The organism is Burkholderia sp. Bp9031 (genome assembly GCF_003857965.1).
Classification (GTDB): Bacteria; Pseudomonadota; Gammaproteobacteria; order Burkholderiales; family Burkholderiaceae; genus Burkholderia; species Burkholderia ambifaria_A.
Genome location: NZ_QTPW01000032.1, coordinates 1 through 89,028, shown reverse-complemented (window position 1 = coordinate 89,028; position 89,028 = coordinate 1). Strand labels below are relative to the sequence as shown.

Here is an 89,028-nt window from a genome sequence, read left to right as displayed (position 1 = left end):
GATGTCGAGCGATGCCATTTCCAGAATCATTGATGCTCCATTGGGGGTGAATGATGCGAACGGATCGTGATGCGACGCGCGCCGCGGACGGCGCATCCGGCAACGATACCGGAAGTCGGCCATGCGGTGGCGCCATGCGGTCATCACGACGCCGGCGCATACATCGTGCTTGCCGGCGTTTGCCCTGATGATTCCGACGCGCGGCGTGATCACGATCCGAACGTCGAGCAACGGGCATGAGCGCAAGGCGACGTGTCGTTACCGTCCCCGCTTGCGCCGCCGCCTTCGAAAGAAATTCCAGAACATCGCGGTCGCGTCCGGCCCCGTCGCGGAGTGGAATGCCTCGCGCGGATCGCCGCCGCTCCATGCGTGCGCCAGCCGGCGCACGATGCAGACCCGGACGATCAGCCGGCCGCCGCGCAGATAGTCCGTGTAATGCGCATCGTCGTGCGCATAGGTATGTTGCTCGCCGACGCGCAGTTCACCCTGTTCGTCGACGAGCCGGTTGATCCGCGCGAACGCGACGCCGAGCTGCAGCGCGTTTTGCTCGGCGACGACCGTATCGAGTCCGCCATGCACGACGAGCGCGGGCATGCCCGGATAAGCGCGAACGTCGACGCATGCGTCGACGACGCGTATCGGGTCGTCGTGCAGGCCGCGGCGCATCACGCTCATCGCGGCCATCGTCGACAGCGGCGGCGCGATGGCCGGACCGGAGTGCAAACCGATGGCCGCGAACAGCTCGGGATGGGCGATCGCCAGCCGCGCGGCCAGCCCGGCGCCGGCCGACATGCCGGCCAGATAGATCCGGTCGCGATCGAACCGGCGTTCTTGCACGAGCGCGTCGATCAGCGACGCGATCGCCGGGGCCTCCGACTGCGACGCATCGCCATGCCAGTTCCAGCAGCGATGCGAGTGGGCGGTCTTTGCCTGTTCGGGAAACAGCACGGCAAACCCGGCGCGCTCGGCGACGCGGCAAATGCGCGTGCCCGCGGCGAACGATTCGGCCGTCTGCTTGCAGCCGTGCAGCATCACGATGACGGGCATGCCTTCGGTCGTCGCCGGCGCGGCGGGCAGGTATAGCGCATAGGCAAGATGGTTGACGAGGCTGCCGGCGGACGGGCGCGCGGAATGAAACGAGCGAAGCCACGTGCCGGGGGCCTGGCGGGGCGATGCGCGAGCGGCGGGCGCAGGCGCTGGCGCCGTGCGACGCGGGGGCCGGGTGTTGGCCGGGCGCTTGGGCGATGCCGGCGGTTTGGTTGCCTTCCTTTTGGGCCGCGCGCTCGTCGCGGCGGAAAGCAGGTCGAAAGGCCGTAGCCAGAGGCTGGTTTTTTTCCTGGGCATGGACGGATCTCGTGCCGGCGGCTCGCGCGACAGCATGCGGCGCAGCCGGCCATCGGATGGAAGTCGAATGCGGTGGAGCACGATTCGTGCTGCGGGAAGCATCCGCGTCGAAGCGCTTCGGCATGACCGGCACGGAGGCGGCCGACCGGCCGGGCCGAATACCGCGCCACGCGACATCTTGACAGCCGTCGTCGCGATTCGGACAGGCCACGCGGCATGCTAGCAGGCGGCGCGCGCATCGAGTGAGATGGTTATGTGACGAATCGGTGAACGCTTCGGGGGTGTCGCCCCTCGGGTTCAATGGGGACTGCCGCGTATGCCGACGAGCCGCGGTGGCTCGCGATGCACGGACAGGCGGACAGCAGCGACGCGATCGTGCGCAACATCGAGGCGATCGTCGAACGTCAGTCGGGCAAGCCGCTGCTCGCGATGGCCGTCGCCGACCGGATCCAGCGCCAATACCTGATCGTCGTCGGCGCGCTGGTCGTGATCGCGTGGGGGACGGCGTTCGCGCAGGTCAAGGCGGTGGTGCCGCTCATCCTGCTAGGCGTGTCGATCAGCTTCGCCGGCCAGATCATCTCGGTCTGCTACTACGCGTACCAGGCAGAGCTGTTTCCGACGGCCGTGCGGTGCAGGGCCAACGGCATCGTGTACTCGGCCAGCCGGGGCGGCGCGATGATGTCGGGCTTTTCGATCGCGTTCCTGCTCCGGGATTTCGGCTTGCCCGGCGTATTTGCCGGCATCACGGCGTGCATGGTGGCGGTTGCGGTATCGATTGGGTTATTCGGGCCGAAGACCAACGGGTTGCGTCTCGAGGAACTGAACCGCTGATGCACCGTTGCCTCGAGTGACGACGTGCAAGTGCTCGATTCGCGCCGATCGTCACCGGTGTTTCGGCAACGTCTCGCTCAGCATGCCGAACGCCATGCCCGGACGTCCCGATGCCGCTCAATCGCGCGGACTGCGCCGCTTCACCGATACGTCCACAACCGGTGCAGCACGAACATCGTCGGCGGGATCAGCAGCGCGATCGCGACGATGGCCCAGCCGCGCGGCACGTCGAGCAGTTCCGCGGCGTGCGCGAGCAGCATCGTTTCGGCGAAGCCGGCCAGCGCGACGGTCAGATAACGCAGCAGGTTGCGCGAATGTACGCTCGCCGAGAAGCTCCACAGCGTATTCGCGAGATACGAGAACGCCGTCGCGCAGACGAATGCGACGGCGTTCGCGATCACCTGCGTTGCATCGAACAGCGCGTACATCGCGGAGGCGACCAGCACGTGCAGCGCGGTCGAGCAGAGTCCGGACAGACCGAAGCGCGCCAGCCGCACGCGCTCCGCATAGAGCATTTCGAACATCGCCGGCTCCGCCGGTCAGCGCGCGCCGACCCGCACGCGGGCCGGCTGGACGCGGCGGCGTGCGGCCGTGCGTCGTGCATCGCGCGCGACCGGCAACTCGATCACCTTGCCGTGCGCCTGGTAGCGGCGGCGAATCAGATAGACGGGTCGTTGCTTCGACTCGTCGTAGATGCGCCCGATGTACTCGCCGACCACGCCGATGCCGACGAGCTCGATCCCGCCGATGAACAGCATGACCGACAGCAGCGACGAGTAGCCGAGCACCGGGTTGCCGAACAGCAGCGTGCGGCCCACGATGAACGAACCGTACAGGAACGCGAGCGCGGCGATGCCGACGCCGATGTAGGTCCAGCTGCGCAGCGGCACGGTACTGAAGCTCGTGATTCCTTCGAGCGCGAAGTTCCACAGCTTCCACCCGGAGAATTTCGAGTGCCCGGCGCTGCGCGCATCGCGCTGGTACTCGATGATGACGGTCCGGTAGCCGACCCATGCGAACAGCCCTTTCATGAAGCGATGCCGCTCGGGCAGGCTGCGCAGCGCATTCACGACCCTGCGGTCCATCAGCCGGAAGTCGCCGACGTTCTCGGGCAGCTTGACGTCGGACAGCAGGTTGTGCACGCGGTAGTAGATCGCGGCGGCGGTGCGCTTCGCGAACGAATCGCACGCGCGGCTGCTGCGCTTCGCGGCGACGACTTCCGCACCGTCGCGCCAGTGCTCGAGCATCACCGGAATCAGGCTCGGCGGATCCTGCAGGTCGGCATCGAGCGGGATCACCGCGTCGCCGGCGGCTTCGTCGAGGCCGGCCGTCAGCGCCGCTTCCTTGCCGAAATTGCGCGTGAGATCGATGACGCGCACGCGGCGGTCGGTCACGCTGATCCGGATCAGCCGGTCGAGCGTGTCGTCGCGGCTGCCGTCGTTGATACAGACGATCTCGAAGCGGATCGCGTCAAGACCGGCCATCAGCGGAATCACGACGTCGAAGAAGCGCTCGACGGCTTCGCCTTCGTTGTAGAACGGCACGACCAGCGAGACGAGCGGCGTGTGGAGTGGTTCGCGCATGATGGGTTCCCCTGTAGCGACGTATCAGCGGCCGATGCCGAAGGTCGGGCGGCCGATGCGGCGCAGTCCGTGCGCCGGGCGGTGGTGTGAGCGGGCCGGATGCGTGAAGCCGGTTTCGGTGGAGTTGTCACGCGCGTCGGGCATCGACGGCACGTCGTGCCTTTCCTGTGCAATCCGGCTGACGAGCAGCGCGAGCGACGCCAGCGTGACGAGCGGCATGAACTGGAACGACAGATGCGGCACCAGCACGAGGCCGGCGAGCGGCATCACCCATATCGTCAGCAGCCACTCGCGATCGAAGCGCCGCCAGCCGTGCGTCCACGCATAGCGCGCGTACCACGCGATCACGAGCCCGTACCAGGTCAGGTCGTAGTCGTACAGGTAGGGGCTGACGATCAGGCATGCGCAGGCGAGGGTCGCCGCGCGCAGCGCGTACGAACACGCGCCGCGCCATGCGTACACGACGACGATCGCGGCGGTCGCGGCCGACAGCAGCTGCAGTGCGCGCGCGATGTAGGCGGGCCAGCCGGCGAGGGTGGCGAGCGCGAACACGGTCGGCATGCGCGCGAGCTTGACGTGCCCGGTGCCGACGATCTGGTACGCATCGTTGATCCCGTGCACGAACGCGATCCACGAACCGATGCCGAACGCGAGCGTCGTCAGTGCGACGCCACCGGCGATCGTCGCGGCCCATGCGGCCAGTGCGCGCCATTGTCCGGCGCACAGCAGCGCGAGCGGGAACAGGATCGCCATCTGCGGCTTCATCGTCAGCAAGCCGAAGCAGATGCCGGCGATGACGGGGCGGCGATTCAGCGTCAGCAGCCCGACGCCGGCGAGCGTCGCGGTGAAGAGGCTCGTCTGTCCGATGATCACGGTGAGAAACGCACCCGGGAACGCGAGCGCGCAAAGCAGCGCGGCGTCGCGCTGCACGGTCGCGCGGATGGTTGCCGCGAACAGCAGGTAGGTGACGCCGAGCCACAGCACGAGTGCGAGCAGGTACGGCAGCCAGCCGAGCGGCAGCACGAACAGCAGCATGGTGGGCGGGTAGAGCCACAGCAATACGCCGTTCGAGGCGTTCATCGTCGGAATGGCGAGCTTCTCGCCCACGAACAGCGCGGGGAAGTTCCATGCGTCGACTGCGTGCCCGTGTGCGGCGAGGCGGGCGGCGCTCCAGATCGCTGCCATATCCTGCGACATCGGTTCGGGTACGGACGTGTGCGACCAATGAATACGAGCAAGGTACACGCAGATGAACAGCAGTTCGGTCAGCAGCACCGCCGCGGCATAGAGGCGCACGCGATCGCGGTTGAGCCAGTGCGGGAAACGGCGCGGGCCCGCGATCGGCAGCTCTGGATGGGCGTTGGTGGCGGAATGGGTGTGCCGGGCGGAGAGGTGCGATTTCATCACGACTTCCGCGGAGCAAGGTTCGCACGGCGCACAGTGATGAACAGCATCGCGAGCAGCACGATCGGGCCGATCTGCGGCAACTTCATCATCTGGTTGAACAGTTCGAACAGCGGCAGCAGCCATGCGAGCACGATTACGATCTGGTCGCCGGGCAGCCATTCATTTTCGAGCCCGTGGGCGATCAGGCAGAACACGGCGACGCCAAGCCAGGTGAGTTCGTAGTGCCAAAGATAGGGCGTCGTCAGCAGCGTGGCGATCATCAGCGCTGCGCCGCGGAGCCGCATGTCCGGCGTACGGCGCCAGACGCCGACGGCGACGGCGATCGAGAGTAGTCCGATCGCGGCTTGCGCGGCGAGCGCGACCGGAATCGATGCGCCCACGAGCCGCAGCGCGGCGAACGTGGTCGGCGATCTGAACCAGTATGGCGGATGCATGAAGTGCAGGGTCCGCACGATCGACAGCGCGTGAGCCAGGCCGTCCAGCGCGTCGGTGCCGGTCAGCGCAATGCCGGCCGCCGCGAGCAGTGTTGCCGTAAGCGCCGCTGCTGCGAAGGTGCGCCACGCGCGCGTCGCAATCAGCACGAACGGAAACACCATCGCCATCTGAGGCTTGATCGCGAGCAAGCCGATCAGGATGCCGGCGACGATCGGGCGTCGACCGAGCAAGTGCAGCGCGAGCGCGGCGATGCCGGCGGTCAGGATGCTGTTCTGCCCATATACAACGGACGTAAACACGGCCGAGTATGCGAGTACGACCAGCACTGTGGCGCGTGGCGTGGCCAGGTGCGCGCGCAGTCCGGAAAGATGCTGGACGGCGTACGCATAGCATAAAAGGCTGCCCGCAAAAAAAAGGATGTACGCGGGCAGCAAAGGCACGAGGGAAACCGGCGCGATCAACAGCAACATCGTCGGCGGATAGAGCCAGGGGAGCGGTTGGTGCTTCATGTAGGCACCGAGCAGCTCAACCTCGGCATGAAAGAATGAGGCCGGATCGTAGACAGCCGCGGCATGGCCATGCAGCACGAGATGCGATGCGGTCCAGAAGACGGGGAAGTCGACGCCCGGTCGTGCAGTCGGGTTTGACGTGAAGGCGTGCGTCACGATGGCCCAGGTGATCAGAAATGCCACGCACAGCATCAGCATGATGCAGCTGTACGGAACGACCCGGTCCGCTGTCAGCCATTGAGCACAGCGTTTGGCGCGAAAGCGCACTCCACGATTGGCCGTATACATGATGCCCCGTCTGCAGTGAGGGTTGCATGGACTGCCGCAACCTTTTTTGTGTTGTCGTGTATCCGGATCGAATCGCATTCAATGACGTTGTCCGGTGAATGCATTGTTGGAGAAAAAATCGCGTGACGCAAACCACGGGCAGAATCACGCGATATCGAATCGTCGGTGATATGGCAGAAAACCGGGTTTTCATGTCTGAGAAAACCGTGTCGGCGCAATTGATGTTTCTCGCTTGAAACATTCAGTGTTTTGGGCCGGTCCGGCATCGCTCGGAATTTGCGTCGGACGAGCGACTTCGCGGATTCGGGAAAATCCCGAGAAATTTTTTTGGGGCCCTGCGCAGTGCGGTTGCGCCCGATCGGGCCCTTCGGGGCGGCCGGCACGCGTATATCAAATTTGAAACATTTCCGGCATCGCGCCAGGACCCGGCATCAGCGTGAAACACCGGAACCCTTGCTGCGCCTCGATTTCTCCCCGGCTGGCCTGCTCTTTGCGTCAAGGTCCGCACGACAGTCGACGACGTGATGAACGACCGGTTGACGCAACAGACTGACAAAACCGGACTGAATCACCTGCGGAAAGCAACGGATCGAGGGCGCGTCGGGGAATACGCCGCCCAGGCCTTGAAACCGCCAGTAACGCCGATCGATCGAATTAGGCGCCGGCAGAGTCGGCGCAATAAGAATCACATGACAGCATTTGGGGAATAAAAATGATAGACCAGAGCACACCGCGGCCTGCATGCCGCGCAGAAAACCTGCAGCAGCATCGACGCGCTTGCGTCATCCGTTCAATCCGACTCCATGCGCCGGACGGTCGTCACGCCGTTCCGCTCGATCGCGGCATCTCGCCGATCGCGGCGCGCATGCATATCGCACACACCAGCTCGCCGACATATGCTCGCCCGGACAGGCACGCAACCTGCCGTGCCAGTTGCTGAGCGCCGTATCCGAATTCCTTTGTTGTGCCTGTGGTAGTAGCCGCTCCTCGCGTCGATCCCGACAAGAGGAATTTCATAGTAGTCCAAAGGAGAATTGCCATGTTCACGTTCATCCAGAAGATCCGTGGTTTCGTTCAAGACGACCAAGGCGTGACGGCCATCGAATACGGCCTGATCGCTGCGCTGATCGCAGTTGCGATCATTACCGCAGTGTCGACGATCGGTCAGGACCTCGCGACCGTCTTCAACGAGATCGCAACCGACCTGGACGCGGTGGTCGCCTGAATGACGGGGCGGCGAACGGTGGGTCCGGCCCGTTCGCCGCTATTCCGTCGCTCGTGTGGGGCCGGACATGACACCAGTAGATGTCTGATGGACCGATCGGCGGATGGCTCGGCCGGTGTAGTGCTCGAGCCTTTCCCCGTTCTTTTGATCAACCGGAATCGGAGGGCGCCATGCAGGCCAGGAAACATGCCGTCACGCGATGGATCGACGACGAGCAAGCGGTGACGTCGATCGAGTATGCGCTGATCGCGGCTCTGATCGCCATGTTCGTGCTGGGGAGCGTCATGTCGGTGAGGGCCGCGCTCGTCGCTGCGTACACCGCGGTCGCGGCGGCCGTCACGGCGGCGGTGGATTTCGCACTGGGCCTGGCCCCCTGATTCTTCCATTCGATCGAGGTTCGCCATGTTGCCTGCCGCGCTGCCTTACCCGGTTCCGTTGTGCGTGACGCTGCTCGCGATCGTCGCGGCCAGCACCGACATCACGAGCCGGCGCATCCCGAATCGGCTCGTCGTGATCGGTCTTGCCGGTGCGCTGGTGGCCCAGTGCGCGCTGCACGGTGTTCCGGCGGGTGCGCTCGCATGGCTTGCCGGCGCAGCGACCGGCTTCGGCTTGCTGCTGCCGTTCTACCTGCTGCGCGGGATGGCTGCAGGCGACGTGAAGCTGATGCTCGCGATCGGCTCATGGGTTGGCGCGTCGATGGCGTTCTACATCGTGCTGGCCACCTTTCTGGCCGGCGGGATCGGCGCGATCGCCTTCGCGCTGCTGCGCGGACGCATGCGCCAGATGTGCGCAAACGTCCTGACGCTGATCGCACGTCGCTCGACCGGAGCGTATGCAGGGGCAACCGACGGCCCCGTGGAAGTCGCGTCGGTCGGCGCGTTGCCGTATGGCGTGGCGATTGCCGCCGGCACGCTGGGCATGCTGTTCGCATCGTGCGCATAGCACGGCGAATCCGCAACGAGGATGGAACGAACATGAACACGAACCCCACCGAACCGAAGCGCGACGCGCGGGTTGCACACCTGCCGAATCCGTCGCCGTTGCGGGAGGCGTATGCGAAGCCGGGCACGCAATTACCTGCTGCGCCGCGCTCGATCGAGGAAACCGGACTGAGCCAGACGTTCGTCGCAGGGCTCGTGCTGAAGTCGACGCTGGTGCTCGGTCGCCCGTCGTACGGCGACCTGATCGAGCGGCACTGCCTGCCGCTCGCGGTGCTCGACGACGTCTTCGCATTCCTGGTGCGCGAGCATCTGGTCGAATTGACCCATCGCGGCGCGACGGATCTCGACGTGACGTTCCGCCTGACCGACGCGGGCCGTGTACTCGCGCTCGAAGAGCGTGCGCGCAGCAGCTACAGCGGGCCCGCGCCGGTGACGCTCGACGCGTATCTCGACTGCGTGTCTACCTATTCGGTGCGCAAGTTGCGCGTGACGCAGAACGCCGTGTGGGGCGTATTCGAAGGCATCGTGATGGACACGGCGGTCCTCGACTCGGCTGCTGCTGCGCTGAACTCCGGCCGTCCGCTGCTGATCTATGGTCCGGCCGGCAGCGGCAAGACCTTCCTCGCGGAGCGGCTCGGCTCGCTGATGGGCGGTCACGTACCGGTGCCGCACGCGATTTACGCGGCCGGCGAAGTGATCCAGATCTACGACCCGCTTGTGCATATCGACGCGGCGTCGCAAGCGGACGGTCAATCGGTCGATCGCCGCTGGCGTCTCTGCGAGCGGCCGGTCGTGATGTCCGGCGGGGAGCTGACGCTCGACGAGCTCGACCTGCGCCGCGATGAAGCGGCCGGCTTCTACCAGGCGCCGCCGCACATGAAGGCGAACATGGGCATGTACATCGTCGACGATCTCGGTCGCCAGCGTGTCGAGCCGCGCGACCTGCTCAATCGCTGGCTGCGTCCGCTCGATCGCGGCGTCGATTTCCTGACGCTCGAGTCCGGCAATCGCTTCGTGCTGCCGTTCGACGTCTGGCCGGTATTCTCGAGCAACCTGGCGCCGGAGCAGTTCGCCGACGAAGCGTTCTTGCGCCGGCTCGGTTCCAAGCTTCACGTCGGCGCGTTGTCGATCGACCACTACCGCGCGGTGTTCGACGCCGCATGCGAGTCGCTGGGGCTGGTGTCGTCGCAGGACGCATTCGACTATCTGCTGCACCGCCTGCACCTGCCGACCGGCAAGGCCTATCTCGCATGCTTCCCAATGGATCTGCTGCGTCTCGTCGCCGCCGGCGCGCGGTATCGCGGCGATCCGCTCGAAGTGACGCACGACGCACTGCACGACGCATGGGCCAGTTATTTCGGCACGGCGCCCGAGCGCGACGGTGGATATTTGCCGCCCGTCGAGCATGGTGGTCGCACGTATGTAGTCCGTTGAGTCGTTTCTTTCGTGATTCGTTGAGGAGCATTGCCATGAAAAACAGTCGAGCGGTCATGATGCTGGTTGTCGCGATGGTCGCGGGGCTTGCCGCGGTCGTGTTCGCATCCCGCTGGTTGATGCATACATCCAACGGCTCGGTCACTTCGGTCGCGGTGGCGACCACCGACCTGAACCTGGGCGAGCCGCTCGGGCCGAACCAGATCCATATGGTGAGCTGGCCGTCGGGCAGCGTGCCGACCGGTGCGTTCGCCGACACGAAGGAACTCGAAGGGCGCGTCGTGCGCACGAGCCTCGCACGCGGCGAGCCGGTGATCGAGTCGAAGCTCGCGCCGATCGGCACGAAGGGCGGGCTGTCCGCGGTGATCGCCGACGGCAGCCGCGCGATCACCGTGCGTGTGAACGACGTGGTCGGCGTCGCGGGCTTCGCACTGCCGGGCAACTACGTCGACGTGATCGTCAACACGCAGGAACAGCAGGGCAAGACCGACGGGCAGAGCATCTCGAAGATCGTGCTCGAGCACATCCTCGTGCTCGCCGTCGCGCAGCAGGTCAGCCGCGACGACACCGCACCGAAGGTCGTCAACGCGGTGACGCTCGAAGTCACGCCCGACCAGGCCGAACGTCTCGACCTCGCGCGCAGCGTCGGCACGCTGTCGCTCGTGCTGCGCAACCAGGTCGACCAGAAGACGCTGACCACCGACGGCGCGACCAAGCTCACGCTGCTCGGCAAGGCCCCGGCACCCGAAGCGCCCGCACCCGTGAAGACCGTGCGTGTGCGTGTCGCGTCGCACGCGGCACCGGAAGCGCGCCGCGACTGCGTCGGCGTGCTGACCGGGGTGCGCGGCAGCGTCGAATGTTTCTGAAACCGTAGAACACATCCAGATAACCAGATTAACCAGATTGGCCGCCGTCAGGGTACGGCGGCCTTGGAAGGGACAACCGGCTTCTCGCCGGTCACTCGGGGGATCAGACGAAATGAAGATCAATCCGCAACATTCAGGTACCGGCCCGGTGCGCACGCGCGTCGCGCGGGGCGCGATGATGGCCGCGATCCTCTGCACGGGAACGCTGACCGTGTACAGCGCGCTGGCACAGGAGGGCGTCGAATCGGCCGCTCTGATGAAGGGCGGTGCCAGCGCACCGGCCGCCGTCGCGAAGGGGCCGATGCAGATGACGATCAGCATGGCGCCGGCGCCGGCCGCCGCGCCCGCCGCATCGGCGGGCCCGCTGCGCGGACCGAACTGCGTGGGCGCGGTGCGCGAGTCGACCAGCGTCAGCGTGCCGCTCGGCAAGTCGCTGCTCGTGCCGATGCCGGAGCCGGTCCGCAACCGGACCATCGGCAACCCGGCCGTCGCGCAGGCGACGATGGTGTCGCCGCAGACGCTCTACATCCTCGGGTTGTCGGTCGGCACGACCAACATGATCGTGCAGGGCAGGAGCGGCGCGTGCCGCGTGATCGACGTGGCGGTCGGCGCGGACGCGGGCGGCTTGCAGGCATCGCTGCAGCAGCTGATGCCGAACGAGCGCGACATTCACGTGTCGACCGCCGCCGGCACGATCGTGCTGGCCGGCACCGTATCGAACTCGCAGGCCGCGCAGCAGGCCGTGCAGATCGCCCGTGCGTACAGCGACAGCGCTGGTGAGGGCGGCGGGGGCGCCAAGGGCGGCGGTGTGCTGAACATGCTGGCCGTCACGTCGCCGCAGCAGGTGATGCTCGAGGTGAAGGTCGCGGAAGTATCGAAGACGCTGATCAATCAGATGGGCAGCGCGTTCAACATCCAGGGTGGCTTCGGTTCGTGGAGCGGCGCGCTCGTCAGCAACCTGCTCGCGGGCGTCGCAAGCGGCGCGGTGTTCAACAAGGCGAACAACAAGCCGTTCAGCATCGCGGCCGATGCGCAGAACACGGACAACCTCGTCAAGATTCTCGCGGAGCCGAATCTCGTGACGATCAGCGGCCAGGAGGCGACGTTCCTCGCCGGCGGCAAGATCTTCATCCCGGTGCCGCAAAGCAGCGGCAACGGCACCTCGACGATCACGCTGCAGGAAGAGGAGTTCGGCGTCGCGCTGAAGTTCACGCCGACGGTGCTCGCGAACGGCCGGATCAGCCTGAAAGTTGCGCCGGAAGTGTCGGAGCTGTCGCAGACGGGCGTCACTCTGAGCGCGACCAACATCGGCGGCACGTCGATCCTGCCGCTGATCACGACGCGGCGTGCGTCGACGACGGTCCAGATGAGCGACGGCGAATCGTTCGCGATCGGCGGGCTGATCAAGGACAACGCCAGCGGTGCGCTGAAGGCGATCCCGGGCGTCGGCGAGGTGCCGGTGCTCGGCGCGCTGTTCCGCAGCACGTCGTTCCAGCAGGATCGCACGGAGCTGATCTTCCTGATCACGCCGCACCTGGTCAGGCCGCTGCAGACCGCCGACGTGCCGCTGCCGACCGACAGCTTCTCGAAGCCGAACGAGGTCGACGTGTATGCGACCGGCAACATGGAAGGCCGCAAGGGTGTGCGCAAGCAGGGTGCGCAGCCGGCGAACGGCACATCGGATGCACCGCAGACGCCGGCTCCGGCGCCGCAATCGAGCGTGCCCGGTGCGTCGGCCGCTGCATTGCCCGCACCGCGTGCGCCGCAGGCCGCCGTTGCACCGGCACCGGTGCCGGCACAGCCGGAGAAGGCCGCGGCCGACGCGGCAGGGGCCGTGCGCGTCGAGCCGGTGCCGACCGCGCAGCCGCAGTCGGAGCCGCTGGCGCAGCCGCAGGCCGATGCGGCCAGTGCGGCGCGGATCGCGCGCATCGAAGCCGCTGCCGCGCGTCTCGCGGCCGCCGGCTCCACCACGCCGGCAAAGCCTGCGCCGCTCCCGAAGCACGGTTCGCCGGCCGCTGCCCACGCGCAGATCGCGCGGGCGAACGCGGGCTCCGAATCCACCGATCGTTGAAGCCATCCAAGGGGAAGCTCATGAAATCCGCCTACCTCGTATTCGTGCGCCGCGCGGCGCTTGCCGTACCGCTCGCGTTCGCACTTGCCGGCTGCATGTCGTCGAGCCCGGTGTGGGACAGCCGCTTTGGCGACTCCGTCCGCGCCGTCACGCAAGCCCAGATCATCGATCCGCATGCCGCCGACCACGCGGCAGCGCGCCCGGGGGTCGACGGCAGTGCCGCCGCGGCCGCGCTCGACAACTACGACAAGTCGTTCAAGCAGCCCGAGCCGAAAGCCAATGCGTTCGTGATCGGCATCGGCAAATCGGCGCAGTAAAACAGGCATGCTCAGGGAGAACGCCATGTCCAGCGCAGCTCGTCATCCGAAACTCACGCGTCGCAGTCTCCGTCGTCAGCAAGGCGCCGTCGCGATCATCGTCGGTCTCGCACTGGCGGTGATGATCGGGTTCGTCGGGCTCGCGCTGGACCTCGGCAAGCTGTACGTCACGCGCAGCGAACTTCAGAACAGCGCCGACGCATGCGCGCTGTCCGCTGCGCGCGACCTTACGTCGGCCATCAGTCTGCAGGTGTCCGAAGCGAACGGCATCGCCGCCGGTCATTTGAATTTCGCGTTCTTTCAGCGCAACGCGGTGCAGATGCAGACGGATACGAACGTCACGTTCAGCGACTCGCTGACCAATCCGTTCCTGACGAAGTCGTCGGTCACGACGCCGGCCAACATCAAATACGTGAAGTGCACGGCGAAGTTGAGCAATATCCAGCACTGGTTCATCGAGGTGCTGAACACGATCCCGGGCGTGCAGGTCGCGAACGCGGCACAGGTGACGGCGAGCGCGATCGCGACGGTCGGCGGCGGGCAGACGACCTGCGCGATTCCGGTGTTCGTGTGCCGCACTCCTGGAGATCCAGCCTATAAAGTCGGTGACTGGATTACGTCGTTGCCGGACGGGTCGACGTCATATGGAAGCGGTAATTTCGGCTGGGCGGCACTGGATGGGTCGACCAACGAAAAAAGCGTTGCCACCGAACTGAACGGCAATACCTGCAACATCGCGGTCCAGTCAGATCTGACTTCGCCCGGCAAGATGTCGGCCGCGTTTCGTGCGTGGAACACCCGCTTCGGCATCTATACGAGCGGCAGCAACGGATCGACCGGGCAGCCCGACTTCACCGGGTACGCGTATGTCGGTCCCACATACAAGCCGAATGGAACCGGCACGGGCGGGGACGCTTACAAGCAGTTCGTGCTCGACCGCGCGGCCTATAAGAGTTACCAGGGCGACGGTCCGGTGGCGTCAGGTGGCAGCGGGATCACAACCAAAGGAAGCACGCAGGGCAACTACATGACCCAAGGCGGGGATCGCCGGATCGCCCTGGCGCCGGAAGGCGACTGTACGGTGACCAAGGGCAACAGCGTCAAGGTGCACGTCACGCAGTGGGATTGCGTGCTGATGCTCGACCCGGTGCCGTTCAGTTCGGGCGCCGGCTCGGTCGTCGCACACCTCGAATATCTCGGCTCGTCGTCGTTTGGCGGTTCCTCGTCGGGCTCCGGCGGCTCCGGCTCCGGCAGTAATCCGTGCGCGACGCAGGGCTTGCCCGGCGGCGGCAGTGCCGACGGCACCCAGGTGCCGATGCTCGTTCAATAGCGGAGAAGCGATCATGAAAAGAGCACAGTTTCGCCGATCGCGGATGCGCGGCGTGGCCGCGGTCGAGTTCGCGCTCGTACTGATGCCGATGGTCGTGCTCGCGACAGGCGTGGCCGAGTTTGGTCGCGCGATCTACCAGTACGAGACGCTGACCAAGGGTACGCGCGATGCGGCGCGTTACCTGTCGCTCTATCTGCCGACCGACAGCACGTATCCGCTGTCACAGGCGCAGTGTCTGGTCGTCTACGGCAACACGAGTTGCGGTGCGGCCGGTACCGAACTGGTGCCCGGACTCACGACGGACATGGTGATCGTCTGCGATGCGTTGCATACGACAGGCTGCAATGACACGTCCGACCCATCGACGTTCTCCGGCCTGACGACCTACGACGCGAGCAACAATGCGCCGACCGGCAAGGCGACGGGCAGCATCAACCTTGTCGAGGTCAAGGTGAAGGGATACCAGTACCAGCCTATTCCGGCCTTCCCGGGACTGCCGACGATCACCTTCGGCAACATCCTCACCGTGATGAGGCAAGCATCATGAACGCGCACCGTATTCCGCTGCAGCGCCGCCATGGGCAACGGGGGGCGACGGTCGTCGAGTTCGCGCTGATCGCATCGATCCTGATCATGCTGCTGACCGGCATCTTCGAATTCGGGCGAGTGCTGTTCTACTGGGGCACGGCGAGCGAGGCCCTGCGCCTCGGCGCGCGCACGGCGATCGTCTGCGACATCAATGCCGCGGGCGTCGCGAAGCGCGTGACGAAGTTGCTGCCGCTGCTGAAGAGCGCGAACGTATCGGTGAACTACTCGCCGTCGGGCTGCGACGTCAACAGCTGCACGTTCGTGACTGTTAGCGTCACCAACGTGACCGTCAAGACGATGATTCCGCTCGTGAACGTTTCGATCACGATGCCGCCATTCACCACGACGCTGCCGCGGGAAAGCCTGAATTCCTCGACGGGCGGCACCGCCTGTCAATAACCGCATCGACGAGGCACAGTCATGATCAATATCCTCGTAGCTTCCGACGATACTGCCCAGCTCACGCAGATCGCGCGCCTCGTCACCGACAGCGGACGCTACCGCGTGACCCGCGCGGCCGGGCGACCGTCGCAGATCGAGCACCGTACCGACGGGCTCGACGCATTCGACGTCCTGCTGATCGATGGCGCGACGACCGACGCGAATGAGCTGTCCGCGATCGAGCGGATCTGCCGGCTGCATTCGGCCCTGACCGTCATTCTGGTGAGCGCCGATGCGTCGCCGAATGTGCTGCTGGACGCGATGCGCGCCGGCGCACGCGATGTGCTGCAGTGGCCGATCGAAGCCGCGGCGCTCGCTCGGGCGCTCGAACGCGCGGCCGCGCAAAGCACGCGGCGCGACGCTGATGACACGCGGTTCGTGTCGTTCATGTCGTGCAAGGGCGGCGCGGGCACGAGCTTCGCGGCAAGCAATGTCGCATACGAGATCGCCGAAGGCTTCAAGCGTCGCGTGCTGCTGGTCGATCTCAACCAGCAGTTCGCGGATGCCGCGTTCCTTGTCAGCGACGAGACGCCGCCGTCGACGCTGCCGCAGCTGTGTGCGCAGATCGAGCGGCTCGATGGCGCGTTTCTCGACGCGAGCGTCGCGCACGTGACGCCGACATTCCACGTGCTCGCAGGCGCGGGCGACCCGGTCAAGGCCGCGGAGGTGCACGAGGACGCACTCGAATGGATCCTCGGTGTCGCCGCCCCGCGCTATGACTTCGTGATCTTTGACGTCGGCGTGAGCATCAATCCGCTGTCGATGATCGCGCTGGATCGCAGCGACCAGATCCAGCTTGTGCTGCAGCCCGCGATGCCGCACGTGCGCGCGGGACGCCGGCTACTGGAGATCCTCGTGTCGCTCGGCTACTCGACAGACCAGCTTCGGCTCGTGGTGAACCGGATGACGCGCGCGAGCGAACGAACCCGCACCGCGCTCGAGGAAGTGCTCGGCCTGCGTGCCAGCTGCATCATTCCCGACGACGTCGACACTGTGCGCGAAGCACTCGACCAGGGGCATCCGGCGTCGCGGGTCGCGCGTAGCGCGACGGTCACACGTGCATTGCAGGCCTGCGCGAAGCAGATCGTCGAGGGCGACGTGCGCACCCAGCACGGCGCGGTCAGCAGCGAACCGTTGATGTCCCGGCTGTTCGGCCGCAAGGCCACGCCGAAGCTCAAGTCCATGTGAATTTCTCGGGGAAACCATCATGTCATTGCGCGAACAGATGTCCTTGTATCGGGCCCAGCCGCAAGTGGCCGGCACCGAACCGGTTGCGTCGACGCATTCGTCGGTACGCGATGCGTACCAGAAGCTGCGCCGTGAAATTCACCTGGCCGTGCTCGAGCGAGTCGAGCTCGAGCGTTTGTCGCGCCTGCCGCAGGAGCAGGTCCGGCACGAAATCGCGGCACTGATCTCGCGCATCCTCGACGAGGGGCGCCTGCCTGCTAACGACATCGAGCGGCGCCAGCTCGCGGTCGACATCTACGACGAGATGTTCGGCTTCGGTCCGCTTGAGCCCTTGCTGCGCGACCCGAGCATCTCCGACATCCTCGTGAACACCTTCCGTCAGGTCTACGTCGAGCGCTTCGGCCAGCTGGAGCTGACCGACGTGACGTTCTACGACGATGCACACCTGATGAAGGTGATCGAGAAGATCGTGTCGCGGGTCGGGCGTCGCATCGACGAATCGAGCCCGATGGTCGACGCGCGGCTACCGGATGGCTCACGCGTGAATGCGATCATCCCGCCGTCGGCGATCGACGGGCCGCTGATGTCGATTCGGCGCTTCGCGGTCAACCCGCTGAAGATGGACGACCTGGTGCGCTTCCATAGCCTCACGCCGCCGATGGCGGAGCTGCTCGACGCGCTGGCTCAGGCGAAGGTGAACGTGCTCGTGTCGGGCGGCACGGGCAGCGGCAAGACGACGCTGCTCAACATCCTGTCGGGTTTCATTCCGCGATGCGAACGGATCGTGACGATCGAGGATGCAGCCGAACTGCAACTGCAGCAACCGCACGTGCTGCGACTCGAAACGCGGCCGCCGAACATCGAGGGCAAGGGCGAAATCACGCAGCGCACGCTCGTGCGCAACGCGCTGCGGATGCGCCCGGACCGGATCATCCTTGGCGAAGTGCGCGGCGCGGAAGCGCTCGACATGCTCAACGCGATGAACACTGGTCACGAAGGCTCGCTCGCGACGATCCACGCGAACACGCCGCGCGATGCGCTCACGCGGCTCGAGAACATGATCAGCATCGGCGGCCTGACGCTGCCGCCGAAGACGATGCGCCAGCAGATCGCGTCGGCGATCTCCGTGGTCGTGCAGGCGACGCGGCTCACCGACGGCAAGCGCAAGATCGTCAGCATCCAGGAACTGACCGGGATGGAGGGCGACATCATCAACATGCAGGAGATCTTCACGTTCAAGCGCACCGGCATGGACCGCGACGGCACGGTGCGCGGGCACTTCTGCGCAACAGGCGTGCGGCCGAAGTTCGCCGAGCGGCTGCAGGCATTCGGCATCAACCTGCCGGATTCGCTGTACGACCCGTCCCGGCATTACGAGACGAACTGACGGGCGACTGCTGTCCGATTCCGGGGAGGCTACATGGACTCGATCTTTTACGGCTTTGTAATTCTCACCTTCGTCGCAGTCGTGCTTGCGATCGAAGGCGCCTATCAATGGTGGAATGCACGGCATGGCGTGGCTGCGCGCCGGATCGAATCGCGCCTGCGCGCGATGTCGGCCGGCGGCAATGTACAGCAGGAGCGGATGTCGATCCTCAAGAAGCGGATGCTCGACGAGTCGAAGTCGTTCGACCGGCTGCTGCTGCGCGTGCCACGCGTGCATGCGCTCGATTTGCTGATACAGCAGTCGGGTCTCGACTGGACGATCGCGAAGCTGGTGACGCTGACTGCCGCGTTTTCGGTTGCCGCCACGCTGATCCTGAGCTTCACCACGTTGCCGATGCTCGTCGTGCTGCTCCTTGCGTTGCTGTGTGCGTGCCTGCCGATGATGCACGTGATGCGCCATCGAAACCGGCGGATGATCAAGCTGCAACGTCAGCTGCCGGACATCTGCGACATGATTGCGCGCGCGTTGCGTTCCGGTCATTCGTTCACGAGCGCGCTCGGGATGGTCAGCGAGGAGTTTCCCGACCCGATGGGCGGCGAGTTCCGGATCACGTTCGACGAGATCAACTACGGCGTGTCGCTGCACGATGCACTGGTGAACCTCGCCACCCGTGTGCCGGTACAGGACCTGCGCTATTTCGTGATCGCGGTGCTGATCCAGCGCGAGACCGGCGGCAACCTGGCGGAACTGCTGGACAGTATCGCATCGCTGGTTCGCGATCGCTTCAAGCTGTTCGACAAGGTCCGCGTGTTGTCGGCGGAGGGACGGTTGTCGGCCTGGATCCTCGGGCTGTTGCCGTTCGGAACCGCGGCCATGATGGCGATAGTGAACCGGGAGTTTCTGTCGGTGCTTTGGACGGATCCGGCGGGGATCAAGATGGTCGGCACGATGTTGTTGTCGATGGCCTTCGGTCTCGTCTGGATGCGCCGCATCATCCGGATTCGCGTCTGACGCGTGTCACAGGCTTCACGAACCGTATCGAGGTTGTCATGCAAAACCTGAGCGTAGTACATGCCGTGATGCTGGCCGGATTGTTCATCTTCGTGGCCGGTGGCGTGCTCGTCGCGATGCTGTTGTTCGCACCGCGCGACATGCAGCGCCGGATCCAGCAGGCGGGCGGGACAGGCGTGGTGGGCGGCATGGGCGCGGCCGACGGCGGCGATTCGGCTCCGCGCTGGGTCGAGAAGCTCGTCGAGCTGTCGAAGCCGATCTCAAAGCTGTCGGTCCCGCAGGACGGATGGGAGAATTCGCCGCTGCGCGTGCGGCTGATGAATGCCGGATGGCGCGATTCGAACGCGGCGGCGCTGTACTTCACCGCGAAGACACTGCTGGCGCTCGCGCTGCCGTGTGTTGCGTTGCTGTCGCTGATCTCCACGCGGCTCGCGGAGCAGCGCATGCTGCTCTCGTTCATCCTCGTCGCGCTGGCCGGGATCGGCTACTACGTGCCTAACGTGCTGCTCTCGCGGCGGATCGCGGCGCGTCATCAGGCGATCTTCGAGGACTTTCCGGACGCGCTCGATCTGCTGACGGTGTGCGTCGAAGCGGGGCTCGGGCTCGATGCGGCATTGATGAAAGTGAGCGAGGAGCTGCGCTTTCGCAGCGAAGTGGTCGCAAACGAGTTCGCGCTGCTACTACTCGAGATGCGCTCCGGCTTCACGAAGGAAACCGCGTTGCGCAATCTCGCGCTGCGAACCGGCGTCGAGGACATCGAATCGTTCTGCGCAATGCTGATCCAGGCAGATCGCTTCGGCACGAGCATCGCCGAATCGCTGCGCGTGCTGTCGGACATGCTGCGCACGCGGCGCCGGATGCGGGCCGAGGAGCGGGCCGCGAAGATTGCGCTGAAGCTGCTGTTCCCGCTGATCTTCTGCATCTTCCCGGCGCTGATGTGCGTGTTGCTTGGGCCGGCGATGATTCACGTGTACCGCGTGCTGCTGCCGACCTTCGTCCACGTTGGGCACTGAATAGTTGCGCGGAGCGCTGCGCAAAACGGATTGCGTGCCGGCCCCACATCACAGGTCAGCCGGCACGGCCACCGTCTTCATGGGAGGCTCCTTCTCCCCCGGGCGGCGTCGCGAGAGAGGTTGATCATAGCGACGTCGACGCAACCCGGACCCATGGTCGACCCTGGATGCAGCCGTAGTCCACTGCCCGCGCGGGTGGCCCCCTACGACTAACCCGAACACAGTCGCGGCAGCGCGCCGGCCGAATCGAAAAAGCAATCCGACTGGATCGATCCGCACAACTGAACTAATCCGAATCAATAATGTGCGCGATTGTTTATCGAAGTATCGATCGGAATTACCCACCCGGCTCTTCTTTCCCCACTCACGGGAAAATCACGTTTGTCGGAACGTCTCCTTTCGCGAAAGTGAATTGTAATGACAGGGGCGTGCCCCTGCCGGCATCGAAGTAGCCGGTCAGAGGCAGGCCTCCCGGCCGGCGAACGGTAGCCCGTCTGTCCCTGTCCGCATGCGCCGGCAGGCGCCATGCAGCCGAAAATTCCCTTGAAATCCCCGATTCGAATTTCTAGCATTATTCAAAATCAGTGCTGAATCACGACGGGAACGGGACGCGCATTCGGCCTCTCGGAAATATCCAAAGAAGCATTGAAAATCAAGCGACTGCCCGACGACACGGAAAACAGGCCAGTCATGCACGATCAAGGCCGGGGGAATCATGAACGAGCAAGCAGCGATGTGCAGGCGGCTTGATGCTTCGTCGAGCAGGCGTTCGGCCGTCCGGCACGGTCCTGCGCATCCGCCGCGCGGCATTGCGCGTCCTTTACCCCCCGATTCCTGACAGCCGGTGCGGCCGACCGCGCCCGGAACACCTCCTGCTCACCGATATCCTGCGCATCGGCGCCCCCGCGCATCGGCCCGCACGCGGCCGGCGTGGCGACGCGCGTCGCGCAGTCGACGGACCGACATAACAATTCGAACGAGGGACGCAGCATGGCCATCCATGTGCCTGTGACACGCCGGACGTTTCTGAAGCTCGCCGGCAGCGGCGCCGTCGTCGCCGTGTCGGTCACCCATTTGCCGGCCGTCGTACTCGCCGCGGGCGAGACGCAGGCCGACGCGAACGGCCCGAACTGGGCACCCGTGCCCGGCAAGGCGCGCTGGCGCATCGACGGCATGCCGAAGGTGACGGGCCAGAAGATCTACGCGCGCGACTTCAAGTCCCGCGACTTCGTCGGCTGGCCGCAGCAGGAAAACTGGCTCTATGCGCTGCGCTGCGACCGGGTCGACGCCGTGTACCAGGGCTACGACCTCGGCGTGCTGCCGCCCGAGCTGCGACCGATCGCCGTCGTCGACAACGCATTGCTGAGCGCGCGCCGGATTCCGCTTGCACCGGAACCCGATCCGATCGCGAACCAGGACATCTACTGGCTCGCGCGGGCCGGCCATCCGGCGGACTGCTACGGACAACCGGCCGCGCTGCTGATCTTCGCGAACTTCGACGTCTATCGTCGCGCGAAGAAGCTGCTCGACTTCAATCGCGGCGCGATCCGCTACGGCGCGCCGGTCGGCCCGGGGCCGGCCGCACCGGTCGTCCCGTATTCGCCCGTGACCATCTACGTGCGCGACGACGAACAACATTTCAGTTACGTCGACAACTACCAGACCGACAGCAACGGCAAGCCGACCGCGAAGTACCTGGCGGAACGCGAGGCGGCGGTCGCCAACATCGACGCGACGGTCGCCCGCAATGCAGCCGCCGGCACGTGGATCGGCGTTCGGGCCACCGGCGACGGCGGATTCGAGACGCCGGCGATGGACCCGATGTTCATGGAGCCCGAGTCGGGACTCGCGTGGTACGACGCGTCGGCCGCGAAAATCAGCCTCGTTCTCGGCACGCAGTCGGCGAACGACGATGCAACGGGCGCGTGCGCGCTGTTCGACGGCAGCGACATCTCGGTCAAGGAGGCGCATGTCATCGCGTGCTACCCGGGCGGTGGCTTCGGCGGACGCGACAAGTCCTATTTCCCGCTGTATCTGGCGCTTGCTGCCCCGTTCGCGAAGGGCGCGCTGCGCTGGCAGCAATCGCGCTACGAACAATTCCAGGTCGGCCTGAAACGCTGCGAGACGCAGTTTTCCGAATCGCTGTGGTTCGACCGTCGCGGCAAGCTCGAAGCGATCACCTGCGATTTCCTGATGAACGGCGGCGGGAAGAAGAACCTGTCGCCGTACGTGGCGCAGCTTGCCGCGTTGAGCGCGATGAGCTGCTACGAGATCCCGCGCGCACGCGCGCAGGCCGCATCGACCTACACGCGGGAAGTCTTCGGCGGGTCGCAGCGCGGCTTCGGCGGACCGCAGGCGTTCATGGCGATCGAGACGCTGATGGACGAAGCCGCGCGCCGGCTCGGGCTGTCGCCGTTCGAGATCCGGCGCGCCAATCTGCTCGGCAAGGCGCCGGGTCTCGGCAAGGGGCGCGCGATCACGGGGGCACCGATCCTGTTCGACCTGCAGCTCGACGCGCTGCTCGACCGGCTCGAGCGTCATCCGCTATGGCTCGAGCGCGAGCAGGCGCGTGTCGAGCGCAACGCACGCAGCCTCCGCTACGGCGTCGGTCTCGCGATGGCGAACGAGGCGTACGGCACGTCCGGCGACGGGATGTTCGGGATGGTGCAGATCCTGCCCGACAGCAGCCTGCGCGTGGTCACGCCATATACCGACATGGGCAACGGCGCGGCCACGACGCTGGGTCTCGCACCGGCTGAATTTCTCGGGCAAAACGCGCAAACGATTGCGATGAGCGAGATCGCGCCGTTCAACGCGCTCGGGCTCACCACGAAGGGCCCGTCGAGCGATCCGAAGTGGGTGCGCTACAACTATGGTTCGTCGAGCGCGTGCCTCGGCGCATTCCATCAGTACCACGCGGTGAAGGGCGCCGCGCAGGCGCTGTTTCTGCAAAGCGTGCTGCCGGCTGCGCGTGCGTGGTGGGGCGTGCCGGTACGGGCCGAGGACGTACGCTGGGTCGATCGTGCGCTCGTCGCGAACGGCCTCGCCCCGATTTCATGGCCGGCGCTGCTCGGCACGATCAGGAAGCTGGGCCTGCAGACCGTGGCGGCTGTGCATGCGAGCTATGCCGGGTACTTCTGGAAGGGCACTTATCCGTTCGCGTCCGGCAGTGCGCAGATCGACTACGACTACGTGGCGGTCGGCCTCGACCCGTATCGCCTGGCGTCGCTGCAGCGCGTGCTGCAGCCGCCACCGGTCAACACGACGCTCTACGGGCGCACGACCTATGCGCCGTCGGCGACGCTCGTCGCGGTGGCTGTCGATCCGGCAACCGGGCGCGTGAAGGTCGAACGCGTGGTGACGGCCGTGAGCGTCGGCCGGCAGTTGTCGCCGGAACTCGTCGAAGGGCAGTCGCAGGGCGCGGTCGCGATGGGGATCGGCAACGTGCTGACCGAAACCTGTCCGCTGGGGCCGGACGGGCCGGGCGGCGGTCGATGGAATCTCGATCGCTACGAGGTCACGCGGCTGCCGGATATCCCCGTGCAGGAGCTGATCGCTTTGCCGCCGCCGGCCGGCGATCCGGCGAATGCACGCGGCATCGCGGAAGCGGTGATGTGCCCGATCGCGCCGGCGCTGCTCAATGCGCTCGCGATGGCGACGGGGCGGCGGTTCCGGGTGACGCCGGTGACGCCGGAGAAGATTCGGGAGGCACTGCAATGAGCAATCCGGTCCGGATGACCATCAACGGCAAGCCCGTCGAAGCAGCCGCCGCCGACGGCGACATGAACCTCATCGACTTCCTGCACGAGCGACGGGACCTGACGGGCACGAAGCTGTGCTGCGGCATCGGCGTGTGCCGCGCGTGCACGGTCGGCGTGCGCAACGCGCCCGATGCGCCGATGGAAAAGACGCTGTCGTGCTCGACGCCGGTCAGTGCGATGGCGGACATGCACGTGTACACGATCGAAGGGCTCGCGCAGGGCGATGCGCTGTCGCCGCTGCAGCAGAGCTTTCTCGAGTCGTTCGCGTTCCAGTGCGGCTACTGCACGTCGGGCTTCCTGATGGCCGCGACCGCGATGCTCGACCATCTGCGCGCGCAGCCGGTGCACGAGCGCGATCTGGACGCGATGATCGAAACCTGGGTCGGCGGCAACATCTGCCGTTGCACCGGCTACGTCAAGTACATCGAGGCCATTCGCAAGGTGGCGCTGCGCTACACGAAGGGGGCGGCATGACGACGAGAACCTGCGTCGCCGCGCTGGCGACGCTGCTGGCCGTGCAGGTTGCGCCGGTCGCGCTCGCGGCGGGAAGCGGCGATGCTTCGCTGCATGAGTATGCGCAGCAGTGCACCGATGAAATCGGCGAGATTCCCGCGTTCGACTGCAACGCCGGCACCGATGTGCCGATCACCGTCAACGGCCGGGTGCCGGCACGCTATACGGCGCACATGACGTGCGATCGCCCGGCGCTCCTGCCGTATGACGCGCCGACGTCCGGGCAGTGCACGCCTTATTCGAAGATCCTCGACCTGTCCCACGGCGACACGCAGATCTCGGCGTTTTGCCGCCGCAAGCAGATCCGTGCGAACCGCAGCCCGTATTACGACGAAGTCGACATCGTGCTGCACCATGTCGGCAACGGCAAGACCTGCTGGTTTCATGCGGAGAAGGGGGGAACGGCCGGCATGAACGCTGCGCGGGTGCCGCCGCCGAACGAGACGACGCCGCCGCCCGGCCATCCGTCCGCGGCCGAGTTCTGGTGGAAGCCGGCCGCGACCGCGACGAAGCGCTGCGTATCGTGTCATGACGCGAGCCCGGTCATGTACAGCCCGTGGATCGGGCAGGTGTGGAACAAGGTGCCGACCGATCCGTGGGGCAAGTATGTGAATCTCGGCGCCGACTTCGCGTCGTGGACATCGCATGCGATCAGCACGCCCGGCAACACCTGCATCGGCTGTCACCGGATCGGCGACCAGAACAGCTGCAAGATCTATGTGCCGCTCGCTGCCGGGCTGCTGCCGCCGCCGAAGGGCAGCAATGCGCGTGCGAGCCGCTACCCGCTGACGCACTGGATGCCGATCGACAACAACAAGAGCCTCTATGAATGGAATGCGGCGAACGCGAAGTCGGTGAGCGACCTGCTCGAATGCTGTTCGGCGCGCGGCAAGAACGATCCGAAGTGCAGCTTCACGCCGGCGGCGCAGGCGGCGAAATAAGCCGCGCGCGCGCCGTGCCGGCGTGTCACGGCCGGCCCTCGCTCGGCACGTCCGATGCCTTGCTGAGCTCGGCCATGATGATTCGCGCGATCTCGTTGGCCGGTGCGCGTCCGTCGGGGCCGGCCGCCGTGTTCGCCCACGTGACGATCGTCGTCTTCGTGGCCGGATCGTAGCCCGCGAACGTATTGAAGCCCGGTATTTCACCGGTGTGCCCGTAGAACGTACCGAATTTCGCGAGTCCCATGCAGTAGCTGGCCGATGCCGGATTCGACGGATCGGTCGGCGTGCAGCTCGCGAGCCGTTGCGCCTGCAGGTCGGCGTTCAGGTAGCCGCCGCTGACCATCCGCTGCACGTACGCGCCCAGTTCGGTCGCGGTCGAGATGCCGGAGCCGGCTGTCCACGCCCACGACGTATTGACGCTCGTCACGTTGGTCGGCTGCAGCGTGCCGTCTTTGGTGGCCGCCTGACGCGCCGGGGACAGCGTGTTGCTGTCGAGGGTCTCCACATTGGTGCCCCATTGATAGCCCTGCGGCGCCGGCGCGGGCAGCGCCGTGTGGTCCTGCGGCGGCAGGGCGGTCTCGGTCAGGCCGAGCGGCGCGAACAGCCGGGTCCGGATCGCATCGGCGGCGCTCATGCCGGTGAGCTGCTCGATGATCAGGCCGAGCAGCACCGTATTCGTGTTCGAGTAGCGGAAATCCGCGCCCGGCGCGAAATAGACGGGCTGGCTCCGCGCGATGCCCAGCAGCTCATCGATGGTCCACACCTTGTCCGGCTGCGCGTCCAGCGTCTGGTTGAACGCGAGGTTCGTCGAGTAGTTGTAAAGGCCGCTGCGCATGGTCAGCAACTGCTCGATCGTGATCGAATCGCCGTTCGGCACGTTCGCGACGTACTGGCTGACATGATCGGTCAGGCGCAGCCTGCCTTCCTGCACGAGTTGCAGGATCACCGTGCCTGTCCACGTCTTCGTCACGCTGCCGATGCGGAAGTGCGCGTTCGTCGGGATCGGCGTGTTCGTGCCGCGCACGGCCGTGCCGAACGATGCGAGCCAGTTGCCGTGCGGCGATTGCACGTAGACGACGGCACCGGGTGTCAGCGTGTCCGCGAGCAACGCGTTGATCTGCGGGCGTGCCTGGGTTGCGTAGGCCGGTTCGCCGTCGTTGAGCGAGCTGTCGCCGCCGCACGCGGAAACGATGATGCCGACGGCGAGCGCCGGCGCAATCGTCGCCACGTGGTGCATCAGCCGCCTGGCGGCGCGCGGGAACGGCCGGTGAGGAGCAGAAGTCGCCATAGCGTGTTCCTTTTCTTGTTGTGATGCGTTGGTCTCCTTGCCATCCCCAGAACTATAGGACACGCATCCACACGCCGGAGGTGCGCGTTGCATTCGTCATACGATAGCGGCCCCGGCCGGAAACGCCGGCCGGGTTGGCGCGTCACTGAAAGTGATGCACGTACCGCAGCACCATCCGCGTGCCCTGCGGCCGGTTGCGCGCATAGACCTCGAAGTATGCGTTGAACATCAGGTGATCCTGCGGCGAGAAGCTGTATATCGCGCCCGGCCCGATTGCCAGCACGGCTTCCCGCGTGCCGGAAACGTCCTGTCCGTTCGCCTTCATGTCGGTGGTCTGGCGCAGCCAGTAGCCGTTGAGCCCCAGCCGCAGCCCGGGCCGCACTTCATACTCGGTCGCGAAGTTCGCGTGAACGGCCTGACCGGCCTGTGTCGAGCTCACGTCGGGCCCGAGCGCGGTCGCCGGCTCGTGATTGGTCGCGTTCCACAGATAGTGCAGGCGCCATGACACGGTCCACTTCGGCGTGACCCAGAACGTCGCGGCCCAGTACGGATCGAACGACCAGAAATGGCTGCCCGGATTGATCGCACGCGCCGGATCGTATGCACCGGTCGGCGCGATGAACTGGAATTCCACGCGCTGCGCGAAGCGCGGGCCCTGCGCACCCATCACCGGATCGAACTGGATGAACGGGCCGACCAGCAGGTCGCCGAACCCGGCACGGGAATTCAGCGCGACGTTGCCGATCCCGTCGTTCGTATGCACGGACGCCACCCACGGCAGGATCACGTCGAGCCCCGGATGCATGCCGCCGAACGTCAGCGGCGACTGGTAGACGAGCTGGCTCAGCCCGGCGAACAGGTCGATGTCCTGCTTCGGCAGACCGACCTTGTTGCCGGCATTGTCGTTGACGCGGCCGGCCGTGTAGTACTCGAGATACTGCGTACCGTACCAGCCGGAGCCGGCCGGCGGCATCCCATCGAGGAAGCTGGTCATCCCGAGGTTGACCGACGGCAGGTCGGTCGCATGAGCCGGCGCGTGTCCGGTCAGGCCGGCGAGCACGAGGCCCGCGATCGCAAGCAGGCGAGAACCGCATTTCATCACCATCACCACCTCCTGAATATTTATTTGTATAACTAATCAAACGGCGCGAGAAAGATCGGGATGGGACGAGATCGCACGATACTGGCCCGCATGGAACACGAGCGGCGCCTTCCCGAACGCGTCGAATGCCTCGATCTGACCGATGAACAGCAGGTGGTCGCCGCCTTCGTAATGCCCGACGTTGCGGCACACGAAACGCGCGCTCGAACCGTCGAGGCACGGCACGCCGCCTGCGTCGGCATCCACGTGCGGCACGCCGTCGAACTTGTCGGCGCTTGGCGTCGCGAAACGGCGTGACAGCTCGATCTGGTCGTGCGCGAGGATGTTGATCGCGAAGTGCGTGGCCGCGACGAAATCGGGGCGGCTCGGCGCAACCTTGCGCAGGCTCCACAGCACGAGCGGCGGGTCGAGCGACAGCGACGAGAACGAATTGGCGGTGAGGCCAACCTTGCGCCCGTCCTGCGAGCGTGTGGTGATCACGGTGACGCCGGTCGGGAATTGCCCGAATGCGGCGCGCAGTTGCAGCGGGTCGAGGCCCGGGGCGCAGGAAGCGGTGGTGTCCATGTCGCTTACTCCGAACGTGCGGCGTGTTCGCGGATCAGTGCCGCGCAGGCCGACGGGTCGAACCACCACGGCGCGAACTGGCGCGGATCGTCGAAACCGTCGACGATCGTTGCGGCGAGCGACGGCAGCTGGCCGGCGGCGCCGAGCAGCTCGAGAATGTGCGGCGGTGGCGGGGTGAGCAACGAGTTGGTCCAGCGCACGACGTGCTGTGCATAGGCCCAGTAGCGTTCGAACGTTTCGTGCATCCAGCCTTCGTCGAACGGCGTGGCGTCGCGCGCGAGGATCGCGTCGCCGTACACCTTCGCGCATTTCGCCGCATTGTTCGAGCCCTGGCCGGTGATCGGATCGTTGACGACCACCGCATCGGCCATGCCGAACACGGTGCGGCCCGACGGCAGGCGGAAGAACGGCTTGCGCACGGTCGGCGTGAAGCGCCCGGACAGCGTGCCGTTCGGATCGGTGAGCTCGACATCGCGGCAGCGTTCGAATTCCCACGGCACGTACTGCTGCAGGAACGACAGGCTGCGGTCGAGATGCTGCTCGGGGGTCTTCACGTCGGCCCAGCAGTCGAGCGGGCCGCCGGGGATCCCTTCGAACACCATGATTTCGCACGGGCCGGTCGTGGTCAACGCGGGAAACACGAAGTATTCGCCGATGCCGGGCAGCAGGTTGAAGCGCACGCGCGAATACGGCTGGCTCGGCGTCATCCCCTTCACGTAGGTGAGGGCAAGCGCGCGTTGCGGCCGCTCGAACGTGCTGCGCGCGTCGTCGCGGCCCAGCAGGTTGACGATTTCGCCCTTGCCGGCCGCGAGCAGCACGAGGTCGTGACTGCGCGCGAGCTCCTCGAGTTCGGGTACGCCAACGTCGCAGATACGCACGTCGGCGCCGCGGCGCCGGATCGCGTCGAGCCAGTCGGCCATCTTCACGCGCTGGTCGACCGATTGTGCGTAGCGGGTGAGCCGCGACGACCAGTCGATCGCTTTGCGGCCGCCGCCCTCGGGATGCGGCACCGCCACGCCGATGCCTTCGATGGACGGGCACGCTTCTTCCCAGTCGTTCAGGCCGAGATCGCGCTCTATCTGCAGCGCGGTATGGAACATGCACTGGCTCGACATGACCTTGCCGGCACGGATCTGTTGCGCGTCGCGGTTGGTCGCGAGCGTGACGTGATAGCCCTGGTCGAGCAGCGTGAAGGCGAGTTGCAGGCCGGACTGACCGGCGCCGACGATAGCGATGCGTTTCATGATGAAATCCTTTGTAGAACGAATTACTCGGATCGGAATATGGACGAAGAAAACGATCTTGGGTTATTCCGCCAGACGCGGAATCGCCGGCACCGCCTGCTCGGGGCCCATTGCGGAATAGCCGCCGTCCACAGCGTAGTCGGCGCCCGTCACGAAGCTCGCCGCGTCGCTGCACAGGAACGTGACGACCTGCGCGACTTCCGACGGATCGCCGACGCGGCCGAGCAGATGAAACGGCGCGGCCACGCGGTCGGTTTTCGCGCGGTCGCCGTGCGTCAGCTCGTCCATCACGCGCGACCACGTCCACCCCGGCGACACCGAGTTGACACGAATCCGGTCGGCGGCGAGATCCATCGCCATGCTGCGCGTGAGCTGGCGCATCGCGGCCTTCGAGGTTGGGTAGAGCCAGCGGCCGGTCTGCGCACACTGCGCGGAGATCGAACTGAAGTTCACGATCGCGCCGCCGCCACGCCGCGTCAGGTAGGGATGAACGGCCTTGACCAGCATTGCGGCCGACACGACGTTGACGTCCATCGCCGCGAGCCAGTCGCGGCGCGACGCCTGGATGCCGTTGTCGACGTAGCTGCACGCCAGGTTGATCAGCAGGTCGATCGAACCGAAGCGTTCGGCGACGGCCGACACCGCGCGTTCGATCGCGCGGTCGTCGGTGATATCGGTCGCGATGAACATCCCGCGTTCGCCGAGCGTATGGGCGACGCGCGCGCCGTTTTCCGCATCGAGATCGAGGATCGCGACGCACGCGCCGGCGCGGCTCAGGTCCTGCGCGACGGCGGCGCCGATCAGCGTGGCGCCGCCGGTGACGATCGCGACTTTGCCAGCAAGGGCAGTCATGGGGTGTCTCCTGGAATGATTGAGTGAAGGCGGCGCGCGCTCGGCGCGCCTGCTGCGTATCCGCCGGCAATCACGCGCTGTCGTGCCAGCGCTGCATCAGCCCGTTCGACGGCACGGTTTCGTCGAGCAGCTTGCGCGCGGTTTCGACACCGGCGACGGGCAGCCCGGTCGCGTCGAGCAGGCCGATCTGCACGAGCACGCTCGCCTGATCCCAGTAGATGTGTTCGTGATACAGCTTGTCGCCGCGGAACTTGACGATCGCGACGAGCGGGATCTCGACGCGCTTGCCGGTCGGCGCGACGCCGGGCAGCATCCAGTCGATCTCGGTCGTGTGCGTGAAGCAGAACAGCAGTTCGTCGACGATCTGGCTCGCGCCGATCGTGCGCGAGATCGGCGTGATCGTCGTGTCGGGCGGGTTCGCATGCACGAAGTGATGCGTGTAGAAGCGCTTGAGCTCGTCGTAGCCCACGCCGCCCGTCAGCGTCGGAATATGGTTCACGTAAGGTTGCGCGACCATCGTGTCCATCGTCGCGTCGACGTTGCGCGTGTCGAATTCGTGCCGGAGATGCTCTTCCCACAGTGTGGACAGGTCGTAGTGCGGGCCGAGCGCCGCGCGGAACGCGGCGATCGCGCGCTGGTGCGCCATGATCGCGGCCGCCTTGTCGAAATGATCGCCACCGATGCGCGCGAAGGCATGATCGACGCCTGGGTATACGTACACTTCGACGCCGTCGCGCCCGGCCAGCGCAGCGGTGATGCGCTGCTGCGCGTCGGGCGGGCAGAAGCGGTCCTGCGCGGGGATCTGCAGCACGAGCCGGCCGCGCAGGTGAGCGGCCTCGTCGAGCGCGTGCTCGATCCCCACGCCGTAATAGCTGACGGCGGCGGCCACGTCCGGCAGCCGGCACGCGGCGAGATACGCGAGCTTGCCGCCGAGGCAGTAGCCGAGCACGCCGGCCTTGCCGGTGCATTCCGGCCGTTGCGTCAGCACGGCCAGTGCGGCGGCGACGTCCTCGACGCCCTTGTTTTCGTCGTACTCGCGGTACAGCGCCATCGCGCGCTCGAAGTCGGCCGCGGTGTACCCGAGTTCGATGCCGGGCGCCTGGCGCCAGAACAGGTCGGGCACGAGCACCGTGTAGCCTTCCTCGGCGTAATAATCGGCCACGTCGCGCATCGTCGCGTTCGCGCCGAAGATCTCGTGACACAGCACGATGCCCGGCCCTGTGCCGCCGGCCGGCGTGCTCAGGTACGCGCGAAACGCCCCGCCATCCGGCGACGGGATCTCGATGTGTCGTCCTTTCATGTGTCCCTCCATTCTGTTCGTGGCTTGCATGGGCCCAGTATTGGCGGACGAAACGCGCGCTTCTATCCGCTTTCTTCGGCCGGTATCCGCGAATTCCGGAAACCTGAGGATCGGCCCGCCGCGCCGGGGCCGGAACGCGGCGCACTGCGGGTATGTGCGGATGCGGAAGTCCCTCACAGTTTTCTACGATGCGCGAACGGTCCGCTTCTTGCGTCATGTGCGCAGGGCTTGCGTAGTGTAACGACGCGGACTGTCCGGATACTCCGGACACTATCCGGATCGTGCGACGGGATTCCCGGGATCGGGAATGCGTGCACCGCGCAAGTGCGATCGAGCACGACGGGAGAACTTCGATGGGGCAAATTTCCGGAACGGGCTGGCTGGGCGACGCCGCCTGTTTCAATCACGACACGCTGCTGCTGCAGTCGAACGATCTCGATGAGGTGCGCGCGCGCGTGGCGGATGTGTTCAAGCCGCATCGCCTGACGCTGACGGGCAATTCACACGCGCTGCAAAGCCGCATGCACCATGCGCGCTGGGGCAACCTGTCACTGAATCTGCTCGATTATGGCGGCGAGGTGTCGATCGAACCGGGGCCGCTCGAACATTTCTTTCTGCTGCAGATTCCGCTGCGCGGCGACGCCGAGATCGAATGCGGTGCGACGCGCTTCGTGTCGTCGCCCGATACCGCGTCGCTGCTGTCACCGACGCTGCCGTTGAGGATGCGGTGGGGCGAGGCATGCCCGCAGGCGATCCTGCGCATCGAGCGCGAGGTGATGGAGCGGCATGCGCAGCGGCATTTCGGCGACGACCGGCGTGTGTCGGTGGAATTCGAGCCGGAATTCAGCCTGTCGTCGCAGCAGGGCGCGTGTCTCGCGCAAATGCTGCCGCTGCTTGCCGACGCGATCGCGACGGACGGGCATCCGCTGCGCCATCCGCTCGCGTTCGAGCAGCTCGAATCGACGTTGCTCAATCTGTTGCTGTACGGCCACCCGAACAGCGCACGCAACGGCACACGGCCCGCGCCGGCGCCGCTCGCGCCGTTCTATGTGCGGCGCGTCGAGGACTACATCCGCGCGCATGTCGACGAGCCGCTGACGATCGAACGGCTCGCCGAACTCGCGGGCGTCAGCCCGAGCACGCTGTTCGCCGGATTCCGCAATCGGCATGGCATCACGCCGATGGCATTCGTGCGCCAGTTGCGGCTGCAACATGTGCGCGACGAACTGCTCGACGATGCGTCACCGGGGCTCGCGTCGGTGACGGACATCGCGCTGAAATGGGGCTTCGCGCACCTCGGGCGGTTCGCGATCGACTACAAGCGCGCGTTCGGGGAATCGCCGTCGGCCACGCTGCGGATGCGACGCGTGCGGTGCTGACGGTTGCACCGGCGACGCAGGCGCGCGCTTGAAAGTCTGGCACATGCGTGAAGCGCGAGCTTGACGCATGTCATGAACGCGGACGATGCCACCGCGCCGCGTAGGGGCACGCCCCCGTTTCGGGCGTCACGGGTCTAGGATGAATGACGTCATCCTCGATTGCCGGAGACGCACATGAAAATCAGCGAACCGATGCGAGCCCCGTCGGCACCCGATACGCTGCCGTTGCTGCAGCTCGGCCTGCGGCCCTTCTATCTGACCGGCGCGCTGTTCGCGAGCCTTGCCGTCGCGGTGTGGCTCGCGGCCTGGCACGGCGTGCCCGCCGCCGGGCGCGCGGGCGCGATGACCGGTCTCATGTGGCACGTGCACGAGATGATCTTCGGCTTCGTCGCCGCGATCGTCGTCGGCTTCCTGCTGACCGCCACACGGGCTTGGACGTCGCGCGAAACGCTGCGCGGCCCCGCGCTCGCCGCGCTGTGGCTGCTCTGGCTGGCGGGGCGCGTGCTCGTCTGGTCGGGGCCGGCGACGCTTGCGGCCGTCGTCGATTCGCTGTTCCTGCCGGTGACGGCCGTCGTGCTGTTGCGCGTGCTGATTTCGGCGAAGAACCGGCACAACGTGTTCCTGCCGGTCGCACTGTTGCTGTTCGGCGCGTTGAACGCGCTGTTCCATGCTGCCGTGATGACGGGCCGGGCCGATCTCGCGCTGCGTGCCGCGTACGCGGCGACGGGGCTCGTCGTGTTCTTCGTCGCGGTGATCACCGGCCGCATCGTGCCGATGTTCACGATGAACGCGATTCCCGGGTTCAAGATGCGCCGCTTCAGGATCGTGGACGCGCTCGCGGCCCCCGCCGTCGCGCTGACGCTGTTCGCGGATGCGCTCGGCGCGCCCGATACGCTGCTGATCGTCGCCGCGCTCGCCACTGCCGTGCTGCATGCATGGCGCGTCGCCGGATGGCATTCGTGGCGCGTTGGCAAGCGGCCAATCGTGTGGATCCTGCACGTGTCCTGTCTGTGGATTCCGGTCGGCTTCGTGCTGCTCGCACTATCGTTCGCCGGCGTGGTCGCGCACTCGCTCGCCGTGCATGCGTTGACCGTCGGCGCGATCGGCGGCGCGATCATCGCGATGATCACGCGCACGGCGCTCGGCCACACAGGGCGCATGCTCGTCGCGGGCCCGTGGGAGCAGCTGTGCTACTGGCTGGTGATCGGCGCGGCCGTCGTTCGCGTGTTCGGTCCGCTCGTGCCCGGCGTGCCGTACGCGGTCTGGCTCGATGTGTCGGGTGCGTGCTGGATCGTCGCGTTCGCGGCGTACGCGGTCCACTACGCGCCGTTCCTGATGTCGCCGCGTGCCGACGGCCGCCAGGATTGACACATGCGCGTCGCCGGATTGGCGGCGCGAGCGCGTGTGGCACAGCGGTGGGCCCGCATTGCGCGTTGGGCGGGAGAGGGCGTGACGATGACCGTTGCCGGCCCGATTGCGGAAGGGGGGGGATGCGTCGCGCCGGCAAGCATCGCGGCTTGCCGGCGGCATCGCGCGAGGAGACCGGTTGCGGCAGCCGCGATGGTCTCCTCACGCGTGTTTCAGAAATGCACGACGGTCCGGATGGACTTGCCTTCGTGCATCAGGTCGAACGCTTCGTTGATGCCGGTGAGCGGCTTCGTGTGCGTGACGAACGGTGCGAGCTGGATCGTGCCGGCCATCGCATCCTCGACCATGCCCGGCAGTTCGGAGCGGCCCTTGACGCCGCCGAATGCCGTGCCCAGCCAGCGGCGACCGGTGACGAGCTGGAACGGGCGCGTCGAGATTTCCTGGCCGGCGCCCGCGACGCCGATGACGACGGACTGGCCCCAGCCGCGGTGTGCGCATTCGAGCGCGGCGCGCATCACGTTGACGTTGCCGATGCACTCGAAGCTGTGATCGACGCCCCAGCCGGTCATTTCGACGATCACCTGCTGGATGGGCTTTTCGTGATCCTTAGGGTTGACGCAATCGGTGGCGCCGAACACGCGAGCAAGGTCGAACTTGCCGGGGTTGGTGTCGATCGCGATGATGCGGCCGGCCTTCGCGAGCTTGGCGCCCTGGATCACCGCGAGACCGATGCCGCCGAGGCCGAACACGGCCACGGTATCGCCTTCCTGCACCTTGGCCGTGTTCTTCACCGCGCCGAGGCCGGTCGTGACGCCGCAGCCCAGCAGGCAGACCTGCTCGGGGTTCGCCTGCGGGTTGATCTTCGCGAGCGACACTTCGGCGACGACGGTGTATTCGCTGAACGTCGAGCAGCCCATGTAGTGATAGATCGGCTGGCCGTTGTAGCTGAAACGCGTGGTGCCGTCGGGCATCACGCCCTTGCCCTGCGTGGCGCGCACCGATACGCACAGATTGGTCTTGCCGCTCTTGCAGAACAGGCACTCGCCGCATTCGGCGGTGTACAGCGGAATGACGTGGTCGCCGGGCTTGACGCTCGTCACGCCTTCGCCGACTTCCACCACGATGCCGGCGCCTTCATGGCCGAGCACGGCGGGAAAGATGCCTTCCGGATCGTCGCCCGACAGCGTGAAGGCATCGGTGTGACACACGCCGGTATGGGTGATCTTGATGAGCACTTCGCCCTTGCGGGGCGGTTCGACGTCGATTTCGACGATCTGCAGCGGCTTACCCGCCTCGAACGCAACTGCGGCACGTGATTTCATGGCAATCCTTTAAAAAATCATCGAATGGATCGGTAGGTCGACGATCCCGCATCGGTCAGCGCAAGTAGGACCGAACGAGGGTCACGATATCGTCGATCGACCCGGAAGCGGGGCGCGATGCGTCCGCGAGCTGGGTGAATTCCTCGCGCAAATGGCTTTCGAGCACGCCGGCCATCACGCCGTTGATCGCGCCGCGAATGGCAGCCAGTTGCTGAAGTATCGGACCACAGTCCGCTCCCTCCTCGAGCGCTTGCTCGAGCGCGTTCAGTTGCCCGCGCACGCGGCGCACGCGGGTCAGAACGCGTTTCTTTTCTTCGGGGGAATGCGGCATGGGATCGTGGTTTCCGGATACTGGGGGGCAGTATAGAACATTGCAGCACGGAGGTATACGGGATCATTCCCGGAGGCCGCCCCGGTGGGCGTCGACCGGAAAAGGGGAAGGGTAGTCGGCCGGCACGACGCGTCGTGGTTTCGGCCGCGGCACCGCGCTTTCCGCTGGCGCCCTTTGCCGTCAGATCAACAGCGCAAGCGTGCGGAACAGCGCGAGATCCTCTTTGCGCGCCGAGCGCGCATGCCGCCGGATCGTCTGCAGCAGGCAGTCGATGAAGCAGCGTGCGGCGTCGCTCAGCGTGCTGCTGCGACGCGTGACGATGCCGAGTTCGCTCGGCTCGAAGGTCTCCTTCAGCGACAGCACGCGCATCCGCTCGCCAAACGGCGGCACCGCCGCGAGGATCGTCGGGCACCACGTGCACATGCCGGCCTGTTCGAGCATCGTCTGCAGCATCGCGACCGACTGCGCGCGCACGATGCGCCGTTCGTCGATCTGCGCGCCGTGCCGCGTAAAAAGATGGTCGACGAGTGCGGCCTGGCCGTCGGCGGACGAATTCAGCACCCAGTCGCAATCGAGCAGGTCGTGCACCGACTTCGCGTGTTCGCGCGGATGCCCGGCGCGCACCATCACCGACGTGCCGTAACGCAGCAGCGGCTCGAATGCGAATTCCTGCGCGCCGCTGCCGGGCTGCACGTGGCCGAGCGCGAAATCCATGCTGCCGTCGCGCAGCAGCGGTTGCGCGACGGCCATCAGCGCTTCGTAGAGCTCGAGGCGCACGTCGGGCATCCGCTCGCGAAACTGCAGCACGGTTTCCGCGAGGAATGTCATCGTCAGCCACGGCGTGACGCCGACGCTCAGCCGCCCCTCGACGCGCCCGCGCATTCGTTCGAGATCGCTCTGCGCGTGCTCGAGCTGTTTCAGAACGAGCTTCGCGTGGGTGAGCAAGGTCTTCCCGTACTCGGTGAAGCCGATGCCTTCCGGCGCGCGCACCAGCAACGGCAGGCGCTCGCTGGCCTCCAGCTCGCGCAGCGCGCGCGTGACGGCCGCCTGCGACAGGCCGAGCGTGCGCGCCGCGCCGCGAATGCTCCCGGCCTCCGCGCTCGCGACGAGCGCCTGCAGCTGATGCAGCTTGATCGTGCTCATGGTGTGGGTGGTATTGATGGTGCCGAGGGTGAGATGGATGACAACGAATGGTTGTCATCATAACGAAACTGCGGCTGTTCGCCGGCTTTTTCGCTGCCTACGATCTCGCCACGATCTGCCATTCCGGCGATCGGCAACGGGCACCTGTCGAGGAGTATCGAGGTTGGATCGATCATGCATTCCGCCTGAAATGGCGGCCATCGAGGCCGAGATGATCGCGCTGCGCCACCGGCTGCACGCGCATCCGGAGCTCGGCTTCGAGGAACACGCGACGAGCGAACTCGTCGCCGACTACCTGACAACATGGGGTTATCGGGTCGCGCGCGGCCTCGGCGGCACCGGCGTGGTCGGCACGCTCACGCGCGGCGCCGGGAAGCGGCTCGGGCTGCGCGCGGACATGGATGCGCTGCCGATCCGCGAGACGACCGGGCTGCCGCATGCGAGCCGTCGCGACGGCGTGATGCACGCGTGCGGCCACGACGGCCACACGGCGATGCTGCTCGCGGCGGCGCGCTGCCTGGCCGAGCGCGGGCGCTTCGGCGGCACGCTGAACCTGATTTTCCAGCCGGCCGAGGAAGGGCTCGGCGGCGCGAAGCGGATGCTCGACGACGGGCTGTTCACGCAGTTCCCGTGCGATGCCGTGTTCGCGATGCATAACGTGCCGGGCCTGCCGGCTGGCGTGCTCGGCTTCTGCGACGGCCCGGCGATGGCGTCGGCCGACGAGGTGCGCGTGCGCGTGACCGGGCGCGGCGGCCATGGTGCGGCGCCGCACACGACGATCGATCCGGTGGTCGTGTGCGCGTCGATCGTGATGGCGCTGCAGACGGTCGTGTCGCGCAACGTGAATCCGCAGGAACTGGCGATCGTCACGACCGGCTCGATCCACGCCGGCACCGCATCGAACGTGATTCCGCCCCATGCGGATCTCGAACTGAGCGTGCGTGCGCTGTCGCCGGACGTGCGCGCGCTGCTCGAACGGCGCATCCGCGCGATCGTGCACGGCCAGGCCGACAGCTACGGCGCGACGGCCGAGATCGACTATCGCTATGGTTATCCGGTGCTCGTCAATCACGCGGCGGAAACGGCGTTTGCCCGTGACGTGGCGCGCGCATGGGGCGGCGATGACGCGCTGATTCCGCATTTGCGGCCGATCGCGGCGAGCGAGGATTTCGCGTTCATGCTCGACGCTTGCCCGGGCAGCTACCTGTCGATCGGCAACGGCGACGGCAACGGTGCCGCGGGCTGCGGGCTGCACAGCCCCGGCTACGACTTCAACGACGCGTGCCTCGCGACGGGCGCGAGCTACTGGATCGCGCTCGCGGAGCGCTATCTCGCGTAAGCCGGGCAAACGCATTCGAATCACTTTCAACGACGGAAGAAACAAGGAGACTGGCAATGAAACAGTGGATGGCGGCGCTCGCGGTGGCGCTCACGGCAATGGCGGCGGCAGGCGTCGCGCATGCCGGCGACTGGACGGGCAAAGAGATCCGGCTCGCGGTCGATCCCACGTATCCGCCGCTCGAATACAAGCAGCCGGACGGCTCGCTGAGCGGCTTCGGGGTCGACATCACGAACGCGTTGTGCGCGGAGCTGCATGCGCGCTGCGTATGGGTCGAATCGAGTTTCGACGGGATGATTCCCGGGCTGCTCGCGCGCAAGTTCGACGTGATCGCGTCGTCGATGACGATCACGCCGAAGCGGATGCAGCAGATCGCGTTCACGAACCGGATCTCGAATGCGCCGGCGCGGCTGATCGCGCGCAAGGGTTCGCCGCTGCTGCCGACGGCCGCGTCGCTGAAGGGCAAGCGGGTCGGCGTCGAGCAGGGCTCCGCGCAGGCCGACTATGCGATCGCGAACTGGCAGCCGGCCGGCGTACAGATCGAGTCATACCAGAACCAGGACCAGGTCTATGCCGATCTCGTGACGGGGCGGCTCGACGCGGCGTTCCAGGCATCGATCGCGGCCAGCGACGGCTTCCTGAAGAAGCCGCAGGGCAAGGACTTCATGTTCGTCGGCGCGGCGATCGACGACGCGAAGTATTTCGGGCAGGGTGACGGCCTCGGGCTGCGCAAGCAGGACACCGACCTGCGCGACGCGTTCAACCGCGCGCTGGCGACGATCCTCGCGAACGGCACGTATCAGCGAATCAACCGCAAATACTTCGACTTCGACATCTACGGCGCGAAATAAGCGGCACGACAGCGCATCGGGTGGTAGCGCTCAATATATCAATAAGGAAAACGAATGAACTGGAGATTGTTTTTCGTCGCGATGCCGGCACTCTGTGCGGCACCGGCCTTCGCGCAAGGCAGCGTCACGCTATACGGGCTGGTCGATGCGGGCATCGACTATACGAACAACGTCGGCGGCCACGGCGCGTGGCAGATGGCGAGCGGTTTCGCGCAGGGCAGCCGCTGGGGGCTGAAGGGCGCCGAGGATCTCGGCGGCGGCTACAGCGCGCTGTTCCAGATCGAGAACGGCTTCAACGTGAACAGCGGCACGCTCGCGCAGGGCGGCCGCCTATTCGGGCGGCAGGCTTATGTCGGGCTCGGCAGCGCGCGCTTCGGCACGCTGACGCTCGGCCGGCAATATGACTCGGTCGTCGACTATCTCGCGCCGACGACCGCGAACGGCAGCTGGGGCGTCTATCCGTTCTCGCATCCGCTCGACAACGACAACACCGGCAACACGTTCCGCGTGAACAATACGGTCAAGTACGCGAGCCCGGATTTCGCCGGCTTCTCGTTCGGCGGCACATATAGCTTCAGCAACGACACCGGGTTCGCGAACGACCGGCAGTGGAGCGTCGGCGCGCAGTACGAGCAGGGCGGCTTGCTCGTCGGCGCGGCGTTCCTGAATGCGGACAACCCGGGCGCGACCGCCGGTGGCGCGATCGCGGGGGCGGGGTCGGTGGGCGCGGATGCGAACTTCGCGTCGGCGCGGCTGCGGATCTTCGGGGCCGGCATCAACTACACGGCCGGGCCCGCGACGGTCGGGTTTGCCTACACGAACAGCAACGTCACGCGGCCGACCGCGAACGTCGGCTACCTGTTCGGCGACGAGACGATCGAACCCGTCACGGGGCCGCTCGCGGGCGGCACGGTCACCGCGATCAAGTACCAGAACTTCGAAGTGAACGGCAAGTATCAGTTCACGCCGGCGTTCTTCGTGGGCGCGCAGTATGTGTATACGACCGTGCGCTACGACGCGACCACGGGCAGCGCGAAACCGAAGATCCATTCGATCGGGCTGATGGCCGACTACAACCTGTCGAAGCGCACCGACGTCTACCTGATGGGTGCGTACCAGCGGATTGCGGGCGATGCGACCGGCTCGTCGCTCGACCAGGCGTATGTTCCGGGGGCGGCAGACCTGTCGTCGACGTCGAAGCAGTTGATGGTGCATGTGGGGATCCGTCACAAGTTCTGAGTGCGCCGGGAGACCGGCAAGGAGCAGGTGGTGCAAGTCCACTACGATGAAGGCGTAGCGAGCCACATCGACCCCGAGCCGTGCGTCGGCTGCCGTGAGGCGACCGGCGAAGCGTCGGTAGGGGAACGTGCGGGCCAGCCATTGAGCCGCGATAGTTGTGTAATTCCGGGTGCCGACGCGGTTCAGAACGCGGAAGGCAACATGAAGGGGCGCGCAAGCGCGAGCGCCTCGACGACCCGGCGTGGTCGAAGACCCTGGCACGCACGGACGCTCTTTGCGCGGGAACCGGGAGATCTCTCGTCTGGCCAGTCGCAACCCGGGCTGGTCCGTGTCGGGAAGGTGAGGAGCCGTAGCCGATGATGAACGGACGGGAGAAGTCAGACTCCGCCATAGTAGCGTCGAAGCCTGCGAACAAGGTCGGGCAACCGGCTGCGGAGTGGGTGGAGCCAAGGGCGGGGACCAAGAGGAACACGGGGCAGTTCAGCACGTGCCGGGCGCAGAACCGGGCAAGCGTGTCACAGGGGCTGGACCGTGTACGGCAGGCTGCAAGGCAGCGGAAGAAGGAACGGTTCACCGCGCTGCTGCACCACGTCACGATCGATCGTCTCAGGGCGTCGTTCTTTGCGCTCAAACGCAAGGCGGCCCCTGGGGTGGACGGTTTGACGTGGCGGTACTACGAGGCAGGACTGGAAGACCATCTCCAGCGCCTGCACGCGCAAGTACACAGCGGAGCGTATCGGGCACTGCCCGTTCGGCGGCAGTACATACCCAAGCCGGATGGCAAGCATCGCCCGCTGGGGATTGCCGCGCTGGAGGACAAGATCGTCCAGCGCGCGGTGGTTGAAGTACTGAATGCGATCTACGAGGGGGACTTCCTCGGATTCTCGTACGGGTTCCGGCCCGGACGTAGTCAGCACGATGCGTTGGACGCGTTGGCGACAGCGATCACCCGCACCCCGGTGAACTGGATTCTGGACGCCGATCTCAAGAGCTTCTTTGATTCGGTCAGTCAGGAATGGCTGGTGCGATTCATTGAGCACCGGATCGGTGATCAACGCATCATCCGTCTTGTGCGCAAGTGGCTCAAGGCCGGCGTGCTGGAAGACGGAGAGCTAAGCGTAAGTGAGACAGGTACCCCGCAGGGATCAGTGGCCTCGCCACTGTTCGCGAACGTGTACCTGCACTACGTCTTCGATCTCTGGGCCAATCGTTGGCGACGGCGGGAAGCCAAGGGCAACGTCATCATCCTGCGATACGCGGATGATGTCGTGGTCGGCTTCGAGCACGAAGCTGACGCGCGGCGCTTCTGGGATGCGATGCGTTCGAGGCTGGAGGAGTTCATGCTTGCGCTTCACCCGGAGAAGACGAGGCTGCTGGAGTTTGGTCGCTATGCGGCGGCCAATCGCCGGAGCCGCGGTCTTGGCCGGCCGGAGACCTTCGCCTTTCTGGGCTTTATCTTTATCTGCGGCAAATCGCGAAGGGGTAGCTTCCAGCTTCAGAGGAAGACCCGGGGCGATCGCATGCGGGCGAAGCTCAGGGGGATCAAGGAGGAACTACGGCGGCGTATGCACGAACCGATTCCCATACAAGGGAAATGGCTCGGGCAAGTGGTTCGCGGTTACTTCGCGTACCACGCGGTACCGACGAATTCGCGCGCACTTGGCGCGTTCCGTTACCACGTCGTGGATCTCTGGCGGCGTGCGCTTCGGCGCCGCAGCCAGAAGGATCACATGACGTGGACGCGGGTCGAGCGGATCGCGGATGCCTGGCTCCCACAACCTCGAATCCTTCACCCGTGGCCAGACCGGCGGTTCGCCGTCAAACACTCAAGGTAGGAGCCCGGTGCCCGAATTGGGCACGCCGGGATCTGTGCGGGGGGTGTCTAGCAATGGGCATTCCTACCGCGATCGGAGTCGGGGCGGGAAGGGCATCGACGTCATCCTCCAGCGCTGGCCTCGGTCGATCTCGGGATCGCAGGCTGCGGTGATTCAAGCGATCACATTTCGGCCTCGATGCGAGGCCGAATCGTGCATCGCCCATCGCGCCCATCGCGCCCATCGCGCGCAGGGCGCGCAGGGCGGCGCATACGCAAGGACCACGTGCGCCGCCTGCCATCCGGCAACGGGTGAGCCGCGCGTGATCGGCGGCCGCCCGACGTGCCCGCTACCCGCGAACGCCGACCCGATATCGCGTCGTCTGGCGATAGGTGTCGCCCGGGCCGACGATCGTTTCATCGCGCAACGCATCCATGTTGACCTGGTCCGGAAAGAACCCGGCTTCGACGCACAGCGCCGCATGCTGCACGCACGACACACCGCCGCTTGCGCGCACACCGTCCAGATAGTTGCCCGTGTAGAGCTGCAGCCCGCGCTGATCCGTCGATACCGCGAGCTCTCGACCGCTTTCCGGATCGTAGATCGATGCAACGGGCCGCACGCCGTGCCCGGGGTCGCGCAGCACATAGCAGTGATCGAAGCCGCGTGCGCGCGCGAGCTGCGCATGCGGCCAGGCGAGGCGGGCGCCGAGCGGCGCGCTCTGCCGGAAATCGAACGCGGTGCCCGTCACGTCGGCCGTGCCGGTCGGGATCAGCGCATCGTCCACTTCGACGAACGCATCGGCGTCGATCTGCAGCAGATGGCCGCGCACGTCGCTGCCCGCGCGTCCGCTCAGGTTGAAGTAGCTGTGATTCGTCAGGTTCAGCGGCGTCGGGGCATCGGTCCGTCCCGCATAGTCGATCGTCAGCGTGCCGTCGTCGTCGAGCGTGTAGCGCACCTGCACGCTCACGTTGCCGGGGAACCCGGCATCGCCTTCCGGCGAATCGAGCCGCAGCGTCAGCCCGTCGCGATCGTCGATCACGTCCCAGCGCGCGCGGTGAAAGCCGCTCGCGCCGCCGTGCAGCAGGTTGCCGTTCTCGTTGCGATCGAGCGTGTAGTCGACGCCGTCGAGCGTGAAGCGGGCGCCCGCGATCCGGTTCGCCCAGCGGCCGACCGTCGCGCCGAGGTACGCACCCGATTCGACGTAGTCGGCGGGCGTGTCGTGGGCCAGCACGATATCGGCGAAGCGCCCGGTGCGGTCGGGCGCGAGCCACGACACGACGGTCGCGCCGAGATCGCTGACGACGACGCGCATCCCGTGCGCGTTGCGCAGCGTATAGCGCCGCACCGGATCGCCGCCGGGCAGCGTGCCCCACGGCTCGGACGGAATGCGGCCGACGTCGGCTGCCGGGCGGGAAGAGTCGGTATCGATATGCATGAGTGGGTTCGCTCGTGGGCGGTGAATTCAGTGGGCAGGCGCGGTGCGTTCCTGGTATTCGCGCGGGGTGCAGCCGAGTTCGCGGCGAAACACCGCATACATGTACTGCAGCGACGTGAAGCCGCAGCGGATCGCGACTTCCGCGCTCGACGCATTGCGGCTCGCGAGCAGCGCCTGGGCGGCCTCGAGCTTGTGACGCAGGATTTCCTGGTGCACGGTGCGCTGCAGTTCGCGCCGAAAGTGTTCTTCGAGCAGCGAGCGCGACACACCGACATAGTCGGCGACCTGTTCGGTCTTGATTCCCTGGCACGCGTACTGGCGGATGAAATGCCGTGCGCGCATCACGTGCGGGCTCGCGAGCGGCTGGTGGCGCGTCGACTCGAGCACGTTGATGCCGACCGGCGGCACGAGGATGCGCTGCCCGGGAAAACGCGCGCCGCGCAGCATCCGGTGCAGCAGGTGCGCGGCGGTGCGGCCCATTTCCTCGGTGCCCTGGATGACCGACGACAATGGAATGCGTGTGAGCGTGCGCGTGAGCGGATCGTTGTCGATGCCGATGATCGCAACCTGTTCCGGCACCGCGATGCCGGCGATCAGGCACGCCTGCAGCAAGTGCCGCGCGCGCGCATCGGTGACCGCGATCACGCCGACCGGCTTCGGCAGCGCATGCAGCCAGCCGATCAGTTGCTCGATCGCGTGGTTCCAGCCCGACGCGCTCGTCGACAGTCCGCGGTAGATCGGCGCATCGAGCCCGTCCGCGCGCGCGAGCCGGTCGAACGCGAGCTCGCGCTGCTGTGCCCAGCGGTTCTCCTGCGCGACCGGCAGGCTGTACATCGCGAAGTGCGCGAGCCCCGCGCCGATCAGATGCGTATGGGCGAGCGACACGAGCTTCGGGTTGTCGGTCGCAATATATGGGACGCCGTCAGGATAGTGCGCCGGATCCTCGTATGACGAACCGACCGCGACGATCGGCAACGGCGAACCGGCGAGCGCGTCGGCGACGGCCGGATCGTCGAAGTCCGCGATGATGCCGTCGCCGTCGAAACGCTCGATGCCGGCGAGCCGGCAGCGGAAATCGTCTTCGAGGAACAGGTCCCACACGACGCGCGTCGTGTGCAGGTACTGGCCGATGCCGCTGATGATCTCGCGGTCGTAGACCTTGTTCGCGTTGAACAGCAGTGCGATGCGGTGCGGTGTCTGGGCGGAAGGGGCGCGGGTCATCTCGGTCTCGGGGCGAGCGCCGCCAGGGCGCCGTGCCATTGTCTCCGGGCGCGCGCTCGAGGCGGCGGCGCGCGATGTCTGGTGTCCGGCGATTGTAGGACGGAACGCGCACCGCGCGAGCGCGGCTGGCAAGAAACATTAAGCGCGCTGCGCAATTTCGCAATTGCCGGCCGGCAGGCGCGCGGGCACGATCCAGTCAACCGAATTCGGCCGCGTGCGTCGTCGCGACGCGCGTTGCGCTGCAACAAGACCCCGCACGGAGACGCCATGTCGTATTTCGAACACATTCCCGCGATTCGCTACGAAGGTCCGCAGTCGGACAACCCGCTGGCTTACCACTATTACAACCCCGAGAAGCGCGTGCTCGGCAAGACGCTCGCCGAGCATCTGCGGATCGCCGTCTGCTATTGGCACACGTTCGTGTGGCCGGGGCACGACATCTTCGGGCAGGGCGCGTTCCGGCGGCCGTGGCAGCAACCGGGCGATGCGCTCGAGCGCGCGCGGATGAAGGCCGATGCGGCATTCGAATTCTTCACGAAGCTCGGCACGCCGTTCTATACGTTTCATGACACCGACGTCGCGCCGGAGGGCGACAGCCTGCGCGAGTACGCGGCCAATTTCGCACGGATGGTCGACTATCTCGGCGAGCGCCAGCAGGCGAGCGGCGTGCGGCTGCTGTGGGGCACCGCGAACCTGTTCTCGCATCCGCGCTTCGCGGCGGGTGCCGCGACGAACCCGAACCCCGACGTGTTCGCGTGGGCCGCGACCCAGGTATGTCATGCGCTCGACGCGACGCATCGGCTCGGCGGCGAGAACTACGTGCTGTGGGGCGGCCGCGAAGGGTACGAGACGCTGCTCAATACCGACCTGAAGCGCGAGCGCGATCAGTTCGCGCGCTTCCTGTCGATGGTCGTCGAGCACAAGCACCGGATCGGCTTCAACGGCGCGCTGCTGATCGAGCCGAAGCCGCAGGAGCCGACCAAGCACCAATACGACTACGACGTGGCGACAGTGCACGGCTTTCTCGTGCAGTACGGACTGCAGAACGAGATCCGCGTGAACATCGAGGCAAACCATGCGACGCTCGCCGGGCACTCGTTCCATCACGAGATCGCGAACGCGTTCGCGCTCGGCGTGTTCGGCAGCGTCGACGCGAACCGCGGCGACCCGCAGAACGGTTGGGACACCGACCAGTTCCCGAACAGCGTGGAGGAGCTGACGCTCGCGTTCTACGAGATCCTGCGCCACGGCGGCTTCACGACCGGCGGGATGAACTTCGACGCGAAGGTGCGGCGCCAGAGCGTCGATCCGGAAGACCTGTTCTACGGCCACGTGGGCGCGATCGACGTGCTCGCGCTCGCGCTCGAGCGCGCGGCGGTGCTGGTCGAGAACGACCGGCTCGATGCGCTGCGCCGGCAGCGCTACGCGCAGTGGGACGAGGCGTTCGGCCGCAAGATCCTGTCGGGCGGCTATACGCTGCAGTCGCTGGCCGACGATGCGCTCGCGCGCGGCGTGGATCCGCGGCATGCGAGCGGCGCCCAGGAGCGGTTCGAGAACATCGTGAACCAGGCGATCTACGGGCTGCGCTGACGCCATGTATATCGGACTCGATCTCGGCACGTCGGGCGTGAAGGCGGTGCTGCTCGACCGTGACGGCGCGGTGCGGGCGAGCGCGAGCCGCCCGCTGACGGTGAGCCGGCCGCGGCCGCGCTGGTCGGAACAGGCGCCGCGCGACTGGTGGGATGCCGCATGCGGGGCGCTCGCCGCGCTCGTCGATGAAGCCCGTGCGGCCGGCATCGATCCGCACGACATCGACGCGCTGGGGCTGACCGGGCAGATGCATGGCGCCACGCTCATCGACGCGCATGGCGACGTGCTGCGCCCGGCGATTCTGTGGAACGACGGCCGGGCGGATGCGGAGTGCGCGGAACTCGAGCGGCTCGTGCCCGCGTTGCGCACGGTGGCCGGCAACGTCGCGATGCCCGGCTTCACCGCGCCGAAGCTTCTGTGGGTGCGTCGTCACGAGCCCGACGTGTTCGCGCGGATCGCGTACGTGCTGCTGCCGAAGGACTATTTGCGCTACCGGCTGACCGGTGCGTTCGCAACCGATCCGTCGGATGCCGCCGGCACGCTGTGGCTCGACGTCGCGAAGCGCGACTACGACGACACGCTGCTCGCCGCGTGCGGGCTGTCGCGTGCACAGATGCCGACCGTGTTCGAGGGTAACGGCGTGACCGGCACGCTGCTGCCTGAGGTCGCGCGCACACTCGGGCTGCGCGAGATTCCGGTGGTGGCCGGCGGCGGCGACAACGCGGCCGGCGCGGTGGGCGTCGGCATCGTGAAGCCGGGCGATGCGCTGCTGTCGCTCGGCACGTCGGGTGTGTATTTCGCGGTGTCGGACGGATTTCGCGCGAACCCCGAATCCGCGGTGCACAGCTTCTGCCACGCGCTGCCGGACACGTGGCACCTGATGTCGGTGATGCTGAACGCGGCCGGCTGCATCGACTTCACCGCACAACTGACCGGTTACGACGGCGTCGCGGCGCTGCTCGCCGATGCCGAGGCGAACGCACGCGCGAGCCGCCCGTGGTTTCTGCCGTACCTGAGCGGCGAGCGCACGCCGCACAACGACGTGAATGCGAAGGGCGTGTTCTACGGGCTCACGCCCGACACGCAGCGCGCGGATCTGGCGAACGCGACGCTCGAAGGCGTCGGCTTCGCGCTGCTCGACGGGATCGATGCGCTGCATGCGGCCGGGCTGGCGCCCGACAGCATCACGGTGATCGGCGGCGGGTCGCGCAGCGCGTACTGGACGCAGATGCTCGCCGACCTGAGCGGCCGCGCGCTGACGCTGCGCGCGGGCGGCGAGGTCGGTCCGGCGCTCGGTGCCGCGCGGCTCGCGCATCTCGCGCTCGAACCGGATGCGTCGCTCGACGACGTATGCCCGCAGCCGCCGATCGTCGCGGTGCGCGAGCCCGACCCTGCACGGCACGCGTGGTATCGCGACACGCGGCGTCCGACGTTTCGCGCGCTGTACCGCGCGCTCGAACCGGTATTTGCAACGCTCGCTTGACGCGCGTTGCGGCGAGTCGATACGGGCAGCCCGTTCCGGCGGCCGCCCGTCGTTCGTGAGGTAGTCCGATAACAAGGAGATGGAGACATGAAATCCGTGACGCGTCGTACCGTATTGAGTTCGCTTGCCGGCGCCGCTGCGCTGGCGATCCTGACGCTGGGCGCACCGCTCGCGCATGGGAGCAAGGACAAGCCCGAGATCGGCTTCTGCATCGACGATCTACGCGTCGAGCGCTGGTCGCGCGACCGCGACTATTTCGTCGCGGCCGCGACGAAGCTCGGCGCGAAGGTGTCGGTGCAGTCGGCCGACGCCAGCGAGGAGCGGCAGATTTCCCAGATCGAGAACCTGATCTCGCGCGGCGTCGACGTGATCGTGATCGTGCCGTTCAATTCGAAGACGCTCGGCAACGTCGTCGCCGAGGCGAAGAAGGCCGGCATCAAGGTCGTGTCGTACGACCGCCTGATCCTCGACGCGGACGTCGACGCGTACATCTCGTTCGACAACGAGAAGGTCGGCGAACTGCAGGCGCAGGGCGTGTTCGACGCGAAGCCGAAGGGCAACTACTTCCTGCTCGGCGGCGCGCCGACCGACAACAACGCGAAGATGCTGCGCGCAGGTCAGTTGAAGGTGCTGAAGCCGGCGATCGACCGCGGCGACGTCAAGGTCGTCGGCCAGCAATGGGTGCCCGAGTGGAGCGCGTCGACCGCGCTGCGGATCGTCGAGGACGCGCTGACCGCGAACAACAACAAGATCGACGCGATCGTCGCGTCGAACGACGGCACCGCGGGCGGCGCGATCCAGGCGCTCGCCGCGCAGCATCTGGCCGGCAAGGTGCCGGTGTCCGGGCAGGATGCGGACCTCGCCGCGGTCAAGCGCGTGATCGCCGGCACGCAGACGATGACCGTCTACAAGCCGCTGAAGCTGATCGCGAGCGAAGCCGCGAAGCTTGCCGTCGATCTCGCGAAGGGCACGAAGCCCGCGTTCAACGCGCAGTACGACAACGGCAAGAAGAAGGTCGATACGGTGCTGCTGCAGCCGACGCTGCTGACCAAGCGCAACGTCGACGTCGTCGTGAAGGACGGCTTCTACACCCAGGCCCAGCTGGCGAGCCAGTAACGGCGCGGCGGGCAGGCTGCACGCGGCCGGGCCCTGCGCGCGGCCGCGTGCACATCGCGAGGCAATGAACGTATGACCGAACCCTTGCTGACGATGCGCGGCATCGTCAAGGCATTCGACGGCGTGAAGGCGCTCGACGGGATCGACCTGACCGTGCGCCCCGGCGAATGCGTCGGGCTGTGCGGCGAGAACGGCGCCGGCAAGTCGACGCTGATGAAGGTGCTGTCGGGCGTCTACCCGCACGGCACGTGGGATGGCGAAATCCGCTGGGAGGGTGCGCCGCTCGTCGCGTCCGGCGTGCGCGACACCGAGCGCGCGGGCATCGTGATCATCCACCAGGAGCTGATGCTCGTGCCCGAGCTGTCGGTGGCCGAGAACATCTTCCTCGGCAACGAGATCACGCTGCCGGGCGGACGCATGCACTACGCGGAGATGGTGCGGCGCTCCGAAGCGCTGCTGCGCGAGCTGCGCATCGACGCGATCAACGTCGCGCAGCCGGTGATGAACTACGGCGGTGGGCACCAGCAGCTGATCGAAATCGCGAAGGCATTGAACAAGCGCGCGAAGCTGCTGATCCTCGACGAGCCGTCGTCGTCGCTGAGTGCCGCCGAGACGCGCATCCTGCTCGATATCGTGCGCGACCTGAAGCGGCGCGGCGTCGCATGCGTGTACATCTCGCACAAGCTCGACGAAGTCGATGCCGTATGCGACACCGTGACCGTGATCCGCGACGGCCGTCATGTCGCGACCGAGCCGATGCGCACGCTGACCACCGACCGGATCATCGCGATGATGGTCGGGCGCGAGATCCGCAACCTGTATCCGCGCGAGCCGCACGAGATCGGCGACGTCGTGCTGGAGGCGCGCAACGTGACCTGTCACGACGTGGCGAACCCGCGACGCAAGCGTGTCGACGATGTGTCGTTCAGCGTGCGGCGCGGCGAGATTCTCGGCATCGCCGGGCTCGTCGGCGCGGGCCGCACCGAGCTGATGCAGGCGATCTTCGGCGCGTATCCCGGCGCGAGCACGGCGAGCGTGCGGATCAACGGCCGGCCGCTCGCAATCCGTTCGCCGGCCGATGCGATCCGCGCCGGGATCGCGATGGTGCCCGAGGATCGCAAGCGCCACGGGATCGTGCCGCAGCTCGGCGTCGGCCACAACATCACGCTGTCGGTGCTGCGCCGCTTCGCGGCGCGCGGGCGGATCGACGCGGCCGCCGAACTCGACGCGATCCGCACCGAGATGCAGCGGCTGTCGGTGCGTGCCGCGCATCCGTTCCTGCCGATCGCGAGCCTGTCCGGCGGCAACCAGCAGAAGGCGGTGCTCGCCAGGATGCTGCTGGCCGACCCGCAGGTGCTGATCCTCGACGAGCCGACCCGCGGCGTCGACGTCGGCGCGAAAGCGGAAATCTACCGGCTGATCTTCGCGCTCGCGAAGCGCGGCGTCGCGCTGATCGTCGTGTCGTCGGAACTGCCGGAAGTGCTCGGGCTGGCCGATCGCGTGCTCGTGATCGGCGAAGGCGAGCTGCGCGGCGATTTCGTCAACGACGGTCTTACGCAGGAACAGATCCTCGGCGCCGCGCTGAAACCCGCGCGGCGTCCGGCCGAACCCATTGCAGCGAGTGCGCCATGAATACCGAATTGTCTTCCTCCGCCGCCGTGCCGCAGGACGCCGACGCGCGTCGCACGCACGGCCATCCGCTGCGCCAGGTCTTCGTGCGCTACAAAGTGCTCGCGCTGCTGTTCGCGGTCGCGGCGATCTGGGTGTTTTTCTCGGTGCTGACCGACGGCGCGTTCGTCACGCCGCGCAACGTGTCGAACCTGCTGCGGCAGATGTCGATCACCGGGATGCTCGCATGCGGGATGGTGTTCGTGATCATCGCCGGTGAAATCGACCTGTCGGTCGGCTCGCTGCTCGGGCTGCTCGGCGGCGTCGCAGCGATCCTCGACGTCAATCGGCACTGGCCGGTCGCCGCGACGGTGCCGGTGGTACTCGCGCTCGGTGTGCTGGTCGGGCTGTTCAACGGCTGGTGGTCGACCTACCGGCGCGTGCCGTCGTTCATCGTCGGGCTGGGCGGGATGCTCGCGTTCCGCGGCATCCTGCTCGGCGTGACGGGCGGCTCGACGATCGCGCCGGTGTCCGACGGCTTCGTGTTCATCGGGCAGGGCTATCTGCCGCGCGTCGTCGGCGACGGCCTCGCGCTGCTGCTGTTCGCGCTCGTCGCGCTGCTGGTCGTCAGGCAGCGCGGCACGCGGCACCGTTATCGGCTCGCGGTCGCGCCGCTGTGGCAGGACGTCGCGAAGATCGCCGGCGCGGGCGCGGTGCTGTTCGCGTTCGTCGCGACGCTCGACCGCTACGGCGGCATCCCCGTGCCGGTGCTGCTGCTACTCGCGTTGCTCGGCGCGTTCTCGTGGATCGCGACGCAGACCGTGTTCGGCCGGCGCATCTATGCAGTGGGTTCGAACCTGGAGGCGACGCGGCTGTCGGGCGTCGACACCGACCGCGTGAAGCTCGCGATCTTCGCGCTGATGGGGCTGATGTGCGCGTTCGCGGGCATCGTGAACACCGCGCGGCTCGCAGCCGGCTCGCCGTCGGCCGGCACGATGGGCGAGCTCGACGCGATCGCCGCATGCTTCATCGGCGGCACGTCGATGCGCGGCGGGTCGGGCACGGTCTATGGCGCGCTGATCGGCGCGCTCGTGATGGCGAGCCTCGACAACGGGATGTCGATGCTCGACGTCGACGCGTACTGGCAGATGATCGTAAAGGGCGCGGTGCTGGTGCTGGCCGTGTGGATCGACGTGGTGTCGCGGTCGAACCGGCGATGAGGCGCCGCGCGGATGCGATCGCCGCTTGCCGGGGAGGCGGACGGCTCATGCCGTTCTACCCGGCATCCGCCTTGATGAAATCGACGAACGCGCGCAGCGGAGCCGGCACGAACCGCCGCCCCGGGTAGTACAGATACGGGCCCGGGAACGGCCGCCACCAGCCGTCGAGCACGGGCTCGAGCGCGCCGCTCGCCAGATGCGGCCGAAGCCAGTCTTCGTAAAGGTGCACGATGCCGAGCCCCGCGCAGGCGGCATCGACGACGAGATCGACGGCACCGCCGATCTGCACGACGAGCGGGCCCGATGGCTCCACGCGCACCACTTCTCCGTCGCGCTCGTATTCCCACGCCGGCATCGCGCCGCTCGCGAAGCGGCCGCGCAGGCACGCGTGATCGAGCAGGTCGCGCGGATGGGTAGGGCGGCCGCGCCGGTCGAGATAGGCGGGTGCGGCGGCGGTGGCGAAGCGTTGCGAGCGCGGGCCGATGGGCACGGCGATCATGTCCTGTTCGAGGCGCTCGTCGTAACGGATGCCCGCGTCGCAGCCGGCTGCGAGGATATCGACGAAGCTTTCATCGGCCACGACTTCGAGCCGTATCTCCGGATATGCGTCGAGAAAGCGCGGGACGATGGACGGCAGCACGAGCCGCGCCGCGCTCATCGGCACATTGAGCTTCAGCGTGCCGACCGGCCGCTCGCGGAACGTGTTCACCACGTCGAGCGCCGCCTCCACCTCGCTCAGGGCCGGCGTGAGCCGTGCGAGCAGACGCTCGCCGGCTTCGGTGGGCGACACGCTGCGCGTCGTGCGGTGCAGCAGCCGCACGCCGAGTTGCGCTTCCAGCCGGCGCACCGCTTCGCTCAGACCGGATGCACTCGCCCCGACCATGCGCGCGCCTTCGCGAAAGCCCTTCGCCCGTGCCACCGCCACGAACGCGTTCAGATCGCCCAGATCGACTTGCATTGTTCGCCTTTTCGTACAGGTTGTGCGGATTATGACCGGTTATCGCGCAGCGCAACGCGGCGTAACCTGCGATTCACGCATTCGCTACAGGAGCACGACCATGTCCCCCATCGTTCAATCCGGCACGTATTCCGTCGCGGGCCGCAGCATTCATCGCATCGGCTATGGCGCGATGCAGCTGGCCGGCCCCGGCGTGTTCGGTCCGCCCAAGGACCGCCATGCGGCGCTCGCCGTTCTCCGTGAAGCGGTCGCATCGGGCGTCGACCACATCGACACGAGCGACTTTTACGGCCCGCATGTGACCAATCAGTTGATTCGCGAAGCGTTGCATCCGTATCGCGACGAGCTGCTGATCGTGACCAAGGTCGGCGCGACGCGCGGCGACGACGGTTCCTGGCTGCCGGCATTCTCCGCCGAAGCGCTGACGGCCGCCGTGCACGACAACCTGCGCAACCTGGGTCTCGACGTGCTCGACGTCGTCAATCTGCGGATCATGTTCGACACGCACGGCCCGGCCGAAGGCTCGATCGAGGCGCCGCTGTCCGCGCTGGCCGAACTGCAGCGGCAGGGCCTCGTACGGCACATCGGGCTGAGCAACGTGACGGCCGCGCAGATCGCCGAAGGGCGCCGGATCTGCGAAATCGTCTGCGTGCAGAATCATTACAACCTCGCGCACCGCGACGACGATGACCTGATCGATGCGCTCGCGCGCGACGGCATCGCATACGTACCGTACTTTCCGCTCGGCGGCTTCAATCCGCTGCAGTCGTCCACGCTCGACGCGGTCGCCGCGCGGCTCGGTGCGACGCCGATGCAGACCGCGCTCGCTTGGCTGCTGCAGCGCGCGCCGAACATCCTGCTGATTCCGGGGACGTCGTCCGTCGCGCATCTGCGCGAGAATCTCGCCGCGGGCGCGTTGGGGTTGCCCGAGGATGCCGTGCGTGAACTCGACGGTGTCGCGTCGGTGCGCGCGTGAGCGACGTGCCGGGGCCTGACATCGCCCCATGGGCGCTGTAGCGCTTCCACGCGATTGTCGAGCGCGCGCGTTGCCGCGTTTCCCGATCACCTCGAGGATGCCTTTCCGTCCGGCACGATGGAGAAATTGGCCGCCTGGATCGACACGCAGCAGTGAAGCGGCGTCGCTCGCGGCGTCTGGCCTGTCCTGGATACCGCGCTACGACCGGTCGCGATTGCGCGCGCGCGTCGCGCCCGTGATCACCGCGATGCCGAACAGAATGACGGCGACGATCTCGATGATGTGCTGCGACACGTGCAGCGTCATCAATCCCCATGCCACGCCGCCGATGAAAATGATCCATCCGACCAGGTAGATAAGCAGGGTCATCGTTCCTCTCCTTGCGGTTCGGGTTCATCGTGCAGACTGCTGTCGCGCGGCATGCCGTTTTATCCGGCTTCCGTATCGCTTCCGTATCGTGCGGCAGCAGGCCGAGAAAGCGCGCGATGTGCTCGGGGTCGAAACGCAGCGACGGCGGAAACTGCCAAAGGATCCGCCCGAGCTTGTCCTTCAGGGCGAGCAATCCTTGCGCAAAGCAGTTCGCGCAGGCGAGCGTCGCGGTTTCTTTCATCGCGAAAGCGCTGCATGTGGGTCAGGTAGCGTGGGCCTTTCACGCTGAACGTAAAACCGGGCGGCGTTTCGTCGTACCCGTGTCGCCAGCCGCCGTAGCGCCAGTCTGAAATGCCGATGCGGACTTCACCTGATTTTCTCGTCACGTCGATACCCGAATGCCCGTCGGTCCACACGTATTCGGTGTGGCGAGCAATGCATGTGCCACCGCGCGGCACGAACCTTGCCGTACCTGCGTATCAAGTATCCAGTGACACATCGGACACGCTGAGATTCATCAGCGTGTCCGGTACGACATGCGGGTCACGCGCAGTCCGCGCGACCCGTAACACACGAACACGAGATCACGACGCCGACAACCTGACCGACACGCCCGTCGCCGTATAAACCGGCGTCGCCTTGAACCCGTCGACCATGACCGTCGAGAACTTCGCCGCGGCCGCCGCGCCGTCGATCAGCGCGATGGTGTCGCCGGCCTTCGGCGCGTAGCCGTTCACGAACTTCACGTGCAGCGTGCCGCCCGCGACGGTGAGCGGACCACCCACGCGCAGGCGTCCGCCGCCATTGCCGTCGATGTCGAGTTCGAGCGTCGCGTTGTCGAGCTGCGTATAGCGTGTCGCGATCGTGACGGGCGCGCCGGCGGCAATCCGGACGCTACCGCCCGACCCGACATACACGTCGCCGTTGCCGAACGCCATTGCCGACGCAGCCGCGAGCGTGCCGCCGCTCACCTGCGTGCCGCCCGTATAGCGGTTGTTGCCCGCGAGCGCGAGCGTACCGGTGCCTTGCAGCGTCAGCTTGCCCGCACCGGCGATATCGTTGCGCCACTGGTCGGCCGCATTGAGCCCGCCCTGGGACGCATCCATCGACACGATCACGTTGCCGTTGAACGCGCCATAGCCGTCGGCCGCCGCAAACAGGTTCAGGCGGCCCCAGCCTTCCGCATCGTCCATCACCGGGTAGCCCGACGAAATTTCGGTGGTCTTCAGCACGACGCGGCGCTGATCGGCGCTCAGGTACGGGAAGCGCGTCTGCAGCAGGATCTCCGCGCCCTTCGGCACGACGGGCGGTGCGTCGGTCGACTCGATCGCGCCGAAGCCGAACGTCATGCGGCGCGCGAAGGCCGTCCTGTTGGTCGCGTAATCGGCGAACCGGTCGGTGGCCGCCGTGCCCGAATGCGCGAAGGCGGCGAACGTCGTGGCGGTCGTCCCCGTGAGTTGCTGCAGCGCCTGGTGGGCCTGGCCGTACGCGGCTTGCGCATCGCTCGCGTACGCAGTCAGGTTCGCCGCGCTGACGGCCAGCGCGAGCATGCGCCCGCCGATCACGTCGAGCGGCGAATGCATGCCGGCGAGGATCCGGTTCTCGCCGAGTTCGAGACCGCGGCTGACCATTTCCTGGAACCGCTCCGGCACGAGCCACGCCATCGTCATCGCATCGCGCATCGCTTCGGCTTCGTGGCCGCTGATGAAGCCGCCGTCGGTCGCGGGCGTCGTGCTTTCCGCGGGAACGAGCGTCGGCGCGACGACGACGCTCGCGCTCCAGCGGTACGGCCGCGCGTACTTGTAGAAACGCTTCGACGGTTCGGTCGACGCGTTGTTGCCCATTTCGTTGAGCAGGTCGACGACCTTGCCGAAGCTCGTGTTCGTGCTGCTGCCGACGCCGGTGTTGTTGCCGGAATCGTTGTAGAGCACCGTCGTCGCGTCGGCGGGCACGTTGGTGATGCTGGTCGTCTGCTGCGCGGCCGTGCGCCACGCGCTGGTGAGCGGGCCCATGCCGTCGGTCACGCTGTAGCCCTTGCCGCGCCGGTCGTCGAAGTAGGCGGCGTCGGCCTGCTGCTGCGTGCGCGCGGTCGTTGCGTTGACCACGTACTGCACGTTGGCCGCGAGCACCGTGCCGTTCACGATCGTGCCGCACGGCGTGCCGCTGGTGGGCAGCCCCGAGCACGTCGACGGCGAGATCGCCGGAAACGCGCCGAACGCCTGCGCGCTCACGCCTGCATCGACCAGCATCGTCGACGGCTGCCACAGGTCGAGGAAACGGCTCACGACGCGCACGGCGGCGTTGGTCGACAGCGTGGCATAGCGCGCGTCGCCGCGCTGGTTGGTCGCGATGTTGTCGACGAAGGCCGGCACGCTCGGCACGGGCGCGCTGTCGACGAAGCCCGGGTCGGCCGGCGGGGCCGGCACGGCCGCGCTGGTCGTGGTGGTCGGCGTGACATCGTCGCCGCCGCCGCACGCGGCGAGGACAATCGCACTCGAAAGCGCTGCGACGTGCAGCGGGAAACGGCTTCGTGACGCGAACATGCAAGACTCCATCCTGAGTATCGAAGATGGCGGATTGTCGTGGGCGATCGTGACGCAGCCGTTACGGATTTGTTTCGGAGCGCTGTCGATGCGCCCGAATGCTCACTATCTGGTGAATTCGTGATGCTGAACGTAGCGGTCGGGCCGATCCGGCCGTCGGCGAGATCCGGCGGCGGGCGGCTACGCGCCGCTCGCGCGTGCGTCCGGCCGCGCGTGAGCGTTCAAGAAATGATCGGAGCGGGAACGGTCACGCCGGTTCGGCGCATGATTGCGCGCCGGTGCGGCACACGCGGTTTCTGCCGCTGTGCTTGGCCGCATAGAGGGCGAGGTCGGCCTGATGCGTCAGCACATGCACGGACGCCGGCCGTGCGCGATGGCCGGTCGCGCAGCCGATGCTGACCGTAAACGCGGGCACCGTCTCGGCGAACCCGTCGAGCCGGTTGCGTTCCACCGCGCGGCGAATCGCTTCGGCGACTTTCGCGGCGCCGCTTTCGTCGGTATCGGGCAACACCGCGACGAATTCCTCGCCGCCGTAACGTGCGGCGAGATCGCCGCGCCGGCGCGTATGCGCGCGGATGCATTCGGCGAGAAACCGCAGTGCGGTGTCGCCTTGCGCGTGGCCGTACCGGTCGTTGTACTGCTTGAAGTGATCGGCGTCGATGAACAGCACCGACAGGCTGCCGTCGTTGCCGCGCTGCAGCCGCTCCCACTCGTCGACGAGCGCGGCATCGAGCGCGCGTCGATTGTGCAGGCCCGTCAGCGGGTCGGTGCGCGTCATGTCGGTGAGCAGCGTCTGTTTGCGCAGGTTGCCCCGCAGCGCGAATGCGAGCAGCCATACCACCGCGCAGAACAGCGCGCCGATGACGGACGCCGACACGCCGACCGTCCACGTCAGGTGCGTGATGCCGGCCAGCACGTCATGCTCGGCCGGCGCGACCACGGCGATCAGCGGCGTGCCGGGTACCCGCTGGTACGTATACAGCCGCAACGTTCCATCGATGCTCGAGCGCGCGCCATAGAAGCCCGATTCGCGGCTCACCATCCGCTCGAACGACTTCGAGCGGCGCAGGCGAACCATCTGGTGATCGCTCAATGGCGGATTGCGCGCGAGGATCGTGCCGTCCGCGCGCAGGATCGCGCTGACGCCATGCGGCCCGACATTCAGGCGGGAAAGAAGCCGATCGAAGTAGGCGAGGTCGATGGCGACCACCGCGATGCCATTGAACGTGTGATCAGGCCGTTCGATGCGTCGCGACAGTGCGATCGATTCCGTGCCGCCGCGCGAACGCGCACGGTACGCCTCGGATACGTAGAGGCCGACGTTGTCGGCATCGCGATGGACCTTGAAGTAATCGCGATCGCTGAAGTCCCAGTTGTGGGTCGGGCCGCAACAACCGTCGATCAGCCGGCCGGAGCGGTCCGTCACGCCCATGCCGGTCACGTATTGCGCGGCCGTGCGCTCGAACAGGACGTCGTGACGCAGCCCGGCGTCCATGCGCGAGACGGCGGGGTTGCGGATATCGGCGGCGAGTGAGACCAGCGCGCTATTGGACGTTTCGACGGTGCGCGCGATCTCGCTGACGAGGACGGCAGCGACGTTGCGGGACGTCTCGTGCGCATGCTCGACGACTTCGCTTCGCGCGGCCCACAGCGTTGCCGCGCTGATGCCGAGCGCCGCGACCGACATCAGCGTGCCCAGCGCGCCGACGATCAGATGGTGGCGCCCGGCCCAGTCGGCAATTTTCTCGATCGAAGGGGATGCAGGCATTGCTCGCGCTCGTACGGAAAGGCGGCTGCGACCGCAGCGGCGCTGGTCAAATCCGGGTTAACGGCAGGGTTGCCCGAAAATCGAGGCCGGCATGCGAAACAATGACTGCACGGATACCGCAAACGTGTGCGAGCGGGGCGCGCCGGCAACGACGCGCCCCGCAACGACTGCGTAACAGCGGTGGATGAGGGCGGCGGCGAAGCGTCAGTCGAGCCCGCCCTGGCACAGGTACTTGATCGACAGGTAATCGTCGAGGCCGTAGCGCGACCCCTCTCGGCCGTAGCCCGATTCCTTCACGCCGCCGAACGGCGCGGCTTCGCTCGCGAGCGCGCCCTCGTTGATGCCGACGATGCCCGTTTCGAGCCGTGCGGACACACGCGCGATGCGGCGTACGTCCTGCGTGTAGAAATACGCGGCGAGCCCGAACGGCGTGTCGTTCGCGGCGTCGATGGCTTCGTCTTCCGAATCGAACGAAAACAGCGCGGCGACCGGGCCGAAGGTTTCCTCGCAGGTCAGCTGCATGTCGGCGGTGGCGTCGGCGAGCACCGTCGGCGCGTAATAGTTCGGTCCGAGTTCGGGCAGGCGCTTGCCGCCCGTGAGTACGCGTGCGCCGCGCTCGACCGCGTCGCCGACATGACGCGCGATCTTGTCGACCGCGCGCGCGTTGATCATCGGGCCGATCTGCGCGGCCGGGTCGGTTGCCGGCGCGACCTTCAGCGCGGCGACACGCGCGGCGAGCTTCGCGGCGAACGCTTCGTAGACGCCGGCCTGCACGTACACGCGGTTCGGCGACACGCAGGTCTGGCCGCCGTTGCGGAACTTGGCGGCCATCAGCCCGTCGACCGCGGCGTCGAGCTCGGCATCGTCGAACACGATGAACGGCGCATTGCCGCCGAGCTCCAGCGACAGCTTCTTCAGCGTCGCGGCCGATTCGCGCGCGAGCAGCTTGCCGACGGGCGTCGATCCGGTGAACGTGATCTTGCGCACGCGGCCGTCGGCGAGCCAGTCGGCCGCCGCGTCGATGCCGCGTTCGCGCGACGCGGTGATCAGGTTCAGCACGCCGGGCGGCACGCCGGCTTCCTGCGCGAGGAAGGCGAGCGCGAGCGCGGTGAGCGGCGTGTCCTCCGCCGGCTTCGCGACGACCGTGCAGCCGGCCGCGAGCGCGGGTGCGATCTTGCGCGCGATCATCGCGAGCGGGAAATTCCACGGCGTGATCGCGGCGACGATGCCGATCGGTTCCTTCACGGCGCTCAGCCGCTTGCCGCGCTGCTGCTGCGGAATCAGGTCGCCGTAGGTGCGCGTCGCTTCCTCGGCGAACCACAGCACGTACGACGCGCCGTATGCGACTTCGCCGCGCGCTTCGGCGAGCGGCTTGCCCTGTTCGCGCGACATCAGCTTCGCGAGATCGTCGGTGTGCGCGACGATCGCCGCGTGCCACGCACGCAGGATCGCGGCGCGTTCGCGAGCGGGCGTTGCACGCCATGCGGGCAGCGCGCGCGCCGCTGCGTCGGTCGCGGCGCGCGCGTCGGCGGCGCCGCTATCGGGTGCGTGGGCAACGGTCTCGAGCGTCGCCGGATCGATGACGTCGAAGCGACGGCCGTCGAGCGCGTCGCGCCAGGTGCCGTCGATGAGGTTGGCGGTGCGCACGAGTTCGGTTCGGGACAGCGTAAGCGGCATGACAGGTCCTTGGGTGATGCGGTCCGGCGACGGCGGCGCGGGCGCGCGACTACCCCGCGCGGACAGCGTGCTGCCGCGTTCCCGGGTGTCGCGCGCTGTCCGTCAGTGACGTTCGCCGAACAGCGATTCGAGCGGGTAGTGCCGTTTGACGAACGGCGACTTGATGATCACGTAACTGAAATACTTCTCGATGCCGATGTTCTGCTCGAGCAGCCCTTCGACGATCGTCTGGTAATGGCTCACGCTGCGCGTGATGAACTTCAGCAGATAGTCGTAGCCGCCGCTCGCGAGGTGGCATTCGACGATCTCGTCGACATTGCGGATCGCCGCGACGAAACGGTCGAAGTCCTCGCGGCGGTGGTCGGCCAGCGTGACCTCGGTAAACACGACCTGCACGTCGCCGAGTTTTTCGAGCTGGATATGCGCGCCGTAGCCGCCGATGTAGCCGGCCTTCTCGAGCCGCTTCACGCGGATCAGGCAGGGGCTGGGTGACAGCCCGACCGCATCGGCCAGCTCGACGTTGGTCATGCGGCCGCGTTTCTGCAACTGGGAGAGGATGCGCAGGTCGATGCGATCCAGCTTGCTGTCCGTCATGTTCACGTGAAAGGGAAAAAATGGAATGTCCGGTTACTTTAGAGTCGAACGATTGCCGCCACAAGCCCGGCTTTCCCTTGACCCGTCATGCCGGCTGCGCGTGCGCGGCGTCGAGCGCGCGCTGAACGCCCGCGTCGGCCAGCACGTCGTCGAGCGTCTTGCGCACGCGTTCGAACATCAGGTCGAACTCGCCCGCGGTGAAGCTCAGCGCCGGCGCAAAGCCGAGCACGCCGTCGCCGAATGCGCGGAACACCACGCCGTTCGCGTACGCGGCCGCCGCGATCTTGTCGGGCACGTTCAGCGCCGGGTCGAAGCGCGTCTTGTGCGCCTTGTCGGCCACCAGCTCGAGCGCGCCGAGCAGGCCGATCGAGCGCGAATCGCCGACGAGCGGATGCGCGCGCAGCGCATCGAGCCCGGCCGCGAAGCGCGGCGCCAGCGCCTGGCCGTTCGCGAGCAGCCCGCCTTCGTGATAGAGCTTCAGCACCTCGAGGCCGATCGCCGCGCTCACCGGATGCGCGGAATACGTATAGCCGTGGCCGACCGCGGCCGACTCGGTGCGGCTGCCCGCGATCCCTTCGTAGACTTCGTCGGACATCAGCACCGCGCCCATCGGCGCATAGCCGGCGGTCAGTCCCTTCGCGACGGTCATCAGGTCCGGATCGACCTGCTCGGTCTCGCACGCGAACAGCGGGCCGGTGCGGCCGAAGCCGGTGATCACCTCGTCGGCGACGAACAGGATGCCGAGGCGCCGGCATGCGTCGCGCATCGCCTTCAGCCAGCCGACCGGCGGCACGATCACGCCGCCCGAGCCTTGCACGGGCTCGCAGAAGAACGCCGCGACGTTGTCCGCGCCGAGCTCGGCGACCTTCGCCTCGAGCGCGGCGACCGACGCGGCGATCAGCGCCTGCGGATCGTCGCCGAGCGGATGGCGATACGGGTAGGGCGACGGAATATGGTGCTGGTCCGCGCGCGGCAGGTCGAAATGGCGGTGGAACGCGGGCAGCGCGGTGAGGCCGGCGCCGATCGACGACGAGCCGTGATAGCCGCGCTCGAGCGCGATCATCTGCTTTTTCGACGGGCGGCCGGTCGCGTTGAAATAGTGCGTGATGAAGCGCACCGCGGAGTCGACGGCGTCCGAGCCGCCGAGCGTGAAGTACACGTGGTTCAGCGACGGCGGCGCGAGCGTCGCGAGCCGTTCGGCAAGCTCGATCGCGGGCTGCGAGCCGAAATGGAAATAGCCGGTGGCGTAGGGCAGTTTCGCCATCTGCTCGGCGGCGGCCTTCACGATGCTGTCGCGGCCGTAGCCGACGTTGACGCACCACAGGCCCGAGAACGCATCGAGCAGCGTATGGCCGTCGCCGTCGCGCAGGAACACGCCGTCGGCGGATTCGAGCACGGTGACGCCGCGCGCCTCGTGCACGCGGTAATTGACGACGGGGTGGATCAGGTGTTGACGATCGGCTTCGATCAGCGCGGCTTGGTTCATGGTAGTGCGGGACTCTCTGTCGGGTGTCAGCGGTAAGTTCATGCTAACGGGCGAGAAATCCGCGTGCGCCTTCAATTTGCCGCCTGAAACGTACGGCCGCGGCGTTTGCACGGGGCGCTGCGGCATTTTCTGCTGCGCGCCCCGCGGGGCCGGGCGAGCGCGTCAGTAGCCGCGCGCGCGATCGACGACGCCGATCATCGGCTGCCCCGCGCGATGGCGCGCGAGGTTCTCGAGCACGGCGTCGACCGCGGTGTCGGGCCGCGTCGCGCTCGCAATGTGCGGCGTGATGCGAATGCGCGGATGCGTCCAGAACGGGTGGCCGGCCGGCAACGGTTCGGGGTCCGTCACGTCGAGGATCGCGCTGTCGAGCTGGCCGCGCTCGAGCGCGGCGAGCAGCGCGAGCGCATCGAGCTGCGGGCCGCGCCCGACCTGCACGAGCGATGCGCCGGCCGGCAGCGCGTCGAACACGCGCGCGCCGAGCAGCCCGCGTGTACTGTCGGTGAGCGGCAGCAGGCAGATCAGGATGTCGGTGCGGGCCAGGAACGCATCGAGCGCCGCGTCGCCCGCGTAGCAGTCGACGCCGTCGAGCGTGCGCGGCGTGCGGCTCCAGCCGGCGCACGGGAAGCCGAAGCGCCGCAGCGTGTCGAGCACGGCCTGGCCGAGCGTGCCGAGTCCGAGCACGCCGACGCGCCGCGACGCGGCCGCGCGCACCGGCTTCTCGTGCCACACCTGGGTGCGCTGTTGCGCCGCATAGTCGAACAGGTCGCGGTGGATCGTCAGCACGGCCTGCGTCACATATTCGACCATGCCTTCGACGATGCCGGGCTCGATCATCCGCACGACCGGAATGTGCGCGGGCACGCGCGACAGGTCGAACTGATCGATGCCGGCGCCCACCGAAAACACGATCTCGAGGTTCGGCAGCAGCGTGGCCGGGTCGTCCGGCGGTTGCCACGCGGCGAGGTAGCGCACCGCGTGCGGATCGCCGATGTCCGGCCAGATCCGGAACGCGAGGTCGGGCGCCTGTTGCGCGAAGCGCTGCGCCCATTGCGCACCGCGCACCGGGTCGGCCTTGTACAGGAAGCTCATCGTGCGTGCCGCTCAGCCCAGCGCCTGGTTCACGATCGCGAACGCGCGCAGCGCGGGGTCGCGTGCCGGCGCCGCACCGCGCGCCATCGCGACGACGGTATCGACGCGCGGCAGGCCGAGCCCCTGCAGCCAGTCCGACAGCCCGCTGTCGCCCGGCACGTCGAGGCGCACGAACATGCCTGCGTGCAGCGCGAGCCAGTGACTGATCAGCGCCTGCGCGCGCAGCGCGTCCGGCGCGACCACCGGCCCGATCGCATGGCCGCGGCCGAAGCGGCGAAAGAGCGCGAAGCCGAGCAGTTCGCCGTCGCGGTCGAGCGCGATCCCGTTCGCGACGTCGAGCAGCGCATCGACCACCGCGCCGCGCTCGTAGCCTGCCGCGCGCGACGCGAGCGCCGCGAGGCGCGGCCCGTCGTTCGTGCCGAGCGGGCGCAGGCGCTCGCCCGGCGGCAGCGAGATCAGCGGCGGCTGGAACGCGGCGCCCTGGTGCTGGTCGATCGTGCCGATCGCCTGGAAGCCGAACTTCACATAGAGCGGTTCGCCGGACGGCGTCGCATGGAGGAATATCGTGCGCGCGCCGAGGCTGTCGACGACGCGCGCGAGCAGTTCGCGGCCGATGCCGCGGCCCTGGCGCTCGGGCGACACGATCACCATGCCGAGCGATGCGTGCGAGTCGTCGAAGCGCCAGCCGAGCGCGGTGCCGACGATGCCGGCTTCGTCTTCGGCGACGAAGCCGCCGCCGAGCTGGAGTGCGAAGCGCCAGTCGTCGAGGCGGTGCGGCCACTTGACCGCTTCCGACAGCCGGTGTGCGGCGGGCAGGTCGGTTTCGGCGAACGGGCGATAGATAAGCGTGCTGGAAGTGTTGAGGTCGGCCACGCCGGACTCCGGATGGGTAGGAATGACGCATCCACTCTGCCAGCGACACAATGGCGCGGATAGGACGATTCGCCTGTTCTCCGGTGCGAGCGGGCGGTTGTGCGAGATCGATGCAAGCCGGCTCGATCGACGCGGACGAACGCGCGCTTCGTGCCGGCGGGGCCGGTCAATCCGACAGCTTCTGCTGTGTGAATGCCACTACGATGGAAATAAGGCGGCGCTGCTGCGTGCCGGCGAGCGGCGGCCCGGTTTCGTGAAGCCCGCCGAAGCCCGCTGGTCCGCGCGGCAGCGCCGCGCTCGATCGCGCCGCAGATCGTGCTGCCCGTGGCGTGCAACACGCGGCGATTCTGCGTTTCGAGCGGTGCCGAACGACGCGCGACGGATTTTTTGCCCTGATTCAATTTCGTTGAACCCAGCCCGTCCCCGGCCCTGCCGGGGCTTCACACCGACAGGACGTATCATGATTCAGTTTGAACCGAAGTACATCACTTTCGACTGCTACGGCACGCTGACCCGCTTCCAGATGGCGGACCTGGCGCGCGAGATTTACGCGGAGCGGCTGTCGCCGGTCGCGATGGAGGACTTCGTGCGCGCGTTCGCCGCCTATCGGCTCGACGAAGTGCTCGGCGCATGGAAGCCGTACCGCGACGTCGTCGTCAACGCGATCCGGCGCACTTGCGCGCGCATCGGCACGAAGTTCGACGAAGCCGAGGCCGAGCGTTTCTATCATGCGGTTCCGACCTGGGGCCCGCATCCGGACGTGCCGGCCGGCCTGTCGCGACTCGCGAAGAAGTACAAGCTGGTGATCCTGTCGAACGCGATGGACGAGCAGATCATGAGCAATGTCGACAAGCTCGGCGCGCCGTTCCATGCGGTGTTCACCGCGCAGCAGGCGCAGTCGTACAAGCCACGCATGCAGGGCTTCGAATACATGTTCGACAAGCTCGGCTGCAAGCCGGAGGACGTGCTGCATGTGTCGTCGAGCCTGCGCTACGATCTGATGACGGCCGAGGATCTCGGGATCAAGCACAAGGCGTTCGTCAACCGCGGCCACGAGCCCGGCACGCCGTTCTACAACTACTACGAGGTGTCCGACATCGGCCATCTCGCGACGCAGCTCGGGCTGTAAGCGACGCATCGTCGGCGCGGCCCGGCCCGCCGCGAGATTCGGGAAAACCCGTGCGCCGGGAAAACCCGTGCGCGCGGCAGGCCGTCGGCGTTCGACGATCGCGCAGGCCTGGCGCGTTGTCTCGCGCACTTGCCTGTCATAGTCCTTCGACATTCGCGGCGAAGAGCCGCGTATCGCCCGTGGCGGATTCGAGCGCGTCCGCGCCTTCCGGTTCGAACGTGCCGGCGGCGCGCGCCGTGCGCATCCCTTCCTCCTGCTTGCCGTCGCGCCGGCCAATGCCCGGCGTGCGGTCGAATTCGTCGATCGCCGTCACACGGCCGCACTGCCGCACCGCCGCGCGAATCGCGATCCGGCGGCGCGCGCCGTGCGCATCCCTTTCTCCTGCTTCCCGTCGCGCTGGCCGATGCCCGACGAGCGGTCGAACACGCCGATCGCCGCCGCACCGCCGCACCGCCGCACGAATCGCGATCCGGCAGCGCGGCCCGTGCGCATCCCTTTCTCCTGCTTCCCGTCGCGCTGGCCAATGCCCGACGTGCGGTCGAACACGCCGATCGCCGCCACACCGCCACACCGCCGTGAGAATCGCGATCCGGCAGCGGGGCCCGCGAGCGGGCCGCGCTGCCACCGGCTACTCCTGCCGTGCCGCGGCCGTCGGGGCAGGCAGGTTTCGATGAAGCGGGCAATCGTCTGAACGCTGGTGGCGAGGCCTTGGACGGCGCCGGCAAATCGCGCGGGCATGCATTCGACGCAAACATGCGGTTTGCACGTGTGGAACGCGTTTCGGATGCCGAACGCGCAATTTTGTCGGTGCAATCTGCGGCGCGCGTCGCTTTACGATTTCGTTCGTCGCGCCGTCCTTACGTGGTCGTCGCGACAACTGCACCGGGCAAACGACGGTATGCGCGAGCACGCAGCAATTCATGCTGCGCGGGTGGCTCAAAACGGTCGAATCGTATCGTGCGGCCGCCCCGAATCGCGATAACCCGCATTTTGGCGGTGCTTAAATGAACTTAGTACGCAGGGCGTCGCGCCCGCTACCAGCAGGCGGGCGCGACGGGTTTCTCGAACCACGCTGGACCCCAGACCCCACTTTCCACAGTCAGGAGCAGTTCGGATGAGCGACGATATCGACAACGGCGGCAAGGGCGGCATCACGCGCCGCGACATGATGCGGGTCATGGCGGCGAGCGGCATGATGGCCGTCGGCGGCGGCGGGCTGCTGACCGGCATGCAATCCGCATTCGCAGCACCGGCCGCCAAGCGCGGCGGCAAGATCCGGGTCGCGAACGAATCGAGTTCGACGGCCGATACGCTCGATCCGGCCAAGGGCTCGACGGGTGCCGACTACATCCGCTTCTTCATGTTCTACAGCGGCCTCACGCAGCTGGATCAAAGCCTCACGCCGCAGATGAATCTGGCTGAGTCGCTGCATACGACCGACGCGAAGACGTGGGTCATCAAGCTGCGCAAGGGCGTCACGTTCCACGACGGGAAATCGGTCGGCCCGGCCGACGTGGTGTTTTCGCTGATGCGCCACAAGAACCCGGCCACCGCGTCGAAGGTCAAGCCGCTCGCCGACCAGTTCGCCGATGCGAAGGCGAGCGGCCCGGACGAAGTCACGCTCACGCTCGCCAGCGCGAACGCCGACCTGCCGGTGATCCTCGCGACGCCGCAGCTCGTGATCGTCAAGGACGGCACGACCGACTTCGCGACCGCCATCGGCTGCGGCCCTTACAAGCTGAAATCGTTCAAGCCGGGCGTGTCGACCGTCGGCGTGCGCAACGACAGCTACTTCAAGCCGGGCAGGCCGTATCTCGACGAGATCGAGCTGATCGGCATCAGCGACAGCGCCGCGCGCCTGAACGCGCTGCTGTCGGGCGACGTGCACCTGATCAACGCGATCGATCCGCGCTCGACGCAGCGGGTCGCGTCGACGCCGGGCTACGCGCTGAAGGAAACCAAGTCGGGGCTCTATACCGACCTGATCATGCGCAGCGACAACCCGCTCGTCGCGAACCCCGATTTCGTCGAAGGGATGAAGTACCTGTTCGATCGCGAGCAGATCCGCTCGGCGGTGTTCCGCGGCTACTCGGTGATCGGCAACGACCAGCCGATTCCGCCGGGGCATCGCTACTTCAACGCGTCGCTGCCGCAGCGGCCGCACGATCCGGACAAGGCGAAATTCCTGTTCCAGAAGGCGGGCGCGCTGGGCGCCACACTGCCGCCGATCTATGCGACGTCCGACGCGAACGGCTCGATCGAAATGGCCGTGCTGCTGCAGCAGGCCGGCCAGAAGATCGGGCTGAACCTGCAGGTCAACCGCGCGTCGCCCGATGGCTACTGGTCGAACCACTGGATGAAGCACCCGCTCACCTTCGGCAACATCAACCCGCGCTCGAGCGCCGACGTGCTGTTCACGCAGTTCTTCAAGTCGGATGCGTCGTGGAACGAGTCGGGCTGGAAGAACGCGAAGTTCGACCAGCTGCTGCTCGCCGCGCGTTCGGAAACCGACGACGCGAAGCGCAAGCAGATGTACGGCGACATGCAGGTGATCGTGTCGCAACAGGGCCGCGTCGGCATTCCGGCCTTCATCAGCTTCCTCGACGGCTATGACAAGCGGCTCGCCGGTCTCGGTTCGATCCCGACCGGCGGGATGATGGGCTTCATGTTCGCCGAGAACGTGTGGTGGAACGCATGACGTTGTGGCTGGCGGCCGCCATGCGGCCGGTGCGGGTCACCGCGCCGGCCGCGCGCGGCCTTTTCGGGAGTGTCGCTTCATGAACCGAATTCTCATCGGCCTGATCGGCCGACGCATCGCGGTCACCGCGCTGACGTTGCTGATCGTGTCCGCGATCATCTTCACCATTACGAATCTGCTGCCGGGCGACGCCGCGCAGGCCGCCCTCGGCCAGTCGGCGACACCGGAGACGGTCGCCGCGCTGCGCCAGCAGTTCGGTCTCGACATGCCGGCGCACGTGCGTTACGTGCACTGGCTCGCCGGGCTGTTGCACGGCGATTTCGGTCGGTCGCTGTCCGGCGACATGCCGGTGTCCGAGATGATCGGCACACGCCTGCCGAAATCGCTCACGCTCGCGGCGATCACGACCGCCGTGTCGGTGCCGATCGCGCTGCTGCTCGGCATCCTCGCGGCCGTCAAGCGCGAGTCGGTGGTCGATCGCGCGATCAGCCTCGGCACGCTGTCGCTCGTCGCGACGCCGGAATTCCTGATCGCGACGGTCGCCGTGCTCTTGTTCGCGGTGAAGTTGCGCTGGCTGTCCGCGCTGTCGTACAGCGGCCCGATCGAAAGCCTGCACGATTTCCTGCGTGCATATGCGATGCCGGTGCTGACGCTGTGCGCGGTCGTGATCGCGCAGATGGCACGCATGACGCGCGCCGCGGTGATCGAGCAGTTGAGCGCATCGTATGTCGAGATGGCCGTGTTGAAGGGCGCGAGTCCCGCACGCGTCGTGCTGCGCCATGCGCTGCCGAACGCGATTGGCCCGATCGCCAATGCGATCGCGTTGAGCCTGTCGTATCTGCTCGGCGGCGTGATCGTCGTCGAGACGATCTTCAACTATCCGGGTCTGGCGAGCCTGATGGTCGACGCCGTCAGCAACCGCGATTTCCCGCTGGTCCAGGCGTGCACGCTGATCTTCTGCGTCGCCTACCTGACGCTCGTGCTGTTCGCCGACCTGTGCTCGATCGTGTCGAACCCGCGACTGCGGACCTGAGCGCCCCGTCTTCCTTACGAGATGCCCACCATGCACCCGACCGAACCCGTACAACGCAGCAGTGCGCTGCCGCCGTCAGGCGATCAGCAACCACCGTGGGGCGGCGCGCCGCCGCCCGCCGCGCCGGCCCCCGACCAGCCGCGCAAGCGCCGCGCCCTCCGCGTGCAACTGACGACAGGCGGCCGCGTCGGCCTGTCGATGGTCGCCCTGATGCTGTTCGTCGCCGTGTTCGCGCCGCTGCTCGCGCCGCACGACGTCGGCGCGATCGTCACGACGGACGTGTTCGCGCCGTTCGGCGCGAAGCTGCCGTTCGGCTCCGACTTCCTCGGCCGCGACATGCTGAGCCGGATCCTGTACGGCACGCGGCTGACCGTGCTGCTCGCGCTGGCCGCGGTGCTGCTCGCCGCGCTGACCGGCACGACGCTCGGGCTGCTCGCGACCGTGTCGGGCCGCGCGGTCGACGAGACGATGAGCCGGCTGCTCGACGCGCTCACGTCGATTCCGTCGAAGATGTTCGCGCTGATGTTCGTCGCCGCGTTCGGCTCGTCGCTGCCGCTGCTGGTCCTCACCGCCGCGGTCAGTTACATGCCCGGCTCGTACCGGATCGCGCGCGCGCTGGCGGTCAACATCAGCACGCTCGAATTCGTGCAGGTCGCGCGTGCACGCGGCGAGAGCGCGCTGTACATCGCCTGCGTCGAGATGCTGCCGAACATGATTCACCCGATGCTCGCGGATACCGGGCTGCGCTTCACGTTCGTCGTGCTGCTGCTGAGCGGCCTGAGCTTTCTCGGGCTCGGCGTGCAGCCGCCGTATGCGGACCTCGGCTCGCTCGTGCGCGAGAACATCGCCAGCCTCGGCGACGGCTCGGCCGTCGCGATCATGCCCGCGGTCGCGATCGCGATCCTGACGGTGGGCGTCAACCTGTTGATCGACGGCCTGCCGCATCGCGGCCGCCGCAAGGGCGCGGCCGCGGCCGCGGGAGAACACTGATGCGAGATGAATCGACTCCGCTCGTCGAGGTACGCGGGCTGCGCGTGGTCGGCGGCCGTCCGGGTGGCGCGGAAACGACGATCGTTCACGACGTCGACTTCGACATCGGGCGCGGCGAGGTGCTCGCGCTGATCGGCGAGTCCGGCTCGGGCAAGACGACGATCGCGCTGTCGCTGATGGGGCATGCGCGCGCCGGCTGCCGGATCGCCGGCGGCTCGGTGAAGATCGGCGGCACGGACGTATGCGCGCTGTCCGCGCAGGCGCTGACCGCATTGCGCGGCCGCCGCGTCGCGTATATCGCGCAGAGCGCGGCCGCCGCGTTCAACCCGTCGCGCACGATCCTCGACCAGGTGATCGAGAGCGCGCTGATCCACAAGACGCTGTCGAAGCGCGACGCGCAGGCGAAGGCGGTCGAGCTGTTCCGCGCGCTCGCGCTGCCCGAGCCGGAAACGATCGGCAAGCGCTATCCGCACCAGGTGTCGGGCGGCCAGCTGCAGCGGCTGATGGCCGCGATGGCGCTGATCACCGATCCGGAGCTGGTGATCCTCGACGAGCCCACCACCGCGCTCGACGTGACCACGCAGATCGACGTGCTGCAGGCGTTCAAGAGCGTGATCCGGCGCTACGGGATGAGTGCGGTGTACGTGTCGCACGATCTGGCGGTGGTTGCGCAGATGGCCGACCGGATCGTCGTGCTGAGCGACGGCGTGATCCGCGAGTCGGGCGATACCGAACAGATCCTGCATGCGCCAGCGCACCCGTATACGCAAAGCCTGATCGCGGCCGTCACGCCGGCCGATGCCGAACGCGACGCCAAGGCGGCGCGCGCCGCACCGGCGCCGCTGCTCGACGTGCGCGGCGCGATCGCCGGCTACGGCGGTCGTACCGCGACGGGCTGGCCCGCGAAGGTGATCCTGCACGAAGTGGACCTGCGCATCGGGCGCGGGCAGACGGTCGGCGTGATCGGCGAGTCGGGCTCCGGCAAGACGACGCTCGCGAAGGTGATCGCGGGTCTCGTGCCCGCGACGGGCGGACAGATCCTGCTCGACGGCGAGCCGCTCGCGCTCGACATCGGCAAGCGCACCAAGGAGCAGCACCGCCGCGTGCAGATCGTGTTCCAGAACGCCGATACCGCGCTCAATCCGGTGCATACCGTCGAGCGCACGCTCGCGCGGCCGCTCGCGTTCTATCACGGGATCAAGGGCGCGCGTGCGCGGCAGCGCGTCGCGGAACTGCTCGAACTCGTGCGGCTGCCGCAGGCGGTGGCCGCGCGGCGCACCGGCGAGCTGTCCGGCGGACAGAAGCAGCGCGTGAACCTGGCGCGTGCGCTCGCGGCCGAGCCCGACCTGATCCTGTGCGACGAGGTGACGTCGGCGCTCGACACCGTGGTCGGTGCCGCGATCATGGATTTGCTGCGCGACCTGCAGGCGAAGCTCGGTGTGTCGTATGTGTTCATCACGCACGACATCGCGAAAGTGCGCGCGATCAGCGACGACATCGTCGTGCTGTATGCGGGCCGTCGTGTCGAGACGGGCAGCCGAGATGCGCTGTGCGCGCCGCCTTATCACCCGTATTCGCACCTGCTCGTGTCGTCCGCGCCGGAGCTGCGCGCGGGCTGGCTCGACGATGCTGCCGAGCGTTGCCACCGGCCGCTGGTGCCGATCGGCGCGAGCGCCGACGATGCCGAGCTGTGTCCGTTCCTGTCGCGCTGCGCGATGCGGGTGGACGGCGTATGCAACCGGACCGCCCCCGCGCTGCGCACGCTCGAGAACGGCGCGCAGGTGCTGTGCCATCGCAGCGAGGAAGACCTCGCGCGCTTCCAGGCGGAGCCGGGGCAGGCCGACGTCGCGCCGGCGCAGCCGGTGCGTCTGTAGCGCGCGGGCCGCGGCAGCGGACGTTCCGCATAGTCTGCTGCGGCGGTCGCGCAAAACGGAGATTTGTACGCGCGCCGCGCGCGAATACGCGGCAACTGCGCTTTTTGACGGTGATTAAATAACTTGCAATGGACGGCCGTTGCGCGCCGTCGCCGGAATGCAAAAGAAGGATCCGATGAAACTGGAATCGTACTGGCTGGATACTCGCCCCGCGTTTCGCACCGGCAGCGAAGGGCCCGTCGAAGGGCGCGCGGACGTGGTCGTGATCGGTGGCGGCTTCACCGGGTTGTCGGCGGCGCTCGCGCTCGCGCAGCGCGGCGTATCGGTGGTCGTGCTCGAAGCCGCGCAGGTCGCGGGCGAAGCGTCGGGCCGCAACGGCGGCCAGTGCAATACCGGCGTCGCGCAGGACTATGCGTCGCTTGCCGCGCGAATCGGTGTCGAGCAGGCGAAACGGTTCTATCGCGCGTACGAAAGCGCGGTGAAGAGCGTCGAGACGATCGTCGCCGAGCACGCGATCGACTGCGACTTCCGGCGTGCGGGCAAGCTGAAGCTCGCCGCGAAGCCGCAGCATTTCGCGGGGCTTGCCAAGACCTTCGACGCGTTGCGGCACGACGTCGATCCGGACATCGAATTGATCGAGCCGTCGCGGATCCGCGATGAAGTCGGCTCCGACGGTTTCCACGGCGGCCTGTTGCAGCGCAATGGCGCGCAGATGCACATGGGCAAGTTCGGCGTCGGGCTCGCGCACGCAGCCGTGCAGGCGGGCGCCCGCGTCTACGAGCATGCGGCGGTCACGCAGCTCGAGCGGCTCGACGGCGAGCGCCACACGCTCACCACCTCGCGCGGCACGATCGTCGCCGATCGCGTGCTGGTCGCGACCGGCGCATCGCAGCACGGGCCGTTCGCGTGGTTCCGGCGGCGCATCGCGCCGGTCGGCAGCTTCATCGTCGTCACCGAGCCGCTGCCCGACGCGCAGTTGAACCGCCTGTTCCCGCATCGCCGTGCCTACGTGACGTCGCGCCAGATCGGCAACTACTTCCGCGTGACGCCCGACAACCGGCTGCTGTTCGGCGGCCGCGCGCGCTTCGCGATGTCGAGCCCGCACTCCGACGCGAAAAGCGGCGACATCCTGCGCGCCGGCATGGCCGACTATTTCCCCGAGCTGGCCAAGGTGCGGCTCGATTTCTGCTGGGGCGGGCTGGTCGACATCACCGCCGACCGGCTGCCGCGCGCGGGCCAGCACGACGGACTCTATTACTCGATGGGCTACAGCGGCCACGGCGTGCAGATGTCCGTGCACATGGGCCGCGTGATGGCCGACGTGCTGTACGGCGCGGCCGCGTCGAATCCGTGGCGCGAGCTCGACTGGCCGGCCATACCCGGCCATTTCGGGCACGCGTGGTTCCTGCCGATCGTCGGCGCGTATTACCGGATGCAGGACTTCCTGCACTGAAGCCAGCGCTCCGGAGGATTCGATATGAAAGTGCGCTTTGTTTGTTCGCTCGCCGCTCGCGCGGCCGATACGTCGATCGAGCCGTCTCCGATCGTGGGCTTCGCCGCGCCGGCCGCTATCGTGCAGGCGGCGGCATGAGGACGGAGATCATGGCCATCCCGTTCCACGATCCGCTCGAGGGCGTGACGCCCCGCACGCCTCGTGTCGCGCGGCCCGTATCGACCGCGATCGGCGACGTGCTGCGCACGATCGACGCGTCGTTCGCGCAGCCGCTGAACCTCGACACGCTCGCGGCTGTGGCCGGGTTGAGCGTGTCGCGCTTCACCGCGCGCTTTCGCAGCGAAACCGGGTTGTCGCCGCACCGGTATCTGTGCCTCGTGCGTGTGCGGCGTGCGCAGGACTTGCTGCGCGCCGGTCTCGCACCGTCGGTCGTCGCGACCGACGTCGGTTTTTTCGATCAGAGCCATCTGTGCCGGCATTTCCGGCGGGTGCTCGGGATCACGCCGCGCGACTACGTGCACACGCGGCCGGGCGGCGCGCCGGCGCGAACGTCGTCGACGCGCCCGCGCGCCGAACGCCGCGACGTGTCGTGTCACGCCGCGTAGGCGCCAAGCGCGGGCGGCGTGCCGCCCGCGGGTTTCCGGCTCGATGCCGGTGAACGACGATTTCCGATATCGCGCGACGGGTTTCGACCAGGCCGCCGCGCATTGCACAGGAGCAGGAATGACTGCAGCTTTCGTGTTGCATCGTGCCGACGGCACACTTTCTTCAACCGCGTTCCGCAAGCGGGCGTTCGGCGAGAACGATCCCTTCGCGCCACATCGGGAAATTGCGTGGGAAGGGCCCGACGCGATGGCCGCGGGGCGTATCGGCTTCGTCGGCGAGCTCGACGTGGCGAGCTTTCCGCACATCGAGACCCTCGTGGTCGTCGAAGGCGAGCTGACGCTCGAAGCGGCCGGGGCCGCGCCGCTGGTGCTCGGCCCGCGCGAGGGGGTGGTGATCGGCGGCGGCACCGCGCTTCGCATCACGGCGCAAGCGCCCGTGCTGTTGACGTTCTGCGCCGCCGCGTGCACGAGACCGACGAAGCAGGGCCTCTTTCCGTTGCGTGCCGACGCGGACTTCAAGCCGTCGTCGACGCTGCCCGCGGAGGTGCTGCTCGGGCCCGCGCCGCAATGCCGCAGCGACAACGTGTTCCTCGACGACGGTGCCGAGTGCTGCGCGGGCACGTGGGATTCGACGCCCTATCACCGCATCATTCGCCCGCATCGCGTGAACGAGTTCATGTTGCTGCTGGACGGCAGCGTACGGTTCGCCGCGCCCGACGGCAGCGTGCTGTCGCTCGGCGCCGGCGACGCGCTGTTCGTGCCGCGCGGTGCATCGATCGGGTGGGAAAGCAGCGAACGCGTGGCGAAGTTCTACGTTGTGCAAAACGTCCAAGCATCCACCGACCGAGACTGAACATGTCCCCTCCGCTGCGCCATATAGAAACTTCGCCCACGCCGCCGGCTTCGGCCGACGTCGTCGTGATCGGCGGTGGCATCATCGGCGTCTTCACCGCCTACTACCTCGCCCGGCGCGGGATGTCGGTCGCGCTGGTCGAGAAGGGCCGAATCGGCGCCGAGCAGTCGAGCCGCAACTGGGGCTGGTGCCGGCAGCAGAACCGCGACGCGCGCGAGCTGCCGATGGCGAGCAAGAGCATCGATCTGTGGGAACGATTCGCCGCCGAAACCGGCGAGGACACGGGCTTCCATCGCTGCGGGCTGCTGTATCTGAGCAATGACGAGGCCGAGCTGTCGCGCTGGGCCAGCTGGGGCGACTTCGCGAAGACCGCCGGCGTGACGACGTACATGCTCGACAGCAAGCAAGCCGGCGAGCGCGGGCATGCGACCGGTCGGTCGTGGAAAGGCGGCGTGTTCTCGCCGAGCGACGGCACGGCCGATCCGGGCAAGGCCGCGCCGGCCGTGGCCGCCGCACTGATGAAGCTCGGCGGCAGCGTTCACCAGCACTGCGCCGCGCGCGGGATCGAACTCGAGGGCGGGCGCGTCAGCGCCGTCGTCACGGAGGCGGGCGTCATCAAGACCCGGACGGTCGTGCTCGCGGGCGGTGCGTGGGCGTCGTCGTTCTGCCGCCAGCTCGGTATCCGTTTTCCGCAGGCGTCGATCCGTCAGTCGATCCTGAGCGTGTCGCCCGTCGAGCATCCGCTGCCGGATGCGCTGTATACGTCCGGCGTGTCCGTGACGCGCCGCTGCGACGGACGCTACGCGCTGGCGATCAGTGGCCGCGCGCGCGTGGACCTGACGCCGCAGTTCCTGCGCTTCGCGCCGCAATTCGTGCCGATGTTCGCGAAGCGCTGGCGCAATCTTCTGCCGGGCGGCCTCGAAGGGGTGCGCGGCGGCCATGAAACGCTGAAGCGCTGGCGCCTCGATGCGCCGACGCCGATGGAGGCGGTACGCATTCTGGATCCGAAGCCCGATATGCCGACGGTCGCCGAAACATACCGCCGTGCGGTTGAACTGCTGCCCGAACTTCGCGAAGCGACGATCACGCACGCATGGGCCGGGTACGTCGACAGCACGCCGGACGGCGTGCCGGGTATCGGCGAAGTGCCGGGCGTGCCGGGATTGATCCTGGCGGCAGGTTTTTCCGGGCACGGCTTCGGCATCGGCCCCGGTGCCGGTCACCTGATCGCGGATCTCGCCACGGGCGCGGAGCCGATCGTGGACCCGGTACCGTATCGGCCGGGCCGGTTCGTCGATTCCGCATGGGGCAAGGTTGCCGATTTCTAGTTTTGAAGCCATTTCGCGGACGATGGCGGCGGACTCCGGACTCGTGTGGGTCCGGACCGTCGAACGAAGGAAGCCGGCCGATCCTGCGATGGCGGATGGCCGCGGTGCTTCACGGCCGCTTCGGCAAGCGATGGTTTCCGCCGTTCGTCGGCGCATGGTATGCAAGGACACCCTGAAATGAATTCACCCGACAATTCACCGGTTCGTCACCTGATGGAAGCCGGCAGGCTGGATCGCTTCTTCATCGACGGCGACTGGGTCTTGCCCGACGGCGGCGACCGGTTCGCGGTCGTTTGCCCGTCCACCGAAGAAACGCTGTGCGACATCCCGCTCGGGAGCGCGCGCGACGCCGACCGCGCGGTGCAGGCCGCGCGCAACGCTTTCGAACGCTGGGCCGCGACGTCGCCGCAGCAACGCGCCGCGCTGCTCGACCGCGTGCATGCGTTGATGCTGGAGCGCGCCGAGCAGTTCGCCACGGCGCTTGCGCTGGAGATGGGCGCGCCGATCAGCTATGCACGCGGCGCCCATGTGCCGCTCGCGGCCGAACATATCCGGGTCGCGCGCGACAATCTGGCCAGTTATCCGTTCCTGAAGCAGCGCGGGACGACCGCGATCGCGCGCGAGCCGATCGGCGTATGCGTGCTGATCACGCCGTGGAACTGGCCGATCTATCAGATCACGGCGAAGGTCGGCCCGGCGCTCGCGGCGGGCTGCACGGTGGTGCTGAAACCGAGCGAGCTGTCGCCGCTCAGCGCGTTGCTGTTTGCCGAAGTGATCGCCGATGCGGGCGTGCCCGCGGGCGTATTCAACCTGGTGAGCGGCAGTGGTGAGGAGGTGGGCGCCGCGCTTTCGTCGCACCCGCAGGTCGACATGGTGTCGATCACCGGGTCGACGCGTGCCGGCGTGCTGGTTGCGCAGGCCGCGGCGCCGACCGTCAAGCGCGTCGCGCAGGAGCTCGGCGGCAAGTCGCCGAACATCGTGCTGCCCGATGCGGACCTGTCGCGCGCGATCGCGCCGGGCGTGGCCGCCGCGTTCCGGAACATGGGCCAGTCGTGCAGCGCGCCGACTCGAATGATCGTGCCGCGCAGCGTGCTCGGCGCGGTAGAGGAGCTGGCCGTCGCGGCAATGGAGCAGATGATCGTTGGCGATCCGTTCGCCGAGGCGACGACGCATGGGCCGCTGGCCAATCGCGCGCAGTTCGGCCGGGTCGGGCAGATGATCGATGCAGGCATCGACGAACGGGCGAAGCTCATCGCTGGCGGGCCCGAACGGCCCGCCGGTTTGGATCGCGGTTTTTATGTGCGGCCGACGATCTTTTCCGACGTTCGCACCGACATGACGATCGCGCAGCAGGAGATCTTCGGTCCGGTCCTCGCGATCCTGCCTTACGACACCGTCGACGAAGCCGTTGCGATCGCGAACGATACCGTCTATGGGCTCGGCGCGCATGTGCAGGGCACCGACAAGGAACGCGCGCGCGCGGTGGCCGCGCGCATCCGGTCGGGCCAGGTGCATCTGAACTACCCGGCTTGGGACCCGCAGGCGCCGTTCGGCGGGTACAAGCAGTCGGGCAACGGCCGCGAGTACGGGATCGAAGGGATGGAAGAGTATATGGAGGTCAAGTCGATCGTGGGCTTCTACGACTGAAGCAGTCGCCGCGCGCGAACGCGGCGGCCGTGTCGAATGGAAGCCGTCTATTTTCCGAAGGTGCCGAAATTGGAAAACCCCGTCATCCCCGAAGCGTCGCTGCGCGCGCATCACGCGCACTGGGCGAGATTGCGGCGCGACCTGCATGCGCATCCCGAATTGCGATTCGAAGAACACAGGACGGCCGACGTCGTGGCCCGCGAGCTCGAAGCGCTCGGCTATGCGGTGTCGCGCGGTCTGGGCGGCACGGGCGTCGTCGCGAGCCTGCCCGGTGCGGATCCGGGCCGGGGAATCGTGCTGCGCGCCGATCTGGATGCGTTGCCGATTCACGAAGCGAATGACTTCGCGCATGCGTCGTGCGCGCACGGGATCATGCACGCGTGCGGGCACGACGGCCATACCGTCATGTTGCTTGGAGCCGCGCGCGTGCTGAAGGACTTGCCGCAGCTGCCGGGCACGGTTCATTTCGTGTTTCAGCCCGGAGAAGAGGGCGGCGCGGGCGCGCGCAAGATGATCGACGACGGGCTGTTCGAGCAATATCCGACGGAAGCGGTATTCGGCATGCACAACTGGCCGGGTTTGCCTGCCGGGCATTTCGGGTTGCGCACCGGGCCGATCATGGCCGCGGGCTCGCGGTTCAGGATCACGGTAACCGGCAAAGGCGCGCATGCGGCCCAGCCGCATCTGGGCATCGATCCCGTGCCGCTCGCCTGTTCGATGGTGCTGCAATGCCAGACCATCGCCGCGCGACACAAGGATCCGGTGGATCCCGCCGTCATTTCCGTCTGCATGTTCCATGCGGGAACGACGGACAACGTCATTCCGGACAGCGCCGAGCTGCGCGGGACGATCCGCACGCTGTCGTCGACACTGCAGCAACAGCTGCAGCGCGATATCCAGCTCATGTGCGAGGGGCTGGCCGGCGCCTATGGCGCGCAGGTCGACGTCGAGTTCTTTCAGTACTACCCCGCGACGGTCAACACGCCGGCCGAGACGGCGCTCTGCGAAGCGGTGATTCGCGACACGTTCGGGGATGAACGCCTGTACCGCGACGTGCCGCCGAACATGACCTCCGAAGATTTCGGCTTCATGCTGGAGGAGCGCCCCGGCGCGTACGTGCTGATCGGCAATGCGCCGGGCGGAGCGGCCGCCCCGGCGCTGCATCACCCGAAATACGATTTCAACGACGACATCATTCCGGCCGGGGTCCGGTATTGGGTCGCTCTGGCGCAGCGTTACTTCGGTACCTGCCGCTGAGCGTGATCCCGGAGGCGGGCGGTTTCGCCGATCGAAATTACTTCACGCCGACTTTCACGCGATTGACCGGCGTGAGCCCATGCACACGGCGCGCGAAAAATCCTTGATTATCGCGACGAGTGACGCCGCGGGATGCTGCGGCACTCGTCGCGATATCGGGCGCCGCCGCTGAACCCATGCACGCCGGCGCCCATCACGCGCCCTGCGCGAGCGCCTTTACCTGCTCGGCCGTCAGCGCGCCGCGATGAATGCGGAATTCGTCGATCATGCCGTTGAAGAACGGATCGCCCGGATACTGCGAACGTCCGATCCAGTTCTGCGCGGTTCTCCCGACGCGCCATGGCGCGAAGATGACGTCGCTTGCCGAGCCGATCGCGGCGCCGTTCAGATAGAGCGTCGCGGTCGCGGCCGACAGCGTGACCGCGACGTGCGCCCATTGCCCGGCCGGCAGTGCGGCGCTGCCGTCGACTACGCGCTCGCCATGTCCGCCGTTGGTCGTGATCGCGAAGCGCATCGTCCCGCGTGAGCTCTTCGGCGTGACGAACAGATAGCGCCCGGTGCCCGAACCGAAATCGAAGATGCGGGCCCACGTCTGCCCGCCGCGCCAGTTGACCCACGCCGCGATCGTGAAATCCGACACATCGGCGACGATGTCGTTCGGCAGTGCGACGTAGCCGGTCGAGCCGTCGAGCGACACCGCATTGCCGAGCTTGCCCGTGACGCGCGATGCGCCGCCGGCGAGCGTGCCCGCATGGCCGGTGCCGCTCGCGTCCGCGGCGCTCGTGCCGCTTGTCTCGTCGAACGACAGCAGCGTATGCGGTTGCAGCGCCGTCGATGCGGCGAGTTCCGGCGAATTCGCGGATTCGCCCGCTGCGTTGCGCGCGCTGATCACGTAGTACCACACGCCTGACGCCGGGCTGTCGGTGTACGTCAACGGATCGACGATGCCGCTTGCGACGGTCGTATACGGACCGCCAGGGACGGACGCACGTTTCACGTCATAGCTCGCTGCGTTTGCGACACCCCACCACGACAGCACGACCTGCCCGGCGGCCGGCCACGCGGTCAGCCCGCTCGGTGCGGTTGCGGGCGCAACGGGGTCGCGCGTGCAGGTCAGCGTGCCGTAGCCGAGCTGATCGTAGCCGCCGCTCGTTTCGCCGTAGTTGCCGCCGCCGCCTTCGGGCTGAATCGCGCGGGCGAACTTCGCGGACCACGGTGCGGCCAGCCCCTTGCGGTTCACGTAGTGGTTGTAGACGAGCGCCCAGCACGGACGGATCGTCCCCTGGCTGGCGGTCGAGAACTGCGCCTGCGTGACGTCGACGTTCGCGTACGGCACGTACGGCACCGGGAGAAACGTGCCGTCCGGCTGCACGAGGTTCGCCTTCGCGACGTATTCGGCGCCCGCGAGGAAGCGGTTGTGGTCGTGCCCGTACAGGTCGATGCCCTGGTTCCACGCCATTTCGCAGATCGTGCCGCCGAGCGCGATGCCGAGCGTGTTGTGCCCCTGGTCGCGGCCGGACTCCTGCCATTGGCCGAGATGGCCGGGATGCAGGTAGTAGACCGCCTGCGCGATCGCGCCGTTGCCGGGCCCGTCGATGAAGTAGTTGACGGCTGCGTCGAACTTCGCGTGGTCGTCGCACAGCACGCCGATCGCCATCATCGATGCGATGTTGCACAGATCCCAATTGGCCCAGTAGTGCGTGATGTCCGTGCCGTTGTGCTGACTCAGGAAGGCTGCGTTGATCGGGTAGAACTTGTCGGCCATCATCGCCTGGAACGCGGCGAAGTCGGTCGCGGCCCAGCCGGGATAGGTGCGCATGATTTCGCCCGCGTTCGCGAACTCGTAGCCGTAGATGCCGGCCGCGAGATCGACGTTCGAGTCGCCGGCGAGGTTCTGCAGCGTCGACGACCACGCGTTCATGATCTGCACGGCCTTGTTCGCATACGCAACCGCGGTATTGCCCGAGATCTTCCAGCGCAGCGCGCATGCGTAGGCGGCCGCGATGTCCTTGTACAGCACCGGGTAGTTCTGCGCGCCGGTGCCGCCGCGCGTGACGACGGCCTGCGGGCGCGGCGACCACGACAACTGAGCATGACTGTTCGCGATCAGCGTGTTCCAGCCGTCCAGCCAGGGCGACGCGGCGGCCGCGACCTTCTGCGCGATCCGCTCGAAATCCGCTTGGGTATGCAGCAGGCCCGGATGCGCAAATGCGTCGTTCGTGGCGATGGCCGGGGTGCCGGTCGCCACGCGCGCGAGCGCTCGGTTGCCGGCCGCGGCGACCGCGATGCCGGCGGCGCTTTCGCTTGCGCCCGTGCCGCCGCATGCCGAAAGCGCGAGCGCGCCGATGCTGTAAAGGAACGTGCGCCGGGAAATGTGCATACCGGATTCAAGTCGAAGCCGCGAGTCGTTCATGTTGCGTTCGTTCCTTCCTTGACGGGACCCGGTTGAAATGAGGCAGCGCCCACGTGAAATCAGTCATCGCATGACGACGCGGATTGTACTGGAAGGATCGGCTTTTTCGATGACCTGTTCGTCACGACACGACATATTTTTCGGATACCGATTGTAATGATTTTGTTTATTAATATGCTAATAATGAGCGAGAAAATGACGATTGATACGTTTGCGAGATATGATCGTCGTCGGCTGGCGGGATGGAGGCTTTTCAGGTGTGCAAAGCGATGGATTCCCACTATTTAATAGTGTTGTCATACGACGGATGACATGAAAAGGGTCTCACATCGCGATGCACGCCCGCGGGCCGCAGGCCGACGCGCACCGATTCGTGCGCGACAGGTCCGGCGATAAAGCATGTCTTGGCTGGCAGGGCCGCGACAGCACGACGGAGCGTGTCGAAACGACGGGAATGGAGACAGGCTCGGTGCGACGCGCAATCGCGTTCGCGGCCGGCTATTCGTACGTGACGGAGAGCAATCGCTGGGCCGTCAAGGCGTCGGTGACGGGCAACACGCGGTCGGACTTCGGTGCGGTGGTGGGCGCAGGGTATCGGTTCTGATGCGACGCGAAGTGCATTGACCGTCGCGGGCGTCGTGCCTGCGAATAATGCCCGACGCCTCAGGCTGCTTCGACGACGACAGGGGCCCCGGGGGCGGAATGCCGAACCCGGGGTCGTGTCATTTGCCGGGATCGGATGCGCGCCGGTCGAAGGCCATTGCCGGCTGCACGGCGCCCGCGCCCCATGCCTGCGCCGGCCGCGCGACGTGAAGCGTGTCGAGCAGCTGCCCCATCCCTGCGAACACGCGGTACGCGCTCGCCACTTCCGCATACTGACCGCTGATGTAATCGACGCGGGCACTGTAATACTCGTTCTCGGCGTTGAGCAGGTCGAGCAGCGAACGTTGACCGATGCCGAACTGCAACAGGTACGCTTCGCGCGTCGACGCGCTGGAATCGACGTACTGCTTGAGCATGACCAGGCGATCACGTGCGGTGACGTACGCGTTGTAGGCGTGCGACTCGCTTTCCGCGATCTCGAGGCGCGTGCGGTTGCGGTCTTCCTCGGCTTCCCGGATCTGCGCATGCGCTTCGCCGATTCGCGCCTTGTCGGCGCCGCCCTGGAACAGGTTGTAGCGCAGCCGCAGCATTACGCGACGGTCGTTCGTCGGACCGAGCACGCCGTCGCGGTCGTGGCTCGCGCTGAGCTCCAGGTCGAGGCGCGGCCATAGTGCGGCCTTCGCCACGTCATATTGCGCATTGGCCTGGGCGACGTCCGCATCGGCGACCGCGAGGGACGGGTGGCTTGCCAGCGCCGTATCCAGTGCGAGTCGTTCCGTCGGCGGAAGCGTGGCTTCCGGTGCGACCGGCTTGACGAGTACGTCAGGCGGCACGCCTACCAGCCGCGCGTAGGCCACTTCGGCGTCTTTCAGATTGCTTTGCTCGGACCGCAAGTTGTCCTCGGCGAGCGCCAGCCGGCTTTCCGCCTGGTAAAGGTCGGCGCGCCGGCCGACGCCGCGGTCGCTGCGCAGCTTGATCTGATCGTGGATCCGGCGGTGGGACTCCAGATTGTCGGTGGCGGCGGCGACCGTTTCCTGGCGCCGCAGGACTTCCAGGTACGCGCCCACCACGCGTAGCGCCACATCCTCCGACGTGGACGCGACGCGATTCGCGGATGAGTCGATGCGTGCCCGTTGCCGCGCCACTTCGCTCCTGACCGCGAAACCGTCGAACAGCATTTGCGACAACGTCACGTTGGCCGTCCGGTGCGTGAACGTCGTTCGGTTCAGCCCGAGCAGACGCGTTTCGACGTCGTCGCGCTGCTCCTTGCCGATCGATGCGTCGACGTCCACGCGGGGCAGGTAGCCGGCCCGCGCCTGCTTCAGGCCCTGATCCGCCGCTTCGCGGTTGTAGGTCGTGGCAAGGACCTCGGGGTTGGTCCGGATCGCCTGCTCGACCGCCTCCTGCAGGCTTTGCGCGGCGGCGGGCGCGGCGGTGCCCGCGAGCGCCGACGCGAGTGCGAGCACGGCAAGCAGAGGACGGTTCTTGTTCATGATCGGCTCAAACGTCCTGAACGTGCGGCAGCGGCGGCGGGACGTAAGTGACCACGGTGCCGCTGCCCTGATCGTGCGCGAGCTGGAAGCTGCCGCCCGACAGATCGCCCTGAAGCGCGACCTGCGCGGTGTGGACGCCGTCGCTAACCGTCAGCGTGCCGCCCGTTCCCGCGCCGTTGGCCGTGAAGCTCAGCGTCGTGTGATCGCCGAACAGAACGTCGGTCAGGTCGAGCGAGTCGCCGGCGCCGAAGCCGCTGACCGTACCGGTGAAGCCGGCGGAGTGATCCAGCTTGAGCGTCCCCGCAGCGCCATCGGCGAACGTCGTGTTTTCCGCGGACGCGCCGCCGAACTCCAGCGTTGCGGCGCCGCTGATCGTCGCGCTGCCGGCGCCCGTCACGTCGCCGTGGATCGTCAGGTTGCCGTTGTTGGCCCACAGGTTGCCCGTATTGGTCACCGCGCTTTCGATCACGAGGCCGCCGCTGCCCGTCGCCTCGAGCGTGCCGGCGTTGGCGACGGCGTGCGTGCCCGTGTCGATGACGAGCGCGTTGGCGCCGTCGGCGACGATCGTTCCTTCGTTGACGAGCGTCAGTTGGCCGGCGCCGAGCTGGCCGGCGCCCGCGATGGTGTTGTCGACGTTCACGAGCGTTGCATCCGGCGTGCTGCCGAACACCACGTTGTGGCTGTCGTCGGACAGCGTCACGTGCCCGCCGCCTTCCAGCGTCGTGCTTTTCGCGAGGATTTCGAACCGGGTGATGTCGCCGGTCGAGCCGAGTGCGATCGTGCCCGTGTTCTCCACGGTCCCGCCGATCGGCAGCATCGCGCCGTCGTTCACGGTCATGATGCCGGCGTTCTGCATCACCGGTTCCTGGTCGAACACGAAGTTGCCGCTGGTGAGGTCGGTCGAATGAACGCCCGTCACCGTGATGGTGGCGCCGTCGCCCAGCGTGAGCACCGCATTGCCGTTGGCGTCGTCTGCCAGGTGCGCCTGGACGTCGCTGAAGCTTGCGATGCCCGTGAAGCCCACGAGATCGATCTTGTCGGCGGCGAGGTCGAACGTGTGCAGCGTGTCGTTGCCGATCGGCTGCGAGAGGACGAACAGGTCGTGGCCGGCGGATCCCGTCAGCTGGTCGTCGCCCGACCATGCGAAGATCGGCGCGTTGGCCGCGTACGCTTCGACGTTGTCCGCGATCGTGGCGGTTGCGTGACTGCCGTCGGCGGCGGTCCAGGTTTCGGTCACCGTGAGCACGGTGGCGCCAGTGAAGGAGGTGGGCGGCGTGACGGTGAGCGCGCCGAGGTCGTTCGTCGGCACGACCCATGCGCCGTTGCCGAGGTCGGTGCCGGCATTCAGCGTCCAGCCGGACGGGATGCCGGCGATCGTCACCGCGAGATCGGACGCGTGGCCGGACGGATCGGCGAGCGCCAGGTTGATCTCGGATCCGGCGACCCCGGCGGGCGCCTTCTGCGTCAACGAGAGCGAGTTGCCCGCGGTGTCCCACTCGGTCACGGTGAGGGAGTCATTGTTGAGGCCCGTTTGTGCGACGGTCCAGGTTCCGGCGGTTTGTTGCGTTGCGGTGTAATCGCCACTGTGCGTGTTGTCGTGGACCAGGACTTTCCATACGCCGGACGTGTCGGTGGTGGCGGTCAGCGTGTGGCTGCTGTTCGTGTATTGCCATGACAGCGTCGACGGCGCGGTGGTGTCGAGCGTGAAGCTTAAGCTCGTGGCGTTCGAGATATTGCCCGCGACGTCGATCTGACGGACTTGCACGTTGTTCACGCCGTCGACGGCGCTGAATGTGGTGTTCCAGTGTGCGCCGTTGTCGATGCTGTATTGCACGGTGGCGCCGGTTTCGATGCCGGTGACGTTGAGCGTGCCGACGTTGGTGATGTGGTCGGAGGCGCTGCTGCCGGAGTCGGTGGTCAGCGCAACGCTCGGGGCAGCGGCCGACGTGTCGAGCGTGAAGCTGAACGACGTGGCCGACGATGTGTTGCCCGCGACGTCGATCTGCCGAACCTGTACGTTGTTCAGTCCTTCGACGGCGCTGAAGCTCGTGTTCCAATGCGAACCGCCATCGATGCTGTACTGCACGGTCGCACCCGCATCGACACCGGTCACGTTGAGCGTACCGATCTTAGTGATGTGGTCGGTGGCGCTGCTGCCGGAGTCGGTCGTCAGCGCGACACTGGGTGCAGCGGCTGACGTATCGAGCGTGAAACTGAACGACGTCGCCGACGAGGTGTTGCCTGCGACATCGGTCTGGCGGACTTGCACGTTGTTCACGCCGTCGACGGCGCTGAATGTGGTGTTCCAGTGTGCGCCGTTGTCGATGCTGTATTGCACGGTGGCGCCGGTTTCGATGCCGGTGACGTTGAGCGTGCCGACGTTGGTGATGTGGTCGGTGGCGCTGCTGCCGGAGTCGGTGGTCAGCGCAACGCTCGGGGCAGCGGCCGACGTATCGAGTGTGAAACTGAACGACGTCGCCGACGACGTGTTGCCCGCGACATCGACCTGCCGGACCTGCACATTGTTCAACCCTTCAACCGCGCTGAAGCTGGTGTTCCAATGCGAACCGCCATCGACGCTGTACTGCACCGTGGCCCCCGTTTCGACGCCAGTGACATTGAGCGTGCCGACGTTGGTGATGTGGTCGGTGACGCTGCTGCCGGAGTCGGTCGTCAACGCGACGCTCGGGGCAGCGGCTGACGTATCGAGGGTGAAACTGAACGACGTCGCCGACGAGGTGTTGCCGGCGACGTCGATCTGCCGGACCTGCACGTTGTTCAACCCTTCAACCGCGCTGAAGCTGGTGTTCCAATGCGAACCGCCATCGACGCTGTACTGCACCGTGGCCCCCGTTTCGACGCCAGCGACATTGAGCGTGCCGACGTTGGTGATGTGGTCGGTGACGCTGCTGCCGGAGTCGGTCGTCAACGCGACGCTCGGGGCAGCGGCTGACGTATCGAGCGTGAAACTGAACGACGTCGCCGACGAGGTGTTGCCGGCGACGTCGATCTGCCGGACCTGCACGTTGTTCAACCCTTCGACGGCGCTGAAGCTCGTGCCCCAATGCGAACCGTTGTCGACGCTGTACTGCACGGTCGCACCTGTCTCGACACCGGTTACATTGAGCGTTCCGACGTTGGTGATGTGATCGCTAGTACTGCTACCGGAGTCGGTGGTCAGCGCAACGCTGGGTGCAGCCGCCGAGGTGTCGAGCGTGAAGCTGAACGAGGTGGCCGACGACGTGTTGCCCGCGATATCGGTTTGTCGGACCTGTACATCGTTCATGCCTTCAACGGCGTTGAAGCTCGTGTTCCAGGTATGACCGCCATCGATCGAATATTCGACGGTCGCGCCGGCTTCAACACCGGTGAGATTCAAGGTGCCGACGTTGGTGATGTGGTCGGTGGCGCTACTGCCGGAATCGGTCGTGAGCGCAACGCTGGGTGCAGCGGCGGAGGTATCGAGCGTGAAGCTGAACGACGTCGGATCCGAGGTGTCGCCCGCGACATCGGTTTGCCGAACCTGTACATCGTTCACGCCTTCGACGGCGTTGAAGCTGCTGTTCCACGTATGACCGCCGTCGGTCGAGTATTCGACAACTGCGCCGGCTTCAACGCCCGTGAGATTCAATGTGCCGACATTGGTGATGTGATCGGTGGCGTTGCCGGAGTCGGTCGTGAGCGCAACGCTGGGCGCAGCCGCCGACGTATCGAGGGTGAAACTGAACGACGTAGCCGACGAGGTGTTGCCTGCGACATCGGTTTGCCGAACCTGTACATCGTTCAGGCCTTCGACGGCGCTGAAGCTGGTGTTCCAGGTATGACCGCCATCGATCGAATATTCGACGGTCGCGCCGGTTTCGACGCCGGTGAGATTCAATGTACCGACATTGGTGATGTGATCGGTGGGGCTGCTGCCGGAATCGGTCGTGAGCGCAACGCTGGGTGCAGCGGCCGAGGTATCGAGCGTGAAGCTGAACGACGTCGGATCCGCGGTGTTGCCCGCGATATCAGTCTGCCGAACCTGTACGTCGTTCACGCCTTCAACGGCGTTGAAGCTGGTGTTCCACGTATGGCCGCCGTCGATCGAGTATTCGACAACTGCGCCGGCTTCGACACCGGTGAGATTCAACGTGCCGACATTGGTGATGTGGTCAGTGGCGCTGCTACCGGAGTCGGCCGTGAGCGCAACACCGGGTGCAGCAGCCGAGGTATCGAGTGTGAAGCTGAACGACGTAGCCGACGAGGTGTTGCCCGCGATATCGGTTTGCCGGACCTGTACGTCGTTCAGGCCTTCGACCGCGCTGAAGCTGGTATTCCAGGTATGACCGCCGTCGGTCGAGTATTCGACGGTGGCGCCCGTTTCGACACCGGTAAGATTCAAGGTGCCGACGTTGGTGATGTGATCGGTGGGGCTGCTACCGGAGTCGGCCGTCAATGCAACACTGGGTGCAGCGGCCGAGGTATCGAGGGTGAAGCTGAACGAAGTCGGATCCGACGTGTTGCCTGCGACATCGACCTGCCGAACCTGCACGTCGTTCACGCCTTCAACGGCGTTGAAACTGGTGTTCCAGGTATGACCGCCGTCGATCGAATATTCGACCGTGGCGCCGGTTTCGACACCGGTGAGATTCAATGTACCGACATTGGTGATGTGATCGGTGGGGCTGCTGCCGGAATCGGTCGAGAGCGCAACGCTGGGTGCAGCGGCCGAGGTATCGAGGGTGAAGCTGAACGAAGTCGGATCCGACGTGTTGCCTGCGACATCGGTCTGCCGGACCTGTACGTCGTTCAGGCCTTCAACCGCGCTGAAGCTGGTATTCCAGGTATGGCCGCCGTCTGTCGAGTATTCGACGGTGGCGCCGGTTTCGACACCGGTGAGATTCAACGTGCCGATATTGGTGATGTGGTCGGTGGCGTTGTTACCGGAGTCGGTGGTCAATGCAACACTGGGTGCAGCTGCCGACGTATCGAGGGTGAAGCTGAACGACGTGGCCGACGAGGTGTTGCCCGCGATATCGGTCTGCCGGACCTGTACGTCGTTCAGGCCTTCAACCGCGCTGAAGCTGGTATTCCAGGTATG

The 89,028-nt window shown here is 66.9% G+C and carries 71 protein-coding genes and 4 pseudogenes; 42 read left to right on the top strand and 33 right to left on the bottom strand.

The window, feature by feature from the left end:
- Together DIE15_RS37365 and DIE15_RS30210 are read right to left on the bottom strand one after the other, a co-directional pair.
- Nucleotides 1–213 (bottom strand): annotated as a pseudogene (locus DIE15_RS37365) (hypothetical protein); the annotation flags it as partial.
- Nucleotides 214–258: 45 nt separating this feature from the next.
- Entirely contained in the window at nucleotides 259–1,344 is a 1,086-nt protein-coding gene (locus DIE15_RS30210; protein WP_124835073.1) for an alpha/beta fold hydrolase, read from the bottom strand.
- A 321-nt stretch (nucleotides 1,345–1,665) separates the two neighbouring features.
- Between DIE15_RS30210 and DIE15_RS30205 the strand changes: the two are divergent.
- Nucleotides 1,666–2,175: pseudogene (locus DIE15_RS30205) on the top strand (MFS transporter); the annotation flags it as partial.
- Nucleotides 2,176–2,315: 140 nt separating this feature from the next.
- On the opposite strand, the gene DIE15_RS30200 reads toward DIE15_RS30205, so the two are convergent.
- From DIE15_RS30200 to DIE15_RS30185, 4 genes are read right to left on the bottom strand one after another with little or no spacing between them, the layout of a single operon-like run.
- Entirely contained in the window at nucleotides 2,316–2,699 is a 384-nt protein-coding gene (locus DIE15_RS30200) for a GtrA family protein (RefSeq protein WP_057927405.1), read from the bottom strand.
- Between the two features lie 15 nt (nucleotides 2,700–2,714).
- Nucleotides 2,715–3,758: a glycosyltransferase family 2 protein gene (locus DIE15_RS30195; protein ID WP_124835072.1), complete on the bottom strand. Its 1,044-nt coding sequence runs from the start codon at nucleotides 3,756–3,758 to the stop codon at nucleotides 2,715–2,717.
- 24 nt (nucleotides 3,759–3,782) lie between these two features.
- Nucleotides 3,783–5,162: a glycosyltransferase family 87 protein gene (locus DIE15_RS30190; RefSeq protein WP_124835071.1), complete on the bottom strand. Its 1,380-nt coding sequence runs from the start codon at nucleotides 5,160–5,162 to the stop codon at nucleotides 3,783–3,785.
- Nucleotides 5,162–6,397: a glycosyltransferase family 87 protein gene (locus DIE15_RS30185; protein WP_124835074.1), complete on the bottom strand. Its 1,236-nt coding sequence runs from the start codon at nucleotides 6,395–6,397 to the stop codon at nucleotides 5,162–5,164. Before DIE15_RS30185 ends, DIE15_RS30190 begins: the two co-directional genes overlap by 1 nt.
- Before the next feature lie 1,039 nt (nucleotides 6,398–7,436).
- On the opposite strand from DIE15_RS30185, the gene DIE15_RS30180 reads away from it, so the two are divergent.
- The 14 genes from DIE15_RS30180 (at nucleotide 7,437) to DIE15_RS30115 (ending at nucleotide 20,209) form a co-directional block, all read left to right on the top strand.
- Entirely contained in the window at nucleotides 7,437–7,622 is a 186-nt protein-coding gene (locus DIE15_RS30180; RefSeq protein WP_124835070.1) for a Flp family type IVb pilin, read from the top strand.
- A 170-nt stretch (nucleotides 7,623–7,792) separates the two neighbouring features.
- Nucleotides 7,793–7,999 (top strand): Flp family type IVb pilin, encoded by a 207-nt coding sequence (locus DIE15_RS30175; RefSeq protein WP_124835069.1) that lies wholly within the window; start codon nucleotides 7,793–7,795, stop codon nucleotides 7,997–7,999.
- Between the two features lie 25 nt (nucleotides 8,000–8,024).
- Nucleotides 8,025–8,564 (top strand): prepilin peptidase, encoded by a 540-nt coding sequence (locus tag DIE15_RS30170; RefSeq protein ID WP_124835068.1) that lies wholly within the window; start codon nucleotides 8,025–8,027, stop codon nucleotides 8,562–8,564.
- Nucleotides 8,565–8,596: 32 nt separating this feature from the next.
- The gene (locus DIE15_RS30165) at nucleotides 8,597–9,997 is read left to right on the top strand and encodes an ATP-binding protein (RefSeq protein ID WP_124835067.1); all 1,401 of its coding nucleotides are present in this window, start codon (nucleotides 8,597–8,599) and stop codon (nucleotides 9,995–9,997) included.
- Nucleotides 9,998–10,032: 35 nt separating this feature from the next.
- Nucleotides 10,033–10,863 (top strand): Flp pilus assembly protein CpaB, encoded by an 831-nt coding sequence (gene cpaB, locus DIE15_RS30160; protein ID WP_124835066.1) that lies wholly within the window; start codon nucleotides 10,033–10,035, stop codon nucleotides 10,861–10,863.
- A 112-nt stretch (nucleotides 10,864–10,975) separates the two neighbouring features.
- Nucleotides 10,976–12,934, top strand: coding sequence for a type II and III secretion system protein family protein (locus tag DIE15_RS30155; protein WP_124835065.1), 1,959 nt, complete (start codon nucleotides 10,976–10,978; stop codon nucleotides 12,932–12,934).
- Between the two features lie 20 nt (nucleotides 12,935–12,954).
- Nucleotides 12,955–13,251, top strand: a complete 297-nt coding sequence (locus DIE15_RS30150) for a hypothetical protein (protein WP_124835064.1) — start codon at nucleotides 12,955–12,957, stop codon at nucleotides 13,249–13,251.
- A gap of 25 nt (nucleotides 13,252–13,276) precedes the next feature.
- Nucleotides 13,277–14,581: a pilus assembly protein TadG-related protein gene (locus DIE15_RS30145; protein ID WP_124835063.1), complete on the top strand. Its 1,305-nt coding sequence runs from the start codon at nucleotides 13,277–13,279 to the stop codon at nucleotides 14,579–14,581.
- A gap of 43 nt (nucleotides 14,582–14,624) precedes the next feature.
- The gene (locus DIE15_RS30140; RefSeq protein ID WP_185734571.1) at nucleotides 14,625–15,128 is read left to right on the top strand and encodes a TadE/TadG family type IV pilus assembly protein; all 504 of its coding nucleotides are present in this window, start codon (nucleotides 14,625–14,627) and stop codon (nucleotides 15,126–15,128) included.
- Nucleotides 15,125–15,568 carry a TadE/TadG family type IV pilus assembly protein gene (locus tag DIE15_RS30135; protein ID WP_124835061.1) on the top strand — a complete coding sequence of 148 codons (444 nt, stop codon included), beginning with the start codon at nucleotides 15,125–15,127 and terminating at the stop codon, nucleotides 15,566–15,568. The genes DIE15_RS30140 and DIE15_RS30135 overlap by 4 nt, the downstream gene beginning before the upstream one ends.
- Nucleotides 15,569–15,589: 21 nt before the next feature.
- Nucleotides 15,590–16,798 (top strand): AAA family ATPase, encoded by a 1,209-nt coding sequence (locus DIE15_RS30130; RefSeq protein WP_124835060.1) that lies wholly within the window; start codon nucleotides 15,590–15,592, stop codon nucleotides 16,796–16,798.
- 19 nt (nucleotides 16,799–16,817) lie between these two features.
- Nucleotides 16,818–18,185: a CpaF family protein gene (locus DIE15_RS30125; protein WP_124835059.1), complete on the top strand. Its 1,368-nt coding sequence runs from the start codon at nucleotides 16,818–16,820 to the stop codon at nucleotides 18,183–18,185.
- A gap of 33 nt (nucleotides 18,186–18,218) precedes the next feature.
- Nucleotides 18,219–19,196 carry a type II secretion system F family protein gene (locus tag DIE15_RS30120; RefSeq protein WP_124835058.1) on the top strand — a complete coding sequence of 326 codons (978 nt, stop codon included), beginning with the start codon at nucleotides 18,219–18,221 and terminating at the stop codon, nucleotides 19,194–19,196.
- 38 nt (nucleotides 19,197–19,234) lie between these two features.
- Nucleotides 19,235–20,209, top strand: a complete 975-nt coding sequence (locus DIE15_RS30115; RefSeq protein WP_124835057.1) for a type II secretion system F family protein — start codon at nucleotides 19,235–19,237, stop codon at nucleotides 20,207–20,209.
- A 713-nt stretch (nucleotides 20,210–20,922) separates the two neighbouring features.
- Here the strand turns inward: DIE15_RS30115 and DIE15_RS30110 are convergent.
- Nucleotides 20,923–21,207: a hypothetical protein gene (locus tag DIE15_RS30110; RefSeq protein WP_124835056.1), complete on the bottom strand. Its 285-nt coding sequence runs from the start codon at nucleotides 21,205–21,207 to the stop codon at nucleotides 20,923–20,925.
- Here DIE15_RS30110 and DIE15_RS30105 point away from each other — a divergent pair.
- From DIE15_RS30105 to DIE15_RS30095, 3 genes are read left to right on the top strand one after another with little or no spacing between them, the layout of a single operon-like run.
- Nucleotides 21,200–23,929, top strand: coding sequence for a xanthine dehydrogenase family protein molybdopterin-binding subunit (locus DIE15_RS30105; RefSeq protein WP_124835055.1), 2,730 nt, complete (start codon nucleotides 21,200–21,202; stop codon nucleotides 23,927–23,929). The genes DIE15_RS30110 and DIE15_RS30105 overlap by 8 nt on opposite strands.
- On the top strand, nucleotides 23,926–24,444 hold the full coding sequence (locus tag DIE15_RS30100; protein WP_057927386.1) for a (2Fe-2S)-binding protein: 519 nt from the start codon (nucleotides 23,926–23,928) through the stop codon (nucleotides 24,442–24,444). Before DIE15_RS30105 ends, DIE15_RS30100 begins: the two co-directional genes overlap by 4 nt.
- Complete coding sequence (locus DIE15_RS30095) at nucleotides 24,441–25,424, top strand: hypothetical protein (RefSeq protein WP_057927385.1); 984 nt, start codon at nucleotides 24,441–24,443, stop codon at nucleotides 25,422–25,424. The genes DIE15_RS30100 and DIE15_RS30095 overlap by 4 nt, the downstream gene beginning before the upstream one ends.
- A 25-nt stretch (nucleotides 25,425–25,449) precedes the next feature.
- Here the strand turns inward: DIE15_RS30095 and DIE15_RS30090 are convergent, their stop codons facing one another.
- From DIE15_RS30090 to DIE15_RS30065, 6 genes are all read right to left on the bottom strand, one after another.
- Nucleotides 25,450–26,712, bottom strand: coding sequence for a serine hydrolase (locus DIE15_RS30090; protein ID WP_124835054.1), 1,263 nt, complete (start codon nucleotides 26,710–26,712; stop codon nucleotides 25,450–25,452).
- A 142-nt stretch (nucleotides 26,713–26,854) separates the two neighbouring features.
- Nucleotides 26,855–27,811, bottom strand: coding sequence for a transporter (locus tag DIE15_RS30085; RefSeq protein ID WP_057927436.1), 957 nt, complete (start codon nucleotides 27,809–27,811; stop codon nucleotides 26,855–26,857).
- Between the two features lie 39 nt (nucleotides 27,812–27,850).
- On the bottom strand, nucleotides 27,851–28,378 hold the full coding sequence (locus tag DIE15_RS30080) for a flavin reductase family protein (RefSeq protein WP_057927383.1): 528 nt from the start codon (nucleotides 28,376–28,378) through the stop codon (nucleotides 27,851–27,853).
- Between the two features lie 5 nt (nucleotides 28,379–28,383).
- Complete coding sequence (locus DIE15_RS30075; protein ID WP_124835053.1) at nucleotides 28,384–29,622, bottom strand: styrene monooxygenase/indole monooxygenase family protein; 1,239 nt, start codon at nucleotides 29,620–29,622, stop codon at nucleotides 28,384–28,386.
- 63 nt (nucleotides 29,623–29,685) lie between these two features.
- On the bottom strand, nucleotides 29,686–30,474 hold the full coding sequence (locus DIE15_RS30070) for an SDR family oxidoreductase (RefSeq protein WP_057927381.1): 789 nt from the start codon (nucleotides 30,472–30,474) through the stop codon (nucleotides 29,686–29,688).
- A gap of 70 nt (nucleotides 30,475–30,544) precedes the next feature.
- A complete protein-coding gene (locus DIE15_RS30065) occupies nucleotides 30,545–31,774 on the bottom strand; it encodes a dienelactone hydrolase family protein (RefSeq protein ID WP_124835052.1) in 1,230 nt (409 codons plus the stop codon).
- Between the two features lie 353 nt (nucleotides 31,775–32,127).
- Between DIE15_RS30065 and DIE15_RS30060 the strand changes: the two genes are divergently transcribed.
- The gene (locus tag DIE15_RS30060) at nucleotides 32,128–33,153 is read left to right on the top strand and encodes an AraC family transcriptional regulator (protein WP_057927379.1); all 1,026 of its coding nucleotides are present in this window, start codon (nucleotides 32,128–32,130) and stop codon (nucleotides 33,151–33,153) included.
- A gap of 174 nt (nucleotides 33,154–33,327) precedes the next feature.
- Nucleotides 33,328–34,521 carry an NnrS family protein gene (locus DIE15_RS30055; protein ID WP_057927378.1) on the top strand — a complete coding sequence of 398 codons (1,194 nt, stop codon included), beginning with the start codon at nucleotides 33,328–33,330 and terminating at the stop codon, nucleotides 34,519–34,521.
- Between the two features lie 212 nt (nucleotides 34,522–34,733).
- Here DIE15_RS30055 and DIE15_RS30050 read toward each other — a convergent pair whose 3' ends face one another.
- The 3 genes from DIE15_RS30050 to DIE15_RS30040 form a co-directional block, all read right to left on the bottom strand.
- Nucleotides 34,734–35,843, bottom strand: coding sequence for an S-(hydroxymethyl)glutathione dehydrogenase/class III alcohol dehydrogenase (locus tag DIE15_RS30050; RefSeq protein WP_057927377.1), 1,110 nt, complete (start codon nucleotides 35,841–35,843; stop codon nucleotides 34,734–34,736).
- A gap of 55 nt (nucleotides 35,844–35,898) precedes the next feature.
- Nucleotides 35,899–36,174 carry a formaldehyde-responsive transcriptional repressor FrmR gene (gene frmR / locus DIE15_RS30045; protein WP_059599650.1) on the bottom strand — a complete coding sequence of 92 codons (276 nt, stop codon included), beginning with the start codon at nucleotides 36,172–36,174 and terminating at the stop codon, nucleotides 35,899–35,901.
- A gap of 180 nt (nucleotides 36,175–36,354) precedes the next feature.
- Entirely contained in the window at nucleotides 36,355–37,317 is a 963-nt protein-coding gene (locus DIE15_RS30040; RefSeq protein WP_124835051.1) for a LysR substrate-binding domain-containing protein, read from the bottom strand.
- Between the two features lie 211 nt (nucleotides 37,318–37,528).
- Between DIE15_RS30040 and DIE15_RS30035 the strand changes: the two genes are divergently transcribed.
- From DIE15_RS30035 to ltrA, 4 genes are all read left to right on the top strand, one after another.
- On the top strand, nucleotides 37,529–38,656 hold the full coding sequence (locus DIE15_RS30035) for a M20 aminoacylase family protein (protein WP_409364320.1): 1,128 nt from the start codon (nucleotides 37,529–37,531) through the stop codon (nucleotides 38,654–38,656).
- A 56-nt stretch (nucleotides 38,657–38,712) separates the two neighbouring features.
- Nucleotides 38,713–39,507 (top strand): ABC transporter substrate-binding protein, encoded by a 795-nt coding sequence (locus DIE15_RS30030; protein WP_124835049.1) that lies wholly within the window; start codon nucleotides 38,713–38,715, stop codon nucleotides 39,505–39,507.
- A 54-nt stretch (nucleotides 39,508–39,561) separates the two neighbouring features.
- Nucleotides 39,562–40,746 carry a porin gene (locus tag DIE15_RS30025; protein ID WP_124835048.1) on the top strand — a complete coding sequence of 395 codons (1,185 nt, stop codon included), beginning with the start codon at nucleotides 39,562–39,564 and terminating at the stop codon, nucleotides 40,744–40,746.
- A gap of 359 nt (nucleotides 40,747–41,105) precedes the next feature.
- A complete protein-coding gene (gene ltrA, locus DIE15_RS30020; RefSeq protein ID WP_409364319.1) occupies nucleotides 41,106–42,581 on the top strand; it encodes a group II intron reverse transcriptase/maturase in 1,476 nt (491 codons plus the stop codon).
- Nucleotides 42,582–42,909: 328 nt separating this feature from the next.
- On the opposite strand, the gene DIE15_RS30015 is transcribed toward ltrA, so the two are convergent.
- Nucleotides 42,910–43,998 carry an aldose epimerase family protein gene (locus DIE15_RS30015; RefSeq protein WP_124835046.1) on the bottom strand — a complete coding sequence of 363 codons (1,089 nt, stop codon included), beginning with the start codon at nucleotides 43,996–43,998 and terminating at the stop codon, nucleotides 42,910–42,912.
- A 27-nt stretch (nucleotides 43,999–44,025) separates the two neighbouring features.
- Nucleotides 44,026–45,219: a DNA-binding transcriptional regulator gene (locus DIE15_RS30010; RefSeq protein WP_057927372.1), complete on the bottom strand. Its 1,194-nt coding sequence runs from the start codon at nucleotides 45,217–45,219 to the stop codon at nucleotides 44,026–44,028.
- Between the two features lie 267 nt (nucleotides 45,220–45,486).
- On the opposite strand from DIE15_RS30010, the gene xylA reads away from it, so the two are divergent.
- From xylA to DIE15_RS29980, 5 genes are all read left to right on the top strand, one after another.
- On the top strand, nucleotides 45,487–46,809 hold the full coding sequence (xylA, locus tag DIE15_RS30000) for a xylose isomerase (RefSeq protein WP_124835045.1): 1,323 nt from the start codon (nucleotides 45,487–45,489) through the stop codon (nucleotides 46,807–46,809).
- Nucleotides 46,810–46,813: 4 nt separating this feature from the next.
- The gene (gene xylB, locus DIE15_RS29995; protein ID WP_057927370.1) at nucleotides 46,814–48,292 is read left to right on the top strand and encodes a xylulokinase; all 1,479 of its coding nucleotides are present in this window, start codon (nucleotides 46,814–46,816) and stop codon (nucleotides 48,290–48,292) included.
- A gap of 87 nt (nucleotides 48,293–48,379) precedes the next feature.
- The gene (gene xylF, locus DIE15_RS29990; RefSeq protein ID WP_124835044.1) at nucleotides 48,380–49,408 is read left to right on the top strand and encodes a D-xylose ABC transporter substrate-binding protein; all 1,029 of its coding nucleotides are present in this window, start codon (nucleotides 48,380–48,382) and stop codon (nucleotides 49,406–49,408) included.
- 72 nt (nucleotides 49,409–49,480) lie between these two features.
- Entirely contained in the window at nucleotides 49,481–51,040 is a 1,560-nt protein-coding gene (gene xylG / locus DIE15_RS29985; RefSeq protein WP_057927368.1) for a D-xylose ABC transporter ATP-binding protein, read from the top strand.
- Nucleotides 51,037–52,236 (top strand): sugar ABC transporter permease, encoded by a 1,200-nt coding sequence (locus DIE15_RS29980; protein ID WP_124835043.1) that lies wholly within the window; start codon nucleotides 51,037–51,039, stop codon nucleotides 52,234–52,236. Before xylG ends, DIE15_RS29980 begins: the two co-directional genes overlap by 4 nt.
- 55 nt (nucleotides 52,237–52,291) lie before the next feature.
- On the opposite strand, the gene DIE15_RS29975 is transcribed toward DIE15_RS29980, so the two are convergent.
- Nucleotides 52,292–53,194, bottom strand: a complete 903-nt coding sequence (locus tag DIE15_RS29975) for a LysR family transcriptional regulator (RefSeq protein WP_124835042.1) — start codon at nucleotides 53,192–53,194, stop codon at nucleotides 52,292–52,294.
- 100 nt (nucleotides 53,195–53,294) lie between these two features.
- Between DIE15_RS29975 and DIE15_RS29970 the strand changes: the two genes are divergently transcribed.
- Nucleotides 53,295–54,170, top strand: a complete 876-nt coding sequence (locus DIE15_RS29970; protein WP_057927365.1) for an aldo/keto reductase family oxidoreductase — start codon at nucleotides 53,295–53,297, stop codon at nucleotides 54,168–54,170.
- Between the two features lie 198 nt (nucleotides 54,171–54,368).
- Here DIE15_RS29970 and DIE15_RS37215 read toward each other — a convergent pair whose 3' ends face one another.
- From DIE15_RS37215 to DIE15_RS29925, 9 genes and pseudogenes are all read right to left on the bottom strand, one after another.
- Nucleotides 54,369–54,539, bottom strand: coding sequence for a hypothetical protein (locus DIE15_RS37215; protein WP_006397039.1), 171 nt, complete (start codon nucleotides 54,537–54,539; stop codon nucleotides 54,369–54,371).
- 76 nt (nucleotides 54,540–54,615) lie between these two features.
- Nucleotides 54,616–54,925 (bottom strand): annotated as a pseudogene (locus DIE15_RS29960) (DUF72 domain-containing protein); the annotation flags it as partial.
- Between the two features lie 198 nt (nucleotides 54,926–55,123).
- A complete protein-coding gene (locus DIE15_RS29955; protein ID WP_124835041.1) occupies nucleotides 55,124–57,082 on the bottom strand; it encodes a phosphatase PAP2 family protein in 1,959 nt (652 codons plus the stop codon).
- 247 nt (nucleotides 57,083–57,329) lie between these two features.
- Nucleotides 57,330–58,850: a GGDEF domain-containing protein gene (locus DIE15_RS29950; RefSeq protein ID WP_124835040.1), complete on the bottom strand. Its 1,521-nt coding sequence runs from the start codon at nucleotides 58,848–58,850 to the stop codon at nucleotides 57,330–57,332.
- Between the two features lie 204 nt (nucleotides 58,851–59,054).
- The gene (locus tag DIE15_RS29945; RefSeq protein ID WP_057927362.1) at nucleotides 59,055–60,527 is read right to left on the bottom strand and encodes an NAD-dependent succinate-semialdehyde dehydrogenase; all 1,473 of its coding nucleotides are present in this window, start codon (nucleotides 60,525–60,527) and stop codon (nucleotides 59,055–59,057) included.
- A gap of 102 nt (nucleotides 60,528–60,629) precedes the next feature.
- The gene (locus tag DIE15_RS29940) at nucleotides 60,630–61,121 is read right to left on the bottom strand and encodes an Lrp/AsnC family transcriptional regulator (protein WP_006749694.1); all 492 of its coding nucleotides are present in this window, start codon (nucleotides 61,119–61,121) and stop codon (nucleotides 60,630–60,632) included.
- An 85-nt stretch (nucleotides 61,122–61,206) separates the two neighbouring features.
- A complete protein-coding gene (locus tag DIE15_RS29935; RefSeq protein WP_124835039.1) occupies nucleotides 61,207–62,607 on the bottom strand; it encodes an aspartate aminotransferase family protein in 1,401 nt (466 codons plus the stop codon).
- Between the two features lie 162 nt (nucleotides 62,608–62,769).
- Nucleotides 62,770–63,696, bottom strand: a complete 927-nt coding sequence (locus tag DIE15_RS29930; protein ID WP_057927360.1) for a glyoxylate/hydroxypyruvate reductase A — start codon at nucleotides 63,694–63,696, stop codon at nucleotides 62,770–62,772.
- A gap of 12 nt (nucleotides 63,697–63,708) precedes the next feature.
- The gene (locus DIE15_RS29925; RefSeq protein ID WP_057927359.1) at nucleotides 63,709–64,569 is read right to left on the bottom strand and encodes a GNAT family N-acetyltransferase; all 861 of its coding nucleotides are present in this window, start codon (nucleotides 64,567–64,569) and stop codon (nucleotides 63,709–63,711) included.
- Nucleotides 64,570–65,029: 460 nt separating this feature from the next.
- Between DIE15_RS29925 and DIE15_RS29920 the strand changes: the two genes are divergently transcribed.
- Nucleotides 65,030–65,698, top strand: coding sequence for a haloacid dehalogenase type II (locus tag DIE15_RS29920; protein WP_057927358.1), 669 nt, complete (start codon nucleotides 65,030–65,032; stop codon nucleotides 65,696–65,698).
- A 136-nt stretch (nucleotides 65,699–65,834) separates the two neighbouring features.
- Here DIE15_RS29920 and DIE15_RS37210 read toward each other — a convergent pair whose 3' ends face one another.
- Nucleotides 65,835–66,011, bottom strand: a complete 177-nt coding sequence (locus DIE15_RS37210) for a hypothetical protein (RefSeq protein ID WP_185734569.1) — start codon at nucleotides 66,009–66,011, stop codon at nucleotides 65,835–65,837.
- A complete protein-coding gene (locus DIE15_RS29915) occupies nucleotides 66,008–66,436 on the bottom strand; it encodes a hypothetical protein (RefSeq protein WP_124835038.1) in 429 nt (142 codons plus the stop codon). The genes DIE15_RS37210 and DIE15_RS29915 overlap by 4 nt, the downstream gene beginning before the upstream one ends.
- 376 nt (nucleotides 66,437–66,812) lie before the next feature.
- On the opposite strand from DIE15_RS29915, the gene DIE15_RS29910 reads away from it, so the two are divergent.
- The 10 genes from DIE15_RS29910 (at nucleotide 66,813) to DIE15_RS29865 (ending at nucleotide 79,436) form a co-directional block, all read left to right on the top strand.
- Nucleotides 66,813–68,396 carry an ABC transporter substrate-binding protein gene (locus tag DIE15_RS29910; RefSeq protein ID WP_057927357.1) on the top strand — a complete coding sequence of 528 codons (1,584 nt, stop codon included), beginning with the start codon at nucleotides 66,813–66,815 and terminating at the stop codon, nucleotides 68,394–68,396.
- 79 nt (nucleotides 68,397–68,475) lie between these two features.
- On the top strand, nucleotides 68,476–69,429 hold the full coding sequence (locus tag DIE15_RS29905; protein WP_057927356.1) for an ABC transporter permease: 954 nt from the start codon (nucleotides 68,476–68,478) through the stop codon (nucleotides 69,427–69,429).
- Between the two features lie 30 nt (nucleotides 69,430–69,459).
- The gene (locus DIE15_RS29900; protein WP_057927355.1) at nucleotides 69,460–70,419 is read left to right on the top strand and encodes an ABC transporter permease; all 960 of its coding nucleotides are present in this window, start codon (nucleotides 69,460–69,462) and stop codon (nucleotides 70,417–70,419) included.
- Nucleotides 70,419–72,293, top strand: a complete 1,875-nt coding sequence (locus DIE15_RS29895; protein WP_057927354.1) for an ABC transporter ATP-binding protein — start codon at nucleotides 70,419–70,421, stop codon at nucleotides 72,291–72,293. Before DIE15_RS29900 ends, DIE15_RS29895 begins: the two co-directional genes overlap by 1 nt.
- A 175-nt stretch (nucleotides 72,294–72,468) precedes the next feature.
- Nucleotides 72,469–73,746 (top strand): FAD-binding oxidoreductase, encoded by a 1,278-nt coding sequence (locus DIE15_RS29890; protein WP_124835037.1) that lies wholly within the window; start codon nucleotides 72,469–72,471, stop codon nucleotides 73,744–73,746.
- A 149-nt stretch (nucleotides 73,747–73,895) separates the two neighbouring features.
- The gene (locus DIE15_RS29885) at nucleotides 73,896–74,351 is read left to right on the top strand and encodes a helix-turn-helix domain-containing protein (protein WP_124835036.1); all 456 of its coding nucleotides are present in this window, start codon (nucleotides 73,896–73,898) and stop codon (nucleotides 74,349–74,351) included.
- 118 nt (nucleotides 74,352–74,469) lie between these two features.
- On the top strand, nucleotides 74,470–75,204 hold the full coding sequence (locus DIE15_RS29880) for a cupin domain-containing protein (RefSeq protein ID WP_057927353.1): 735 nt from the start codon (nucleotides 74,470–74,472) through the stop codon (nucleotides 75,202–75,204).
- A 2-nt stretch (nucleotides 75,205–75,206) separates the two neighbouring features.
- Entirely contained in the window at nucleotides 75,207–76,532 is a 1,326-nt protein-coding gene (locus DIE15_RS29875) for an FAD-binding oxidoreductase (RefSeq protein ID WP_057927352.1), read from the top strand.
- 177 nt (nucleotides 76,533–76,709) lie between these two features.
- Nucleotides 76,710–78,179: an aldehyde dehydrogenase family protein gene (locus tag DIE15_RS29870; RefSeq protein WP_124835035.1), complete on the top strand. Its 1,470-nt coding sequence runs from the start codon at nucleotides 76,710–76,712 to the stop codon at nucleotides 78,177–78,179.
- 69 nt (nucleotides 78,180–78,248) lie between these two features.
- Nucleotides 78,249–79,436, top strand: coding sequence for a M20 aminoacylase family protein (locus DIE15_RS29865; protein WP_057927433.1), 1,188 nt, complete (start codon nucleotides 78,249–78,251; stop codon nucleotides 79,434–79,436).
- A gap of 193 nt (nucleotides 79,437–79,629) precedes the next feature.
- Here DIE15_RS29865 and DIE15_RS29860 read toward each other — a convergent pair whose 3' ends face one another.
- Entirely contained in the window at nucleotides 79,630–81,849 is a 2,220-nt protein-coding gene (locus tag DIE15_RS29860; protein ID WP_124835034.1) for a LamG-like jellyroll fold domain-containing protein, read from the bottom strand.
- 487 nt (nucleotides 81,850–82,336) lie between these two features.
- Between DIE15_RS29860 and DIE15_RS37205 the strand changes: the two are divergent.
- A pseudogene (locus tag DIE15_RS37205) lies at nucleotides 82,337–82,453 on the top strand (YadA-like family protein); the annotation flags it as partial.
- A 118-nt stretch (nucleotides 82,454–82,571) separates the two neighbouring features.
- Here DIE15_RS37205 and DIE15_RS29850 read toward each other — a convergent pair.
- Complete coding sequence (locus tag DIE15_RS29850; protein ID WP_124835032.1) at nucleotides 82,572–83,945, bottom strand: TolC family outer membrane protein; 1,374 nt, start codon at nucleotides 83,943–83,945, stop codon at nucleotides 82,572–82,574.
- 7 nt (nucleotides 83,946–83,952) lie between these two features.
- Nucleotides 83,953–88,887 (bottom strand): Ig-like domain-containing protein, encoded by a 4,935-nt coding sequence (locus DIE15_RS29845; protein ID WP_260428379.1) that lies wholly within the window; start codon nucleotides 88,885–88,887, stop codon nucleotides 83,953–83,955.
- Nucleotides 88,888–89,028: the final 141 nt, after the last annotated feature.

Bases quoted from the DNA above. Each gene is read 5' to 3' on its own strand.
- DIE15_RS29860 (WP_124835034.1), bottom strand. From the start codon at position 81,849: ATGAACGACTCGCGGCTTCGACTTGAATCCGGTATGCACATTTCCCGG.
- xylF (WP_124835044.1), top strand. From the start codon at position 48,380: ATGAAATCCGTGACGCGTCGTACCGTATTGAGTTCGCTTGCCGGCGCC.
- DIE15_RS30210 (WP_124835073.1), bottom strand. From the start codon at position 1,344: ATGCCCAGGAAAAAAACCAGCCTCTGGCTACGGCCTTTCGACCTGCTT.
- DIE15_RS30135 (WP_124835061.1), top strand. From the start codon at position 15,125: ATGAACGCGCACCGTATTCCGCTGCAGCGCCGCCATGGGCAACGGGGG.
- ltrA (WP_409364319.1), top strand. From the start codon at position 41,106: ATGAACGGACGGGAGAAGTCAGACTCCGCCATAGTAGCGTCGAAGCCT.
- DIE15_RS29895 (WP_057927354.1), top strand. From the start codon at position 70,419: ATGCGAGATGAATCGACTCCGCTCGTCGAGGTACGCGGGCTGCGCGTG.
- DIE15_RS30065 (WP_124835052.1), bottom strand. From the start codon at position 31,774: ATGAAAGGACGACACATCGAGATCCCGTCGCCGGATGGCGGGGCGTTT.
- DIE15_RS30095 (WP_057927385.1), top strand. From the start codon at position 24,441: ATGACGACGAGAACCTGCGTCGCCGCGCTGGCGACGCTGCTGGCCGTG.
- DIE15_RS30085 (WP_057927436.1), bottom strand. From the start codon at position 27,811: ATGAAATGCGGTTCTCGCCTGCTTGCGATCGCGGGCCTCGTGCTCGCC.
- DIE15_RS30170 (WP_124835068.1), top strand. From the start codon at position 8,025: ATGTTGCCTGCCGCGCTGCCTTACCCGGTTCCGTTGTGCGTGACGCTG.
- DIE15_RS30060 (WP_057927379.1), top strand. From the start codon at position 32,128: ATGGGGCAAATTTCCGGAACGGGCTGGCTGGGCGACGCCGCCTGTTTC.
- DIE15_RS30195 (WP_124835072.1), bottom strand. From the start codon at position 3,758: ATGCGCGAACCACTCCACACGCCGCTCGTCTCGCTGGTCGTGCCGTTC.
- DIE15_RS30050 (WP_057927377.1), bottom strand. From the start codon at position 35,843: ATGAAATCACGTGCCGCAGTTGCGTTCGAGGCGGGTAAGCCGCTGCAG.
- DIE15_RS30040 (WP_124835051.1), bottom strand. From the start codon at position 37,317: ATGAGCACGATCAAGCTGCATCAGCTGCAGGCGCTCGTCGCGAGCGCG.
- DIE15_RS30200 (WP_057927405.1), bottom strand. From the start codon at position 2,699: ATGTTCGAAATGCTCTATGCGGAGCGCGTGCGGCTGGCGCGCTTCGGT.
- DIE15_RS29885 (WP_124835036.1), top strand. From the start codon at position 73,896: ATGGCCATCCCGTTCCACGATCCGCTCGAGGGCGTGACGCCCCGCACG.
- DIE15_RS29850 (WP_124835032.1), bottom strand. From the start codon at position 83,945: ATGAACAAGAACCGTCCTCTGCTTGCCGTGCTCGCACTCGCGTCGGCG.
- DIE15_RS29935 (WP_124835039.1), bottom strand. From the start codon at position 62,607: ATGAACCAAGCCGCGCTGATCGAAGCCGATCGTCAACACCTGATCCAC.
- DIE15_RS29930 (WP_057927360.1), bottom strand. From the start codon at position 63,696: ATGAGCTTCCTGTACAAGGCCGACCCGGTGCGCGGTGCGCAATGGGCG.
- DIE15_RS29920 (WP_057927358.1), top strand. From the start codon at position 65,030: ATGATTCAGTTTGAACCGAAGTACATCACTTTCGACTGCTACGGCACG.
- DIE15_RS29875 (WP_057927352.1), top strand. From the start codon at position 75,207: ATGTCCCCTCCGCTGCGCCATATAGAAACTTCGCCCACGCCGCCGGCT.
- frmR (WP_059599650.1), bottom strand. From the start codon at position 36,174: ATGCCGCATTCCCCCGAAGAAAAGAAACGCGTTCTGACCCGCGTGCGC.
- DIE15_RS29945 (WP_057927362.1), bottom strand. From the start codon at position 60,527: ATGCCGCTTACGCTGTCCCGAACCGAACTCGTGCGCACCGCCAACCTC.
- DIE15_RS29975 (WP_124835042.1), bottom strand. From the start codon at position 53,194: ATGCAAGTCGATCTGGGCGATCTGAACGCGTTCGTGGCGGTGGCACGG.
- DIE15_RS30190 (WP_124835071.1), bottom strand. From the start codon at position 5,162: ATGAAATCGCACCTCTCCGCCCGGCACACCCATTCCGCCACCAACGCC.
- DIE15_RS29910 (WP_057927357.1), top strand. From the start codon at position 66,813: ATGAGCGACGATATCGACAACGGCGGCAAGGGCGGCATCACGCGCCGC.
- DIE15_RS30155 (WP_124835065.1), top strand. From the start codon at position 10,976: ATGAAGATCAATCCGCAACATTCAGGTACCGGCCCGGTGCGCACGCGC.
- cpaB (WP_124835066.1), top strand. From the start codon at position 10,033: ATGAAAAACAGTCGAGCGGTCATGATGCTGGTTGTCGCGATGGTCGCG.
- DIE15_RS30110 (WP_124835056.1), bottom strand. From the start codon at position 21,207: ATGGCCATGCTGCGTCCCTCGTTCGAATTGTTATGTCGGTCCGTCGAC.
- DIE15_RS29915 (WP_124835038.1), bottom strand. From the start codon at position 66,436: ATGCCCGCGCGATTTGCCGGCGCCGTCCAAGGCCTCGCCACCAGCGTT.
- DIE15_RS29880 (WP_057927353.1), top strand. From the start codon at position 74,470: ATGACTGCAGCTTTCGTGTTGCATCGTGCCGACGGCACACTTTCTTCA.
- DIE15_RS30080 (WP_057927383.1), bottom strand. From the start codon at position 28,378: ATGGACACCACCGCTTCCTGCGCCCCGGGCCTCGACCCGCTGCAACTG.
- DIE15_RS29940 (WP_006749694.1), bottom strand. From the start codon at position 61,121: ATGACGGACAGCAAGCTGGATCGCATCGACCTGCGCATCCTCTCCCAG.
- DIE15_RS30125 (WP_124835059.1), top strand. From the start codon at position 16,818: ATGTCATTGCGCGAACAGATGTCCTTGTATCGGGCCCAGCCGCAAGTG.
- DIE15_RS30075 (WP_124835053.1), bottom strand. From the start codon at position 29,622: ATGAAACGCATCGCTATCGTCGGCGCCGGTCAGTCCGGCCTGCAACTC.
- DIE15_RS30130 (WP_124835060.1), top strand. From the start codon at position 15,590: ATGATCAATATCCTCGTAGCTTCCGACGATACTGCCCAGCTCACGCAG.
- xylB (WP_057927370.1), top strand. From the start codon at position 46,814: ATGTATATCGGACTCGATCTCGGCACGTCGGGCGTGAAGGCGGTGCTG.
- DIE15_RS30070 (WP_057927381.1), bottom strand. From the start codon at position 30,474: ATGACTGCCCTTGCTGGCAAAGTCGCGATCGTCACCGGCGGCGCCACG.
- DIE15_RS30035 (WP_409364320.1), top strand. From the start codon at position 37,529: ATGATCGCGCTGCGCCACCGGCTGCACGCGCATCCGGAGCTCGGCTTC.
- DIE15_RS29900 (WP_057927355.1), top strand. From the start codon at position 69,460: ATGCACCCGACCGAACCCGTACAACGCAGCAGTGCGCTGCCGCCGTCA.
- DIE15_RS30055 (WP_057927378.1), top strand. From the start codon at position 33,328: ATGAAAATCAGCGAACCGATGCGAGCCCCGTCGGCACCCGATACGCTG.
- DIE15_RS30090 (WP_124835054.1), bottom strand. From the start codon at position 26,712: ATGGCGACTTCTGCTCCTCACCGGCCGTTCCCGCGCGCCGCCAGGCGG.
- DIE15_RS30100 (WP_057927386.1), top strand. From the start codon at position 23,926: ATGAGCAATCCGGTCCGGATGACCATCAACGGCAAGCCCGTCGAAGCA.
- DIE15_RS30025 (WP_124835048.1), top strand. From the start codon at position 39,562: ATGAACTGGAGATTGTTTTTCGTCGCGATGCCGGCACTCTGTGCGGCA.
- xylA (WP_124835045.1), top strand. From the start codon at position 45,487: ATGTCGTATTTCGAACACATTCCCGCGATTCGCTACGAAGGTCCGCAG.
- DIE15_RS30105 (WP_124835055.1), top strand. From the start codon at position 21,200: ATGGCCATCCATGTGCCTGTGACACGCCGGACGTTTCTGAAGCTCGCC.
- DIE15_RS30015 (WP_124835046.1), bottom strand. From the start codon at position 43,998: ATGCATATCGATACCGACTCTTCCCGCCCGGCAGCCGACGTCGGCCGC.
- DIE15_RS30145 (WP_124835063.1), top strand. From the start codon at position 13,277: ATGTCCAGCGCAGCTCGTCATCCGAAACTCACGCGTCGCAGTCTCCGT.
- DIE15_RS30120 (WP_124835058.1), top strand. From the start codon at position 18,219: ATGGACTCGATCTTTTACGGCTTTGTAATTCTCACCTTCGTCGCAGTC.
- DIE15_RS30140 (WP_185734571.1), top strand. From the start codon at position 14,625: ATGCGCGGCGTGGCCGCGGTCGAGTTCGCGCTCGTACTGATGCCGATG.
- DIE15_RS29970 (WP_057927365.1), top strand. From the start codon at position 53,295: ATGTCCCCCATCGTTCAATCCGGCACGTATTCCGTCGCGGGCCGCAGC.
- DIE15_RS30180 (WP_124835070.1), top strand. From the start codon at position 7,437: ATGTTCACGTTCATCCAGAAGATCCGTGGTTTCGTTCAAGACGACCAA.
- DIE15_RS37215 (WP_006397039.1), bottom strand. From the start codon at position 54,539: ATGACCCTGCTTATCTACCTGGTCGGATGGATCATTTTCATCGGCGGC.
- DIE15_RS30165 (WP_124835067.1), top strand. From the start codon at position 8,597: ATGAACACGAACCCCACCGAACCGAAGCGCGACGCGCGGGTTGCACAC.
- DIE15_RS30175 (WP_124835069.1), top strand. From the start codon at position 7,793: ATGCAGGCCAGGAAACATGCCGTCACGCGATGGATCGACGACGAGCAA.
- DIE15_RS30185 (WP_124835074.1), bottom strand. From the start codon at position 6,397: ATGTATACGGCCAATCGTGGAGTGCGCTTTCGCGCCAAACGCTGTGCT.
- DIE15_RS29955 (WP_124835041.1), bottom strand. From the start codon at position 57,082: ATGTTCGCGTCACGAAGCCGTTTCCCGCTGCACGTCGCAGCGCTTTCG.
- DIE15_RS29905 (WP_057927356.1), top strand. From the start codon at position 68,476: ATGAACCGAATTCTCATCGGCCTGATCGGCCGACGCATCGCGGTCACC.
- DIE15_RS29950 (WP_124835040.1), bottom strand. From the start codon at position 58,850: ATGCCTGCATCCCCTTCGATCGAGAAAATTGCCGACTGGGCCGGGCGC.
- DIE15_RS30115 (WP_124835057.1), top strand. From the start codon at position 19,235: ATGCAAAACCTGAGCGTAGTACATGCCGTGATGCTGGCCGGATTGTTC.
- xylG (WP_057927368.1), top strand. From the start codon at position 49,481: ATGACCGAACCCTTGCTGACGATGCGCGGCATCGTCAAGGCATTCGAC.
- DIE15_RS29890 (WP_124835037.1), top strand. From the start codon at position 72,469: ATGAAACTGGAATCGTACTGGCTGGATACTCGCCCCGCGTTTCGCACC.
- DIE15_RS30010 (WP_057927372.1), bottom strand. From the start codon at position 45,219: ATGACCCGCGCCCCTTCCGCCCAGACACCGCACCGCATCGCACTGCTG.
- DIE15_RS29870 (WP_124835035.1), top strand. From the start codon at position 76,710: ATGAATTCACCCGACAATTCACCGGTTCGTCACCTGATGGAAGCCGGC.
- DIE15_RS29980 (WP_124835043.1), top strand. From the start codon at position 51,037: ATGAATACCGAATTGTCTTCCTCCGCCGCCGTGCCGCAGGACGCCGAC.
- DIE15_RS30030 (WP_124835049.1), top strand. From the start codon at position 38,713: ATGAAACAGTGGATGGCGGCGCTCGCGGTGGCGCTCACGGCAATGGCG.
- DIE15_RS30150 (WP_124835064.1), top strand. From the start codon at position 12,955: ATGAAATCCGCCTACCTCGTATTCGTGCGCCGCGCGGCGCTTGCCGTA.